95 protein-coding genes and 1 pseudogene (2 of these 96 running past the window's edge) are annotated in these 115,343 nt (G+C 64.1%); 44 read left to right on the forward strand and 52 right to left on the reverse strand.

Annotation, left to right across the window (positions count from 1 at the left end; all coding sequences use genetic code 11):
- From NIBR502772_RS21665 to NIBR502772_RS21675, 3 genes are all read right to left on the reverse strand, one after another.
- Positions 1 to 81, reverse strand: the beginning of a protein-coding gene (locus tag NIBR502772_RS21665) for an ABC transporter ATP-binding protein (protein ID WP_141141762.1). It extends 1,017 nt beyond the left edge of the window; only the first 81 of its 1,098 coding nucleotides appear in the window; its start codon is at positions 79 to 81; its stop codon lies beyond the left edge, outside the window.
- Positions 82 to 166: 85 nt separating this feature from the next.
- Positions 167 to 1,243 carry an extracellular solute-binding protein gene (locus tag NIBR502772_RS21670; RefSeq protein ID WP_141141763.1) on the reverse strand — a complete coding sequence of 359 codons (1,077 nt, stop codon included), beginning with the start codon at positions 1,241 to 1,243 and terminating at the stop codon, positions 167 to 169.
- A gap of 59 nt (positions 1,244 to 1,302) precedes the next feature.
- Positions 1,303 to 2,457 carry an ROK family transcriptional regulator gene (locus NIBR502772_RS21675; protein WP_141141764.1) on the reverse strand — a complete coding sequence of 385 codons (1,155 nt, stop codon included), beginning with the start codon at positions 2,455 to 2,457 and terminating at the stop codon, positions 1,303 to 1,305.
- 155 nt (positions 2,458 to 2,612) lie between these two features.
- On the opposite strand from NIBR502772_RS21675, the gene NIBR502772_RS21680 reads away from it, so the two are divergent.
- Positions 2,613 to 4,049 carry an MFS transporter gene (locus tag NIBR502772_RS21680; protein WP_141141765.1) on the forward strand — a complete coding sequence of 479 codons (1,437 nt, stop codon included), beginning with the start codon at positions 2,613 to 2,615 and terminating at the stop codon, positions 4,047 to 4,049.
- A 51-nt stretch (positions 4,050 to 4,100) separates the two neighbouring features.
- On the opposite strand, the gene NIBR502772_RS21685 is transcribed toward NIBR502772_RS21680, so the two are convergent.
- Complete coding sequence (locus tag NIBR502772_RS21685) at positions 4,101 to 4,739, reverse strand: GPP34 family phosphoprotein (RefSeq protein ID WP_141141766.1); 639 nt, start codon at positions 4,737 to 4,739, stop codon at positions 4,101 to 4,103.
- A gap of 238 nt (positions 4,740 to 4,977) precedes the next feature.
- Between NIBR502772_RS21685 and NIBR502772_RS21690 the strand changes: the two are divergent.
- Positions 4,978 to 5,840, forward strand: a pseudogene (locus NIBR502772_RS21690) (glycogen debranching N-terminal domain-containing protein); the annotation flags it as partial.
- Positions 5,841 to 6,028: 188 nt separating this feature from the next.
- Here NIBR502772_RS21690 and NIBR502772_RS21695 read toward each other — a convergent pair.
- The 8 genes from NIBR502772_RS21695 to NIBR502772_RS21730 all read right to left on the reverse strand — a co-directional run bounded on the left by NIBR502772_RS21695 (position 6,029) and on the right by NIBR502772_RS21730 (position 15,630).
- Positions 6,029 to 6,826 carry a GPP34 family phosphoprotein gene (locus NIBR502772_RS21695; protein WP_141141767.1) on the reverse strand — a complete coding sequence of 266 codons (798 nt, stop codon included), beginning with the start codon at positions 6,824 to 6,826 and terminating at the stop codon, positions 6,029 to 6,031.
- Positions 6,827 to 6,902: 76 nt separating this feature from the next.
- Positions 6,903 to 7,589 carry a hypothetical protein gene (locus tag NIBR502772_RS21700; RefSeq protein WP_141141768.1) on the reverse strand — a complete coding sequence of 229 codons (687 nt, stop codon included), beginning with the start codon at positions 7,587 to 7,589 and terminating at the stop codon, positions 6,903 to 6,905.
- Positions 7,586 to 9,751: a heparinase II/III family protein gene (locus NIBR502772_RS21705; RefSeq protein WP_168223597.1), complete on the reverse strand. Its 2,166-nt coding sequence runs from the start codon at positions 9,749 to 9,751 to the stop codon at positions 7,586 to 7,588. Before NIBR502772_RS21705 ends, NIBR502772_RS21700 begins: the two co-directional genes overlap by 4 nt.
- 37 nt (positions 9,752 to 9,788) lie before the next feature.
- On the reverse strand, positions 9,789 to 11,681 hold the full coding sequence (locus NIBR502772_RS21710; RefSeq protein WP_141141770.1) for a heparinase II/III family protein: 1,893 nt from the start codon (positions 11,679 to 11,681) through the stop codon (positions 9,789 to 9,791).
- Positions 11,678 to 12,445: an SDR family NAD(P)-dependent oxidoreductase gene (locus tag NIBR502772_RS21715; RefSeq protein ID WP_246848629.1), complete on the reverse strand. Its 768-nt coding sequence runs from the start codon at positions 12,443 to 12,445 to the stop codon at positions 11,678 to 11,680. The genes NIBR502772_RS21710 and NIBR502772_RS21715 overlap by 4 nt, the downstream gene beginning before the upstream one ends.
- 17 nt (positions 12,446 to 12,462) lie before the next feature.
- Positions 12,463 to 13,410, reverse strand: a complete 948-nt coding sequence (locus NIBR502772_RS21720) for a carbohydrate ABC transporter permease (protein WP_141141772.1) — start codon at positions 13,408 to 13,410, stop codon at positions 12,463 to 12,465.
- Complete coding sequence (locus tag NIBR502772_RS21725) at positions 13,397 to 14,338, reverse strand: carbohydrate ABC transporter permease (protein WP_210412341.1); 942 nt, start codon at positions 14,336 to 14,338, stop codon at positions 13,397 to 13,399. Before NIBR502772_RS21725 ends, NIBR502772_RS21720 begins: the two co-directional genes overlap by 14 nt.
- Positions 14,335 to 15,630, reverse strand: coding sequence for an ABC transporter substrate-binding protein (locus tag NIBR502772_RS21730; protein WP_141141773.1), 1,296 nt, complete (start codon positions 15,628 to 15,630; stop codon positions 14,335 to 14,337). Before NIBR502772_RS21730 ends, NIBR502772_RS21725 begins: the two co-directional genes overlap by 4 nt.
- A gap of 206 nt (positions 15,631 to 15,836) precedes the next feature.
- On the opposite strand from NIBR502772_RS21730, the gene NIBR502772_RS21735 reads away from it, so the two are divergent.
- The 3 genes from NIBR502772_RS21735 to NIBR502772_RS21745 are packed head-to-tail and all read left to right on the forward strand — an operon-like array spanning position 15,837 to position 18,794.
- Positions 15,837 to 16,619 (forward strand): IclR family transcriptional regulator, encoded by a 783-nt coding sequence (locus tag NIBR502772_RS21735; RefSeq protein WP_141141774.1) that lies wholly within the window; start codon positions 15,837 to 15,839, stop codon positions 16,617 to 16,619.
- Between the two features lies 1 nt (position 16,620).
- Positions 16,621 to 17,595, forward strand: a complete 975-nt coding sequence (locus NIBR502772_RS21740) for an acetylxylan esterase (RefSeq protein ID WP_141141775.1) — start codon at positions 16,621 to 16,623, stop codon at positions 17,593 to 17,595.
- Positions 17,596 to 17,603: 8 nt separating this feature from the next.
- Positions 17,604 to 18,794, forward strand: a complete 1,191-nt coding sequence (locus NIBR502772_RS21745) for an MFS transporter (protein WP_141141776.1) — start codon at positions 17,604 to 17,606, stop codon at positions 18,792 to 18,794.
- A gap of 318 nt (positions 18,795 to 19,112) precedes the next feature.
- On the opposite strand, the gene NIBR502772_RS21750 is transcribed toward NIBR502772_RS21745, so the two are convergent.
- The 3 genes from NIBR502772_RS21750 to NIBR502772_RS21760 are packed head-to-tail and all read right to left on the reverse strand — an operon-like array spanning position 19,113 to position 20,658.
- Positions 19,113 to 19,640 carry a YbhB/YbcL family Raf kinase inhibitor-like protein gene (locus NIBR502772_RS21750; RefSeq protein ID WP_141142217.1) on the reverse strand — a complete coding sequence of 176 codons (528 nt, stop codon included), beginning with the start codon at positions 19,638 to 19,640 and terminating at the stop codon, positions 19,113 to 19,115.
- Between the two features lie 10 nt (positions 19,641 to 19,650).
- Positions 19,651 to 19,851 carry a hypothetical protein gene (locus tag NIBR502772_RS21755; RefSeq protein ID WP_246848630.1) on the reverse strand — a complete coding sequence of 67 codons (201 nt, stop codon included), beginning with the start codon at positions 19,849 to 19,851 and terminating at the stop codon, positions 19,651 to 19,653.
- Positions 19,852 to 19,866: 15 nt separating this feature from the next.
- Positions 19,867 to 20,658: an alpha/beta fold hydrolase gene (locus NIBR502772_RS21760; protein ID WP_141141777.1), complete on the reverse strand. Its 792-nt coding sequence runs from the start codon at positions 20,656 to 20,658 to the stop codon at positions 19,867 to 19,869.
- Between the two features lie 822 nt (positions 20,659 to 21,480).
- Between NIBR502772_RS21760 and NIBR502772_RS21765 the strand changes: the two genes are divergently transcribed.
- The gene (locus NIBR502772_RS21765) at positions 21,481 to 21,750 is read left to right on the forward strand and encodes a hypothetical protein (RefSeq protein ID WP_141141778.1); all 270 of its coding nucleotides are present in this window, start codon (positions 21,481 to 21,483) and stop codon (positions 21,748 to 21,750) included.
- 120 nt (positions 21,751 to 21,870) lie between these two features.
- Here NIBR502772_RS21765 and NIBR502772_RS21770 read toward each other — a convergent pair whose 3' ends face one another.
- Positions 21,871 to 22,632, reverse strand: coding sequence for a FadR/GntR family transcriptional regulator (locus NIBR502772_RS21770; protein ID WP_141141779.1), 762 nt, complete (start codon positions 22,630 to 22,632; stop codon positions 21,871 to 21,873).
- A gap of 195 nt (positions 22,633 to 22,827) precedes the next feature.
- On the opposite strand from NIBR502772_RS21770, the gene eat reads away from it, so the two are divergent.
- From eat to NIBR502772_RS21800, 6 genes are all read left to right on the forward strand, one after another.
- Entirely contained in the window at positions 22,828 to 24,276 is a 1,449-nt protein-coding gene (gene eat, locus NIBR502772_RS21775; RefSeq protein ID WP_141141780.1) for an ethanolamine permease, read from the forward strand.
- Between the two features lie 61 nt (positions 24,277 to 24,337).
- On the forward strand, positions 24,338 to 25,720 hold the full coding sequence (locus NIBR502772_RS21780) for a glutamine synthetase family protein (RefSeq protein WP_141141781.1): 1,383 nt from the start codon (positions 24,338 to 24,340) through the stop codon (positions 25,718 to 25,720).
- A complete protein-coding gene (locus tag NIBR502772_RS21785) occupies positions 25,701 to 26,462 on the forward strand; it encodes a gamma-glutamyl-gamma-aminobutyrate hydrolase family protein (protein WP_246848631.1) in 762 nt (253 codons plus the stop codon). Before NIBR502772_RS21780 ends, NIBR502772_RS21785 begins: the two co-directional genes overlap by 20 nt.
- Entirely contained in the window at positions 26,443 to 27,810 is a 1,368-nt protein-coding gene (locus NIBR502772_RS21790) for an aldehyde dehydrogenase (RefSeq protein ID WP_141141782.1), read from the forward strand. Before NIBR502772_RS21785 ends, NIBR502772_RS21790 begins: the two co-directional genes overlap by 20 nt.
- 25 nt (positions 27,811 to 27,835) lie before the next feature.
- Positions 27,836 to 28,615, forward strand: a complete 780-nt coding sequence (locus tag NIBR502772_RS21795) for a 3-oxoacyl-ACP reductase (protein WP_141141783.1) — start codon at positions 27,836 to 27,838, stop codon at positions 28,613 to 28,615.
- 740 nt (positions 28,616 to 29,355) lie between these two features.
- Complete coding sequence (locus NIBR502772_RS21800; RefSeq protein ID WP_141141784.1) at positions 29,356 to 30,576, forward strand: DNRLRE domain-containing protein; 1,221 nt, start codon at positions 29,356 to 29,358, stop codon at positions 30,574 to 30,576.
- A gap of 132 nt (positions 30,577 to 30,708) precedes the next feature.
- On the opposite strand, the gene NIBR502772_RS21805 is transcribed toward NIBR502772_RS21800, so the two are convergent.
- From NIBR502772_RS21805 to NIBR502772_RS21830, 6 genes are all read right to left on the reverse strand, one after another.
- Entirely contained in the window at positions 30,709 to 30,954 is a 246-nt protein-coding gene (locus NIBR502772_RS21805) for a hypothetical protein (protein WP_141141785.1), read from the reverse strand.
- Between the two features lie 14 nt (positions 30,955 to 30,968).
- Positions 30,969 to 31,772: a putative hydro-lyase gene (locus NIBR502772_RS21810; protein ID WP_210412342.1), complete on the reverse strand. Its 804-nt coding sequence runs from the start codon at positions 31,770 to 31,772 to the stop codon at positions 30,969 to 30,971.
- Positions 31,769 to 33,133, reverse strand: a complete 1,365-nt coding sequence (locus tag NIBR502772_RS21815) for an MFS transporter (protein WP_141141786.1) — start codon at positions 33,131 to 33,133, stop codon at positions 31,769 to 31,771. Before NIBR502772_RS21815 ends, NIBR502772_RS21810 begins: the two co-directional genes overlap by 4 nt.
- A gap of 367 nt (positions 33,134 to 33,500) precedes the next feature.
- Positions 33,501 to 34,544, reverse strand: coding sequence for a metallophosphoesterase (locus NIBR502772_RS21820; RefSeq protein ID WP_141141787.1), 1,044 nt, complete (start codon positions 34,542 to 34,544; stop codon positions 33,501 to 33,503).
- A 34-nt stretch (positions 34,545 to 34,578) separates the two neighbouring features.
- Positions 34,579 to 35,436 (reverse strand): phosphatidylinositol-specific phospholipase C/glycerophosphodiester phosphodiesterase family protein, encoded by an 858-nt coding sequence (locus NIBR502772_RS21825; protein WP_141141788.1) that lies wholly within the window; start codon positions 35,434 to 35,436, stop codon positions 34,579 to 34,581.
- Between the two features lie 171 nt (positions 35,437 to 35,607).
- Positions 35,608 to 36,783: a response regulator gene (locus tag NIBR502772_RS21830; protein WP_371706737.1), complete on the reverse strand. Its 1,176-nt coding sequence runs from the start codon at positions 36,781 to 36,783 to the stop codon at positions 35,608 to 35,610.
- 201 nt (positions 36,784 to 36,984) lie between these two features.
- On the opposite strand from NIBR502772_RS21830, the gene NIBR502772_RS21835 reads away from it, so the two are divergent.
- The 3 genes from NIBR502772_RS21835 to NIBR502772_RS21845 all read left to right on the forward strand — a co-directional run bounded on the left by NIBR502772_RS21835 (position 36,985) and on the right by NIBR502772_RS21845 (position 39,905).
- Positions 36,985 to 37,308 (forward strand): hypothetical protein, encoded by a 324-nt coding sequence (locus tag NIBR502772_RS21835; protein ID WP_141141789.1) that lies wholly within the window; start codon positions 36,985 to 36,987, stop codon positions 37,306 to 37,308.
- Positions 37,309 to 37,398: 90 nt separating this feature from the next.
- A complete protein-coding gene (locus NIBR502772_RS21840) occupies positions 37,399 to 38,763 on the forward strand; it encodes a glutamine synthetase family protein (protein ID WP_141141790.1) in 1,365 nt (454 codons plus the stop codon).
- The gene (locus NIBR502772_RS21845; RefSeq protein ID WP_141141791.1) at positions 38,763 to 39,905 is read left to right on the forward strand and encodes an amidohydrolase family protein; all 1,143 of its coding nucleotides are present in this window, start codon (positions 38,763 to 38,765) and stop codon (positions 39,903 to 39,905) included. The genes NIBR502772_RS21840 and NIBR502772_RS21845 overlap by 1 nt, the downstream gene beginning before the upstream one ends.
- 124 nt (positions 39,906 to 40,029) lie before the next feature.
- Here the strand turns inward: NIBR502772_RS21845 and NIBR502772_RS21850 are convergent, their stop codons facing one another.
- Entirely contained in the window at positions 40,030 to 40,470 is a 441-nt protein-coding gene (locus NIBR502772_RS21850) for a hypothetical protein (protein ID WP_141141792.1), read from the reverse strand.
- Between the two features lie 124 nt (positions 40,471 to 40,594).
- On the opposite strand from NIBR502772_RS21850, the gene NIBR502772_RS21855 reads away from it, so the two are divergent.
- Positions 40,595 to 41,518, forward strand: a complete 924-nt coding sequence (locus tag NIBR502772_RS21855) for a LysR family transcriptional regulator (protein WP_141141793.1) — start codon at positions 40,595 to 40,597, stop codon at positions 41,516 to 41,518.
- A gap of 82 nt (positions 41,519 to 41,600) precedes the next feature.
- Here NIBR502772_RS21855 and NIBR502772_RS21860 read toward each other — a convergent pair whose 3' ends face one another.
- The 5 genes from NIBR502772_RS21860 to NIBR502772_RS21880 form a co-directional block, all read right to left on the reverse strand.
- Entirely contained in the window at positions 41,601 to 43,139 is a 1,539-nt protein-coding gene (locus tag NIBR502772_RS21860; protein ID WP_141141794.1) for an alpha-N-arabinofuranosidase, read from the reverse strand.
- 60 nt (positions 43,140 to 43,199) lie between these two features.
- Positions 43,200 to 44,096 carry a carbohydrate ABC transporter permease gene (locus NIBR502772_RS21865; protein ID WP_141141795.1) on the reverse strand — a complete coding sequence of 299 codons (897 nt, stop codon included), beginning with the start codon at positions 44,094 to 44,096 and terminating at the stop codon, positions 43,200 to 43,202.
- Between the two features lie 2 nt (positions 44,097 to 44,098).
- On the reverse strand, positions 44,099 to 45,055 hold the full coding sequence (locus tag NIBR502772_RS21870) for a carbohydrate ABC transporter permease (protein WP_141141796.1): 957 nt from the start codon (positions 45,053 to 45,055) through the stop codon (positions 44,099 to 44,101).
- A gap of 27 nt (positions 45,056 to 45,082) precedes the next feature.
- Entirely contained in the window at positions 45,083 to 46,414 is a 1,332-nt protein-coding gene (locus tag NIBR502772_RS21875; protein WP_141141797.1) for an extracellular solute-binding protein, read from the reverse strand.
- Positions 46,415 to 46,596: 182 nt separating this feature from the next.
- Positions 46,597 to 47,598, reverse strand: coding sequence for a LacI family DNA-binding transcriptional regulator (locus NIBR502772_RS21880; protein WP_141141798.1), 1,002 nt, complete (start codon positions 47,596 to 47,598; stop codon positions 46,597 to 46,599).
- Positions 47,599 to 47,776: 178 nt separating this feature from the next.
- Here NIBR502772_RS21880 and NIBR502772_RS21885 point away from each other — a divergent pair, with 178 nt between their 5' ends.
- Together NIBR502772_RS21885 and NIBR502772_RS21890 are read left to right on the forward strand one after the other, a co-directional pair.
- The gene (locus NIBR502772_RS21885; RefSeq protein ID WP_141141799.1) at positions 47,777 to 49,033 is read left to right on the forward strand and encodes a D-arabinono-1,4-lactone oxidase; all 1,257 of its coding nucleotides are present in this window, start codon (positions 47,777 to 47,779) and stop codon (positions 49,031 to 49,033) included.
- Between the two features lie 233 nt (positions 49,034 to 49,266).
- Positions 49,267 to 50,073, forward strand: coding sequence for an aminoglycoside phosphotransferase (locus NIBR502772_RS21890; protein ID WP_141141800.1), 807 nt, complete (start codon positions 49,267 to 49,269; stop codon positions 50,071 to 50,073).
- Positions 50,074 to 50,363: 290 nt separating this feature from the next.
- Here the strand turns inward: NIBR502772_RS21890 and NIBR502772_RS21895 are convergent, their stop codons facing one another.
- Positions 50,364 to 52,088, reverse strand: a complete 1,725-nt coding sequence (locus NIBR502772_RS21895) for a BTAD domain-containing putative transcriptional regulator (protein ID WP_210412343.1) — start codon at positions 52,086 to 52,088, stop codon at positions 50,364 to 50,366.
- A gap of 109 nt (positions 52,089 to 52,197) precedes the next feature.
- Here NIBR502772_RS21895 and NIBR502772_RS21900 point away from each other — a divergent pair, with 109 nt between their 5' ends.
- On the forward strand, positions 52,198 to 52,854 hold the full coding sequence (locus NIBR502772_RS21900; protein WP_141142222.1) for a peroxiredoxin: 657 nt from the start codon (positions 52,198 to 52,200) through the stop codon (positions 52,852 to 52,854).
- Between the two features lie 142 nt (positions 52,855 to 52,996).
- On the opposite strand, the gene NIBR502772_RS21905 is transcribed toward NIBR502772_RS21900, so the two are convergent.
- Together NIBR502772_RS21905 and NIBR502772_RS21910 are read right to left on the reverse strand one after the other, a co-directional pair.
- The gene (locus tag NIBR502772_RS21905; protein ID WP_104061636.1) at positions 52,997 to 53,296 is read right to left on the reverse strand and encodes an antibiotic biosynthesis monooxygenase family protein; all 300 of its coding nucleotides are present in this window, start codon (positions 53,294 to 53,296) and stop codon (positions 52,997 to 52,999) included.
- A gap of 155 nt (positions 53,297 to 53,451) precedes the next feature.
- Positions 53,452 to 54,945: a PucR family transcriptional regulator gene (locus NIBR502772_RS21910; protein ID WP_141141801.1), complete on the reverse strand. Its 1,494-nt coding sequence runs from the start codon at positions 54,943 to 54,945 to the stop codon at positions 53,452 to 53,454.
- Positions 54,946 to 55,178: 233 nt separating this feature from the next.
- Here NIBR502772_RS21910 and speB point away from each other — a divergent pair, with 233 nt between their 5' ends.
- The 4 genes from speB to NIBR502772_RS21930 are packed head-to-tail and all read left to right on the forward strand — an operon-like array spanning position 55,179 to position 60,493.
- A complete protein-coding gene (gene speB, locus NIBR502772_RS21915) occupies positions 55,179 to 56,183 on the forward strand; it encodes an agmatinase (RefSeq protein WP_141141802.1) in 1,005 nt (334 codons plus the stop codon).
- Entirely contained in the window at positions 56,180 to 57,637 is a 1,458-nt protein-coding gene (locus NIBR502772_RS21920) for a cytosine permease (protein WP_141141803.1), read from the forward strand. The genes speB and NIBR502772_RS21920 overlap by 4 nt, the downstream gene beginning before the upstream one ends.
- Positions 57,638 to 57,651: 14 nt before the next feature.
- The gene (locus tag NIBR502772_RS21925) at positions 57,652 to 59,169 is read left to right on the forward strand and encodes an aminobutyraldehyde dehydrogenase (protein ID WP_210412345.1); all 1,518 of its coding nucleotides are present in this window, start codon (positions 57,652 to 57,654) and stop codon (positions 59,167 to 59,169) included.
- A gap of 28 nt (positions 59,170 to 59,197) precedes the next feature.
- The gene (locus NIBR502772_RS21930; protein WP_141141804.1) at positions 59,198 to 60,493 is read left to right on the forward strand and encodes a D-arabinono-1,4-lactone oxidase; all 1,296 of its coding nucleotides are present in this window, start codon (positions 59,198 to 59,200) and stop codon (positions 60,491 to 60,493) included.
- 129 nt (positions 60,494 to 60,622) lie between these two features.
- Here the strand turns inward: NIBR502772_RS21930 and NIBR502772_RS21935 are convergent, their stop codons facing one another.
- Both NIBR502772_RS21935 and NIBR502772_RS21940 read right to left on the reverse strand, forming a co-directional pair.
- A complete protein-coding gene (locus NIBR502772_RS21935; RefSeq protein WP_141141805.1) occupies positions 60,623 to 62,626 on the reverse strand; it encodes a VWA domain-containing protein in 2,004 nt (667 codons plus the stop codon).
- Between the two features lie 30 nt (positions 62,627 to 62,656).
- The gene (locus NIBR502772_RS21940) at positions 62,657 to 64,045 is read right to left on the reverse strand and encodes a sigma 54-interacting transcriptional regulator (RefSeq protein WP_141141806.1); all 1,389 of its coding nucleotides are present in this window, start codon (positions 64,043 to 64,045) and stop codon (positions 62,657 to 62,659) included.
- 91 nt (positions 64,046 to 64,136) lie between these two features.
- Here NIBR502772_RS21940 and NIBR502772_RS21945 point away from each other — a divergent pair, with 91 nt between their 5' ends.
- Both NIBR502772_RS21945 and NIBR502772_RS21950 read left to right on the forward strand, forming a co-directional pair.
- A complete protein-coding gene (locus NIBR502772_RS21945) occupies positions 64,137 to 64,808 on the forward strand; it encodes an MSMEG_4193 family putative phosphomutase (RefSeq protein ID WP_141141807.1) in 672 nt (223 codons plus the stop codon).
- A complete protein-coding gene (locus NIBR502772_RS21950; protein ID WP_246848632.1) occupies positions 64,809 to 65,552 on the forward strand; it encodes an SCO1664 family protein in 744 nt (247 codons plus the stop codon).
- A 54-nt stretch (positions 65,553 to 65,606) separates the two neighbouring features.
- Here NIBR502772_RS21950 and NIBR502772_RS21955 read toward each other — a convergent pair whose 3' ends face one another.
- The gene (locus tag NIBR502772_RS21955; RefSeq protein ID WP_141141808.1) at positions 65,607 to 65,912 is read right to left on the reverse strand and encodes a hypothetical protein; all 306 of its coding nucleotides are present in this window, start codon (positions 65,910 to 65,912) and stop codon (positions 65,607 to 65,609) included.
- A 125-nt stretch (positions 65,913 to 66,037) separates the two neighbouring features.
- Positions 66,038 to 66,976 carry a LysR family transcriptional regulator gene (locus NIBR502772_RS21960; RefSeq protein WP_141141809.1) on the reverse strand — a complete coding sequence of 313 codons (939 nt, stop codon included), beginning with the start codon at positions 66,974 to 66,976 and terminating at the stop codon, positions 66,038 to 66,040.
- Between the two features lie 241 nt (positions 66,977 to 67,217).
- Here NIBR502772_RS21960 and NIBR502772_RS21965 point away from each other — a divergent pair, with 241 nt between their 5' ends.
- Together NIBR502772_RS21965 and NIBR502772_RS21970 are read left to right on the forward strand one after the other, a co-directional pair.
- Positions 67,218 to 68,333, forward strand: a complete 1,116-nt coding sequence (locus NIBR502772_RS21965; RefSeq protein ID WP_141141810.1) for a PrpF domain-containing protein — start codon at positions 67,218 to 67,220, stop codon at positions 68,331 to 68,333.
- A 12-nt stretch (positions 68,334 to 68,345) separates the two neighbouring features.
- Positions 68,346 to 69,788 (forward strand): SLC13 family permease, encoded by a 1,443-nt coding sequence (locus NIBR502772_RS21970; protein ID WP_141141811.1) that lies wholly within the window; start codon positions 68,346 to 68,348, stop codon positions 69,786 to 69,788.
- 184 nt (positions 69,789 to 69,972) lie between these two features.
- Here NIBR502772_RS21970 and NIBR502772_RS21975 read toward each other — a convergent pair whose 3' ends face one another.
- On the reverse strand, positions 69,973 to 71,406 hold the full coding sequence (locus tag NIBR502772_RS21975) for an HNH endonuclease signature motif containing protein (protein ID WP_141141812.1): 1,434 nt from the start codon (positions 71,404 to 71,406) through the stop codon (positions 69,973 to 69,975).
- Positions 71,407 to 71,557: 151 nt separating this feature from the next.
- Here NIBR502772_RS21975 and NIBR502772_RS21980 point away from each other — a divergent pair, with 151 nt between their 5' ends.
- Together NIBR502772_RS21980 and NIBR502772_RS21985 are read left to right on the forward strand one after the other, a co-directional pair.
- Complete coding sequence (locus NIBR502772_RS21980; protein ID WP_141141813.1) at positions 71,558 to 72,109, forward strand: hypothetical protein; 552 nt, start codon at positions 71,558 to 71,560, stop codon at positions 72,107 to 72,109.
- Positions 72,106 to 74,943: an ATP-binding cassette domain-containing protein gene (locus NIBR502772_RS21985; protein ID WP_141141814.1), complete on the forward strand. Its 2,838-nt coding sequence runs from the start codon at positions 72,106 to 72,108 to the stop codon at positions 74,941 to 74,943. The genes NIBR502772_RS21980 and NIBR502772_RS21985 overlap by 4 nt, the downstream gene beginning before the upstream one ends.
- Before the next feature lie 384 nt (positions 74,944 to 75,327).
- Here NIBR502772_RS21985 and NIBR502772_RS21990 read toward each other — a convergent pair whose 3' ends face one another.
- Both NIBR502772_RS21990 and metH read right to left on the reverse strand, forming a co-directional pair.
- On the reverse strand, positions 75,328 to 75,480 hold the full coding sequence (locus NIBR502772_RS21990) for an LPXTG cell wall anchor domain-containing protein (protein ID WP_141141815.1): 153 nt from the start codon (positions 75,478 to 75,480) through the stop codon (positions 75,328 to 75,330).
- A gap of 22 nt (positions 75,481 to 75,502) precedes the next feature.
- Positions 75,503 to 79,153 (reverse strand): methionine synthase, encoded by a 3,651-nt coding sequence (gene metH / locus NIBR502772_RS21995; protein WP_141141816.1) that lies wholly within the window; start codon positions 79,151 to 79,153, stop codon positions 75,503 to 75,505.
- 813 nt (positions 79,154 to 79,966) lie between these two features.
- Here metH and NIBR502772_RS22000 point away from each other — a divergent pair.
- Genes NIBR502772_RS22000 through NIBR502772_RS22010 form a run of 3 tightly spaced genes read left to right on the forward strand, consistent with a single transcriptional unit; the run spans position 79,967 to position 83,038 of the window.
- The gene (locus NIBR502772_RS22000) at positions 79,967 to 80,683 is read left to right on the forward strand and encodes a DUF5343 domain-containing protein (protein ID WP_141141817.1); all 717 of its coding nucleotides are present in this window, start codon (positions 79,967 to 79,969) and stop codon (positions 80,681 to 80,683) included.
- The gene (locus NIBR502772_RS22005; RefSeq protein WP_141141818.1) at positions 80,673 to 81,536 is read left to right on the forward strand and encodes a hypothetical protein; all 864 of its coding nucleotides are present in this window, start codon (positions 80,673 to 80,675) and stop codon (positions 81,534 to 81,536) included. Before NIBR502772_RS22000 ends, NIBR502772_RS22005 begins: the two co-directional genes overlap by 11 nt.
- Before the next feature lie 35 nt (positions 81,537 to 81,571).
- Positions 81,572 to 83,038, forward strand: a complete 1,467-nt coding sequence (locus tag NIBR502772_RS22010; protein WP_141141819.1) for a PIN-like domain-containing protein — start codon at positions 81,572 to 81,574, stop codon at positions 83,036 to 83,038.
- 357 nt (positions 83,039 to 83,395) lie between these two features.
- Here NIBR502772_RS22010 and NIBR502772_RS22015 read toward each other — a convergent pair whose 3' ends face one another.
- The 3 genes from NIBR502772_RS22015 to NIBR502772_RS22025 form a co-directional block, all read right to left on the reverse strand.
- The gene (locus NIBR502772_RS22015; RefSeq protein ID WP_305775666.1) at positions 83,396 to 85,453 is read right to left on the reverse strand and encodes an ABC transporter ATP-binding protein; all 2,058 of its coding nucleotides are present in this window, start codon (positions 85,451 to 85,453) and stop codon (positions 83,396 to 83,398) included.
- Complete coding sequence (locus NIBR502772_RS22020; protein WP_141141820.1) at positions 85,450 to 87,198, reverse strand: ABC transporter ATP-binding protein; 1,749 nt, start codon at positions 87,196 to 87,198, stop codon at positions 85,450 to 85,452. Before NIBR502772_RS22020 ends, NIBR502772_RS22015 begins: the two co-directional genes overlap by 4 nt.
- A gap of 257 nt (positions 87,199 to 87,455) precedes the next feature.
- A complete protein-coding gene (locus NIBR502772_RS22025; protein ID WP_210412346.1) occupies positions 87,456 to 88,757 on the reverse strand; it encodes an MFS transporter in 1,302 nt (433 codons plus the stop codon).
- Positions 88,758 to 89,114: 357 nt separating this feature from the next.
- Here NIBR502772_RS22025 and NIBR502772_RS22030 point away from each other — a divergent pair, with 357 nt between their 5' ends.
- Entirely contained in the window at positions 89,115 to 90,092 is a 978-nt protein-coding gene (locus NIBR502772_RS22030) for a dipeptidase (RefSeq protein WP_141142226.1), read from the forward strand.
- Positions 90,092 to 90,613, forward strand: coding sequence for a DUF5943 domain-containing protein (locus NIBR502772_RS22035; protein ID WP_246848836.1), 522 nt, complete (start codon positions 90,092 to 90,094; stop codon positions 90,611 to 90,613). The genes NIBR502772_RS22030 and NIBR502772_RS22035 overlap by 1 nt, the downstream gene beginning before the upstream one ends.
- On the opposite strand, the gene NIBR502772_RS22040 is transcribed toward NIBR502772_RS22035, so the two are convergent.
- Positions 90,590 to 91,273, reverse strand: coding sequence for a GntR family transcriptional regulator (locus tag NIBR502772_RS22040; RefSeq protein ID WP_210412349.1), 684 nt, complete (start codon positions 91,271 to 91,273; stop codon positions 90,590 to 90,592). The two genes, NIBR502772_RS22035 and NIBR502772_RS22040, sit on opposite strands and share 24 nt — an antisense overlap.
- Before the next feature lie 493 nt (positions 91,274 to 91,766).
- On the opposite strand from NIBR502772_RS22040, the gene NIBR502772_RS22045 reads away from it, so the two are divergent.
- The 6 genes from NIBR502772_RS22045 (at position 91,767) to NIBR502772_RS22070 (ending at position 99,331) form a co-directional block, all read left to right on the forward strand.
- A complete protein-coding gene (locus NIBR502772_RS22045) occupies positions 91,767 to 93,320 on the forward strand; it encodes a glycoside hydrolase family 32 protein (RefSeq protein WP_141141823.1) in 1,554 nt (517 codons plus the stop codon).
- Positions 93,321 to 93,561: 241 nt separating this feature from the next.
- Positions 93,562 to 94,998 carry a GH32 C-terminal domain-containing protein gene (locus tag NIBR502772_RS22050; RefSeq protein ID WP_141141824.1) on the forward strand — a complete coding sequence of 479 codons (1,437 nt, stop codon included), beginning with the start codon at positions 93,562 to 93,564 and terminating at the stop codon, positions 94,996 to 94,998.
- 47 nt (positions 94,999 to 95,045) lie between these two features.
- Entirely contained in the window at positions 95,046 to 96,380 is a 1,335-nt protein-coding gene (locus NIBR502772_RS22055; protein WP_141141825.1) for an ABC transporter substrate-binding protein, read from the forward strand.
- Between the two features lie 49 nt (positions 96,381 to 96,429).
- A complete protein-coding gene (locus NIBR502772_RS22060) occupies positions 96,430 to 97,311 on the forward strand; it encodes a carbohydrate ABC transporter permease (RefSeq protein WP_056341101.1) in 882 nt (293 codons plus the stop codon).
- Positions 97,308 to 98,213, forward strand: a complete 906-nt coding sequence (locus NIBR502772_RS22065; protein WP_141141826.1) for a carbohydrate ABC transporter permease — start codon at positions 97,308 to 97,310, stop codon at positions 98,211 to 98,213. Before NIBR502772_RS22060 ends, NIBR502772_RS22065 begins: the two co-directional genes overlap by 4 nt.
- A 38-nt stretch (positions 98,214 to 98,251) precedes the next feature.
- On the forward strand, positions 98,252 to 99,331 hold the full coding sequence (locus NIBR502772_RS22070; protein WP_141141827.1) for a LacI family DNA-binding transcriptional regulator: 1,080 nt from the start codon (positions 98,252 to 98,254) through the stop codon (positions 99,329 to 99,331).
- 156 nt (positions 99,332 to 99,487) lie between these two features.
- Here the strand turns inward: NIBR502772_RS22070 and NIBR502772_RS22075 are convergent, their stop codons facing one another.
- The 3 genes from NIBR502772_RS22075 to NIBR502772_RS22085 form a co-directional block, all read right to left on the reverse strand.
- Entirely contained in the window at positions 99,488 to 100,075 is a 588-nt protein-coding gene (locus NIBR502772_RS22075; RefSeq protein ID WP_210412475.1) for an adenylate kinase, read from the reverse strand.
- 170 nt (positions 100,076 to 100,245) lie between these two features.
- Positions 100,246 to 101,769, reverse strand: coding sequence for an aldehyde dehydrogenase family protein (locus NIBR502772_RS22080; protein ID WP_104061588.1), 1,524 nt, complete (start codon positions 101,767 to 101,769; stop codon positions 100,246 to 100,248).
- A gap of 94 nt (positions 101,770 to 101,863) precedes the next feature.
- Positions 101,864 to 102,316: a nucleoside deaminase gene (locus NIBR502772_RS22085; RefSeq protein WP_141141829.1), complete on the reverse strand. Its 453-nt coding sequence runs from the start codon at positions 102,314 to 102,316 to the stop codon at positions 101,864 to 101,866.
- A 162-nt stretch (positions 102,317 to 102,478) separates the two neighbouring features.
- On the opposite strand from NIBR502772_RS22085, the gene NIBR502772_RS22090 reads away from it, so the two are divergent.
- Positions 102,479 to 103,051, forward strand: a complete 573-nt coding sequence (locus tag NIBR502772_RS22090; protein WP_141142228.1) for an SRPBCC family protein — start codon at positions 102,479 to 102,481, stop codon at positions 103,049 to 103,051.
- Between the two features lie 177 nt (positions 103,052 to 103,228).
- Here NIBR502772_RS22090 and NIBR502772_RS22095 read toward each other — a convergent pair whose 3' ends face one another.
- Complete coding sequence (locus NIBR502772_RS22095; RefSeq protein WP_141141830.1) at positions 103,229 to 103,612, reverse strand: MarR family winged helix-turn-helix transcriptional regulator; 384 nt, start codon at positions 103,610 to 103,612, stop codon at positions 103,229 to 103,231.
- An 84-nt stretch (positions 103,613 to 103,696) separates the two neighbouring features.
- On the opposite strand from NIBR502772_RS22095, the gene NIBR502772_RS22100 reads away from it, so the two are divergent.
- A complete protein-coding gene (locus tag NIBR502772_RS22100) occupies positions 103,697 to 105,208 on the forward strand; it encodes an MFS transporter (RefSeq protein ID WP_141141831.1) in 1,512 nt (503 codons plus the stop codon).
- A gap of 106 nt (positions 105,209 to 105,314) precedes the next feature.
- Here NIBR502772_RS22100 and NIBR502772_RS22105 read toward each other — a convergent pair whose 3' ends face one another.
- Together NIBR502772_RS22105 and NIBR502772_RS22110 are read right to left on the reverse strand one after the other, a co-directional pair.
- Positions 105,315 to 105,719 (reverse strand): class F sortase, encoded by a 405-nt coding sequence (locus NIBR502772_RS22105; protein WP_141141832.1) that lies wholly within the window; start codon positions 105,717 to 105,719, stop codon positions 105,315 to 105,317.
- Between the two features lie 340 nt (positions 105,720 to 106,059).
- On the reverse strand, positions 106,060 to 107,148 hold the full coding sequence (locus NIBR502772_RS22110; protein ID WP_141141833.1) for an ice-binding family protein: 1,089 nt from the start codon (positions 107,146 to 107,148) through the stop codon (positions 106,060 to 106,062).
- Positions 107,149 to 108,046: 898 nt separating this feature from the next.
- On the opposite strand from NIBR502772_RS22110, the gene NIBR502772_RS22115 reads away from it, so the two are divergent.
- Positions 108,047 to 108,403, forward strand: coding sequence for a hypothetical protein (locus tag NIBR502772_RS22115; RefSeq protein WP_141141834.1), 357 nt, complete (start codon positions 108,047 to 108,049; stop codon positions 108,401 to 108,403).
- A 69-nt stretch (positions 108,404 to 108,472) separates the two neighbouring features.
- Here NIBR502772_RS22115 and NIBR502772_RS22120 read toward each other — a convergent pair whose 3' ends face one another.
- The 4 genes from NIBR502772_RS22120 to NIBR502772_RS22135 form a co-directional block, all read right to left on the reverse strand.
- Positions 108,473 to 110,227, reverse strand: coding sequence for a thiamine pyrophosphate-dependent enzyme (locus NIBR502772_RS22120; RefSeq protein ID WP_141141835.1), 1,755 nt, complete (start codon positions 110,225 to 110,227; stop codon positions 108,473 to 108,475).
- Positions 110,228 to 110,282: 55 nt separating this feature from the next.
- Complete coding sequence (locus tag NIBR502772_RS22125) at positions 110,283 to 111,803, reverse strand: amino acid permease (RefSeq protein ID WP_141141836.1); 1,521 nt, start codon at positions 111,801 to 111,803, stop codon at positions 110,283 to 110,285.
- A 71-nt stretch (positions 111,804 to 111,874) separates the two neighbouring features.
- Positions 111,875 to 112,807 (reverse strand): glutaminase, encoded by a 933-nt coding sequence (locus tag NIBR502772_RS22130; RefSeq protein ID WP_141141837.1) that lies wholly within the window; start codon positions 112,805 to 112,807, stop codon positions 111,875 to 111,877.
- Positions 112,804 to 114,402, reverse strand: coding sequence for a CdaR family transcriptional regulator (locus NIBR502772_RS22135; protein WP_141141838.1), 1,599 nt, complete (start codon positions 114,400 to 114,402; stop codon positions 112,804 to 112,806). The genes NIBR502772_RS22130 and NIBR502772_RS22135 overlap by 4 nt, the downstream gene beginning before the upstream one ends.
- Before the next feature lie 345 nt (positions 114,403 to 114,747).
- On the opposite strand from NIBR502772_RS22135, the gene NIBR502772_RS22140 reads away from it, so the two are divergent.
- Positions 114,748 to 115,343, forward strand: the 5' portion of a protein-coding gene (locus tag NIBR502772_RS22140; RefSeq protein ID WP_141141839.1) for an aldo/keto reductase. It continues 403 nt past the right edge of the window; 596 of the gene's 999 nt are visible here — the first part of the coding sequence; its start codon is at positions 114,748 to 114,750; the stop codon falls past the right edge of the window.

A 115,343-nucleotide genomic window follows, 5' to 3' on the forward strand; every position in this document is an offset into this window, starting at 1 on the left:
GATGGTGACCGTGAGGTTCGATACCGCCGGTTTGGCCCCCGGGTACTGCTTGCTGATGGCGTTGAGGAAGACGCGTGTCATGGCTGCTCCACAGGGGTGGTAGTTGTGTGCTGGCGGGGCGGCGTGTCCGGCGGGGCAGCCGGTGGCCGCCCCGCCGTGCGCGGTACTATTTGTTGCCTTGGCCCTTGATGTTCGCGGCCCAGTAAGCGCTCCATTCGGGCTCGCTCTTGTTGACGCGTTCCCAGTTGACCTTCATTTCCTTCAGGTCCAGGTCGGCCAGCCAGGCCGGTTCCTTGGGCAGTGAGATCGTCGGGATCTGGAAGTACGTCTCGGACAGCTTGGTCTGTTCATCCTTGCTCATAAGGAAGGACAGGAAGGCGTCCGCTCCGGCCGGAGACGGTCCGTCCTTGATCTTTGCCACACCGTCAATGAGCATCGGCGCACCGGATGCAGGCACCACTGGAGTGAAGGGGGCCTTCTGGTTCTTGATCTGCAGCATGACATCCTGCAGGTTCCAGGCAGTCACGGCAGCTTCCTGGCGTGTGATCCTCAGGTAGAGGTCCGTCGGGTTGGCGGCGTAGACCTTGGTGTTGGCATCGAGTTTCTTGAGCCACTCGTAGCCTGCGTCGGGGCTGCCCGCGGCGTCGAACTGGCGGTCAATCATCGCCGCAGAAATGCTGCGCATGGTGCCGGATGCCAGGACGTCGCGGATGGCGATCTTGTCCTTCATCGCGGGGCTGATGAGGTCGTCCCAGTCTTTGGGAGCCTGGTCGGCGGTGAGCATGTCCTTGTTGTAGAAGATGACCTCGGCCAGCTTCATCTCACCTACCCAGACACCGTCAGCGTCGCGCTGTCCGGCGGGGACGGCGTCGATAACGTCCTTCGGCGCAGGAGACAGGACCTGCTCGGCAGCGGCCTGCTGCATCTGCTGCTGAGTGCCGCCCCACCAGATGTCGCCCTGCGGGTTGGACTTTTCGGCCTTGACGCGTTCCAGGGCCTCCTGGGCGCCCAATGTCAGCAGTTGGACTTTGCCCGCGTATTTCGGGTTGGCCTTTTCGAAATCTGCTATCACCTCGGTAGCGAGGGCTTTGTCCCGTGCCGTGTAAATGGTCAGGGTCCCGGTGTCCTCGGCACCGGCCGACGTTCCGGAGGGCTTGGGAGAGTCGAGTCCGCAGGCAGACATTCCAAGCATGAGTGCGAGGCCGCCAGCTAGCAGCGCGGATCGCAATGGACGTAACGTCATTGGTTTCTCCTAGTACTTTGGTGTGGCTGATGGTTGGACAGAAAAACTTGGTGGTTCGTTCATCCGGCGACCTCGGTGAAGAGGGTCGCGGGGCTCTTCACCACCTTCGCGATGGCGCCATGCAGGATTGCCGCCTGTCCGAGCTCGGCGAAGACCACTTCGGTCAGGGACGGCGCTGACCTCTGGACCGTGCCGCGGAGCTTTTCCCGCGCATCGCGGGTCAGGAGGACCGCGTCGCCGGAGAAGATCACGCGTGCGGGGTTGACGACGCAAACGCAGATGATGGCGGCGAAAGCCCAGGCCTGAATAACGTCATCCAGCAGCCGGACAGCCGCCGGCGAATCGGCGCTGCAGAGGGATTCCACCACCGTTTCCTCAGCGAGCGACAGACCGAGCAGCGCGCCGGACTCGCGGATGCCGGCGGCGGTCCAGCGCCGTTCGTAGTCTCCGCGTTCCCCGCGCGGGCTGGCCGCCAAACCCTGCGGAAGGAAGCCGATTTCGCCTGCGGAACGGCTTGATCCTTCCAGGACCTCTCCGCCGGCGATGATCGTCGCGCCGATGCCCTCGGCAACATGGATCAGGACCAGGTCCTCCACGCCGTTGCCCGCGCCGTCCACCCGCTCCCCCAGGGCGATCAGGTTGACGTCATTTTCCACCGTGGTGCGGAGCCCTGTTGCGGCTTCGAGTTCGTCCACGAGGCGAAGGTGGGCAACGGGGCCGAACGCGGGCGCCAGGGCCACGGAACCGTCGGAGGCGACGACGCCGGGCAGTGCCACCACCACGTGAACGGGCGGTATCACCGCCCGACGGTGGAGTGACATCACAGTACTCGCCGTGCTGCCCACCGGGTCCGCGGGATCGAAATCCTGTTCAGCGGCATCCAGGCGGTTGCCGTCCAGGTCCACCAGGGCGCACCAGATCCGGGTGCCACGGAGACCGACGACGGCGATGGTCACCGAGGAGCGGTTGAGCTCGATCAGCGTCCGCCGCCGGCCGCCGGTCGATTCCTGTTGCCCCACAACCCGCAGGTAGCCGGCGTCGCTGAGGTCCTGCACGATGCCCGTGACCGTGGAGGGGCTGTAACCGGTCCGGTGCGCCAGGTCTGTCCGGGCCAGGGGACCCGCCTCCAGCAGGGTGCTGAAGATGGCGCTGACCCGGATTCTGCGCAGCGCATCCCTCCCCGTCGGGGCGTCGCGCTGTGATCCAGGTAACATACTTACTTTATACGGCGAATAAAGTAAGAGCGCAAGGGGTGGGCGGCGGACGACGGCGGGACGTCCCGCCGTCGTCCGTTTGCGTAGGTGCCCGCGCCGAAAGTACACCGCGGTGACCGTGTCCACGAGCGTCGGTTGTCAGTAAACTGGGACGCATGACCGAGCACGAACCGGCCCCGGCCGGCGTCGCAGCGGCTGCAGGCCCGGCCGATGCCGACGCCATCGATACGTCCTTACGCACTCCGGCGCAGCGGTCCCGCACGTTCGCGGGGATCCTGGTGAACACCGCCCTCGCCAACATCACCACGAGCTACCTGTGGTTCGCCCTGACGTTCTGGGTGTACCTGGAGACGCGGAACGTGATCGCCACCGGGGTGATCGGCGGCGCGTACATGCTATTGATCGCCCTTTCCAGCATCAGCTTCGGCACCTACGTGGACCGCTACCGGAAGCTGGCAGTGATGCGCTTCGCCGCCGGTTTCACGCTGGTGATGTTCGTGCTGTCCGGGGTGATGTTCCTACTAACACCGGCCGCCAGCATGCTGGACCTGACACTGCCGTGGTTCTGGGTCTTCGCCATGATCATCCTGATCGGTGCGGTGGTGGAAAACATGCGGAACATTGCCCTCTCCACCACGGTCACCATCCTTATCGAGCCTGACCGGCGGGCCAACGCCAACGGGATGGTGGGCATGGTGCAAGGGCTGGCATTCATCGTCACCTCCGTGCTCTCGGGGCTGTCGGTGGGATTGCTTGGCATGGGGTGGACGATCGTCGTCGCTTTGGTGCTGACGGCCCTGGCCTTCGCGCACTTACTCACGCTGCGCATGCCCGAGGAAGTGCGGGTGGCCGCCACGGACGCCCACGGCACGTTCGACCTGCGCGGATCCCTCGCCGCAGTGCTGGCGATTGCCGGGCTGTTCGCGCTGATCCTGTTCTCCACGTTCAACAACTTCATCGGCGGCGTCTACATGGCGCTGATGGATCCGTACGGCCTGGAGATGTTCCCGGTGGAACTGTGGGGAACCGTCTTCGCAGTCGGCGCCACCGGGTTCATCCTGGGTGGCGCGGTGATCGGCAAGTTCGGGCTCGGGGCCAACCCGTTGCGCACCATGCTCATCGCGGTGGTCGTCATGGGCGTCCTCGGTGCGGTGTTCACGGTGCGGGAGTGGGCGTGGCTCTACATCGCCGGCATCTGGCTGTACATGGTCCTGATCCCCTTCGTGGAGGCCGCCGAACAGACGGTCATCCAGCGGGTGGTGCCGTTGCCGCGGCAGGGCCGGGTGTTCGGATTCGCCATGGCATTCGAGTCCGCGGCAGCGCCGATCACCGCGTTCCTCATCGCGCCGATCGCCCAGGTCTGGATCATCCCGTACGCTCGGTCCACGGAGGGCGCTGCCCAGCTGGCTCCGCTGCTCGGCGAGGGCGTCTCCCGCGGCATCGCCCTGGTGTTCCTGGTGGCCGGCATCATCATGATCGCCGCCGCGTTGCTGGCCTTCCTGACCCCGGTCTACCGCCGGGTCTCGGCGACGTATGCGCAGGCAGCTGCCGAGGCGCCGGAGACGGCGGAATCGCCCCCTCCGGATAAGTAGGAACTTACAGAAACCGGACGACGGCGGGACCTCCCGCCGTCGTCCGGTTCCCTACGTTGCGGCTTCCGCCTCCGCCAGCCTGATCATGCGGAGCTCGCCGGCCACCGCGCGGGACGGCCAATAGTCATTCGCCAGTTCCCTCGCATGGCCCTGATCCGCTGCCGGGAAGATTTTCCCGAGCAGCTCCGCCGAGTAGAGCAGCGCGGTCAGTGCGGTGGTACGCGGATCGGAGGCTCCACCCCTGAGCGCGGCCTCGACCCCTTTCAGCAGCGCTGCCTCAGGAGCGTGGTTCTTCTCCGGGTACCGCGTGGTCCTGAACAGGCCAAGGTGCCGTTCGCCCACGTGGTCCACGATGCCCAGCGCCGCCATCCCCTCATAGACACGGTGCAGCTCAGCGCGGCTCTCCAGCATCGAGACCCACCGTTTGGGAGTGTGCGGTCGCGACGTATCCCGGATGAGTTCCAGCTGGTGCTGGAAATCCGTTTGCGGGGTGGCGCCGGTAGCCCTGACATGCTTCCCCTGCAGCTCGATGGCGCCGAGCAGGTCCAGCTCGGCCAGTATCGCCCCGGCCAAAGCGACCTTGAGCACAACATGTGGAACGGCGGGCTGGCCGTCCTTGTCGTTGGTCGCCAGCAGGAGCAACGCCTGGGGAATGTTCAGCTCTTCCGCCCTGGGTATTTCAGCGTCCATAGGATCATGGTGGACCCGACCGGGCGCCCACCACAACGGTGATTCTCCGGCACTAACGCTCAACGCGGGGTCACTTACTGCCCAATTACGGGCACATATCGGGCCAAAAGTGACCCCGCGTTGGCCGTAGCGCAGGGGAGCCAGCAAGCGTAGCGTCGTTTGGAGAAACGGCGGGTGCCGGCAGCCGTGGGACCGACAGGCAAACGGCACCCTCGCTAGGTTCTTGGAGGTGGCCACGGTGGCTGGATGGAATGCTGACACGGCGGCCGGCCCGCTGGGGGCCGGGTCGGTCACGTTGGTCGAGGGATCGTCCTTCTGCATTTCTTTGCCGAACGGGGACATCAATGCCGACCATCCGCATGGTCTTTTCGTGCAGGATGCCCGCATCCTCTCGGGCTGGAGTCTGACCGTTGATGGCCAGCCGCTTGAACCTTTGGCGGCGGAGACGAAGGAGCCGTACCGGGCGCTGTTTGTCGGGCGGGTTCCCCGCTCTGACGGTCGAGGCCGACTTCGCGGACCTCTTCGAGGTGAAAGAGGCACGGATCCAGCGGCGCTGGGACGAAACGCGCCAGGCCGACGGCGGCACGCTCACCATCCGCGCCGTCTGGCAGGACGTCCGGAAGGGCGTCGCCATCCAGGCACGCGTAGCAGACATAACGCCGGAAGCCCTCACCTACAAGGTGACCATCCCGCCGCACGGCCACTGGAGCACCGTCCTGACCGTGGCGCCCAGCACCGAGGGAGACAGCCCCGCGGCGGCATTCGTCCATCCCGACGCGAACGGATTGTCGCCCCGGGACCTGCGCCGGCAGGAATGGGTGGCCAAGATTCCGGTGCTCCAGATGGGAAACCGGTCCATCGAACGGACCCTGCGGCGCAGCTACGACGATCTAGGTGCCCTTCGGATCGAGGACCCCGATCATCCGGAACGTGTCGTGGTGGCCGCCGGCGCACCCTGGTTCATGACACTGTTCGGCCGCGACTCGCTGTGGGCTTCAGTCATGGCGATGCCGGTTGACCCGTCCCTGGCCCTTGGCACGCTGCAGACCCTGGCAGGAACCGGGCAAGATCCTCCACGAAGTCCGGCTGGAGACGTCGAGCTGTTCTGCGGGTTCAGCCGGGAGCAGCTCGCCGGATCACCATCGACATTGCCGATTCCGTCCCTTCCGTCCAGGGACTGCCGGAAGGGATGGCGTTCCACCGCGGGCACCGTCCGTGGATGAGTGAACTCGTAGCGCAGGCCGATTCGCGCCGAACGGAAGCGCGGCGCGACCGCGCCTAGCGATTTATCACAGGTTCGCGGCTTCTTGCTCCGCCAGTCTGATCATCCGAAGTTCGTCCTCTACCGCGCGGGACGGCCAATAGTCCTTCGACAGCTCAGTTGCCCGGGTCAGATCTGCCGCCGGGAAGAGCTTGCCCAGCATTCCGGCCGCCTGAAGCAGGGCGATCAGCACTATGGTCCTGGCATCGGGCGCCTTCGAATCAGGCTTGGCATCAGTCGCCCCGGCAGCTGGCTTCGTGGCCTCGGACGCCCCCGCATCGGACGCGGCATCACTGGTCCCCGCATCAGAGCCGGCGTCGGTCGCCGTGGTATCGGTCGCCGTCGTATCCGGCGGCTCAAGATCGGACGGCGGGCCGCTGAGTGCGGCCTGGATCTTTTCCAGGAGCGCCGCCTCCGGAGCGTGGTCCTTCTCCGGGTACCGCGCGGCCCGGAACCGGCCCAGGTGCTTTTCGCCGACATGTTCCACGATGCCCAGTGACGCCATGCCCTCGTAGACACGCTGCACTACGGCGCGGCCCTCCAGCATGCCCACCCAACCCTTGGGGCTGTGGGGCCGGGATTTGCCGCGGATGACTTCGAGCTCGCGCTGGAAGTCTGTTTGCGGGGCGTCGCCGGTGGCCCTGACGCGCTTCCCCTGCAGCTCGATCGCACCGATCAGGTCCAGCTCGGCCAGTATTGCCCCTGCCACAGTGGTCCTGAGTGCGAACACCGGCACTTCGGGTTTGCCGTTCATGTCGTTCGTTGCCAGCAGAAGGAAGGCCTGGGGAAGGTTCAGCTCCGCGGCCTTCGGTGTTTCAGCGTCCATACGAACATGGTGGCCCTATTGGGCGCCCACCACAATGAGGATTTACAAGCGGACAACGGCGCCCTCTGCCCACGTCCTATTTGGGGACGGGAACGGACGACGGCGGGACGTCCCGCCGTCGTACGCTTGCGTTGGGTGCCGCTGGCCGTCGCGCGGTGAGCACCGCGTTGATGAACCAGACAGGCAGCGTGAGTCCGCAGGCAACCGTCAGGGGCGGCAACACCATGACAGGCACACACGCCACACCGACCGCTACCGCCAGCAGCGACCGGCCCGGACGGCGCAGTGCGGCGCTCACGGCCGACTTCACCATGACGCCGGCCGTGAGAACGTCGTTGTCCGGTTCGCTGGCCAGCACGATGTAGTTCACGGTGAACGCCAGCACGGCCAGGAGTATGGGCAGCTGGGCCCCGAGCAGGACGACACTCATGGGCGTCGGGTGGCCGGCAAGCCACAGCATATTCGCCGTGACCACTCCAAAAGCCAGGGGAATGCCGGCGGCGGCCGGCAGGTCCCTGCGCCAGGACGTTCGCACGGAGCGGACCACACCGAGGAAGGCCTCGTCGTCAGTGTGGCCGATGGACCGCAGCACCCGGGTGGCCCCGACAAGCCCGGAAAGCCACGTCACGACGGGGAGCAAAAAGAGAATGGCCGCGATGTTGGCCAGGAACAGGCTGGAGGGATAGCGCAGGAGTCCCAGGGACGCTGCTGCCAGGCCCTCCGGCCTCGATCCGCCAGGCCCGGACCCGTTAAGTGTCGTCATTCCCCCGCCATTCCTATCTCGCCGTCGGCACTCCACCGGAGGCTCAGCACCCTGCCGGCGTCGCCGGATCCCTGACTGAAAGCGGACAGATCCACCTTACGGCCGTGAATCTCCAGATGGCTGGCACCATATGCCAGGAGTCCGCCTCCGGATTCGTCTTCGAAAGCCACCGCTGATTCCGCGGCCAACGTCAGGGGCCCGGCACATCTGGAAGCCCCGTCGTCGGCCGGCGGAAAGAACCACGTGCTGCGGCGGCCCGCGCCGGGACGGCCGGCAAGCCGCGGCTGTCCCGCACTGTCCCCGGCGAGGCTGAAAACACCGTTCCCGGCGTCCGGCCGGATGGCTGCCCTGTCGCCGTGCGGGTCGGTGCGCGGCTGAAGGATCCGCGTAAACCGGGCCTGCTTAACTGGGCCAGCGTCGGATCTGAGGCGCTGCATGGTCCTGGTGATGCTCAGCGACGGCGTGCTTGATGTGGGGTTAGCGCTCACCTCGACACATTCCGTCCCCGTCGTCGTCCCCTCGTCGAAAATATCGATAGTCAGGGACCCGAAGCCTTTGCGCACGGTCCACCATTGCGGCGTTTCCTGTGTGGCCGGTACATCGGAGTGCAACAGCCAACTCCACTCACGTGGTGCGCTGGCCTCCAGCCGGTCATCAATGAAGAGTTCCCCGCCCGGACCAACCAGCAGCGTGCGCAGCATTGTCTGAACCCCGAGTTCCGGCGGATAGCAGGGGGCCGTATCGACGATGAGCAGTCCCAGCGCTCCGGTGCCCGGTGCGCCTGCGGCGCAGGCATGCAGCACGGGGGCCGCGACTTCGGGCAGGTTCTTCCACACGCTGTAGCTGCCTTCACCGCGCATCCCGCGCCCGTCAACGAGAACGACGTTGTGGTGTCCGGACAGCTTCCGGCTGCTGTAGCCCTCATCGATGGCAAGGTATTCGCCGCCGCCAATCACCACAAACGCACCCATGTCGGGGTGCGAGTGTCCGTCGCTCGCCGCCTGCCACTTGCCGGATGCTGCCAGCACGTGGCCTTCCCGCCAGGAACCGTGCCCGCTTCCGGGCGAGGCTTTGACCGAGACCATGTTTGCATCATCGCGCCACGATGTCCGGGTGGCCAGCAGTCCCAAGTCAGCAAAGCTGCGCCCCGTTGGCAAGGCCGCGGGCGATACCGGTTCAATCGTCTCGTCGAACCAGAGGAACTCGAGGTAGGCCTCCGGCATCACCCCGGGACGTACGCCGCTTTCATAGGCTTCGCGCCAGAAATACTGATCGGCAACCCGGTTGGCCAGCCACTGGGCCTCGCCGATTCCATATTCGCTGGCGAGCTTGTAGTACAGCGCCACACTGTGACCGCTGCGCCGGTCGTGGCAGTCGCCGTGATCGATAATCGTTTCAAAGCCCGGGGCGGCCTGGTGCAGCCGGTACCAGAACGTCTGGCGCAGAAAATCGAAGTCCTTGAACGCGTTGTGGCCGTCCGGGTCGTGGGCTGTCCGCATGAGGTCAGCATGTGCGGCCAGCCACGGGACGCCGTATCTCCAGTAGACGACCCCTTCGCCGTCGGCGCCATCGGCCGGCAGCCGGCGCCGCAGTTCGCGTGCGTTGGCGGCCGCCGACGCGGTCCAGTCCCCCGACCCCGGGTGGCCGTGCAGTGCATAACCAACGGCGGCCAGGCCCGAATAGCAGATCCAGTTGTGGTTTTGCCAGTACGCGTCGGCCCACCAGGCGCCGCGGTTTTCCTCGATGTATTGATGGAGGCGCTCCGCCTGCAGCGCCAGCTTGGCCTGCAGCATGCTGTGCTCCTCAGCCGGGAGCAGATGGCCCACCCAGTTCTCCACCAACGCCAGTCCGAAGCAGAGCCACCCGGCGTCGAGGTCGGTATCGGGCATGTGTTCCTTGCCCCAGTGCGGCAGGGCGCAGGTGGCCCGCAGCCAGCGGCGGAGTTCCGTCAGGTACCAGGGCTGGCCGGTGAGCAGATGGGCGAGCGCCAGATTGGGGGCGCCCGCCCCCAGCCAGGTGATGCTGGCCGAGGGATGCTGTTCCGGCAGCACCTGCCGGGCGGACCATTCACATTGCTCATGGAGCCGTCGGAACTGCGAGCGGTGTGAAGTTGTGACGGCGCTGCGGAGCGCCTCAAGCCTGTCGCCGATCAGGAGGCTCATCAGTGGGCCGCGTAGGTGTAGGTGCGGCCGGAAACGGTCACGATGATTCGGCCGTCCTGAACGTCCAGTCCGGCTGCCGGATCGGCGGCTGAGTACAGGGACGCGAACCGCGTGAGGGGTTTCCGGCCAGCCCGGCGTCCAGCGTCCAGTCTGCGCCTGAACGCCAGAGATGAGGGCGGTCCGCCGGTGCCCGCACGGGCACCGAGCGGAGGCCGAAGGGCCCTTGCGGAGTATGCGGGAGCAGGTGGGTCCCGAAGAGGAGTTCTGAGCCCTCGCCCCAGGTGCTCCGCCACTGCAGAGGGTCCCCGGGCACGGGCCGCACCGCGAAATCCACGTCCGGCCTGAATCCCAGGCTGATCTCGCCGGAGGGCGTGTCGGCACCGTGGTCCGCTTCCACATCGAAGATGTCGATGATGTGGTCCGGCGCCATGATCACCCGCCGGCGCAGGAGCACGCCCGGGTACGCTCCCCGGGTTTCCGCCGCGAGGAAGGCTGTCCCGCCGTCCATACGGGTGTCGAGCAGTTTTCCGGAACACTCAGCCTGTTCCCCGTTGCCGATCCGCACGGTGGGATGGGACCGGACACCTGCGTACGGGTAGCGCAGGAATGAACCGTACGGCGGCGCCCCGGGATCCGGCTGCCACCAGACACCCCGGCCATAGAAGTAGAGTGCCAGTTTGTCGAAGTGCCCGTGCGATCCGCCGTGCGGTCCGAAATCGAGAATGGCGCTGAACCCCGTTCCGCCCTGGCGCACGATTCCGAAGCCGGCGTCGGGAAAGACGGAAAGGCCGACGGCGTCCTCGGGTTGTGCAGGTTCCGCCGGGCCCGCTGCGGCACCGGTCTGCGTGCCGGGTCCGGACTCACTGCGGCCGGCCACGCCGTCGCCGGCTCCCCCAATCCAGCCGCGGATCATGGCCACCGTCTCCCGCGCCTCCGAGCCCAGGCGGGCCGCAGCTGCATCGCGGATGGCGGCGGTCTGCGCTACGAGGTCCGGAAACAGCTGACTGGCGAGCTCCATCGTTTCCAGGTACTCAAGATCCTGCGCCCGGCGGGCCACTGGGCTGTCATGGATGGCCGGCACCGTGCCATCGGCGGTGCTGATGGCGGTGAGTGCGCCGATCATGGCCCGCAGCGTCTGCTGTGTCTCCTCCGGGATTTCGACTGCGGACCATCCCCGCAGTGACAGGAGGGAGGCCCTCAGAACGAACATGTGATAGTACGGTGCGCCTTCCCATTCCCATCCGTCCGGGAGGATTGCGGCCTGAAGGTGCCGGGCCAGGCCGACGGGGCCGGTCATCAAATCCCCGCGCGTATCAAGGTCCCCGTCCAGGGCGGCCAGGGCGCCGCTGGCCAGGCGTTCCGCGGCGGTCAGCCAGGCGGTGTAGTTGCTCTTCAGCTTTCCGGCGTCGATGAGTTCGGCACGCCCGGCCCGGACTGTTTCGAGGATGGCAGCCAGGAGGCTGCGGGCATCGTCTTCGGCGGGGCCCCAGTCAAAATCCGGAAGCTGTTCGCACAATGCCCAGATGCCGTCAGCCACGGCCACACCCCAGATGGCCTCGGTCAGTGCCTGGTGGAACAAGCGGCCGCGGACCATCCAGGGTTCGGCGTCTTCATTGGGTTTGTTCCCGACCGTGTCCAGCAGCGCACGGTATTGGGCGAGGGCCTCGAAGACATGTGCCGCGTCGCCGCGGTGACCGGCGAGCCGGATGCGGCGGGCAGCCTGCTGATGGCACATGACGGTCCAGGCGCCGGAATACGGTTCACCGGAGACCTCGCATCCCGCCGGGCAGCGGAAGGTCTGGGTTTCGCTGGTCGACTCACCCGGGAGCAGCTCGGCACCATGCACCGGGCAGGCAAAGTTGTGCCACCAACCGCCAGGCCGGTTGGGGATGGCCGGCCGTTCGTACGTGGTCTGCGGTGTGGCCGTCATTTGATCTTTTCTCCGCCGGTGACATCCCAGGTTTCCCCGGTGATGAACGAAGCCTTGGGGGAACTGAGGAACGTGACAACATTGGCGACGTCCTCGGCGGTACCGGAGCGGCCCAGTGGAATCCCGGAGGAAATCTTCCTCTGCGCCTCCGCACCCGTGAACGTGTCATGGAAAGCGGTGTTGGCGATAAAGCCCGGTGCCACGGCATTGACCCGCACGCCCGCAGGCGCCAACTCCTTGGCCAGGGCACGGGCCAGGCCGTCAACGCCGGCCTTCGCCGCGGCGTAGGCGATGGCACCGGGACCGCCGCCGTTGTGCGCGGCCACGGAGGACATCAGGACGACGGAACCACCGCTTTCCGCCAACAGGGGCGCTGCGGCCTGGACGGTAAAAAAGGCGCTGCTCAGGTTGACGTCAATCACTTTGTGCCAGAATTCGGCGTCGATATCCGCCAGGGCGCGGCGGTCCACCAGGTGGCCGGCATTGGCAACCACGGTGTCCAGGCCGCCCAGCTCGTCCCTTGCGGCGCGCAGTAGATCGTCCACATCCTGTTGGATTGTCAGGTCGGCACGCACCGCGACGGCGTTCCGCCCCAGGGCCTGGATCTCGGCAACGGTATCCTGCGCGTCATCCTTGCTCGTGTTGTAGTGCACAACGACGTCGGCGCCGGACTTTGCGAGGGACAGCGCGCAGGCGCGGCCAATACCGTGGCCGGCCCCAGTGACGAGGGCACGCGTGGGAAGGGCGGGGGAAGTCAAAGACAAGGTGTTCTCCTGTTTCATTATTTGATGCCTGCGTGGGTGAATCCGTCGACGAAATAGCGCTGGCCCAGCAGGAAGAGCGCCACCATCGGGAGCGTGGCCAGGGCAGTCCCGGCCATCAGCAGCGACCATTGGGTGGTGTTTTCGTTCTGGAAGACCGACAGACCTACCTGGATGACGCGCAAGTTGTCCGAGGATGTGACCAGCAGCGGCCACAGGAAGTTGTTCCAGGAGGACTCAAACGTCAGCAGCGCCACGGTGGCAATGGCCGGTTTGATCTGCGGGGTGATGATCCTGGCATAGATGCCGAATTCGCTGACGCCATCCAGGCGGGCTGCTTCGGCCAGCTCAACGGGAACGGAGGCGTAGAACTGGCGGAACAGGAACACTGCAAAAGGTGTCACCGCGCCCGGAATTATCAACGCCCACCAGGAATCCAGCCAGCCAATGCCGCCCTGCCCGAACGCGTCGTTGCCCCCGAAGAACGGCATGAACCGCACGATCAGGAACTCCGGGACGATCTTCGTGTAAGTCGGGATCATCAGGGCGGCGATGAACGCTCCCATAATCAGGGTTGATCCACGGAATTTGAGTCTGGCCAGCGCGTATCCGGCCATCGAGGCCATCACCAGGTTGAGCACTGTGTGGCTGATGGCGATGATGAAGCTGTTGCGCGCATACGTGGCGAAGGGGGCGGCCTTCAGCGCATCGGAGTAGTTGCTCCACTGGAGTTCTCCGGGAATCAGCGGCGGATTGGCCATGCCCAGCTCACTCGGCGGCCGCAGCGAGGTAATGATCATCCACAGGAACGGGACCAGCATGACGAACGCAATGGCGATCAGCGCCAGGCACAGCAGACCGCGCCGGAACCGGGCCTTTCGTTTGTGGTCCACCAGGGTGGCTGCCCCCGGCGCTGCGGTAGGCCCGGTGTGTTGCGGCGCTCGCTTTGGAGCCTTAACTATCGTCATTGGATCCTCCCATCAGGCGGCGGTTGATCAGCGTCAGGACGATCAGGAAGACGAACAGCACCAGAGACTGCGCACAGGCCAGGCCCATCCTGAACTGCTGGAACGCTGACTTGTAGATCTCGTAGGTAATCAGGGTGGTGGAGTTGGCGGGGCCGCCCTGGGTCAGGATGTACACCTGGTCGAAAGCCTGGAACGCGCCGATGATCGAGGTCACCAGGACGAAGAAGGTGGCGGGTTTGAGCATCGGCACGGTGATCTGCATGAACTTCTGCACCGCGGTGGCGCCGTCAATGGAGGCGGCTTCGAACACATCCTTCGGCAAGCCCTGCAGGGCGGCCAAGTAGATCAGCATCTTCAGCCCGATCCCCTGCCAGACACCCACGGCAATGATCGACGGCAGCGACCACGCGGTATCCGTCAGCCACGACACCTGGCCAATGCCGAAGAATCCGAGCAGCTGGTTGGCCAGGCCGCCGCGCGGGTTGTAGATCCAGAGCCACACCAGGGCGATGGCCACGGTGGCGGTGACCTGCGGAATGAAGATCGCCGTGCGGTACAGCATTTGCCCGCGGATGCCCTGGTTCAGCATCACGGCCAGGACCAGTGCGATGGCCATGGAGACCGGCACGGTGAAGAAGGCGTAGACGGCCGTGTTCCTCAGGCTGGTCATAAACACCGGATCGGTGAACAGATCTTCGAAATTGGCCAGGCCAATGAAGCGGGGAGCTGAGATGACGTCGTACTGGGTGAAACTGAGCACGATCGAGGCGAGCATCGGAAGGCCGATCCAGATGCCGGCGTGGAGGCTGGCCGGCAAGGCCATCCATACCCCTGCGCGCCGCTGGGATCGCAGCAGGCTGGAGACCTTTTTCCGTGGCGGGACGGACTGGGCTGCGGTATCCGGCGAGGCGGTGGCGACCGATGTCACTGGAGCCGGCCGATCGCGTCGTTGGCCGTATCTGCCAGCCGGTCCAGGGCTTCCTGGGCCGTTGCTTTCCCGGTGAGTGCTTCCTCAACGGCTGCCTTGATGGTGTCCCGGATCTCCATCCACGCCGGCGTGCCGCCTTCGCTGACCGACTTGTCCAAGTTGTCGACGGCGAACCGGACGAAGTCGTTGTTCTTGACGTAGTCGCTGGAGGCCAGCGCACTGATCGCGGGAACGGAACCACGGTATTCACAGGTATGGAGGATGACCTCAGGGCTGGCCAGGTACCGCACAAAGGTCTGGGCGGCGTCGGGGTTCTTGGACCGCGCGGAGACCGAGGCCAGCGTCCCGCCTTGGAACATCGCCTCCGTGGTGTTCTTCAGAAGGAAAGTTCCGATCTTTCCTTCCTTGATGAGCTCCGGACTCTGCTGCTGGATGGTCATGAAGTGTGCGTTGTTGACCAGGGCCATCGCGGCGTTGCCTGTCTGCAGCTGCAGCGGCTTGCCCGCTTCGGAACGGAAGTCGAAGGCGGTGGATCCGTCCTTGATCAGCCCGGCCAGGAATTCAAGTGCCTCGACGCCTTCGCGCTGATTGAACAGGACCTTCCTGCCCGTTTCGTCAAAGAGCTTGCCGCCGTTGGCGAAAAGGGCGTACTCCCAGCCCTGGCGGAGGTCGATCGAGAAGGCGTCAATGCCTGCCCGTGATATCCGGCCGCCGCTGGAGCGGGTGAGCTCCTTGGCGATTCCGCGGAGCTCTTCCCAGTTCTGCGGCGGTGCAGTGATCCCGGCTTCCTCGAAAATGTCTTTCCGGTAGGCCACGAATCGTGTGTCGAGCACGGCGGGCAGGGCGTAAAGCTTGCCCTCGTGCCTGGAAGGATCGAGCACCCGCGGGTGGAAGCCTTGGCCGTCGGCGAATTCCGCCGGCAGCTCGGCCAGCACGCCCTTGGCGGCGAAGGGCGGAATCCATCCCACGCCGAGCATCAGGACGTCGGCCACGGTTCCGCCGGCCAGTCCGGTGGTCAGCTTTTCGTTCAGGGCCGAGTAATTCACGTAGTCGACCTTGAAGCTCACATCCGGGTGGGTTTTCTGGAAGGCGGGGATGAGTTTCTGCTCCAGCAGTGCCTTGCCGGCGGCGCCTTCGAAGATCGGGGTAAGCAGCGAAACCTGGCCGGACAGTTTGCCGGTGGCCACAGTGGCCGGCCCTGATCCCGCTGTTGGCCCGGAACAGGCGGCGGCCGACAGGGCTACCGAGCTGATTCCCACGGCTGAAAGAAATGAGCGGCGTGTCAGCGTCATTACTGAACCTTTCTTATCAAGCGTCATGTCGAGAGGGGTTCGATCTGAATCGGTGAACTTTTGGCGTCACGGACAGTTTGTCAGGATGCCGAGTCATTCAGTATGCTGAATGGCAATCACATATAGAACTCTACATTCACGGATAGCACTGTCAACCCGTATGATGAATGAAATATCGAAACTTGGGCCGAGGAGCTGAACCAGGAATGGCCATCGATGAAGTGACAAAGGCGTCTCCAGGAGCCGCCGTGAAGTCAGCGGACCGGACGTTGTCGGTTCTGGAATATCTCGCGCAGAACAGCCATGCCGGCCTGCCGGAAATGGCCAATGCCCTGAACATCCCGAAGTCGAGCCTGCATGGCCTGCTGCGCACCATGACCGCACGCGGCTGGGTTGCCACCGAGGTCACCGGCACTAGGTACTCGCTGGGGGTCCGCGCACTGCAGGTCGGCACGGCGTACGTCGAATCCGACAAAGTTGTCTCGCGCGCCCAGAACATCCTGGACTGGCTTTCCGACGAGCTGCACGAGACGGTCCACCTGGGCCGCCTGGACGGCAGCGACGTCGTGTATCTGGACAAGCGGGAATCGCAGCACCAGCTTCGTATGCACTCGGCCCTCGGCAAGAGGCTCCCGGCACATGCCGTTTCCCTGGGAAAAGCCGTCCTGGCGGAATACAGCCCCGGGGACGTCCGCGCACGTCTGGGGGAGAATCTCGTGGCACTCACCCAGCACACCATCACGGACATGGACCGGCTCCTTGAAGACCTGGCCCTGACGCATGAGCGCGGCTATTCGTTTGAACGGGAGGAGAACACCATCGGGACCGCCTGTTTCGCCATCGCGCTTCCGGGACCGGGCCCGATCGTTGACGCGGTCAGTGTTGCCCTCCCCCTGGTCCGGCTTGATAAGGAGCTGGAGGAAAAAGTGATTTCCTCGCTGCAGACCGCCCGTCAAAGTTATTCACCACCAAGCACATGGGGTCGCTAAAATGGCATTTTTTGATTGGCCGCAGGATCGCCTCGTTTCCTATCTTCCCGAACGCGAAGAGCAGCCGGACTTCGATGATTTCTGGCAGGCCACCCTTGACGAAGCAGCCAGCCACCCCCTGAATGCAACGTTCACGCCATGGTCCGGCGGCCTGGATACCGTTGACGTCTTCGATGTTGAGTTTTCGGGATTCCACGGCCAGCGCGTCAAGGCGTGGCTGTTGCTGCCCAGGCACCGCAGCGGCAGGCTTCCCGGCCTGGTGCAGTACATCGGATACGGCGGCGGCCGTGGCATTCCCTACGAACGGCTGGCCTACAGCGCTGCCGGCTACGCCCATCTGGTGATGGACAACAGGGGCCAGGGCGGCGGCGGGAAGACCACCGCGGACACGCACGACCGAGAAGTTTCCGGGACCGCCCCCGCATCACCGGGTTACCTGACCAGGGGCATCGACGACCCGGCCAACCACTATTACCGCAGGCTCATCACGGACGCTGTCCGGGCCGTGGACGCCCTCGCGGCACACCCTGACGTCGACCCCAAGCGGATCGGCGTGGTGGGCGGCAGCCAGGGCGGAGGCCTGGCCCTGGCCGTCGGCGGCCTGCGCCAGGACCTTCGTGCGGTGGTGGCCGATGTGCCGTTTCTCTGCCACTACCGCCGGGCGAGCCAGGTCACCGACGCCGGACCCTATTGGGAAGTTGCCCGGTATCTGGCCGGCAACCGCTTCGAAGTCGAAAACGTCATCCGGACCCTGTCGTACTTCGACGGCGTGAACTTCGCGTCCCGCGCCACGGCACCAGGCTGGCTGTCGGTGGGCCTGATGGACAAAATCTGTCCGCCGTCCACGGTCTACGCCGCCTTCAACCACTACGCGGCGGACAAAGACCTGGCCGTGTTCCCGTACAACGGCCACGAAGGCGGCGGAGACTACGGCCTTCCGCGAAAGCTCGCCGCCCTCGAGTCGTCGCTGCGGTAAGGCGTTTGGTGCCCCCTCCAGCGGACGGCGTACCGGCGGGCACATCCAAGGCGTTGTGGGTGCTTTATGCGGACACCTTCATCATGGCTGTCGGGTTCTACATGCTCATCCCGCTGCTGGCCTTCCACCTCCTCGAAGACCTCTCGCTCACCATCGCGTTCGTCGGAGTTCTCACGGCAGTGCGGTCCGCGTCCCAGAACGGGCTTATGCCGCTGTCCGGCTGGATCGCCGACCGCATTGACTACAAGAAGGCCATCGCGGTGGGGGTGCTCGTACGCGCCGCTGGGTTCGCCTTGCTCGGGACCGTCGATTCGGTGCCGCTGTTGGTTGCCGCTTCCATCCTTTCCGGACTTGGCGGGGCACTGTTCCACCCGGCCAGCTACGCCGCGTACACCGCCCTCGCAGAAGGCAGGGACTCGGTGCGCGTTTATTCGACGCGCGAAATGATCTCCAACCTGGGGTTCGTCATCGGACCGATGATCGGCGGCCTTCTGGCCGGATTCGACTTCAAATGGGTCAGCCTGGGCGCCGCGCTGCTCTTTCTTGTCGCCTTCATTTTCACTGTCGCTGGGCTCCCCGCGGGACTTTCAGCACGGAATCCTTCCGCGTCAGGCATCCGTGACGTGCTGTCAAACCGCGGGTTTCTTCGGTACTGTGCACTCGCCAGCGCCCTGTGGCTGCTCGCCTCGCAGCTCTACCTCGTCGTTCCCATCCGGGCCGGAGATGTTCTCCCGGGACCCGTGGGCGTGGGACTCGTCTACACCGCCGCCGCTGTTCTTATGGTCGTCACGATGCTTCCCCTGACCGCTTTCGTAGCCCGCCGTTTATCCGCACGCGCCATTCTGGGCGCCGGCGCTCTGTCTCTTGGTGCCGGCATAGCCGTCATGGGGCTGTGGGGCACAACGGCGGGGCTGCTCGCCGGAGTCGGTCTCTTCACCGTCGGCCAAATGCTCTCGCAGCCCGTGATGAATGCAGTGGTCGCAGACTTTGCCCGCGGCGGATCCATCGCCTCGCACTTCGGCGTTTTTGGCCTGGCTCAAGCCGCGGGCAGCGTCGTCGGCAATCTGGTTGGCGGCCTCCTTTACACAATCGCCGGCGAGGCTTCCGCTGTCGCGCTCGTGCCCTGGTTCGTGTTTTTCGGCTGGGGAGGTCTCGTCGCTGTTGCGTTCTGGACCCGGGGTCCGCGTCCGGAGCAGTGAACGGACGACGGCGGGACGTCCCGCCGTCGTCCGCTTGCATTGGGTGCCGCTCCCCTACAGCGCCGACCTGGGAATCACCAAGTACGACCGGAATCCGCAGCCCTACGAGGCGCGCGTGAATGTCCCCAGCCCGGTTCCGTCATAGAAGTCCAGGGCGACGCTTGGCGAGGAGCCGCTGCCTGCTCCTGCAAACAGTGCACCGGCCACGCCGTCAAAGTGGGTAAGCGTGGCGTAGAGGAAGAGCTCTTCGGCTCGGCGCAGCCGGAGGCTACCAGCCGCATCCGGCGCGAACTCGCAGGTCCGGCGATTTCGGCGGTCTCAGCGTTCGAAGATGGCCGTGATTATCCCGCGCCCCAGGGAGTGTGCGGACAGCTTCGATTCCAGCTTGGCGGGGCTGAATCCGGCGTCCAGCCCGAGGTGTTCCACATCCAGGGCGTAGACCGTGAAAACATACCGGTGCGGGCCGTGTCCGGGTGGCGGTGCGGCGCCCACGTAGCCGTGGAAACCGGCGTCGTTCTTCAACTGGATCGCGCCGGACGGAAGCTGGCGCACGCCTTCGGCACCGGCTCCGGCGGGCAGCGACGTGACGCCTGCGGGGATGTCCAGCATGGCCCAGTGCCAGAATCCGCCGCGGCCCGGGGCGTCTGGATCGAACGTTGTCACGGCGTAACTCATGGTGCCAGCCGGCGCGCCGCCCCAGCTCAGTTGAGGCGATTCGTCCTTGCCGCCGGCACGCATCTTGCCGCTGCGCTGTGCGGGCGGCAGGGTCTGGCCATCCTGGATGGACTCGCTGCTGAGGTGCAGGGAAGGGGAACCGTGGCGGGTATGGGAATCGTGGGGAGACATCTGTTGCCTTTCAGTTGCTGGCGGAGTCGGCATTCCTGAACTCTTCGCCGGCGTGGGCCGCGGCCGGATCAACCGCACGACGGCGCCGCGTCGTAGCTGCGGTGTCCGGAGTGGTCGCGTTCGGGCTCGGCGAGCAGGCCGGTCTGGTGATAGTGCCGGGGACTGGCACCGTCACCCCGGCATAGGAGGCCAGTTGGCTGATTGTGAGCATGGGCTCCAGACCGCCTCAACCGGCGACGCCGCGGACCGCCTCGGCGATCGCGCGGAAGTCCTTGCGAAGGATCGCGCCGTGATTGCTCGCGACTTTGGCGTGAATCGTGATGTGCGGGTTGCGTTCGGCCACCGCGGGCACGCTGGCGCGGATCTTCTCCTGCTCATCCCCCTTGCTGCCGAACGACGTTCCGGATGCGAGGACATACCGGGTCGGGACGGTGATCCTGTCCATCACCGGACCGAGTTCCCGTTCACGCGCGAGCCTGCCGACTTCGATGTTGCATTGGGCCATCTCCAGGGCGGTCATTCGCGGCGTGAGTCCCGTCAGGCGGAGTGGCACCATCAGCCATTGCAGGCGACGGAAGACCCCTTGGATCCCTTGCACCATCTCATCGGTGAACCAGTCGTGCGGCTGTGCCCCATCGACCAGGACAGCGCCGATCGTCCGGTCCGGATTGCGGCTCGCCCAGTGCGCGGCGACGAAGGCGCCGTACGACCACCCGACCACCAGCGCTCGGTCGACACCTCGAGCCTCGAGCACGGCATCGACATCGCCGACGGCGGCCGCGAACGAATAATCCGCCGAACGTCCGGACTTGCGCCCACGGGCCCGCTCGTCGTAAGTGATGTGCCGCCAGTCTGGCCCGAGTTCGGCGATGACCCGCCGCCAGTAGCCCTGGGTCGCGAACTGGCCGTTGAGGTAGATCACCGGCGTCCCGGAGCCACCTGAATCGGTGACGGCCAGAGCAGTGTCGTCGACCAGTACCATGCCGGTCCATTTCGGGGTCGCGTTCGTGCTGATCATGGCGTCTCCGTTCCGTTCTGCAATGTGTGATCCAGCGTGCAGAGTTGACGCCGCGTCAGGGTCAAGCCTCCAGATGGGGGCTTTCTCATGCTCATCGCTGGTGTCGGCGTAGCGCTTGGCCTGTGGCAGGCTGTGCAAATGATCCACACCCCGGGCTTGTGGTCCCTGACGCATCTGGCACGGTCAACGTGCCGGGCTCACGAATGTGTGTAGATTCTGCATCCACTCCGCTACCTCCCTTGGTGTGCAGAGGAGTAGTAAGCAACAACGACATTAGTGCAGAGGAGTATTGAAAAACTAGTGCTCAACACCCGCCTGCACAACCGCGAAAACAGGCGGCCCGCAGTGCAGGCGAGTATGGAAAATGACACAGGTGCTGTCCCAGTGGGCGACTGAGGCAGCTGGGCAGGGTCACCTCGTTCCGCGCATCGCCGATTTGGAGGCCATCTCCGCGGCCAGGACCGTCGAAGCCCCGGGGGTGAGCAGGGAGGCCGTCCAGCCATGGTTGCCGACAATCCAGTGGCTGTTGAAACAAGCGGCTTTTGGCGTCGTGGACCCACACATCCAGCTCCCCGACGAATTGTCGCGTCCCGTGGGTCCAGCCCGTGCTCTCCAAGTCGTTCCACCCGACGAAAATTCAGCCGACGCGCCAGCGCCGCCGGCGATGGAAGTAAGCCTCGTGGCGGTCGTTTCCCCGGACACTGAACACGGAAGCAGCCACGGCGCCGAAGCCGTCACAGTCATCGCGGAGATCAAACCCACGCCCACCATTGCCAAGGGACCGAAGTGGGAGTCCGAGCCCATGAGCAGGTTAAAAGTGCCGTGCAGCGATTCACCAGACCACTCCACGATCTCCTCACCTGTGACGCCAATGAGGGCGACACCCGCCTTTTGATTACGGACATGCTCTGCGAGGGTTTGGGCTATGACAAATTCCGCGACCTGACAACCGAATACATGGTCAAGCAGGATTTCGCGGACTACGGCGTAAGAATTGACAAGCAGCTGATTGCCTTCATCGAGGTCGCGGAATACCGGGATCACCACAACGGTCCAGACGCTGGCGACAGTGATCCGGACAGGGATCGTTGACCCTAAGCTTCGAAACAAGTAGAGCGGACGACGGCGGGACCTCCCGCCATCGTCCGCTCAAGGCCCAGGCGGACGTCCTCCGCGATACTTTTAGGAGTTTCAGCGGGAAGCCGTGTCAACTCAACGCTGTGGTGCAGTCGATTGCGGGGAAACCTCAGGCTGGGAATGTCCGAGGAATCCATGTAGCAGCGACGCTGTTCCCTGCAGATGATCTTGCGCCGCCTTGAAGGCTGCCTCATCGTCGCCCCGGAGTATGGCGTCCACGATTTCCTGGTGCTGCCGGTTGGAATGTTCCAGGTTGGGTTGGATAAGAGGTATCCGGTCCAGCAGGTCACTTACCTTTGAGCGGACATCCGCCACCGCGAGTGCAAGGCTTGGCGATCCTGCCACTTCTGCGATCGCCACATGGAATCTTGCGTCCTTCGGCCGGTACAGATTCGCAGGTGCACTGGCCACCTCGGCCAAAGTCCTTAACAGGTGACCGCGCTGGGCAGGTGATAACGTCGCCCTGGCCGCCAAGGATGCGGCCGCCGGCTCGAGTACGCCGCGAAAGGTCAGGACGTCGTCTACCTCGGCCGGATCGAGTTCCGGGTAGGACCCCGAACCCGCAGGGGGCCGGCTGCACACGTACGTTCCTCCATAGCGGCCGCGCTGAACTTCAACGTATCCGGCCTTCTGCAGCTCGGCCAGGGCATCCCTCAGGGTGGCGCGCGATACGCCCAGCATCTCGGCAAGTTCCCGCTCAGCTGGCAGCTTGGTCCCTACACCGAACAGACCGAGTTTGATGTTCTGGAGCAAGCGTTCGATGGTCTCCTCGAAGGCGTTGCCGTGCCGGACCGGGCGGAGAATCGGTGCGGGGCTTCCGAGCAGTTCCTCTTCCATACGCTCATCCTAATCGGTCCAAAAAAAGGCCTATGGAAGGGGCCCATTGAAGCGGGAAAAACCGCCGCACCGGCCGGAAGCACGGTTGAACCGAGGAAAAGTTGGCCGAGATCAAAGAACCCCTTGACCGCGCTCGTGATCTGCCACACACTGTAACGAGCTTATGGTCTTATTTCATACCAATAACCTTGGACGATGGGAACTACAGTGGCATCCTCTGATTCAGCCCAGCTTACCGACGACAAGCGATATCTCCAGCACCGCCAACTGAAACGCGGGGCCGCGGGGTGGATCCTGCTTGCCGGACTCGGAGTTGCATATGTCATCTCCGGCGACTTCGCAGGGTGGAACCTCGGCCTCGCCCAAGGCGGCTGGGGCGGTCTCCTCATCGCATTTGTTCTCATGGGCGTCATGTACACCTGCATGGCTTTCGGACTCGCCGAGCTATCCTCGGCGCTTCCTGCCACAGGCGCCGGATATGGCTTCGCCCGTCGCGCACTGGGTCCCTTGGGCGGATTCGCCACCGGAATGGCCGTGCTCATTGAATACGCCGTTGCGCCGGCTGCGATTGCCATCTTCATTGGCGGCTATGTTGAAGCGCTGGGACTCTTTGGCCTGACCAACTCCTGGCCGGTGTATCTGGTGACCTACGCTGTTTTTGTGGGCATCCATCTCCGCGGAGTGGGAGAGGCTCTCAAGATGATCTTCGGCATCACCGCAGTCGCCGTCGTTGCCCTGGCCGCCGTCGTCGTGGGCCTGATCCCACATTTCAACGCCCAGAACCTCTTTGACATAGTCCCTGACGGCTCGCCCACCTCGAGCGCTTTTCTCCCTATGGGAATCAGCGGCGCCGTCGGTGCACTCGTGTATGGCATCTGGTTTTTCCTTGCAGTCGAAGGGGTTCCCCTGGCCGCCGAGGAGACGGCCAATCCGAAGAAGGACATGCCGCGGGGCATCATGGTCGCTGTTGTGATCCTGGTCGTCTTCGGGGCCCTGATGCTCGTACTCGTTCCGGGCGCCGCAGGGTCAGCCGCAATGAGTGAATCCGATAACCCCCTCCCCGAGGCTCTGCGCCTGGCGTACGGTGGCAACACTTTCCTGGCAGACTTCGTCAACTATGCTGGCCTCGCCGGGCTCGTAGCCAGCTTCTTCTCCATCATTTATGCCTATTCCCGCCAGCTCTTTGCGCTGTCCCGGGCAGGGTATCTTCCCAAATGGCTGTCCCTGACAGGCAAACGGCGGACCCCTTATTGGGCACTGATCGTCCCTGGCTCGATCGGCTTCTTACTGGCGGCAATAACCGGTGACGGCGCACTCCTGATCAACATCGCCGTCTTTGGTGCGACAGTCTCCTACGTCCTCCTGAACCTCTCGCACATTGTGCTGAGGAGGAAGGAACCGGACCTGCCCCGCGGATACCGGACACCCGGAGGGGTCGCCACCACCTCAATCGCGCTGGTCCTTGCTGCCGTCGCGGTCGTCGCAACATTTGTGGTCGACATATTCGCCGCATCCATAACAGCTGCAATCTTCGGCGCAGCGCTCCTCTACTACTGGTTCTACAGCCGGCACCGCATCGTTGCAGGTGCTCCCGAAGAGGAATTCGCGCAGTTGGCTGCAGCCGAGGCCGAACTCAAGAGCTGACACGCGTCCCGTCACGGTCCAAAATTTCTCTCATAAATACGATCAAAGTTACGGAAATCAAATGACGAATCAAACAACCAGTACGTCCGCGCAAGGCCAACTCGGCGTCGATGAGCTGAGGGACCTGGTCGCTTCCGGTGACATCGACACCGTAGTCGTTGCCATCACCGATTCCATGGGACGCCTGCAAGGTAAACGCTGCGGGGCAAGGTCTTTCCTCGAAGACGTGCTGGGGCACGGGGCAGAAGGCTGCAACTACCTACTCAGCGTGGATGTGGAGATGAACACCATTGACGGGTATTCCATGTCCTCGTGGGCGAACGGCTATGGAGACATGGTGATGCGGCCCGACGTCGCCACCCTGCGCCGGGTGCCGTGGCTGGAAGGCACTGCCATGATCCAGTGCGATATCTTCTGGCTGGACGGCCGCCCCGTCTCCCAGTCCCCACGCCAGATCCTGCGCGCGCAGATCGAACGCCTGGAGGCCTTGGGATACCGCGCCCATATCGGCACCGAGCTCGAATTCATCATGTTTGACGACAGCTACGAAGAAGCATGGGACAAGAAATACGAGGGACTCACCCCCTCGACCCGCTACAACGTGGACTACTCCCTCCTAGCCACAGCAAGACTGGAACCGGTCATCCGAAGCATTCGAACGGGCATGGAAAAGGCAGGCCTGGTCGTTGAATCTTCCAAGGGCGAGTGCAACCTGGGCCAGCAGGAAATCACGTTCCGATACGCAGAAGCGCTTACTGCATGCGACAACCACGTTTTCTACAAAAACGGGGCCAAGGAAATCGCCGCACAACAAGGCAAGAGCATTACGTTCATGGCGAAGTACAACGAACGTGAAGGCAGTTCCTGCCATATCCACTTCAGCTTGACCGACCTGGACGGCAATCCGGTCCTGGCCGGGGATGGCGAGCATGGCTTCAGCCCTGTCATGGAGCATTTCATCGCAGGCCAACTCGCCGGACTGAAGGAGCTGGCCTACTTCGTCGCCCCGAACATCAATTCCTATAAACGCTTCGTCGAAGGCAGCTTCGCTCCCACAGCCATCGCCTGGGGGCTGGACAACCGCAGTTGTGCACTGCGGATCGTCGGCCGCGGTCCCAGCCTTCGGGTGGAAAACCGCGTTGGAGGCGGGGACGTCAACCCGTATCTCGCAGCCGCCGCGCTTATCGCCGCCGCCATCCACGGTATCGAGAATGAGCTCCCCCTCGAACCGATCATGACCGGCAACGCCTACCAGTCGGACGCAGATCGCATACCCACCAACCTGCGGGACTCCCGTGCCCTGCTGACCAACAGCGAGATTGCGCGCAAATCCTTCGGCGATGACGTTGTGGACCACTACGTCTTCGCAGCAGATGTCGAGCTGAAAGCTTTTGACAGCACCGTAACGGACTGGGAGCGCAAGCGTGTCTTTGAACGGCTCTGATAGCTACCGCCCACGGATCGGGCTGACAACCTACTTTCAGCAGGCTTCCTGGGGCGTTTGGACAGCGGATGCGGCAGTTCTGCCGGGAACCTATGTCCAAGCGGTCGTTGCTGCCGGCGGCACTCCTATCCTGTTGCCGCCCGTCGGCACTGACCCATCGGTTGTGGAGGTCCTGGACGGACTGATCATCTCCGGAGGCAGCGATGTGGGCCCGGAACAGTACGGGGCTCAGCCCCACCGGCTCACCCGCGCTCAACCGGCGAGGGACGTGCACGATATCGCCCTGACCAAGGCAGCCTTGGACGCCGAAGTCCCCCTTTTCGCCATCTGCCGGGGAGCCCAGATCCTCAATGTCGCCATGGGCGGGTCGCTGATCCAGCACATCCCCGATGTGAACCCGGAGGCGGACTACCAACCGGCGCCGGGTGTATACGGCAACGTGGAGTTCACGACGGCGCCGGGCAGCATCAGCCGGCATCTGCTGGGAGCATCGGCCAGCGCACCTTGTTACCACCACCAGGCCATGGACCGGGTCGCTGACGGCCTTTCCGTCACGGCGGCGGCGGCCGATGGCACCGTGGAAGCCCTCGAAACGGCAACGGGCGGATGGGCACTAGGGGTCCAATTCCACCCGGAACAGAATCCCAATGATCTCCGGCTTTTCAATGGGTTCATTGAGGCTGCAACCAACTACCGCAAGAATCGAACGGAGAGCCCCGGCAATGTCCACGAGCACGTTTGACGTACTGAATCCGGCAACGGAAGAGGTAATCGAGACCATAACCCTTGCAACACTTGAGGACACTGACCGGGCAATCGAAAAAGCCGTCCAGGCATTCGAGACCTGGCGCCATGTTGCCCCTGCAGACCGGGCCCTCCTGCTGCGCAGGTTTGCTGCGGCAGTAGACGCCGACCTGGAAAATCTCGCCCAGCTGGAGGTCCGCAACGCCGGGCACACCATCGGTAACGCCCGGTGGGAAGCAGGGAATGTCCGCGATGTCCTGACGTACTACTCCGCAGCCCCCGAAAGGCACCTTGGCCAGCAGATTCCAGTAGCTGGAGGGGTCAACGTCACCTTCAACGAACCCCTCGGGGTCGTTGGGGTAATCGTCCCGTGGAACTTCCCCATGCCCATTGCCGCTTGGGGCTTCGCCCCCGCCCTTGCCGCTGGCAACACTGTCGTTCTGAAACCGGCGGAACTGACTCCGATGACTGCCATCCGGCTCGGACAGCTGGCAAGGCAGGCAGGCCTGCCCGAAGGTGTCCTGCAGATCATCCCGGGCAAGGGCTCAGTCGTCGGGGAACGATTCGTGACCCATCCTGCTGTGCGGAAGGTTGTCTTCACCGGTTCAACCGGGGTCGGTAAGCGGATCATGGCCGGCTGCGCTGAGCAGGTCAAGCCCGTGACCCTGGAGCTGGGCGGCAAGAGCGCCAACATCATCTTCGCGGATTCGGACCTCGAAGCCGCTGCTGCAGCAGCACCCGGAGGCGCTTTTGACAACGCCGGGCAGGACTGCTGCTCCCGCTCCAGAATCCTGGTCCAGGACAGCGTCTACGAGAAATTCCTCGAGCTCCTGGAACCAGTTGTGAAGGCCCTGAAGGTCGGCGACCCCAGCGACGAGGCTTCGTTCATGGGGCCGCTGATTTCCGCAGCCCAACACCGCACAGTCTCCGGCTTCGTCCCGGACGGGTCATCTGTGGCTTTCCAGGGATCCGTGCCGGACGGCAAGGGGTTTTGGTTCCCCCCCACCGTTCTTACGCCCTCCCGCGAGGACAGGGTGATGCATGAGGAGATCTTCGGCCCCGTCGTGGCAGTCGTTCCCTTCAAGGACGAAGCCGACGCACTCCGACTGGCGAATGACTCGATCTACGGTCTGTCCGGATCCATCTGGACACGGGACATCGGTCAGGCGCTGAGGATGGCGCGAGGACTCGAGTCGGGAAACCTCTCAGTCAACTCCCACTCCTCGGTGCGCTACTCCACACCCTTCGGCGGATTCAAGCAGTCAGGACTCGGACGGGAACTCGGCCCGGACGCCCTGAACGCGTTCACCGAAACAAAAAACGTCTTCATCTCCACCAACCCATAACGTCCTCACCACAAAGGAAGAAAAAATGATTGAAGTAATTTCCAACCGCCTCAAGGGACGCAGCGCTGTCATCACCGGCGGCGCCAGCGGGATCGGGCTCGCCACAGCTCGCCGCTTCGCCGCAGAAGGGGCTCATGTCGTCATCGCGGATCTGGACCCAACCGCTGGGCAGCGGGCTGCCGACGAGGTCGGCGGCCTCTATGTGAAGGTGGATGTCACCAGCGAAGAGGAAGTGAAGAACCTCTACGCCGTGACCCACGAAACTTATGGAAGCGTTGACATCTCCTTTAACAATGCGGGAATCTCGCCGGCAGACGATGCCTCAATCATCGATACAGGAATCGATGCGTGGCGCAGGGTCCAGGAAGTAAACCTGACCTCCGTTTTCTACTGCTGCAAATACGCCCTCCCTTACATGCAGGCGCAGGGGAAGGGCTCAATCATCAATACTGCGTCGTTCGTTGCGGTCATGGGTGCCGCCACTTCCCAGATCTCCTACAGCGCATCCAAGGGCGGGGTGCTGGCCATGAGCCGGGAACTCGGCGTCGAATTCGCCCGGCAGGGAATCCGGATCAACGCACTCTGCCCGGGACCCGTCAACACGCCCCTGCTGAAGGAACTCTTCGCCAAGGATCCCGAGAAGGCAGCCCGCCGCCTCGTTCACGTTCCCTTGGGCAGGTTCGCGGAACCGGAAGAACTGGCAGCAGCAGTCGCCTTCCTCGCCAGCGACGATTCATCCTTCATCACCGCCTCAACCTTCCTGGTTGACGGCGGCATTTCAGGCGCTTACGTAACACCCGAGTAACGGCCAGGTCTTCCGCGTGGACCCTATCCCCAAGGCACGTGCGCGGCAGATCGGGGGCGTCGCAGGGTTATTTAGCGGACGACGGCGGGAGGCACCCGCCGTCGTCCGCTTCCGTTGGGTGCCACTCCCCTACAGCGCCGACCAGCCGCCGTCGGACGCGAGGATGGCGCGTTCACTAATTAGGTATAGGGGTTTTCGCACATTCCTTGAACATAGGTATAGGGGATTTATTGCTCATTCTTTCGCTTCTGGTCTACGCTTTGATATCTGGCATTTGCATTTAGGCATTTACATTTAGCCGTCGTTGTTTCTGGGTCGACGCTTGCTTAACCCAATCGGATACTTTAAATCCCCAATAGAAACAGCGATGAATATGAAAGCTACGTCCGCTGACTTAGTAAATCCCTCGCCCCCGCCACAAGCATCGCTACGAGTCTGCTCGGTAATTCCAGCCGTGCTTGGGCCGCCGGCAATTACGGCTACCAGAGCATCAGTCATTCAGGCGTTGCCAATCCGCCGAGGTCGGACAAGTCGCAGAGCAAGCTGTCGTGGAACGACGGGTCCTGGTGGGCCAACATGTGGAAGTCCGGCAGCGGGTGGCACATCTACCGGCTGGGCCGCAGCCCGGAGACATGGATGGACCGGCACGAACTTCCCGATTGTTCCTCATGGCGGCGATGTAACAATCGCATGGGACAACGGGTCCAACAAGATTTTTAGGCTTAGTAGGGGGCGGGCTGATGTTCTGGCGTAAATGCGTGGCGATTGCATTATCCATTCTGGTTGGGTTCGCAATCATTACTCCGACAACGGCAAGCGCCGCAACGACGATCTCGCCGACCATAGACACATACGTACAGGCGGACAAGGCGACTACCAACTTTGGGGCTAGCGTCCGTTTGTCCACAGAGGGCCGTGCGAACATCTGGCGGAACACACTCCTACGGTTCAATGTTCCAGTTCCCGCTGGCGAACATGTTGTTTCGGCTAAACTGCGGGCATATTCGGAGGCATCCACAACTTCCACTGAGTTCGTGGATGTTTTCACTACGTCTGGCGGCTGGACCGAGAGGGGAGTTACCTGGAATAACGCACCAGTACGCGGGACGTGGCTGGGGAAGGCTGGCGGGTTCGCTACCGGCTCGTGGGTTGAATGGGATGTTACTAAGGGCGTTAGCGCAAAGGGTGGCGAGCAGAACTTCAAGCTGGAAAGCAACGCGCAGAAGTGGATCGGATTCAAGTCGAAGGAATCTTCGTCCGCCCTGCGTCCACGGCTGGTGGTGACGACCGCGCCTGACGCGGTAACACCTACCGAGGCGGCCGTAGTCCATGGTTGGGGTACGCGTGTAACTGGCGACGAGTTCAATTACACAGGTGCGCCGGATGCCACCAAGTGGATTGTTTACAACAGCGCCGGGCACGCGGGCCAGGGTATGCGGAGTCCACAGCAGGTTACCGTGGACGGCTCCAAAATGGTCATGACTGGAACTCCGGACGGCACGACCGCTGGAATGGGCGCGAAGTTCGCAAACCAGAAGTATGGGCGGTGGGAAGTCCGTGCGGCCGGGTCCGGTGATAATGAGTACCATATGGTGTCCATCCTGTGGCCGGATAGTGAGAATTGGCCCTGTGACGGCGAAGTTGACTACTCGGAGACGACTGGTGACTGGAACCTCATCACGTTCTTCCACCACTATGGATGTTCGAACTCGCAGACGTCGGCGTCCAGGGCCCTGGACGTTACGCAGTTCCACAACTACGCGGTTGACTGGTCTCCGAATGGGATCGTCGGCTACGTCGATGGGGTGAAGTGGTTTGAGGACAACGACCCGGCGCACCAGCCTCCTGGTTCGATGCACCAGACGCTACAACTGGACTGGTTCCCAGACAGCACTGCTAATGGCGCTGGCGAGATGCGAGTGGATTGGGTTCGCGTGTATACGGCGGCTGGAACGGCCTAGACCTACACGCTGACCCGACTGCCGGGCGAGACCCGGTTACGCAGACCCCGTGCGCCTGCCGTAGCACCCCGATTAAACTCAGGCGGACGACGGCGGGAGGCACCCGCCGTCGTCCGCTTGAGTTTGCGGCAATTACTGTCTGTGGTGTTCGGCAGTGGCCACGCGGGCCTCGCGCGACTCCGTCTTGTTTGCCGGGAGGCCTGCGTATGTCCAGATGCAGGGCCGGCCGGAATCGCTCGGAATGAGCTGGCCCTCGTAGAGCTGAATGCTCGCTCCCGTGGGGCTCCGCCAGACGCCGGTCAGCTCGCAGTGTGTTCCGGTGGCCTGCTGGCGTGGCACCGACAGGTTGATGACGCGGCGGGCCCGTTTCTCGGCCACGGGGAGTCTCCGCTTCACGATGGCTCTCCCGCCGGTTCCCGGTAGGTGCTTTCGGGAACATCAGTGATGAACATGTGCCCCGGAGCGTGGCTGATGGCGAAGGCGGGCCTGGATGCCATCACTGCGCTCTGCGGTGTCACGCCGCAGGCCCAGAAAACCGGCACCTCCCCTGGCCGGATCTCCACCGCATCCCCGAAATCGGGGCGGTTGATGTCGGCAATACCCAGATCCTCCGGTGACCCGACATGGACCGGGCCGCCGTGGACCTTCGGCACTTCCGACGTGACCCTGATGGCGGTTTCAACCAGCTCGGGCAGCATCGGACGCATGGAGACCACCATGGGGCCGTGGATCCGACCGGCCGGAATGCACTCGACGCTCGTGCGGTACATGGGCACGTTGCGGCCGGTTTCGGTGTGCCGCAGCGGGATCCCTTCGCTGGCCAGCGCGGCCTCGAAGGTGAAGCTGCAGCCGATGAGGACGCCCACCATGTCGTCACGCCAAACAGACGCGACGTCGGTGACCTCCTCGGCCAGTTCGCCGTCCACCCACACGCGGTAGGCGGGGATATCGGTGCGGATATCGGAGCCGGGCGCCAGGGCGCTTTCATACTGTCCCGCGGGAATGACGTCGATGACGGGGCAGGCCTTGGGGTTCAGCCGGCAGAATTCGATGAATTCATCGGCGTAGTCGGCCGTCACCGCTATCAGGTTCGCCTGGGTGTAGCCGTCGCTCCAGCCGGAGGTGGGGGTGACCAGGCCGTTACGGAACTTCAGGCGTGCGTCGGCGGGGGCCAGGAGGGCGTGTGGCTGGCTCACTTGGACTCCACAAGTTCAGCCGGCGCCTGCCCGGCCTGCAGGTATTCCTCATCCTCGGCAACGTTGGAGTCGCGGCCCAGGGCCAGGCCCACCAGGGTCAGCAGGCAGGCGACGCTGAGGTAGATGGCCACCGGGACCCAGCTGTCATACGTGCTCAGCAGGAGGGTGAACATAAACGGGGCGATCGCGCCGCCGATGATTCCGGCGAACGTGTAGGCCAGTGAACTGCCGGTGGAGCGGAGCCGCGGCGAGAACTGCTCGACGACGAACGCTGCCTGGGGTCCGTACATAAACGAGTGGCAGAGCAGGCCCAGCACGATGCCCACGATCAGCATGACCGGGGACCGTCCCTCAAGGACGATGAAGAACAGGTAGGCCCAGACGGCGGCGCCAACTGCGGCGATTCCGTAGACCAGGCGGCGGTTGATGCGGTCGGAGATGGCGCCGGCGAGCGGCATGGTGAAGATCTGGAGGGCTGACCCGATCAGGACGGCGACGAGCACCTGGCCGCGGTCGAAGCCGAGCTCCTGGATGCCGTAGGTGAGCGTGAAGACGGTGCACATGGCGTACAGAACGTCCGGGCCGATGCGGCTGAGCATGGCGGCGATGAGGGGCCGGCGCTGGGTGGCCAGCACCTCGCGGATGGGGGCCTTGGGCTTGTCGCCCCGGGCCTCCATGGCCTTGAAGATGGGGGTGTCTTCGAGCTTGAGCCGGATCCAGAGGCCGAAGGCCACCAGCAGTGCGGAGATCAGGAACGCGATGCGCCAGCCGAAGCTCAGGAAGTCTTCTTCGGAGAGGGTCAGCGTGAGGACAGCGAGTGCGCCGTTGGCCATGAGGTTGCCGGCGGGCGGGCCGATCTGTGCGGCAGAGGCCCAGAATCCGCGCTTGTTCGGGTCGCCGAATTCGCTGGAGAGCAGCACCGCGCCGCCCCATTCGCCGCCGACGCCAACGCCCTGGGCGAAGCGGAGGAACACGAGGATGGCGGGGGCGATGACGCCGATGTTGTCATACGTGGGCAACAGGCCGATGAGGAAGGTGGCCACTCCGATCAGCATCAGCGTAATGACCAGGATCTTCTTGCGGCCGATCTCGTCCCCGAGCCGGCCGAAGATGATGCCGCCAACGGGACGGGAAATGTAGCCCACGGCGTAGGTGGAGAAGGCCAGCAGGGTGCCCGTGACCGGGTCCGCGGCCGGGAAGAAGATGAGCGGGAAAACGATCGCAGCCGCGGCGGAGTAGACGGCGAAGTCGTAGAACTCCAGCGCGGTTCCGGTCAGGCTGGCCGCGAATGCCTTGTACATGTCCTTGCGCGCCACCGGGGGCTTTGCGTCAACGGGGGCCATTGCTTGGGGAGTGGCCATGTTAATCCTCCATGAAGAGAGTTGATGTCATCCGAGTGCGGGATGGATGGTGCTGGTGCCTGTTTCTGTCCCCGCCTGCGGCGTTGCAGGGTGGGACATTTGGGCGTTTAGGCGGCTTGCCGTCAGGGTGGCTGCGGAAGTCGGAAAATGCGGCGATCGTTGGATTGTTGAACAATCCTCTTGTTGAACAAGTTACGCGACGCAGATCACACCGTCAAGGGGTTCATGGGATTCAGACGCCGCCGGCAGTTCCGGAGTTGAGGGCGCGGGGCATCGCAGGAGGGGCCGGGCATTGGGCTACTTCGAGGGCACGGGAAAGCGGACGACGGCAGGAGGCTCCCCGCCGTCGTCCGCTTCCGTTTGGTGCCTACTGGCTGAAGGGGACCTTCTCCCAGCTCAGGACATCATCGCTGTCGCTGCTGTTGCCGGCGACGGTGAACCGAACGTAGTTGGTAGCGTTGGCCGATCCGTCCACGGTGATGCGCTGCAGGTCATCCGCGGCGGGCTGGCCGTAGACCTCCAGCCATGGTGAGCCGTCCGCCAGCGGCTGGTTCTCGGCAAAGACGTGGCTGTCGCCGTTTATGAGATAGACCGGGCGGTCAAAGCGGTTGGTCTCTTCAATGATGGCCGCAACGATCTCCCGGAACCCGGAGACCGTTTCCGGGTTGGCAGTGGCCGCGGCGAGCAGCGACGGATCAAACATGTCGGCCTGCGTCATCAGCACTACGGCGCGGTCGTTGCGGCGCTCGGCGTCGGTGAACGTGTCACGTATCTGGCCCAGGACGGCATCCGTCCGGTGCTCAACTTCGGCCAGCTGCTCGGGCGTGGGCGTGGTTTCGCCCAGGCCGCTCCAGGGAAGCAGCGAGTTGTTGCTGCCCTGGACGTTCACCACGGAGAAGGCCACGCGGTTCTGGGTGAAGCGGACATTTTCCGGAAGCCCAAGCTCCAACTGCGTCTTGACCGGCATGGTGGCGCCCAGGGTCTTGCCGGGCTCGTCGAAGAAGACCTCCCGCAGCTTGTCCAGCCGTTCCAGCGGGTTGTAGGCGCCGTTGTTGGTGCGGTGGCAGTCCACCCACTCGTTGTCGCCCGGGGTGAAGACCAGCGGGTGCTCGAAGGTGTCGAACTGGGAGCGGATGTTGGCGAAGTACTCGTCTGAGCACACCGAGGAGCCGTTCTTGATGTCGCCCACATGGGTGACGAACTTCAGTGCACTGTCGGCGTTGATGTCCTGGATGCGGGACGGGAACTTGGCGATTTCGGCGTCGCCGTAGGGGATGTCGCCGATGACGCCAAAGGTGAAAGCCTGGCTGTCAGAGGTGTTATTGGCTGCGATGGCGGGCTGGGACGCAAGGAGGCCGAGCGCCAGGACGGCCGCCGCCGCCGTCGTCGTTTTCACGGTCTTTGAAGGCATGGTGGTGTTCCTGTGTCTGCTGGGTGGGGCGGCTTTAGAGCGTGCGGGCGGCGAGGAACTGTTCCAATGCCTCAAGGTCGTCGGTGTTGATGTGGTCCACGCCGGCGTCGAAGAGTTCGTTCCAGACAGCTTCGCGTGCGGAGCCGGGCTGGTCAGGGGTGGCCCAGAAGCGGACCCGGTAGCCCTTGGCGTGGGCGTCAGTCACGTATGCCTGGAGCTTGGTGCGTTCGGCCTCGGGCATGGGGCCCACACCCTGCCAGGTGAAGAGTTTGGTCCAGTTGTCGCTGATCAGCGGCATCAGCCCGGCAGGCATACCGGAGGTGAGGTTAGCGGAGCGTCCGTCATAGAAGCCGAACCGCTTTTCCTGCGCCTGCATGGTGGCCAAGGGGCGGTTTCCGCTGATGACGGCGGTGACGGGCCCGGTGTTGGTGGTGCCGTTGCTGTAGCGGCTCATGATGTCCCGGTGCTCGGCCAGTTCCTGCTCGATGGCGGCGTAGGTGGCCTCGCCTTCACTCTTGATGTCGATCAGGAGCTGCAGGCTGCCGTCCCAGTGGGGGTAAACGCTGTGGCCCTGGTTCCGGACCAGCTCGTCCAGGGGATCGAGGTAGAGGCTCTCGAGAGTTACTCCGGGCTTGGCATCCTCAACGTCGTGGGCCACCAGAAGTTCGCCGTCCACCAGCCACACGTCGGCCTCAACGCTGGTGAACCCATGCTCCAGCGCATCGAACAGGGGACGATCGTGCTCATAGTCGTTGTGGGCATGGGCTGCGGCCAGCGGCTGTCCGAGGACCACGGACGACGGCGCGTTGGCGGGATTCGCAGCCGGCGGGGCGGCGATTCCGGTCAGGGAAGCTAGGACGGCGAGGGCGGCAAGGGTGCTTTTCACGAACACGGAGTACTCCTACGCATACAGGGGATTCTCCGCCCGGCCGGTTGGGGGGCCGGGCAAAAGAGGGCGTGAAAAGACTGCCGGTCGCGGAAAAACGGCGAAGGACCTCCCGGTTGCCGGACGGTGAACTGGAAGGGACCAATGCCCGTGCCGTGCCAGCACGGCCAGCCTGCGTTACGGCGCCCCCAGGTAAACGCTGACGGTGGTCCCGCCGCTGGGGCTGGGAGAGATTTCCAGCCGTCCCCTGTGCGCGGCAGCGATCCTGGCACACGTGGCCAGGCCCAGCCCCGTGCCGGCAGGGTCGCCTTCCCGGTGCAGGCGGACGAGCGGTTCAACCACCCGGCGCCGGTCCCCCGCGCCGATCCCCTTGCCGTTGTCCTCCACCCGCACCAGGACGCCGGCTCCGGAGTCCTGCCCGGTGACGCTGATGACCGGGGGAACGTCCTGGCGGCGGTAGGCCACCGCGTTCTGGATCAGGTTCTGCAGCGCTACCCGCATCTGGCTTTCGTCAGCGTCGAAAACAAAGTCCTCGCATTGCACCACGGCACCGGCTTCCCGCAGGCCCAGGCTGAGGTCATCGGCGACCTCCTTCACCAGGGCAGCCAGCGACAGCCGGGACCTGGACAGCGAACCGCCGATGGACGCGAACGCAAGCAGTTCCTCCACCATGGACAGCATCCTCCGCGCACTGCTGCCCACGATTTCCAGATACTCTGCAGCCTCCTCCGTCTGGCCCCTTGCGGCGTCCGTGGCACCCAGCTCGACGTAACCCAGGATGGAGGTCAGCGGATTGCGGAGGTCATGGCTGACCCGGCCGGTGAATTCAGCAAGCCGTTCATTGCTGCCCTTGGCTTCATCGAGGGCGTCGGCCAGGGCACCGTGGAGTGCCGTGACCCGCCGGGCAGCCAGCAGGCGGGTGTGCAGGACGAAGGGGTCCAACGGCTTGGTCACGTAGTCGTCCGCCCCGGCCCGCATGCCTTCCAGCACGTCCTCTTGGGCGCCGTGCGAGGTCAGCAGTACAACGTACGTATAGGAGCTTGTCTCGGCGGCCCGGATCGCCCGGCACAGGTCAAACCCGTCGAGCCCGGGCATCATCAGGTCGCTAACCACCACCTGGGGACGCCGCTCCAGGTAAAGCTGCCACGCCGTGTCACCGTCCGCGGCCACAATGCATTTATGCCCGAATTTCTCGACGGCGGCCTTCGCCACGAGCAGGGACCCTTCGTCGTCGTCGACAACCAGCACCGTCATGGCGGCCCCGGAGTTGCCCAGCAGTCCGGAAATCTTCGCGACGTCCACGTCCGGGCGGCCCAGCCCGCCCGGCGCACTCCACTTCGAATCAACAGTCATGAGGCCCCCAGGCCATTTATCGTCACGAAGCCAGCCCACAATAGGTCCGCTGGACCTAATCGTCCCACGGACCACGCTGGCAGGGATCGAACCACCAGCCGCCGTCGGACGCGAGGATGGCGCTCCAATTCCAGGGCGCCCGCACGGACCAGCAGGCATAAGCTAGATGCAGAACGTCTCTTCCAACGCCGGGAGGTCATCGTGGACACTGAAACCGCCGATGTTATCGATCATGATGTCACCACCATCATCTGCGTGTGCGGCAACACCGTCAGCAAGGACGGGTTGATTCAGGCGAACTCAGAAGGCGTCCCGGTCTTCATCGGAGAGACCAGCCCGGTCCCAGCGGAGCTGGCGGAATGGCCGGCGGATGGGGAGCTCTACACGCTGTGTCCGTCATGCGGCCGCGTGTACCGTGACTCGGTCATCGAGGAGACGGGGACCGCACCCGTTGCTTTCCGGGTCGACGTCAGCGCCGGCCCAATGGCCGAGGCCATCCGGGTCCACTGGAACCTCAGCACGTAGGCCAGGCCGCGTCCTCAGAGGCCAGAACCTGGCAGAGCGGCAGACCTTCCGAACCTTTCATTGGACGGGGAGGGGCCGCATGATAGGCGCATGACTGAAATCGCATCAGCCGACGAATCCGCTGTTGCCAAGGCTCAGCGCGAGCTCGAAGCGGCCGGCGTCCGCACCGTGATCGGCACGGTGGTGAATGCTTCGGGCATCACGCTGGCCAAGAGCGTTCCGTTAGCCCGGCTCAAGGCCTTCCACCAATCCGGGATGGGCGCTGCCCCCGTCTGGCATGTTTTCACCATCGACGGCGGGATAGCGTTCACGGACAGCATCACCCCCGTTGGCGATATGCGCCTCAAGATCGATATTGGGGGACTCCGTGTCCTGCAGGCTGGCCGGGCATGGGCACCGGGCAGCCTTTTTGAACAGGACGGGGCCGCGTCTCCGGCCTGTGCCCGCGGCCTTCTGGCCGGCGTCCACGGCAGCCTCGACGAGGCCGGATACCAGGCACTCGTGGGCCACGAACTGGAATTCTTCCTCGTCGCCCCGGACGGTTCAGCACTGGAAACCACACCCTGGGTTCCGTACGGGGCAACCGGCCTCCTGGACCGGTCGGAATTCCTCGATGATCTGCTGTCGGTGCTGAACCATGCCGGCATTCCGATGGAACAGATCCACGCCGAGTACGGCAGGAACCAGTTCGAGTTTTCGCTTCCCCCTGCTTCGCCGGTTCAGGCAGCGGACACCGTGGTCGTTGCCAAGATCATCGTTGGCATCGTCGCCCGGGCCCACGGCATGCAGGCCTCGTTCTCCCCGCTGCCCTTTCCCGGCACCGTTGGAAACGGAGCCCACCAGCACTTTTCGTTCCACAAGAACGGCCTGCCGCTGTTCTCCGGCGGCAGCGGACCGCACGGCATCTGCCCCGAGGGAGGCGCGGCCATTGGCGGAATCATCGCAGGACTGCCCGATATCCAGGGTTTCCTCACGGGATCAATCTTGTCCGGAAGCCGGTTGGCACCCGGCACGTGGTCGGGCGCCTACTTATGCTGGGGCCTGGAAAACCGGGAGGCCTCAGTGCGTTTTCTGAACGAGGGCAACAGCAATCCGCACGGAGCCAACGTCGAGGTGAAAATCGTCGACCCGTCGGCAAACGTGTATCTGGCCTCCGCAGCCATCCTCGCGCTCGCCCTTGACGGCATCCGTACCGGACGCAGGCTTCCGGCAGAGATCCCGGGTGACCCCGGACGGCTTTCGGAAGACGAGCGGCACCGGGCCAACGTCCGGCTGCTCCCAAACTTCCCCACCGCCATCATCGACACGCTGGACACGTCACGCCTTGCACGCGGGCTTCTCGGAGACGCGATCGTCGACGCCACGGTGGCCGTCCGGCGCTACGAACAGCGAATCGCGGCGGACCTCTCGCCGGAGGAGCTTGCTGAACGCTTTCGGCTTGCCTGGTCGATCTGATGGCGGGCGGTTCTTTCCCGGACTTCGTCGAACAAGTCAGGCTGATTGATCACCACGTGCATGGCGCGTTCCACGCTGACGGTGATGAGGCACGCTTTCAGAACTCGCTCAACGAGGGAAACACCGAACCACTGGCCAAGCCCGAGGACACCTATGACACCCAAATCGGGCTCGCCATCCGGCGCTGGTGCAGCGGCATTCTGGATTTGCCGCGGCACGCTTCACCAGCGGACTACTGGAGCCGGCGCTCCGAGCTTGGAGAACTCGAGGTGTGCCGCCGCATGACCCGCGCTGCCGGCGTGAGCGACTGGCTGATCGATACAGGACTGGATGCCGCTGGCTACCTCGGCACGGCGGGCATGGCCGACGTCTCCGCTGGGCGGACCCATGAGATCGTTCGGCTGGAACGGCTCGCCGAGTCTGTGATCCGGGAGATCGCCAATCCGGCAGATTACGTCGACGAGTTCGGCAAGCGGCTTCACGAGCTCACCCGCAGCGCCGTGGGCGTCAAAACAGTTCTCGCCTACCGCGCAGGATTCGACCAGGATCTCAGCCGGCCGGCTCCGGCTGCGGTTGTTGAAGCGGCCCGCCGCTGGCAGGAGAACGCGCACGCCGGCAGCAACGCGAAGCTCACCGATGTGACGCTCATTGCCCACGGGATCCACACGGCGGTGTCGATGAAGCTTCCGCTGCAATTCCATGTGGGATTCGGTGACCGCGACCTGGACCTCCACAAAACCAATCCCCTGTACCTCCTGGATTTTCTGCGGTCCCCCGAAGTCCGGGACACACCCATCATGCTGCTCCACTGCTATCCGTTCGAGCGCGAGGCCGGCTATTTGGCCCACGCCTTTGAGAACGTCTACCTCGATGTGGGCCTTGCCGTGAACTTCACCGGGTCACGGAGCCGGGATCTGGTGGCCCGCTCATTTGAACTGGCTCCCTTCACGAAAATCCTGTACTCCTCCGACGCGTTGGGCCCGGCCGAACTTCACTACCTCGGCGCGAGACTGTGGCGCAACGCAATCACCAAGGTAGTGGGCGGATGGATCGACGACGACGACTGTTCCGAGGCAGACGCCCGCAAGATCGTGCAACTCGTCGCACACGACAACGCCCGCCGCGTGTACGCACTCCCCTGAGCGCCGGCACGAGATCCGAGCAAGCAGAACGGACATCATGCTGAACCTGGCGCAGCGGACGACGGCGGGACCTCCCGCCGTCGTCCGCTTGAGTCAGTGCCGCACAGCTTGTGACTCTCTGCCGTCAGCACTTCACCGTGGCGCTGCTGTGGATCGCTGAATCCGCTGCCCGCCCGTCGCGCAGGCTGGCCTGGCACTCTGCCGCGCGTGCGGCGACGTCGCCATGAACGGCAAAAGTAATTGCCTCGACAACAGCGATTTGGCCGGTTGTGTCAGGGACACCGGGAAATTGCACCTGCGGCGCCTCAACTGCGGCCACCGGCGACTCTTGCGTGGACCGCATGCGAAGAATCGCGATGGCGGAAATAAGGCACCAGGCAACGTTCGTGACCACTGAGGGCCACGCTTCGTGGACCGCACCATTAATGATGAAGGCACATGCACCGATGAGGTTGGCCACCTGGAAGTGCTTGCCGGCCTTCACCCAACCCATGGAGACAGACAGGTATGCCGACAGGATCAGAACTGCCCCTGACCAGCCTGCAATTTCCCACATCAGTTCCATGATGTCCTTTCAGAGGTGATGCCCGTCGTCTCCCGCAGGCCCGTCGTTTTAACAGCAATTATGAGTAAGACCCACCTTTAGAGCAATTGCATTCCACTGAAGACATGGTTTAGAACTACTTAACATGGACATCGATCCGCGCAGGCTGCGCGTGCTTCTTGCTGTTGCCCGCACGGGCGGGGTGCTGGCTGCGGCTGACGAACTGGGAATCAGCCCCTCGGCCGTCTCACAGCAGCTCACCAAATTGGAAGACGAAACCGGGCATGCCTTGGTGGTTCGCACGCCCAAAGGCTCAGTTTTGACACCCGCCGGCCTGGCAGTGGCGGAAGCCGGCGAGGAGATTGAACGTGCTCTCAGCGTTGCCCGCGCCCGGATCGAAGGCGGGGCCACGGTGGCTGGCGTCGTGCGCGTGGGCGGATTCACCAGCTTTGTCAGGACGGTGGTGATCCCGCGCCTGCCCGAGTGGCGCACGCAGTACCCGCAATTGCAGATCCGGATCGTCGAGGATGACTTTCCGGACCTGATGCGGCTGCTCCGCCAGCGCCAGCTCGACGCCGTCGTGGTGGAGCTCGATTCGACCACGGCCGAGCAGCGTTCGCTCTCCGCCGGAATGACTGAGGAGCCCTTGCTGGACGAGCCGTGGAAGCTGGTGGTCCCTTCCGGTGCCCTGCTCACCACCGAGAACATCGACCTGGCCCGGCTGCCCCTGCCGTGGCTCGGCGTCGACCCAACAGCCGCCAACGCTGCGGTGCTCGGCCGGCTCCGTCAGTCAACGGGCGCCCAGATGGAGAGTGCGCACCAGTACCAGGAAACACTGACCGCACTCGCACTCGTCGCCGCCGGCGAAGGAATTGCGATCGTGCCCACCCTGGCACTAAGCGGCATCGCCCACGACGGAGTGGACGTCCTGGACGTCCCCGGACTCGGAACCCGTCGCATCGTTCTGCGACGGTTCGATCGGCGGCGGTCACCCAGCACGCCGGTGGACACCGTCGCACGCCTGCTGCGGGAATCGGCTGCGGCGTTCGACACACGGTCAACACCCTGAACCACCGCGGGGCGGAAACTCAGAGAGCGGACGACGGCGGGAGGTCCCGCCGTCGTCCGCTCCTAGTTTGGTCCGGCAAAAGTCAGTTCTTGACGACCTCCAGCTCGATCACAGCCCAGGACAGCGCCGGTAGCGTCAACCGGAGTTCGGAGCCGGTCGCCTTCGCGCCTTCCAGCGGCTTGAGCCCCACCTGGTCCTGACGGCTTTGGGTGTTGGTAGTGAAACGGTCCCCGCCCTCCGGAATTTCCAGGACCTCGGCACGGACCACCCGGCGGGCGTCGAACCCGCGCAGGGCCACCTCGACGTCGGCAGCTTCCTCCAGGCCGCGGTTCGCGAAGAACAGTGCCACGCGCCCCGTTTCCTCGTTCCACGTTGCGCTGACGTCCACCAGGTCCGTGCCGCCGAAGCGGGCATTCTCGTACTTGTCCGAGTCCACGGACAGCCGCAGGATCTGGCCCTTGGCCAGCTCCGCCATGCGGGCGAACGGGTGGAAGATGGTCTGCTTCCACGCCGGCCCGTTCTCCTCCGAGAGGATCGGTGCAATGACGTTGACCAGCTGCGCCTGGTTGGCGATCTTGACGCGGTCGCCGTGGCGGAGCAGCGAGTTCAGCAGGGTTCCCACCACCACGGCGTCCGTGACGTTGTACTTGTCCTCGATGACCCGGGGGTGCTCGCGCCAGCCCGCCTTGGCGACGTTGTGCGGCTGGTCCTCGGTGTCCAGGCCGCGCTGGTACCAGACGTTCCACTCGTCGAAGGACAGGTTGATGTGCTTTTTGTGTTTGCCCTTGGCACGCACGGCGTCGGCTGTGGCGATCACGGACTCGATGAAGTAGTCGGTGTCCACTGCGCTGGCGAGGAAGCTGCCGACGTCGCCCTCGTTTTCCTGGTAGTAGGCGTGGAGGGAGACGTAGTCCACCTCGTCATAGGTGTGCGTCAGGACCGTCTGCTCCCAGTCGCCGAACGTCGGCATGTTGGAGCTGGAACTTCCGCAGGCCACCAGTTCGATGTCCGGGTCCACGAAGCGCATGGCCTTGGCGGCTTCCTGGGCGAGGCGGCCGTATTCCTCGGCGGTTTTATGGCCGATCTGCCACGGCCCGTCCATCTCGTTGCCCAGGCACCAGAGCTTGATGTCGAACGGATCCTTGTGGCCGTTCTTGGCGCGGAGGTCGGACCAGTAGGTGCCGCCGGGGTGGTTGGCGTATTCCACGATCTCGCGGGCCGCGTCCACTCCCCTGGTGCCCAGGTTGATGGCTTCCATGATTTCCGTGCCGGCCTGGCGGGACCAGTCCACGAATTCGTGCAGGCCGAACGCGTTGGTCTCCACGGTGTGCCAGGCGCCGTCCAGCCGGCGGGGACGGTTTTCCCGCGGGCCGATGCCGTCTTCCCAGTTGTAGCCGGAGACGAAGTTGCCGCCGGGGTACCGGATGACGGTGGCGCCGAGCTCCTTGACGAGCTTGAGCACGTCCTGGCGGAAGCCGTTCTCGTCAGCCTCCGGGTGGCCCGGCTCGTAGATGCCGGTGTAGACGCAGCGGCCCATGTGCTCCACGAAGGAGCCGAACAGGCGGCGGGGGACTTCGCCGATGGTGAAGTCGCGGTCGAGGGTGATCCGTGCGCGGGACATGTGCGGTATCTCCTTGGTTGTGGTTCAGGTCTTTTGGTGAGTGGTCAGCAAGGTGCCGGATCAGGTTCCGGCGAGTCCCGTCGTCGCGACGCCCTTGATGATCTGGCGCTGGAAGAACAGGAAGACGAGGATCAGGGGCAGTGCGGCGAGGAGCGCGGAGGCCATGTTCTGCGCGTACTGGATGCCGTACGCGCTCTTGATGGTCTGCAGCCCCACCGGGAGGGTGAGGAGCGCGCCGTCGTTCGTGGCGATGAACGGCCACAGGAAGTTGTTCCAGGCGCCGATGAACACAAAGATCGCGACGGCGGCCAGGATGGGCCGGGACAGCGGCAGGATGATCTGGGTGAAGATCCGCAGCCGGCTGGCCCCGTCCATCACCGCGGCTTCTTCAAGTTCGCGGGGAATCTGGTCGAAGAACTTCTTGAGCACAAACACCATGGCCGGGTGGATGACCTGCGGCAGGATGATGGCCCATGAGGTGTCGATCAGGTGCAGCGCCAGCATTTGGTAGAAGAGCGGGATGATGAGGACCGGCGGCGGGATGATGATCGAGGCAATGATCACCGTCATGAGCACCTTCTTGCCCTTGAAGTCGATCCGGGACAGGGCGTAGGCCACCAGCGCCGAGATCACCAGCGTGATGGCCGTGATGGCCGCCGAGGTGTAGAACGAGTTCCAGGTCCAGAGCGGGATGTTGCCGTCCTGGAACACCTTGACGAACGCTTCAGCGGTAAAGCCCGACGGCGGCATCCAGCTGACCTTCGGAGCTGCGGCATCCGTCTCGGTCTTGAAAGCCGTGGCCGTGGCCCAGGCGAACGGAACCAGCCACAGCACGGCGATGAACGCCGCAACAACGAGCGCGGCGATCTTGCCCGCGGTCATCTTCTTGCGCGGGCGGCGGAGCCCTTCGCTGGTGCTGGTGCGTGGGGTGGGACGGGTGAGGGTAGGGGTTGCCATGGTTATGCCCTCCTGCGGCGGGTGACGGCGAACTGCATGACCGAAATGAGCACGATCAGTCCGAAGAATATGTAGGAGATGGCTGCGGAGTACCCCAGCCGGTAGCCGGTGAAGCCGGTTTCAAAGATGTACTGCACCACCGGGCGGGTTGATCCTCCGGGCCCGCCGGCGGTCATCTGGTACACCTGATCGAAGATCTTCATGGACGCGAGGATCTGGAGGAGCACGATCATCACCGTGGTGGGGGTCAGTTGCGGCAGGGTGATCGAGAAGAACTGCCGCCAGGCTCCGGCGCCGTCCAGGGACGCTGCCTCGTAGTGCTGTGCGGGGATGGTCTGCATCGCGGCCATGTACAGCAGGAAATTGAACCCCACGGTCCACCACAGCGTGGCGATGACGATCGCCCACATGGCCACGTTGGGATCGTTGAGCCAGGCGACTTTGGGGATGCCCAGCTTGGACAGCGAGTCATTGATCAGGCCCAGCTGCGGGTTGTACATCCAGGTGAAGAACAGCGAGACCACGGTGGAGGCCAGCAGGTACGGGGCAAAATAGGAAAGCCGCCACAGCCACTGGGCAGGCAGCCCCACGTTCAGCAGGGCCGCCATCACCAGGGCCACGAGGACCAGCGGGACGGTGCTGATGACGGTGAAGTAGAGCGTGTTTCCCAGGGAGCGCCACATGTCGGCGTCGGCCAGTGCCTCGGCGTAGTTCGCGAAGCCGATCAGGCTGTCATTGGCTCCGGTCAGGGACTTGCCGGTGAGGCTCATATAGATGCCGTAGAGAATGGGCCACACCAGGAAGACCAGGAAGAAGACCAGGAACGGGGTGGCGAATCCCCAGCCGCTCAGGTTGCTCCTGGTCCGGCTCTGTGAGGGGCGGCGCGGTGGTTGGGGTGGGGTTGCTGTGGCGATGTCCGGCTGGCCGGTGCTGCGCCGGGACGCTAGTGAAGAACTCATGAAGGACTCCTTTGTCGCTCGGTGCGGTTAGACCGGGTTGGGCCGGGAAAGAAGGGTGTTGGTGCGGCGCTCAAAGGCGTCCCAGCCTGCGGCCGCCTTGTCGCGGCCCAGGAGAACGTTCTGGACGTTCTCCGCAAAGTAGGTCTGCCAGTCCGAGCCCGAGCCGCTGAACCAGGCTTCGGGATCGTAGGCGATGATGTCCGCTGCGTTGGCGTAGTGGATCTGCGGCGTGAGGTCGCGGTAGGCATGCGACTGGACCACGGGCTGGTAGGCCGGAATGTGGCCGGCTTCCGCCCAGGAGATTGATCCCTTGAGGACATCGCTTACGAACTTGTAGACGTCCCGCCGTTTCGCTTCATCCACATTCAGCTGCCGCGGCAGGACGAACGAGTGCGAGTCTGCGTAGGCTGCCGGCGTTCCGTAGAGCGTGGGAAGGGTGGCGGCGTCCACCGGAAGTCCGGCTTTCTTGAGCGTGGGCAGTTCCCACACCCCGCTGAACAGCATTCCCGAGCCGCCGCGGGCGAACTCCGCGATGCCCGTGCTGATGTCGCCGGCCTTGGCGGCGATGGTGTCATCAAAGAGCGAGGCCATGAATTCCAGGGACTCAATCGCGGCGTCGCGGTCCACTTTCATCGGCTGGCCCGGGATGAGTTCAATGTCCGCGCCATGCTGCTTGTAGAGCGTGTAGAACAAGCGCCACATCTGGGAGCCGCTGCCGAGGTAACCGAAGGACAAACCATGGGCCTGGGTGACCTTCTGCATCTCCCTGGCCATGGCCATGAACTCCTGCGGAGACGTTACCTCCTGCAGTTGTCCGTTGCTGCCCAGGACGCCGGCCTTGCCGGCGATGTCCGTGTTGTAGAACATAACGAACGGGTGCGAATCCAGGGCGATGGAGAATAACTTGCCGTTCTGCTGGCTCTTCTCCCAGATGCGCGGGGCAAAGTTGTCCCCAGTCACGCCGTGCTCGGCCAGCAGGTCCAGGTCCCAGGGGTCGATGAGCCCGCCGGGGGCGTATCCGGGCACCCGACTGGCATGCATGATGGCCACTTCCGGTGGCCGCCCGCCAGCCGATGCCATGGCCAGCTTGGTGTAGTACGGCGGGCCCCAGGCCAGGACCGTGGGTTGGACCTTGACGCCGGGGTTGGCCTGGTTGGCTCTGTTGATCATGGCCTGCATCTTGATGCCGTCACCGCCGGACAGCAGGTGCCAGAACCCGATGTCCCGCGGGCCAGAGGCTTGGGCGTTTCCGCCGCAGCCCGTCAGGCCGCCTGCTACCAGGACGCTGCCTAAAGCTGCCGTCCCTGTCAATAACTGCCGTCGGGACACTTGCTTCCCGAAAAATTCAAACTGCTTCACCCGTCACTCCTTTGGATGGGTCCGCGGAAAGGTCACTTCTTGTAGCTCAAAACTCCGGTTCCGGCGCGTCCCCGTCCCCGGCCGATGCCTTCAGGGGTGACGCACGCCTCACATTACATCGATGTAATAGACAGGGCAAGAGAAAATTGTTAGCGCCAACAATCTGGTGGGCGGCTCTCGTTTCAGGTGCGAGTGCTGTCCCGCTCCACGATGGAGTAGTCCACGGAAACCACGCGCTGCTCGTGGCCCCTGTCCGCCATCCGCTCCGTGAGCAGGCGCAGGGCTTCGCTGGCGATGGCACGCTTGTCGAAGGAGACCGTGGTCAGCGACGGAACCGCGTAGCGGCCGTCGGCGATGTCGTCAAAGCCCGCCACCGCAATGTCCTCCGGGATGCGCAGGCCCCTCTTCCACAGCACACTCAGGGCGCCGATGGCCATGGAATCCGTGAAGCAGAACAGCGCCTGAGGCAGCGGATGGGATTCCAGGTAGGCAGTGAGCGCATCGGCAGCAGTCTGTGGCGTCCACTTCTCGCAGGGAATCAGCAGTGACTCGTCCCGTTCGATGCCAAGGATCTCCAACGCCTCTTCATAACCCTGGGTTCGCTGGATCGCCGCAGCCGATCCCCTGCCTTGGGTGGTTCCCAGCACGGCGATCCGTCGGCGCCCGGGCTGCGCCAGGGCGAGCGTCATGTCACGGGCGGCAGCGAAGCTGTCCACAAAGACACGGTCGGCGAGCTTCTGCGGAACCTCGCCGAGAAGGACCACGGGCGGCAGGGCGACGCCCACCTGGACGGCGCTCTCATCCAGCACCACAGGGTTGAGGATCAGCCCGTCGATCAGGTTGGAGCGGGCGCGCACCATGAGTTCATGCTCGCGCTGGGGATCGGAGCCGGTTTCCTCGATCTGCACGATCCAGCCCTGCTCGTGCGCCACTTCCACAATATGGTGGGCAATTTCTGCGGAGTACGGCGTGCCAAGATCGGGCAGGGCCAGCGCAATGACGCCGGACCTCCCGTTGCGCAGTCCGCGGGCGGAGAGGTTGGGCACGTAGTCCAGCTCGAGAATGGCCTGCTCCACCTTGGTCCTGGTGGCTCCGCTGACCGGAATGATGCCGTTCATGACGTTCGAGACAGTCTTGGGTGAAACGCCGGCACGACGCGCGACGTCCTTGACTGTTGCGCGCACTGCTCCCCTTTCAAAGCCTGTTGGGCCAAAGCCGGCGGCTAATGAATGCCGCTGCGGATGACCTGCTGATGATGTTACCGCCCGCCTCGGCGGGACGTGGCCGAAGCGTCTTGACAGGGCAATTGTTAGCGCTCACAGTTGGGGGAACGAAACGTACCTTCACCCGAGAGCCGAGCACATGAAGAACTGGGCAGGAAACCTCAACTACTCATCAGCGGACGTCGTACGCCCGGAATCGGTGGCTGAGCTCGCCCAGGTGGTGGCGCGTTCCAGCCGGGTGAAGGCCTTGGGATCGCGGCACTCCTTCAACCGCATTGGGGATACCGACGGCGTGCACGTGCTGCTGGATGCCCTGCCGCAGCACATCGAACTGGACGCGGACCGGCAGAGCGTCCGCGTCAGCGGCGGGGTGAGCTACGGTGCCCTGTGCCGTACGCTGCAGCAGTCCGGCCTGGCCATCCACAATCTGGCGTCGCTCCCCCACATTTCCGTGGCAGGGGCAGTCCAGACGGGCACCCATGGATCCGGTGTGAACAACCCCTCCCTGGCCGGAGCGGTGGAGGGCATTGATCTGGTCCGGCCCTCCGGCGAGCAGGTCTCGCTGTCCCGCGCGGACGGCGAGGAGTTCCTTGGCAGCGTGGTGGGCCTCGGCGCCCTGGGCATCGTCACCGGCCTCCAGCTTGCCGTCCGGCCGAGCTTCAGCATGCGCCAGCGTGTGTTGGAAAACCTGCCATGGGAACGGGCGCTGGCGGACTTCACGCAGCTGGTGTCCAGCGCCAACAGCGTCAGTCTTTTCACCGATTACACGGGCGATAGCATCAGCCAGGTCTGGCTCAAGGCGCTGGACTCGGAGCCTCCCCTCGGTGAACTGTTCGGTGCCACGGCAGCCACCGGCCCGAGGCACCCGCTGCCGGGGATGTCGGCCGAGAACTGCACAGCCCAGATGGATGAGCCTGGGCCATGGCTGGACCGGCTGCCGCACTTCCGCCACGAGTTCACGCCCAGCAATGGTGAGGAGCTGCAAAGCGAATTCATCCTGCCGCTGGAGCAGGCACCAGCGGCGATCCAGGCAGTGCGGAGCCTGGCGGACAAACTTGCGCCCCTGCTGTTTGTCTCCGAAATCCGGACCGGCGCCGCGGACGAGTTCTGGCTCAGCCCCTTCTACCGGCAACAGAGCGTTGCGCTGCACTTCACCTGGAAGCCGCTGCAGCCGCAGGTGGAAGCCGTTCTTCCGCAGCTCGAAGACCTGCTGCGGCCGTACGGGGCCAGGCCACACTGGGGCAAGCTTTTCACGCCCGACGGTCACGACTGGGAATCCCTCTACCCCCGCCTAGCGGACTTCCGTTCGCTGGCATCGGCGCACGATCCGGACGGAAAATTCCGCAACGGGCTGCTGGACAGCATTCTCGGCGTCCCAGCGGTGAGCTCACGGTAGGAGCTTTTAGCCGTAAATCGTCGCCTCATCGTTGGTCGCCCCCAGTCGCTCACTGATTTCGTCGTGGAGGCTGGATCCGTTGAAGGAGGAGAGGTTCTGCAGGAACTCCTGCGCGGTGACAAGTTTTCCCGGATGGCGGCCCAGGTGAGAGCAACAGGTCCTGGGCCCCCTCCCCAATGGGCACCGGGCCCACTACCAGCAAAGGGATAGGGAGGGCCTCGTATAGTGATCAGGTGCATCCTCCGATCGAGACCCAAACTGAATTCCGCGCCTCCGGGCCCCTGTTCAAGCTGGAGGGCGGCCGAGGAACGGCCTGGAGAGTCGGCGACGTGACGCTGAAGCCTCTTGATGTGCTTCCCGAAGAGTTGCTCTGGTTGGACGAAGTTGCGCGCGAACACAGCGTCGGCGGTGAGCTGCGCCTGAGCCTTCCGATCCGAAGCCGGTCAGGCAAGCTGATTGTCGACGGCTGGACGGCATTCCCCTACCTCACCGGCGAACACCAGCCGGGAAGATGGACGGAATTGGCAAAAATCGCCCGTGAGTTCAGTGCGATTTTCGCTGAGGTACGGCGCCCTGACTTTGTCGATAAGCGGACTCACGCCTGGGCCAAAGCTGACCGTTTTGCCTGGCGAGAATATGATGGTTCGCCGATCACGGCTCCCTACATCGCTGACCTCGTGAGCGCACGGCGGCCGGTGTTCGATCCCCCTTGCATCGTTCACGGCGATCTCACCGGAAACGTCTTGTTCGACCCCGTTCTTCCACCCGCCGTCATCGATTTGACCGTCGACTGGCGTCCCCTGAACTATTCAATTGCCGTGATCGCCATTGACGCCGTCTGCTTCGAGGGTGCGCCGCTGTCACTTCTCGAAACGATCAGCGCGGCGCGGGACTTTCCGCAGTACCTGATCCGCGCCTTGCTGTTCCGGCTCGCGGTCGACGGCCTGAATGGCCGGTCGGCGTCTGATTACGGCGCCTACCAGAGCGCCGTTGGCCGTGTGCTTGAACTCGCCGGGGGTAGGAGTCCGGCTGATCGATGACCCTAGACAGCCGGGCTGTCGGTCCATCCGGTGAGCCCACGAAGGTCAGCAGCAATGTCCTGGACGCTGCGGTTGTCCGTGGGGCATCGATGGACCCATTGTGGCGTGAGGAGCTCCAGTTCCCTGGCTGCTGCATTGCTCCGGTCAAGATGTTCCTGAAGGTCGCCGTCATCGGCGTTGACCGAAACACACTCACCCAGTCTGCTCCGAACCCACCCGGTGCCACAGGAATGCACGCAACGGAACCGCAAACTTTTCCACCCCCACAGCGGAGCGAAGCCCCTCAGGAACTAGCCAGCCAAAGGCTTTCCGGCGGTCATTGGTGATCTTTGTGCTGCTCGGGCTAGGCAGCGTTGCTCGTCTTGGCGCCTGCCGAGCTCGGCAAAACTAGCTGCCGCCTCCCGAAACAGGGCGATGGCTTGATCATCGTGACCCTCTGCGCGGCGCAGGACGGCTCGTGCTTCCCAGAGGGCGGCGTGCCATGGTCCGCCAGGCCACATGCCTGCGAGCTGCTCGGCGTTGGCGAGCCGGCGGCGGGCGGCGTCCAGCTTCCCTGCCAGTGCGTAATGCGTCGCTGCGGCGACTTGATAACCCATCGAGCACGGCGGACAGACGCTCCTCCCAGCCAGAGCGGCGTCGGCTCGCTCAATGATGCGGACCGCTTGCGCCGGAGAGCTGGCTGCCTCAGCGAGCACCCCGTATAGGCGAACAACGAGGTGCGGCTCAAGCCACGTGGAAGCGGCGGCAGCCAGTGCGCGGCTGGCTGCCCGAGCGGCCTCCTCGGGCCGATCCTGCGCGAGGTCAACCTCAGCCAGTCGTTGCAGTGTCACGATCTCGCCGGCCGGTGCCCCGGCCCGCCGGTGCAGCTCGAGTGCGGACTGGAGCAGACTGCGCGCGTCGCCGAGCTCACCGGAGAACAGTGCCGCCTCCCCCAGCAACAGGTCAGCGATGGCCTGGCCACGTACCGAGCCTGCTAGTTCGGCGATCGTGCGCAGACGTGCTACTCGCCGCGCAAGGTTCCGGTGCCCGTCCGGCCCGCTCAGGCAGAACTCGGCGAGGCACAACTGTGCGTCAAGAATGTAGCCGGAGCGCGCGGAGTCGTGTTGTGTGAACTCCACGAACTCGGCCTCGAACACCTCGGGCCAACGGTCCTGCATGTTCGCCGCGATCGCCAGCACTGCGCTGGCCTCGCCGATCTCTCGGCCCAAGTCTGCTTCCATGGCCAGCTCGCGTGCACGCCGGGCGTATGACATGGCTTCGATGAGGTCGCCACTGTTGAGGGCGATGAGTGCTCGCGCCAACGTGGCCCGCGTGCGATTCTCCGCGCGTCGGCTGTCCTCGGCGATAGCCTCCTCGTAGACCGCGACCGTCGCCGCCCCTGGGCCGACGCCCAAGTCGGCACGCAACCGCCGACGGAGTCGCTCGAACTGGCGGATCGCGCCCTGGCGATCGCCGGCGTCGAGCGCGCGAACCATGATCGCGCGGTGGGCTTCCTCGTCCGTTGGCTCGGCCTTGACCACGTCGTCCCACCGAGCCGCCGCCTTGAGCAAACGCAGGTACAGCGTTCGCAGCCGGTCGCGGGGGTCCTCGGCCCACACGGCGAATCGATCATCAGGAAGCAGGTCGCCTCGATACAGGGCGAGCGCCTCGGCCACCCCTGCCGATGAGGCGAGCGCGGCGCGCCCGTCCGCTTCGAACCGCTCCGCGTCAATGGAAACGTCGGCGCCTGGCAGCAGCACCAGCAGGTCGCCGTGCGCCTTAACGGCGTCTGGCGAGCCGAGGGCGGCGCGCGCGAAATACATTGCCTTGCGCAGGTTCGAAGAGGCAGCCTGCGCGCTGAGATCGGGCCAGAGCAGATCGGCGACGGCGTCCCTGTGCAGCCGGTGCCCTTCCGCGAGGGCCAGGATCTTAACGAGCCCCGCCGCCTTGGTCCGCTTCCACGCGTCGGCCGGAACCGGCCGGCCGTCAATTACGACACCGAACGCGCCCAGCATAAGGACGGCGCACTTCTCCACGCCCTCAGCGTAGCCGGGGGAACGGTCGGGGAACAGGGCCGCCCTACCGTCAGAAGTGACGGCGAGCCAATTGGCTCCGTCATCACATCACAACGACCAGGAGGACATGATGGGACTGCAACTCGGTGAGATCGCACCCGATTTCTCCGCCAAGACGACCGCCGGCGACATCCGCTTCCATGACTGGCTCGGAGGCTCATGGGGAGTGCTGTTCTCGCACCCGAAGGACTTCACGCCGGTCTGCACCACCGAACTCGGCTACATGGCCAAGATCAAGCCCGAGTTCGACCGACGTGGAGTCAAGATCATCGGCTTGTCCGTGGACTCGACAGCTGATCACGAGCGGTGGGCCGCCGATATCGAAGAGACGCAGGGGGTCCGCCCCAATTACCCCGTGATCGGCGACGACGACTACACCGTGGCGAAGCTTTACGGCATGCTCCCGGCCGCCACGTCCGGGGACGCCAAGAGCCGCACGCCCGCGGACAACCAGACCGTCCGCAACGTGTTCGTCATTGGGCCGGACAAGAAAATCAAGCTGATCCTCGTCTACCCCATGACGACCGGACGCAACTTCGACGAAGTGCTTCGCGTTGTCGACTCGCTTCAGCTCACTGCGAAGCACCGGGTGGCGACGCCGGTCAACTGGAGGCAAGGCGAGGACGTCATCATCGCCGGCTCCGTCCCGAACAGCGAGGCCCTCGAGATCTTTGGCGATTGGAAGGAGCCCAAGCCGTACATTCGGATCGTCCCGCAGCCTGTGTGATCGCGCATAAGAGCGGACAATGTCATGGCCGTGTCCGCCCGCTGCCGGCCGCATTGGCCGGCGCGGGCGGTCCGGCTGACCCCGCCGGCTGACCCGTGGGCGGCCGGCTTCGGTCGGCGATCAGGCAATAAAGGCCGATGGATCACACGGTCGCTACCCGATCGAAATCAGCACCGCTCATGTGCTCGCACAGCGCAGCGCAGGCATCGAAGTGGGTCATGAACTCCGGGTTCTGCTTCCATGCGTCCCGGGACGCCTCGTCGGTCCACTCCGCGAACGAAACATAATGACCGGGAACACGTCGGTCACGAATGAGGTTTGCCACGAGGATCGACGGGTAGTTCGCCCGGGACCACTGAAGGAACTCCGTCCACCGGTCTATGAACTCCTGGTCGCTGCCCTGCTTCACCTGCCAGGTTCCTGAGGCATAGTGGTCTGCCATTGCTCTCACCTCCTTTCCGATTTCTCGCTTAACGGTAAGTCGCGACCGTTCCCCGCGCGTTCCTCGGTTCGCGTTGGCAGCACTTCCTAGGAGCAAGGCAGTGAGCGGACGACGGCGGGACCTCGGTGAGGGTGCTGCACGGCAGGCTTAGCGGCCTACTTATGCATGGCCTCATGGATTTGAAGCGCAAACCAAAGCTGAGCCAACGTGGATGTTTCGGTCATGTCCAGGCCCGTCAATTCGCCGATTTTTCGGATTCTGTAGATGACGGTTTGCCGGTGCGCGAACAGCGCCGCCGCTGTCTTCTGCCATGACCTTTGGGTGTCCAGGTAGGTCCTCAACGTCACGATGAGGTCGCCTTCCTGGCTCTGCTCGTACGCGAAGATCGGACCCAGCAGCCGCTCTACCAACGCGGTCCCTTCCTCGAAACTCGTGAGCCCCAGCCACGAGGCACCCTCGGCGTACCGGGCCAGCTTCATGGCATTGCCCTTGGCCGAGCCGAGCGCCCACAGCGACTCCTGCAACGCACGCTGGATACCGGGCGCAGACGTCGGCGAGCTGATCCCGATCCGGACCTCGGGACCCGCGCAGTGGATCAGGATATCGGCGGTCACCGCCGCGGACACCGCCACGTGAAGTGTGTCGAAGCGCTGCAGGCAAGCGGCCGGAAAGCCGTGGCGCCACAGCTCGACGTGGACACCCGCCAGCCGCTCGCCGTCGTCGGCCGATATCGAAACCACCACGAAAGCCTGTGCCGGAACATCAAAAGCCGTGAGCCGACTCTCCAGTTCCGCCGTTCCCAGGCGACCGTCGACCGCTTGCAGCAGGAATTCGCTCGCCAGGCGGTGCCGGCTTTCCAGGGACAGGACATTTCGTGAAAGTTCCAGCCCCAGCACTGTTGCCGCATGCAGAAGCACGACGGCGTCCGGGTGCGGATCGCTGTTGGGCAGCACCACCAGAAGCGCATTGGCGTGCGTGGGGATGTCCATCATCAACACGTGCCTGTCCCCAAGCCGATGCCACTGGAACTTCTTCCCGGCGAGGGATATTCGCCCGGTCAGCAGGGCCAATTCCGCCTGCAGGAAATCTGGCAGAGGCCGGCCGTCCGGATGCCACGGATGAAGGCAGCGCCGGTCCACGACGAACAGATCTGCATCGAGCTCAGCCGCGAGCCCCAGAAGAAGGCCCTGCAGGTGGTCCTCGGACGTTCCAGCAGTGCGGAGCAGGTCGTAAATCCGGGCGGTCTGGCGCAGGCGCCGCGATTCCTCCAACAGGGAGGATTCAGCCACCGTTCGCGCGATGGCGATGAAAGGCAGCGGATAGGGCACGTTGATCAGCGGCAGCGGCAGCCTCTCACAAGCCGCCAGGAACTCTGGCAACAGCTCCGGCGCGTGCATCTTCTCTCCGATGGCCAGCGCACTGGCGCCCGCATCCACCAAGGCCTCGGCGAGCGCAACCTGCCCGGCAGCATCGGCTGGGATGGAAAGGCCGTTGGTCATCATCAGCTCGCCACCAGTGACCCATTCCCACAGCCTGGGCAAGTCAGACGTGTGCGCCCACGTGATCCGGTTGCCGCTGCCTGCGGATCCGGCCAGCAGTGTGAGTCCCAGCTGGGGTTCCGCCACGAGCTCGGCCACGGTAATCGCCATGGAATTGCGCTCCCTGCTCCTTGGTCTTCCGGACCACCAAGAGATTCTTAGACATATGTACAAGAGCCTCTGCCATTTGTAGTCAATCTACCGCTATACGCCGTGATGCACGTCACCAAGAATTGGATTACGGACTTCCCGCTCAACAACCCCGCTCAACGGCGAGCGACCCACACCACCGAAACGAGGCCGGCGTCACCGCCCGGCAGCACCGCAAATCGAAGGATCCCCGCATGACAACGCACAAGCCCATCGGCCCCGTCGACGCAACAAAAGTCCCCCGGTACGCAGGCCTCGGCACGTTCGCCAGGCTTCCCCAAATCGACCGCGTTCCGGACTACGACATTGCGATCGTCGGGGTCCCGTTCGACGGCGGGACCTCCTTCCGGCCCGGCGCCCGTTTCGGTCCCGCCGCAGTCCGAGAGGCCTCCCGGCTCCTGCGCCCCGGCTACCACCCCGAGCTCGACGTCGAGCCGGTCTACGAAGCCCAGGTTGTGGACGCCGGCGACATCGCCTGCACGCCTTACGACATCACACAGGCTGTCCGCGAAATCGAGGAGCAGGCACTGCCCCTGATCAGTACGGACAAGAGGCTCATCTCGATCGGTGGCGACCACACCATCGCCCTCCCCATGCTGAGGGCTTTGAACACGGTCCACGGACCCGTGGCTTTGCTGCACTTCGACGCCCATTTGGACACGTGGGACACCTACTTCGACCAGCCGGTCACCCACGGAACCATCTTCCGGCGGGCATTCGAGGAAGGCCTCCTGGTGGAAGACAAGTCCATGCACGTCGGCATCCGCGGGCCGGTCTATGACCGCAAAGACTTCCTCCGCGACCACGAATTCGGTTTCCAGATCATCCGCTGCTCGGACGTGGACGTCATCGGCGTTCCGGCAGCCATCGCGCAGGTCAAGGAGCGGCTCGGCGACACGCCGGTCTACGTCTCCATCGACATCGACGTCCTGGACCCGGCCTACGCGCCGGGCACCGGCACCCCCGAAATGGGCGGGCTCCACTCCCGCGAACTCCTGGCACTGCTCCGCGGACTGAACGGCATCAACATTGTGGGCGCCGACGTCGTCGAGGTCGCTCCGGCGTACGACCACGCAGACATCACCGCAGTCGCCGCAGCCACCCTCGTCTTCGACCTGCTCGCCCTGATGGTGAACCGCAGCAAGGCCGAATCAAACACCGTCCGTGAACTGCAAGCAGCATCCTGGAACGCATCATGAGCACCCGAACTACTCCCGTTGCCGCAGCCGAAGTACCCCGGCTCGAGGACAAGACCATCCAGCCAATCCCCGCAAACGAACGCCACGGGAAGGCCCGCGACCTGTTCACCATCTGGTTCGGTTCCAACATCATGATCATGACCATCGTGACCGGCGGACTCGCCACCACGGTGTTCGGCCTCGGCTTTGTCCCCGCCCTCGTGGGCATCATCATTGGAAACGTTGTTGGCGGCATCTTCATGGCGCTGCATTCTGCCCAGGGCCCGCAATTGGGTGTGGCGCAAATGATCCAGACCCGCGGCCAGTTCGGTTCGTTCGGGGCACTGCTGATCGTGGTGATCGTGGTGATCATGTACGTCGGATTCTTCGCGGCCAACCTCGTCTTTGGCGGCGAAGCGATGGCCGCAGTCAGCCCCGGCATCAGCGTTGACGCCGGTATCATCGTCATCGGCATCGTGAGCGTCATTGCCACGATTTTCGGCTACCGGCTCATTCACGCTTATGCACGCATCCTGAGCGTTGCGGCTGGCCTGGCATTGCTGCTGGCCTTCGTCTGGATCCTGCTGGTGGGCAGCCTTCCGGCCAATTTCCTGGAGCAGGGCAACTTCAACTGGGTCGGCTTCATGGGCACCATCTCCGTATCCGCCCTGTGGCAGCTCGCCTACGCTCCCTACGTTTCGGACTACTCCCGCTACATGCCCCAAGGCACAGGCTCGGCCCCGGCGTTTTGGGCTTCATACTCAGGCTGCGTCCTGGGGACGCTGTTCCCGATGATCCTGGGCGCACTGGTGGGAACACTGGCGGTGAGTATGAGCGCCGAAGCCGGCAACGTCGAGATCGTCGGCAGTTTGGGCGCGTTGCTGCAGCCCTGGACCCTCATGATCATCGGAATCTTCTGCCTCGGCGTCGCGGCGTCGAACGCTATGAACCTCTACTGTGGCGTCCTGTGCAGCCTTACCATCGGGCAGACGTTCAAGCCCAACTGGTTGCCCCATGCAAAGACCCGAAGCATTGCGGCGATCATCCTCTTTACGCTGGCCCTGCTGATCGCCCTGTTCGCCCGCGACAATTTCATCCTCTTCTACACAAACTTCCTCTCCTTCCTGATGTACGTGCTGGTTCCGTGGACGGCCATCAACCTGGTGGACTACTACCTTCTCCGGCACGGCGACTACAGGGTTGAAGACTTCTTCAAGCGCGACGGCGGAATGTACGGACGGTTCAACTGGGTGGCGATCGGTTCCTACGTTGCCGGCGCCCTGATCCAGGTTCCGTTCTCGGCAACAGCGATCTACACCGGCCCTCTCGCGGCAGCCATGGGCGGGGTGGACATCTCCTGGATCGTCGGCCTTGTGGTTGTTGCCCCGCTCTACTACGTTGCGGCACGCGTGTTCCGAAAGAAGCCGGACGCCGCCCCCTTTCAGGCCCCTCTTCTCGCAACCGACCTCATCTGAAAGCGAAAAACATCATGACATTCACAGACACAAACCAGTTCACCGTCCGACGCTCTACCTCTGGCAACAGCTCCCTTGAGCGCACGCCCGCCAGCGTGCTGCCGCCCGCCGGACACTTTATTAACGGGACGTTTGTTCCGGGTTCCTCCACCGAGCTCATCGACGTGGTGGACCCCACCACTGAACAGGTCATCGCGTCCGTCCAGGCCGGCACTGCAGCTGACGTCGACGTCGCCGTCGCAGCCGCCGTCGCGGCTCAGAAGTCCTGGGGCGCCACCACGCCGAAGGAGCGGTCCGAGGTCCTGTCCCTGATCGCCAACATCATCGAAGCCAACCGCGAAGCGTTCGAAACCATCGAGTCCGCCAACACCGGCAAGCCGCGAACTGTCGCTGAGGATGATGTCTCCAGCACCATCGACACGTTCCGTTTCATGGCCGGCGCCTCGCGCACCCTGACGTCCATGGCCGGCGGGGACTACGCCACCGGCCACACCTCGGTGATCCTCCGCGAGCCCGTGGGCGTCGTCGGGGTCATCACGCCCTGGAACTACCCGCTCCTGATGGCCGCATGGAAGATCGCCCCCATCCTGGCCGCCGGAAACAGCATTGTCCTCAAGCCGTCCGAGCAGACCCCGCTGTCCACGCTGAAGCTGGCAGAACTCGTGGCCGGACACATCCCGGACGGGATCCTCAATGTCGTCACAGGACAGGGCCGAACCGTGGGACAACGGCTGTCCGAACACCCTGACATCGCCCTCGTCGCCTTGACGGGCAGCGTTGTCAGCGGACAGGCCGTGGCGGAAACCGCGGCCAAATCGGTCAAGCGCGTCCACCTGGAACTCGGCGGCAAGGCCCCCGTTGTGGTCTTCCCCGACGCCGATCTCCGCGCGGCCGCCGCCGGCGTCCGCAACGCGGGCTACTGGAACGCCGGCCAGGACTGCGGTGCCGCCTGCCGTGTCCTCGTCCATGAATCCGTAGCGGAGGAGTTCACCGAACATCTGGTCCGCGAAGTCAGCACCCTGGTGGTCGGGGATCCAGAGGCAGGAGACGACGTGGAAATCGGTCCCATGATTTCGCGCCCGCACTTCGAACGGGTCAAGGAATCGCTGGCCGAGGCCAAGTCCGCCGGACTGACCATCGCCATCGGCGGTTCGGCCTTGGAGGGCCCCGGCTACTTCATCGAGCCTACGGTGATCAGCAACGTACCCGCCGGAGCACGCATCGCCACGCACGAGATCTTTGGTCCCGTAGTCACGGTCGAGACTTTCAGTTCCACCGAGGAGGCCGTCACCCGGGCGAACGAGAGCCCCTACGGGCTGTCCGCCTCGGTATGGACCAAAGATTCAAGCCTCTCGCTGAGGATCCCCAAGCAGCTCGATTTCGGCACGGTCTGGGTCAATTCACACTTGGTCCTGGCCTGCGAGGTACCGTGGGGCGGGTTCAAGGGATCCGGCTACGGCCGCGACCTCTCGCTCTACGCGCTGGATGATTACTCCCGCACCAAGCACGTCATGATCAACCACGGCGCGTGAGCGTTCAGACAAGCAACGGAGCTTAGCAATGACCACCACCAACGTTCCCAAGGCCGCGTCCCCGGCCCGGGCGGCAACCCCATCCGCGCCCTTCGGGACGGACGTCACCTGGACCAACTGGGGCGGGAACCAGAGCGCTACGCCCGCCTTCACCGTCAGGCCGCGGACCGAGCAGGAAGCGCTCGACGCCGTCCGTTTCGCCATCCGGGAAGGCCTGCCTGTGCGGGCGGTCGGCTCAGGACACTCGTCCTCGCCGTTGGTTCAGACAGGCGGCGTTCTAATGGACATGTCCGGCCTCTCGGCGATCACCGGTACCGACAAGATCCGGCGTCGCGCCAGGGCCCTTGCCGGGACCACCATCAATGCCTTCGGCGATGCGTTGTGGGAGCAGGGCCTGGCACTCAGCAACCAGGGCGATATTGACAAGCAGCAGATCGCCGGGGCGCTGGCGACCAGCACGCATGGCTCCGGAAAGGAACTGGGCAGCTTCTCCTCCAAGCTGCGATGGGTGAAGCTGATCAACGGCGACGGCGAGATTGTCGAAATCGGCGAGGGGCAGCTCCGCGAACTCCGGGCTGCCCAGGTCGCACTCGGCACGCTCGGGATCTTCCTGGAAGTCGAGTTGGCCGTCGAGGACAGCTACTACCTGCAGGAACAGATCACGTATCCCACGTGGGCCGAGACTGCAGCTACGTGGCAGACCGACATCGACTCAAACAGGCACTACTCATTCCTGTGGTGCCCGGGCGACGATTCCTGCGAGCTCCTGGACCTTCCGGGTTCGCCGGGCCAGAGCATGGCGGACCGCAGCTACACCAAGCGGTACAACGTGGCGCAGATCCAGGACGAGAGCGAGATTTCAGGCATCGAAGGCGCCCGGCTGGACCGTTCGTACCGCATCTATCCGGGTGGCTTCACCACGCAGTTCCACGAACTGGAGTACTTCGTCCGCAGCGAGGATGGCCTGGCCGCCGTGGAAGTCATCCAGGAGCTGATCCGCACTAAGCATCCAGGGCAGAAGTACCCTGTGGAGGTCCGCTGGGTGAAAGCCGATGAAGGCTACATGTCCCAGTTCCAGGGGCGCGACAGCACTGTTATTACTCTGACCACCGAGCCCGGGACAGACTACTGGCAGTTCTTCCGGGATGCCGATACGGCACTGCAGGAATTCGAGCCGCGTGCGCACTGGGGCAAGATCCACTTCATGACCCGGAGCCGGTTGGAACGCCTCTACCCGGAGCTGGACACTTTCATCCAAGTGCGCCGCGAGTTCGATCCTCGTGGAATGTTCCTCAACGACCACACCCGCGCCCTCGTCGGCTAAATCAGCAATCCCGGAGTATGCCCTGGAGCCTTGCTCCGGGGCATACGTCGTGGTTGCTCCCGCGCCTCCGTCCGTTCAGGCCTGGTCGGTGGGCATGATCCAGAGCTCTCCGTTTGAGTCAGCGCCGTTCTATTTGACCCAGTCCGAGTCGCCGTAGGGGCGTCCGCGGAAGTGGGCGCGGAGGTACTCCCCCACCACGGCGGCGCCCAGGTCCCCGGTCTCGGGCGCCACCACCCGGCCACCGACCCGGTGGGCCATACGCTGGACGAACCGCTCGAGGCCGGGATCGTCGCCGAGCCGGAAGAACGTGACCTGTGTGCCGGTACGCCCCAGGCGGTCGAGCTCGGCCACGGTAAGCCGGATGGTCTCCGGGTGCGGCGGGTAGTCGAACCAGGTCTCACCATCGCCCAGCAGGTGCGCGGTTGGTTCGCCGTCGGTCACGACCAGCAGGACGGGCTGCATCGAGGGGTGTTTGCGGAAGAACCGGCCGGCCAGCAGCAGGCCGTGGTGCAGGTTGGTTCCCTTGTTCTGGAAGGGCGGCAAGGCGGTGAGCTCGCCAATGTCCGTGGTCTGCGCGTAGCGGCCGAACGTGATCAGCTGCAGCCGGTCGCCGCGGAAGCGCGTGGAAATGAGGTGGTGCAGGGCGAGCGCGGTGCGTTTCATGGGCACCCAGCGCCCTTGGGCGGCCATCGAGAAGGACACGTCCACCAGCAGGACCACGGCGGCCTGGGTGCGCGCCTCAGTTTCCGCCACCTCGATGTCGTCCGCGGCGAGGCGCAGTCCGCTGCCGGGGTCGCCGCCGTCGGCAATGGTCCGGCGGATCGCGTTGGTGATGGTTCGCGTGACGTCCCACGGCTCGGCGTCGCCGAACTCCCAGGGGCGGCTGGAGCCGGTCTGTTCCCCGGCTGCCCCTGCCACGCGGGTGTCCCGGCGCCCCTGCCGGCTGGAGAGTTGCTTCGCGGTATCCCGCAGCAGCGCCCTCCCGAGCCGCCGCATGGACTGCGGCGACAACCGGAGATCCCCGTCCGCCCCGCGGTGGAGGTACCCGCCGTCGTGCATTGCCTTCTCGATTTCCGCGAGGGTGCGTGCCGTAACGGCGGCATCCTGGCCGAGCTGGCGGGCCAGCGCGTCGAGGTCCAGGTCGTCCAGGCGGGACCCGTTGTAGGACTGTGAGAGCTGTTCGGACAGCTCGTCCAGCTCGGCGAGGTCTTGCAACACGCCGGTTCCGTCGCCCAGGCCAAGCCCTTCCTTGCCCTCAAAGCGTTCGGATCCGGTCCAGTCCTCGCCGGGCCGCAGGGCGCGCAGGTTGTCGTCGAGTTGGCCGAGCTGGGCCATGAGTTGTGGCGAGCCGAAGGCCTGGGCGGAGAGGTTCATCAGCTCCTCCCGCTGCTCCCGGGACATGGATTGCAGCATCCGCTGGGCGGCTGCCGCGCGCTGGGCGAGGGCGTCGATCAGCTCCTCGACGGACTGTGGATTCTCGGGAAAGTACTGGCCGTGCTTGGCCATGAAGTTCTGGAAGTCCGCGTCGGTGTCCTCGCCGCGCCGGTGTTTGTCGAGGAGCCCGTTGAGGTCCTGCAGCATCTCGTTGACGGCCGCACGGTCCTCATCGGTGGCGTTCTCGAGCGCCTGCTTCATACCGGCGAACCGCTGGTCAAGGACCTCGCGGCCCAGCAGATCCTTGATCCGCTCGTAAGCCTCCCGCGCCGTGCTCGACTGCCAGTCATAGGAAGCCAGTTCGTTGACTGCCGCCGCCGTGGACCGGGGCAGGTTCTGCAGCTGCATCTCCCGGAAGGCACGGTCGGTGTTGTCCATCATGGCGTCGCGGGCCAGCTGTTTGCGCTCCTCCAGCACCGCGGTGTCCAGAAGCTTCTGGACTTCGCTGAGCGTGCCGTCCAGTTTGTGCCGGCCCAGAAGGTCCTTGCGCCGCCGCTGTACCCGGGCGGCGAGGTCGTCGAGGCCTTCCCGGCTGCGACCGCCGCGGCGCAGGAACTCCTGCAGGGCGCGCCGCGGCGAGTAGCCGGCCATGACGTCTTCGGCGACGGCGTCAAGCGCCTCCGCCAGATCCACCGGCGGGGCGAGCGGATCCGGCCCGCCCCTGTACCGGCTGTATCTGGACCGGTTGTGAACGCTCATGGGCCCTCCTTCCCTCAGCTGTGGAACTGCTTAGCCGTAAACCGTTTCCTCGTCGTCGGATTCCTTGGCGATCCGACGAGCTAGGTAGAGGCCTTCCAAAGCGAGTTCGACGGCGGCGGCCCGCTGCCCGTCGTTCGTGGCACCCAGGCGCTCACTGATTTGGTCGTAGAGGCCGGAGCCGTTGAGGGACGGGAGGTTCTCCAGGAACTCCCGCGCGGTGACCAGTTCCCCCGTGGTCACCGTGGTGTGGCCGTCGAGCGCAGCCACGAGCTGGCCCATATCGATGCCGTGGAAGTGTGCCCGCACGGCCTCCGCGGTTGCCATGCGCAGGAGGTGGTCTAGGATTTCCTGTTCGCGCCCCTCCTCACCGGACTCGAACTCAATCTTGCCGCCAAGGACTTCCACCGCCGCGTCCAGGTCGATGATCCGGGCCACGGCCTCGTCCTCGCCGCGCACGCTGGCACGGCGAAGGGCTGCCGCGGCAACGGTTTCGGCGCCCGCGATGGCGAACCGCGCGGACACCCCGGAGGTCTGGTTGATCGCCGGAGACTGCCGCAGCGCCCGGGTGTAGCGGGCCAGGATCTCGAGGATGACGGGCGGGACGCCGGCCACCAGGTGCCCCTCCTGCTTGATGACGGCCACCTCGTCGTCGAGCTCCAGGGGGTAGTGGGTGCGGATCTCGGCACCGAAGCGGTCCCGCAGCGGCGTGATGATCCGGCCGCGGTTCGTGTAATCCTCCGGGTTGGCGGACGCGACCACCAGGACGTCCAGCGGCAGCCGCAGCACGTAGCCGCGGATCTGGATGTCGCGTTCCTCCATCACGTTGAGCATCGAGACCTGGATGCGCTCGGCGAGGTCGGGCAGCTCGTTGATGGCGATGATTCCGCGGTTGGAGCGCGGTACCAGGCCGTAGTGGATGGTTTCCGGGTCACCGAGGCGGCGACCCTCGGCCACCCGCATCGGGTCGATGTCGCCGATCAGGTCGGCGACGGAGGTGTCCGGCGTCGCGAGCTTCTCGACGTACCGTTCCGAGCGGTGGCGCCACGCCACCCGCAGCCGGTCCCCCTCGGTGAGGGCGCGGGCACGGGAGTGTTCCGTGATGGGTTCGTACGGGTGTTCGTTGAGTTCCGAACCCTCGATTACGGGCGACCACTCGTCCAGCAGCCCGGCCAGGGTGCGCAGGAGCCTGGTCTTGCCCTGCCCGCGTTCGCCGAGCAGGACCACGTCGTGCCCGGCGAGCAGGGCCCGCTCGAGCTGGGGCAGGACGGTCCGGCTGAAGCCAAACATCCCGGGCCACGGATCGCGGCCGGCGGCGAGCGCGGCGAGCAGGTTGTCACGGATTTCGCGGCGCAGGTCCTTGTGCACGTGGCCGGAGGCACGCAGTTCACCAACAGTGAAGATATCGGGGCGATCACTCACCCCTCTACGGTAGACCTCCACCGGGCCGGGAATCGAGGGATTTGTCGAGATTCCCTGCTCACTCGGCGCCGGCGTCTTACGCTTGATCCTGATGACTGCAGCAACGCCGCCGGAACCGCCGGCACCGCCTCCGGGTGCGCCCGGCACCCTGCTTCTTTTGGTGCGCCATGGGGTCACGCCGACGACGGGCAGGGTGTTGCCGGGGCGGGCACCGGGGCTTCATCTGTCCGACGCCGGCCGCGCCCAGGCTGAGAAGGTCGCGGAGCGTCTCGGGGACCTTCAGGTGGACGCCGTCTATTCCTCGCCGCTGGAGCGCGCCGTTGAGACGGCAGAACCGACGGCGGCCCGCGCAGGACGGAACGTGACGCACGACGACGGCCTGCTCGAATGCGATTTCGGCGACTGGACCGGGGCTGCTCTGGCGGACGTGGCCGCCCTGCCGGAATGGCAGACGGTCCAGCACAGCCCCTCGACCTTCCGTTTCCCGAACGGCGAGAGTTTCACGGAAATGCAGGCGCGGATTGTCGGATCGCTGGAGGCGCTGCGCACGGCCCACGCCGGCGGCGTGGTGGCGTGTTTCTCCCACGCCGATCCCATCAAGGCCGCCGTCGCCCATGCCCTGGGCACGCCCCTTGACCTCTTCCAGCGCATCGTCATCAGCCCGGGTTCGGTGTCGGCCATCTCTTTTGTGGACGGGCAGGCGCCCGCCGTGCTCATGGTGAATTCGACGTCGGAACCGCTCAGCGGGCTGCGGGGGCCGTGAATGGGTGCTGCCAGCGGGACAGACGGTGAAACGGGGCAGGCTGTGTCCGGCCGGGAGCTGACGCTGCTTTGCGAGGGCAGCATCGAACTGGTGGGACGCATTCCGCGCAGCAGCAACGAGACGTTCCTCGTCGAGGTCACCGGCACGGATGGCACCTCGTATGCGGTCTACAAGCCGGAGGCCGGGGAACGGCCGCTGCCCGATTTCGAGCCCGGGCTCTACCGGCGGGAACGGGCAGCCTACCTGCTCAGCGAGTCGCTGGGGTGGGGCCTCGTGCCGCCGACGGTGATCCGCGAGGAGGCCCCGCTGGGGGTCGGGTCGCTGCAGTGGTTCATCCAGTGCGACTTCCAAGAGCATTACTTCACCCTGTTCGCCGACGCCCCCGAGACCCATCGAGAGCTGGCGCGCATCGCCCTGTTCGACTACGTCAGCAACAACACCGACCGCAAGAGCGGACACGTGCTGCGCGGCGACGACGGGCGGGTGTGGGGCATCGACCACGGCCTGTGTTTCTCCGCCAGCTTCAAACTGCGCACCGTGATCTGGGACTTCGCCGGTGAACCCATCCCCGATGGCCTGCTCGAGGACATAGCTCCGCTCGCAGAAGCGGCGCCTCCCGACGTGGCCCAACTCCTCGACGTCGACGAGGTAGCCGCCCTGCAGCGCCGCGTCCAGCGCCTGCTGCGCGAAGGCGTGCTGCCGGTTGACCGCACCGGCATGCGCTACCCGTGGCCGCTGGTTTGACCAACGTCTCGGGCCGCAACGAAGTGGCTCGGCGGAACCCCGGATACTCAGCGGTCAGCCCGCTCCCTCACCCTCGCGGGCCGTCTCCTCCAGGATCCTCGCAGTGGGCGCTGCCGTCATCAGCTGCCCTATCACCTCAGGCTTGTCCCATACCTCGCTGCGGAGCCGTTCCAGAAAGACGGTCGCGGCATCCTTCGTGTCGAAGTCAAGGAGCACGGCCACGCTGTTCTGGTCGTCCGTATCCCGGAGCAGCCGGACAGACCTGGCGCCCGAGGCGGCGCGGCCTGCCGGATCGGAGTCAAATACTTTCTTGAAAGCCTCGTAGTCCCGGACTGGATAGCTGATCTGCAAGGTGAACATCGTTGTTCCTTTCCCTGGGCTGTGACAGCTCAAAGATAGGCCTTCCAAAGTCATCCCGGTAGGGCCGGAGCGAAGGCCTTGAATCGGCGATGCCGCGAGCACCCCCGCCAACCGATTTCCCCTGTTTAGAGGTAGTCGCCGGCCCGTTCGCGGGCAATTTCGAGCAGCGTGGAGTGGAAAGCCACCTCTGCGGGTGCGTAGACCTTGTCCTGGCGCTGGGCGAGCAGGACGCGGCGCAAGGGGGCAGCGTCCCCGAGGCTGAGCACGCGGACATCCGGGTGCTGAAGCGCGACGGCGGTTTTGGGCACCATGGCCACGCCCATCCCCACACTGACCATCGCCTGGGCCTCCTGGTAGTCGTTGGCGAGGAATCCGATGGTGGGTTCGAACCCGGCGCTGTGGGCTGAACGCTGCAGCACCTCGACCACCGGATGTGCTTCCGCACGGACAATCCATGACTCGTCGCGCAGGTCCTCCATGCTCACCTGTTCCCGGTCGGCGAGCGGGTGGTTGCCCGCCACCAGGATCACTGTGCTCTCGCGGAAGACCTCCGTAACCCGGATGGAGTCGTCATGGAATCTGTTCCATGGGTAATCCCACAACAGGCACAGGCCGGTGACCCCCGATTGCAGGTCGGCCACTAGTTCATCGAAGCGGGCGCTGCGCAGCGAGAGGCTGATGGCCGGGTACCGCTTCTTGAAGGCGCGGATGACGATCGGCAGGAAGGACCCTGCCAGCGTGGGAAAGGTGCCCACGGTCAAGGCTCCCCGCTTGAGGCCTGCGATCTGGTCCAGGTCCGACTGGGCGGCCCGCATCTGTCGGAGGATCTGGCGCGCGTGGCCCGCCAGCACCTGCCCGGCCTCGGTGGGCACAACGCCACGGGAGCGGCGGTTGAGCAGGGGCTGCCCCACCTCCTGTTCCAGCTTGCGCAGCTGCTGGGAAACGGCGGAGGGCGAATACATCATCAGGTCCGCCGCGGCGGTGATTGAACCCTGCTCCACCACCTCCAGCAACAGCGTGAGGCGCCGAATATCGAAAAGGTGCTCCTTCTCGTCGTTAAGCATTGCTTTACCCTTCGGCAGATTTAGTTCATTTAGTGCACGCAGGCCTGCAGCGCACGGTTCCTGGCCTGCTTCTTGCAACCGCAAGTGCGGATAACCCGGCGCAGCAGACGCACAGCAACAATGATTGAAGCAATCCTACATCCCCCATCAATTATTGAACATTGTCTTAATTTGTGATCCGGATCAATCTCTTACCAGGGCCCCTTGAAGTAATCGAGGCACAAGGAGATGTGAAGGAACAATGAAGATCGAAGCAGAGTGGATGCGCGGAGGCACCAGCAAGTGCTGGGTGTTTGAAGCCGAGCATCTGGGCGGCGGCGCCAGCCTGGACTCGCTGTTGCCCCGAGTGTTCGGCAGCCCCGACTCCCGGCAGATCGACGGCGTCGGCGGCGCAACCTCCACCACGAGCAAAGCGGTAATCCTGCACCGGCCTGACGATGACGATATCGACGTCGACTTCACCTTCGCGCAGGTGGGCATCGAAGAAGCCTCAGTGGATTGGGGCAGCAACTGCGGGAACTGCTCAGCTGTGGTTGGCCTGTACGCGATTGAAAAGGGATGGGTTGTTCCCAGCGGGGACGTCACAAGGATTGTCACCCGCAACACCAACACCGGGCAGATCATTGTCCAGCGGGTAGCAACCCCCGCCGGCGCCCTGCCCATCGTCCCGGACGCCCAGATGCCTGGCGTCCCGTTTCCCGGCTACCGAGTGGGCCTCGGCTTCCACGATCCTGCCGGGAAGACCACCGGAACGCTGCTGCCCACCGGCTCGGTGACGGACACCATCACCGCCGGCGGAACCCGCTGGACAGTGTCCATGGTGGACGCCGGCGCACCCGTGGTGATCGTTCGGGCCGAGGAGCTTGGCCTGGACGCCGACCGCTACGACAGTTGGCAGGCCGGCGTCGAACTGCAGCTGGATACCTTGGACCAGATCCGGCGGCAGGCGGCGGTGCGGATGGGACTGGCACCCACCACCGCCCAGGCGGCGCGGGCCATCCCCAAGCTGGCCATCGCCGCCGCCCCGTCGCCCGCAGAAGACGGCAGCGACATCAACGTCATGATGCTTTCGATGGGGCGGCCCCACCCGGCACTGGCCATCACCGGCAGCATCGCCCTGACCCTGGCAGCCCGCACCCCGGGCACCGTCCTGCATGCCATGACCGGCAGCGGGCTGGGGGCCACGCTGAAACTGCGAACCCCCGCCGGAGTCATCGAAACCTGGACCGAGGATCACGACGGCGCCCTGCTCGTCGGCGTCGACCGCACGGCCCGCAGCATCGCAACCACCATCATCCACCTCCCCGAGGCCCTCGGAACTGCTGCCGAAGCGTCCCTCGCGGGAGCCACTCAATGAGGAGTACCCGCCATGACTAAGACTGTGCAACGCCCCACCGACGCTGTTGAGGAGACCCGGGACCAAAAGTCTCCGCGTCCCGCCCGCCGCCGCCGTATCCTGCTGATGGCGGTGGTAGGCATCACCTTCCTTGGTTTGCTTGCCCTCGTTCTGGCGGGAGGCGTCTTCAACCAGGCGCCCACCGCGGAATCGGAGCCGAGCATGACCGCAGTACAGATCATCCCGCTCATCATCCTCGTGGTGATGTTCGTCGTCGCCACCAAGTGGCCGCTGAACATCGGTGTGATGGGGCTGGTAGCCTCCTTCGGCGTCGGCTATTTCATGCTTGGCATGTCTGACAAGGAGATCCTTGCGGACTTCCCGGCCAACATCGTCATCACCATCATCGGCGTCACCTACTTCTTCAGCATGGCGCAGCGGAACGGCACCATCGATATCATCGTCCAGAACTGTGTGCGGCTCGTCAGGGGCAAGACCCTCCTGCTGCCGTGGGTCTTCTTCCTTATGGCTGCAGCCCTCACAGCATTGGGCACCTTCTCCCCCGCCGCAGTGGCCCTGCTGGCGCCGGCGGCCCTTGGCCTGGCCTACGAGTCCCGCATCCACCCGGTGGTGATGGGCGCTTTCCTCATCAACGGCGCCCACGCCGGCGGCTTTTCCCCCCTCTCCGTGGCCGGCGTGCTGGTGCATGACATCGCCGTGAAGAACGGTTTCCCCATCTCCCAGGGCGCACTGTTCACCGCCAGCTTCGCCATCAACCTGATCCTCTCGGTCCTGACTGTGGTGCTGTTCGCCCTGCTGGGCAAGCTGCGCGACGGCGAGGGCCAGCACGCCGACCTTGAAACGACCACCACGGGCCGTCCTCACGGCCAGCAGATCCTGACGCTGGTACTGATTGCCGCCATGCTGGTGTGCGCGCTCGGATTCCACATGCCGATCGGCTTCGTGGCCCTCTCCGCCGGCCTGCTCCTGGCGCTGGTCAACATCAAGGAACACCGCACTTTCATTGGCGGCGTTTCCTGGTCCACTGTCCTGCTGGTGGCCGGCATGATCACCTATGTTTCCCTCCTCCAGCACGTAGGCGTCATCGACACCCTCGCCGAGCAGGCACTGGCCCTGGGCGCACCGCTGCTGGTGGCGCTGGTCCTCTGCTACGTGATCGGCGTCGGCTCCGCGTTCGCATCGTCGACGGCGTTGCTCACCGCGTTCATTCCGCTGGCGGGTCCGCTGCTGGCCACCAGCTCGCTGAGCGCCTCCGGCACCGTGGCCGCACTGGCCATCGCCGCCACCGTTGTGGACGTCTCGCCCTTCTCCACCGACGGCGCCCTGGTAGTGGCCAACGCCCGCGAGGACGACCGGCAGCGCGTCTACAAGCAGCTGATGACGTACGCAGGTGGCGTGGTGCTGGTGGCTCCGGCATTGGCTTGGGTGTTGCTGGTACCCACCGGCATCATGTAACTTCGGGCGCCGCTCCTGCACTCCATCGCAACAGGAAGCCCGAAAGACGGGCGCAAGAGCGTGCATCCGTACGCGTCAAAGGCAGGCTCCGGCAACGGGTCCTGCCTTTGGCGTCCCGGGGTAGGACTCCCCGCATCCAGGCAGGAGAGTTGACGGGGCACACCAGAACAACAAGCCATCATCTTCAGGCGGCGAGATACATCATGGTGGCATGTTCGAGTGGGCTGGAAGCGTGGGGTGTGGAGCCAGGTGGCCAGTGCGTAGGTTCACGGTCCTGTTGCTCGGGTGGGTAGTGCCGGCCGGTGGGTGAAATCCAGCCAGGTGGTTCATTCTGTGTTGCCTGCGCAGGCGTCCAGGCGGATGTGTGTTTGAGGCGGTGGTGTTTCGGGCAGACCTGTCCGAGGTTGCTGATCCCGGTGGTCCCGCCGTCCTGCCATGCCCTCAGGTGGTCGTTCTCGTTATCCAGAGATTGGTTGCTGCAGCCCGGGAAAGTGCAGGCACCGTCCCGCATCCTGAGCCACCGCTTCAGCGATTCGGGGAGCCGGTAACTGGTGCGGCCGATCTCCAGTGACGCTCCATCCCGCGGGTCAACCAGGACCCGGTAGAACGAGCTGGCACCATCGGCAACGAGCCTACGCGCGATCGACGCCGGGACCGGCCCGAACCCATCCACCTCCGCGGGTTCCTCAGTGAGCCCGAGGAGGGAAAACACGGGGACGGTCACCAGGACGTCAGCCTTGGGGGAGGGCACCTCACCTGGCTGCTGGCTGGCGCTGCCCAGCAGCAGCCCCGCAGCGATGTCAGCCCGGATCTGGGTGAGTGTGCGCGACTCGTCAGCGCCCTGCAGCCCCCGGCCCAGGGCAGAGGCCCTGTTCCATATGGCGCAGGCCGTGTCACCGGGAAGGTAGAGCGAGATCCAGCCCATGCCGTCCCGGTCCGGGGTATATTCCATTCGACGGTCCGCCACGCTCTTTGCATGGCGCTTCTCCAGGGATTCCGGGTGGTGGCGTTCGCGCCAGGCCCGGACTTTCCGCCGGAACCGGGAGGGCACCAATTCGCCGGGCGTGGCACAGCGGGCGCCGTCCGGCGCCCCCGGGTCGAAGAAGTGTGATTCCAGGGCCGAAACGGCCGCCGGGGGTAGGCCATCGGTTTCGTCGACCATAATCCGGGCGTGCTGCCAGGCGATGGTCCCGGCCTGAAGCGCGTCCAATGCGGCCGGCAGGGACGTAGTCAGCGCATGGGCCTCGCCAAGAAGGGCCGATGCGGCGCGTTCGCCGATGGTGAGTACGCACGCCACTTCTGCCACCAAGGACATCTCCTGCGCCGACGCCTCATATGCACTTGCGGGCGGGGCCTCCAGCGCCGCTGCGGCCTCCGCGTAGGCGGCCAGCAGCCGGATCTTCGCCGCCGCCGTCGCCGACTCGACCCGCGCCAGTACGCCCAGCCCTTCCAGGCATGCCTCCGAGAACTCCCGCAACGGATCAACATCAGCTTGGATTGGTAGAGACGAAGGGCAGGAAATAACGCCGGCAAGCTGACCGACCAACCCGGCCACCGACACGACGGCAGCCGTCACTGCGGCCCTGCCTCCCGCATCGATAACCGCAACGGTTTCCATAAGCACAGCATGGCAGGGGGGTCTGACATTCATGTCGCGGCCCATCCGGTCAAGATGCGCAGGCAAATCTCCTGGCCATGTCCAAGGAGTCCTCACGTCACACAACGTGACGGCTTCCGAATCCCGATTGGCCACGCCCTACCCTTGAAGCGTGACTTTGACTAAGATCCGCACCGCCGCCGCGAGCTCCCTCGCCGCCGCCGGTCTCCTGCTTGCCCTCGCCGCCTGTTCCGCGCCGGCCACCACCCAGCCCACCTCTGCACCGGCCTCCTCGGCGAGCGCCTCACCCAGCGCCTCCGGGCCCTGCGCCGGGGTGAAGGTCATCGTCGATTCCGGCGCCCTGAAGCAGGCTGCCGCTGATACTTCCGTGTGCGTGCCCGTGTCGGCAGCCACGCCCGCTGCCAAGGTGCTCGACGAGGCCAAGGTGAAGACCGTGGGCACCACGCAGTACCCCACCGAACTGGTGTGCCGTGTGAACGGCGTCCCGGCCGCGGATCTTGAGATCACCCACAAGGGCGGCACGTACAAGGAAGAGTGCGCGGGAATGCCCGCAGCCTTCGCCTACTGGTCTCTCTGGGTTAAGCCGGCCACCGGCGACTGGGCCTACGCGCAGGAAGGCCTCGCCACCCTGCAGGTCAACCCGGGAGAGAGCCTCGAGCTGCTCTACACCGTCGACGGCGAACCGGCCGCCCCCAAGGCATGACCTTTCGACCCGCGCCGTTACGCGCAGCGGCGGCCCTCGCCGTTGTGTTCATCGCGGCGCGGGTCATCTACCGCATCCTTTTCAACGGGGCGGGCCTTGGCGAACCGCTGCTGCTCGACCTGCCGGCGGTCCGGCTGCCTGCCCCGTACGCGCATGTGGTCTTCCTTGGTCCCGTCACCGGACCAGGTTTGTGGGCCGCGGTCGTGTCAGCCGTGCCGATTGCGGGGATGTTCCTCGCCTTCGGACTGCTCAACGCCTGGGTGGACGTGGCCCGCGGCTTTGTGCACCTGGCCCGCCGCGGCCCCATGCAGGGCCTCGCCCGGACCCTTGTAGTAGCTTGGGCGGCGCTCCCGGCACTGGCCGACGCCGTGACCTCGGTCCGCCTCGCGTTCCGGTTGCGGGGCGAACGCTTCGGGCCCCGCGCCCTCGTGCCCGTGCTCGAGCGCACCCTTGAGCACGCGAGCCGGGTGGCCGCGGCCCTGGAGCTGCGCGGCTTCGGGAGCCGGGCCGCACACCAACCAGGGAACGACTGCGGCCCGCTTCTGGTCCGGGACGCACAGTTCCGCATCGGTGACGCGGAGATACGCGTCGCCGGATTCACGCCGTCGAGCGGGTCCATCACGGTCATGACCGGGCCCACCGGCTCAGGCAAGTCCACCGTCCTGCGGGGCATCGCCGGCCTCCTCTCCCACGTTGACGGCGGAGAAATTTCCGGCACCGTGCGCGTCGCCGGGACGGACCGCGCCGCCACGGCGCCGCGCGATACCGCCCGGTTCATCGGCGTCGTCCTGCAGAATCCCCGCGCCGCCTTCGCCAGCACCCGGGTCCGGGACGAAATTTCCCTCGCCCTTGAGCTGCGCGGCATGGCTTCCGGGACCACCAAGGCAAGGGTGCTGGAGGTCGCGGAGCGCATCGGGGTGTCGGCGCTGCTGGACCGGAACATCAGCACTCTCTCGGCGGGTGAGGCAACACTCGTGGCCATCGCGGCCGCGGTGGTGGAGCACCCGGCCCTGCTCTTGGTCGACGAGCCCCTGGCCGATCTCGACACCGCTGCCCGCGGGCACGTCATCGCCGTCCTCAACGATCTCGCCCACCATGACGGTGTCTGTGTCATCGTGGCGGAGCACCGGGCTGCGCAGTTCGTCCCGGTTGCCGATGCGTGGTGGACCATCGACGGCGGCGCCCTGGTACCGGGTGCGGCACCCTCCCCTTCTGCGCCGCGCGAGGTCCGTCCAACGGCGGAGCCAGCTGAGCACGTGCCCGTCCTGACTGCGACAAACCTCGCCGTGCACCGAAAAGGCAAGCCGCTCGTGCGCGAGGCGTCCCTGACCCTGCACCGGGGTGAAGTGGTGGCCCTGGTGGGGCCGAACGGTGCCGGGAAGTCGTCCCTCCTGGTGGCGCTCGCCCTGGGTGAAGGAACGGTCGACGGCGGCACGGTCGACGGCGGCCGCGTCGCCCTCGTTCCGGACGCCTCGGACGACCTCTTCACCAGGGATACGGTCGCGGGCGAGCTCCGCGCGGCCGAGAAGCGGCAGGCGCGCGCCGGGCGCCACGCAGACCGGCGCCGCCCAGCCATTTCCCACATATCTGCAGCATCACACCTGGCCCGTCTGCGGAGAGACGTCCGGGTTCCGATCGGGCACGAGCACCCCCGCGACCTCTCAGCCGGTGAACGCCGGATCCTGGCCATCACGCTGCAGACCATGGACAACCCCCAGGTACTCCTGATCGACGAACCCACCCGCGGACTGGATCCTGCGGCGCGTACAGCAGTCGCGGCGGCGCTGCGGGCGGCAGCGGACTCCGGCGCGGCTGTCCTCATCGCCACGCACGACCACGACTTTGCCCACGGCCTCGGTGCCCGGATCCTCCCGATGAGTGACGGCGTCGCGCCTTCCTCCGCACCAGAAGCCGCCCCGGAACCGCCCCTTCCGCTTCCCCGGCAGGAAAATGCCGGACCCCGGCCACGCGTCACCGAACAACCGGACTCGCACGCCCCGACAAGGCATCACCGCATCCGGATGCCACGCGCCGCAGAACTCGCAGTTCTCGCAGCGGCAAACGTCCTTGCCCTCGCAGCGTTCTGCTGGCCGCTGCTCGCCGCCGCTTTTCCGGAAGATGCCGCCGCGGCGCTCCCCTACGCAGCGCTGGCCATCGCGCCGCTCGCCGTCATCGCCATCGTGGTCTCCCTGGACGGCTCGGTCAGCTCCGCACATACCGTGGCGCTGCTCGGCGTCCTGGCCGCGGTCGGTTCCGCGGTGCGGGTGGCGAGCACCGGCGTCGGGGGCGTGGAGGCTGTCTTTATCCTGCTGATCCTCGCCGGCAGGGCGTTCGGCGCGCGTTTCGGCATGCTGCTCGGCGCCGCCACGATTGCGCTCTCAAGCGCGCTGTGGGGCGGGATCGGGCCGTGGACACCGTTCCAGATCTTCGCCTGCGCGTGGGTGGGCGCCGGGGCCGGCCTGCTCCCACGACGGGTGCGAGGCAAAGCCGAACTGTGGATGCTGGGCGGCTACGGCGCCCTGGCGTCCTACCTGTTCGGCCTGCTGACCAACCTGTGGTTCTGGCCCTTCGCCGTGGGCGCCGGCACCGGCATCTCCTACCTGCCCGGCGCGCCGCTGGGCACCAACCTCAGCAGCTTCCTGCTCTACTCGCTGGTGACGTCGACGGCGGGCTGGGACACCCTGCGCGCCATCACCACCATCATCGGAATTGCTGTGGTGGGAAGGGCCATTCTCGCCGCCCTCCGGCGGGTGAAGCCGGTCTCTAGCATGGGCGGGCAAGCCGCGCAGGCTCACTCCACCCAGGCCAGGGACCGGCTTCAACTCACACCTTGAAGCGCTGCGCACAGGAAAAAGCCCGTCACGAACAATGGAACAAGAACCGGTGCCAACGGTCCTGGCCCGTTGACCTGGGCAGAGCCGCCGTCTCTGGCAGAGTTGGAGCGGTGCTTCTTCCTCGACGACACGACAACCCTGGTCAACAAACGGCGCGGGGACTACAACCGTACGGGGACCCCGGGACCAGGCACCCGGAAAGCGGACGACGGCGGGAACCTCCCGCCGTCGTCCGCTTCCTTTATCTAAGGGTGCGGGCCACCTGAACCACCGGTATTGCTCCCCGGCCGAGGCCGGCCGGAGCCATGCGCCCAACACGGCCAGCGCACTAATCCAGGTTGTTGCCTGCCGTTTCAGGCCCGCACAGCGTTGCCGTGCAGGGCGTCAGGCGTTGGCTTTCCGCTTGAACCAGCCCCACACGCCCGTGGCCACGAACAGGACCAGGCCGATGAATGCCAGCCACAGCAGGCCCTTCACCACGAAGCCGAGGATCGAAAGGACAAGCCAGATAATAAGCAGTGTGACGATAATTCCCATAGGGGAAGCTTAGGCCTTCAACTCACACCTTGAAGTACTTCGCCTCCGGGTGGTGGAACACGAACGCGTCGGTGGACTGTTCGGGGTGCAGCATCAGCTCATCGCTCAGGACAACGCCCATCCGCTCGGGTTTCAGCAGCTCCGTCACCTTGCGGCGGTCCTCCATGTCAGGGCACGCGGGGTACCCGAGCGAGAACCGCGCACCGCGGTAGTCGAGCTTGAAGTACCCTGCCTTGTCCTTCGGCTCCTCGGCGGCAAAACCAAGCTCGGTGCGGATACGGGCATGCCAGAATTCGGCCAGCGCCTCGGTGAGCTGCATGACCAGGCCGTTGAGTTCGTAGTAGTCGCGGTAGTGGTTTCCGGCGAACAGCTCGGACGTCACTTCCTCGATCTTCGAGCCGGCGGTAACCAGTTGCACCGGCAGAACGTCGATCTTTCCCGATTCGCGCGAGCGCACGAAGTCAGCGAGGCACAGGTGACGGTCCCGGCGCTGGCGCGGGAAATCGAACCGCAGCCGGTCGGTGCCGATCGGACCGCCTGATCCACCGTCGGGGGCGAGCAGTCCCGCGGTGCCGAGGACGCCGTCGCGATCCTCCCCGTGGTGCAGCACCACCACCTGTTCCCCTTCGGAGACAACAGGGAAATAGCCGTAGGCGACGGACGCATCCAGCATTCCCTCACCGAGGATGCGGTCCAGCCAGTAGCGCAGGCGCGGCCGGCCCTCAGCTTCCACGAGTTCCTCGTAGGAGGCGCCGTCATCACCCCGGCCAGGCTTGAGCCCCCACTGCCCCATGAACGTGGCGCGCTCATCGAGGAAGGCGGAGTAGTCGTGGAGTGACACGCCGCGCACAATCCGTGTGCCCCAGAACGGCGGCGCGGGCACGTGGTTGTCGGCGGCGACGTCGGACCGGCCGGGCATCGCCTCCGGCTCGGTCACCGTGAACTTCGGGCCTCCCTTATGGATCCGCTTCTTCAACGGCGGAAGACCGACGGCGGCGGGGTCAGCACCGCGGGCCACCTGCACCAGCGGTTCCATGAGGGCCAGGCCCTCGAAGGCGTCCTTGGCGTACCTGACGGTTCCTTCAAACTGCTCCGCCAGGTCCTGCTCCACATAGGCGCGGGTCAGGGCTGCGCCGCCGAGGATGATGGGCCACTTCTTCGCGAGGCCACGCGATTGGAGTTCGGCGAGGTTTTCCTTCATCACCACCGTGGACTTCACCAGCAGTCCGGACATGCCGATCACGTCGGCGTTGTGTTCCTCGGCTGCGGCCATGATCTCGGCGATGCCCTGCTTAATGCCGATGTTGAAAACTTTGTAGCCGTTGTTGGTGAGGATGATGTCCACCAGGTTCTTGCCGATGTCGTGCACATCGCCGCGCACGGTGGCGATCACCATGGTGCCCTTGCCCGAGGAGTCGGACTTCTCCATGTGCGGCTCGAGCAGGGCCACGGCGTTCTTCATGACCTCGGCGGACTGCAGCACGAACGGCAGCTGCATCTCGCCGGCGCCGAAGCGCTCACCCACCACTTTCATGCCTTCGAGCAGCTGGTCGTTGATGATCGCCAGCGGTGACATGCCTTCGCTGCGGGCAAGGTCCAGGTCCGCTTCCAGGCCCTTGCCTTCGCCATCGATGATGCGGCGCTGCAGGCGTTCGCCGGTGGGCAGGGCGGCGAGTTCCGCGGCACGCTGGTCCTTGAGCGCTGCAGTGTCGACGCCGGCGAACAGGTCCAGCATGATGGCCAGCGGGTCATACGTGACATTGCCGTCGGCGTCGTATTCGCGGCGGTCATAGACGAGGTCCAGGGCCACCTTCCGCTGTTCCTCCGGGAGTGAAGCGAGGGGCACGATCTTGGCGGCGTCGATGATGCCGCTGGTCAGGCCCGCCTGCACGGCCTCGTGCAGGAACACCGAGTTCAGGGCCATGCGCGCTGCCGGGTTCAGGCCGAAGGACACGTTCGAGACGCCGAGGGTGGTTTGGATGCCCGGGTACTTCGCGGTGATCTGGCGGATGGCCTCGATGGTTTCGATGCCGTCCCGGCGGGTTTCTTCCTGGCCGGTGGCGATGGGGAAGGTCAGGGCGTCGACGATGATGTCCTCGACGCGCATCCCCCATTCGCCCACCAGGGCTTCGACGAGGCGCGTGGCGATGGCCACTTTGCCCTCGGTGGTGCGTGCCTGGCCCTGTTCGTCGATGGTCAGGGCGATCACGGCGGTGCCGTGTTCCTTCACGAGCGGCATGATTCGCGCGAAGCGGCTGTCCGGGCCGTCGCCGTCCTCGTAGTTGACGGAGTTCACCACCGGGCGGCCGCCGATGTGTTCGAGCCCGGCCTGTAGGACGGCCGGTTCGGTGGAGTCCATGACCAGAGGGAGCGTGGAGGCCGACGCGAAACGCGAGACGATCTCCTTCATGTCGGCCACGCCGTCGCGCCCCACATAGTCGATGCAAACGTCGAGCAGGTGCGCGCCGACACGGACCTGCTCGCGGGCGATGTCGACGCAGTCGTCCCAGCGCTCCTCCAGCATCGCCTGGCGGAAGGCCTTCGAACCGTTCGCGTTGGTGCGCTCGCCAATGGCGAGGTACGCGGACTCCTGGTCGAAATTCACGTGGTGGTAGAGGGAAGCGATGCCGGCTTCGCGCTCGGTGGGAAGGCGGCTGCCGTCGGCGCCCCTCCCGCCGCTGGTGACCGCGGCGCTGGTGCGGAAGGGGGCAAGACGTTCGACGACGGCGGCCATGTGCTCCGGCGTCGTACCGCAACAGCCGCCCACGAGGCCCAGGCCGAATTCCCGCACGAACTGCTCGTGCGCGGTGGCGAGTTCGGTGGGCGTCAGCGGATAGTGCGCGCCATTGGGACCAAGGATCGGCAGGCCGGCGTTGGGCATGCAGGCGATGGCCACGGAGGACTGCTTGGCGAGGTGGCGCAGGTGCTCGCTCATCTCGTCCGGCCCGGTGGCGCAGTTCAGGCCGATGGCGTCGACGCCGAGCGGCTCGAGGGCGGTGAGCGCGGCGCCGATTTCGGAGCCCATCAGCATGGTGCCGGTGGTCTCGACGGTCACCGTAACGAAGATGGGGAGCCGGATGCCGCGGGTGACGATGGCCTGCTTGCAGCCGTTGACGGCGGCTTTGGTCTGCAGGAGGTCCTGGCTGGTTTCGATAAGGAAGGCGTCGGCTCCCCCGTCGATGAGGCCCTCGGCCTGCAGGGCGAAGGTCTGCTTGAGGTAGTCGTAGCTGGTGTGGCCGAGGCTGGGGAGCTTGGTGCCCGGCCCCATGGAGCCCAGGACCCACCGCATCCGTCCGTCTGTTTTTTCTGCCGCTTCTGCTCGCTCGCGGGCGATCTCGGCGCCCTTCCGGGCGAGCTCTTCAATCCGGTCGTCGATGCCGTAGTCCGAGAGGTTGGACCAGTTGGCGCCGAAGGTGTTGGTTTCCACGGCGTCAATGCCGGTGGCGAAGTAGGCGTCGTGGATGTCCGCGAGGACGTCCGGCCGCGTGGCGTTGAGGATCTCGTTGCAGCCTTCCAGCCCCAGGAAATCGTCTTCAAGCGACAGTTCCCGCCCCTGCAGCATGGTGCCCATGGCCCCATCGGCAATGACGACCCGGTGGTTCACCGCATCCAGCAGCTCCTGGGCGCGGACGGGGCGGGGGACGGACTCAATATCAAGCGCAAAACGAGGCATCTAAACAGACTACGGGCGGGGCCGAAACATTGCGCCGTGTTTCCGTGTACTACGACGAGGGGGGCGCATGGCACAGTCGGCCCTGCGCAGGAGCCGCAGCCTCAGGAATCGTAAACATGTCCTTTGTGCAACCGCGTGTGAGGCCGTCCAGTCACGCCGCCGCCAGTCCCGAGGTGCTGTTGAGCGTTTACCGGTGGCCGTGTCGCGAACCAAAGTACGCGAACCGCTCAAAAAATTTGCGACGTGCACTCGTGCTGTAGGCACTTGAGTGCGAACCAGGATCCGATCGAGCTCGAGGGGATACTGAATCGTCAGAAGGTGCATTCAGGGAAGACCAAGGCGTCCAATTGTACAAGATCAAAGGCACGGGCCGGTTTTGAGCGTGAAGCCGAGGACAACCTGCGGAAGCGCACGGAAAGCACATAAGTCCTCAAGGTAGCAGAACGTGGGACGAGCTAGGGATTCACGCGAAACGTCTTAATCATCAAGGGACTTGTCCTGAAGGTGACCATTCTGCCGACGCCTGAGGGAAAGGGGGCCAGTCCCATGTTAAATCTTTACTGGGTTCTGATATTGTTCATCGACGGGTTGGAGGTTACAGGCGGCAAGCCCGAGAAGCCCGAACGGCACAGCCCTGACCGCAAGTAGCATCGCGTGTCGCTTCCAAGTATCCCCCGAATCCCCTATAGGGTATCCGTTGTCACCTATATTCAGGTGGCCGTCGGGGGACACTTTTAACTACGGATAGCAGTATCGCGTGAACAACTGCGGCACCCCGCTGTACTTGAGCGTTGCACGAGTTGAGGGGTTCCAATGACTGCAGAGTCTGTCGAGCAGAAGACTGCTTATCCATATATGTCGCCGTCAGTGTGGACGTCACTGCGAAGAGTCTTCTTCAAACAAGTACCAAGCAAGGTTTCCCTGACCTACCTGTCGTCCATCCTCTCCATAACCGAGAAAACTGCGAAGAATATCCTTCCGCAGATGCGGAACGTGGGCCTCATTGACCAGGACGGCGTACCCACGGACCTTGCTCAGGACTTCCGATTTGAAGAGACTTACCCCAAAGTGTGTGACACGATTCTTGAGTCGCTGTATCCCTTGGAAGTCCGGGAAATCTTCCCGTCCCCAGATGCCGACCCTGCGGCCGTTGCCAATTGGTTCATGCGTCACTCAAAGTCCGGGCAGGCCAGCGCGAATGTCGTTGCAAAGTTCTATTTGCACCTTGTCGCCAAGGAGCCCCTCCCTGAAGACGTGAAGCCTCGGACACCCCGCGCAGCTAAGCAGAAAAGCAAGCCAGCCGCACCGGCAAAGAGCGAGCCAGAAAAAGTTACCGAAAAAGCTGACATACCGGCAGAGTCATTTGCGCCTGTCCAGCCCCAACCTAACGGCCATCCCCACCCTGTCGCACAGCAGCATTCGGGACCAAGCCTTCATGTGGACCTCCAAGTCCATATCGACTCCTCTGCTTCAGCAGACCAGATCGACGCAATCTTTGCGAGCATGGCTAAGCATCTCTATGGACGGTAGGGAAAGTTTCAAGGCGTTACTCGCAGCCACGCAGCAGATAGCCGACGCGATTCCAAAGATAACGGCACCGTCAACGCCTGGGGTGAAGCAGGAAGTGATCAAGAGTGATAGCCCTTCAAAAGAACCAAAGCCAATTGATGAACCGTTGAAGGTTCTCGTTAGCTGGGCTCACCGTGGAGAATACTGGTCCTCTCAGCAGGAAAAGGACTGGGAGCAGTTGGTAATGGAGTTCACAACTGCTCTCAGAAGCATGGGGATTGACGCAGATATAGACCTGTTCCATACCCATGAAGATGGAGCCGACTGGACTCGGTTCGGCCAGAATGCAGTTCGAGACGCCGACTATGTTCTTGTCGCGATCACGAAAGGGTGGGCGCAACGCTGGTCTGGTACCAACTCCCCCCATGTCGGAGCAGGAGCCGCTGTAGAGGCGGATACCCTCAAGGGTCTGTTCATCAAGAATCAGACCGAGCTGCAGAAGAAACTGAAACTGGTAGTCCTTGGCGACCAGAGTCCTCGCTGCATACCTGAAGACATGGCACGATTCACCTACTTCAAGATCGACGTGGACAACCTCGACAGCTTCGAGGACCTGCTACGAACACTGACCAGTCAGCCCTATTACGAGAAACCTGACCTTGGAGAGGTTCCCATACTCCCTCCGGCCATCCGCCAGAGCTTTAAGAAGAAGGCCGCCAGAACAGCCACGCATGACGATCTTGCGGACTACGACGCTGTGCGGGAAGAGATAGCGACTCTCGAAATGAGTCAGCATCGAAGGAAAATCCCCAGTGTTGAAGTTCAACAGCGATTGGAAGTCCTGCGAGCAGTTCTGAACGCAATGAGTAACTGAATACATCTCCCACTTGTGCTCTTCTAGGAATTCACATGACAACCTCATCGGCAGACACTCCGGCTGAACATCAGTCCTACGGTGGCATTTTTGACGGGTTTGAAGGCTACAGGACTGCCATCCGTAATGACCATATCCAAGTCCTGCGGCAAGGGCTCGTGGTGCTTGATACGAACGTGCTCCTTGACCTTTACCGCTACGGGAAGCAGGGACGAGATGACTTGATTGCCGCACTGCGCGCAATCGGTGATCGGCTATGGGTACCCAACCACGCAATGGTTGAGTTCTGGCGGAACCGCGAAGGAATTCTCAAAGATCCCGGCGGAACAGCTGTGCTTATTAGGACTCTCGGTTCCAACACGGACGCTATTTTCAAGGCCGTCGACCTTTGGGGTAAGCAGAGATCGCATCCGAAGGCTACTGTCGAGGGGCTGACACAAGAACTGACGGAGTGTCTAGCGAGGCTCAGGGACAAAGTAACGCAACTCTCGGAAGAGGAGACGGAAACCTGGGCGCGCGACACGTCCAAGGATGAAGTCCTGCTCCAGTTGGAACAGATCCTTCAGGGCAAGGTGGGCAGACCCCTAGATGAGGGTGCTCATAAAGCAGCCCTGATTGAAGCAAAACGTCGCGGGGACAACCAAATACCTCCCGGGTATTTGGACGCTAAAAAGCCCGAACCGGATTCCGCAGGCGATTACCTCGTATGGGAGCAACTTCTAGTTGAAGCGGCCCAACGACAACTTGATGTCCTCTTCATCACTCGTGATGCCAAAGACGATTGGGTGCGAAAAGAGGGCGGAGAAATCCGTGGACCTAGAATTGAACTGATACACGAACTGCTCGCCAGAACAGGGAGGGACTTTTACCTTCGCACGCCGGCGCAGTTGCTGGATCTAGCCAAGGAATCACTGAACGTCTCCATCCACACAGACTCAGTCGAAAATGCCAACCGCCTGAGCAGAGAGCTCACAGATCGCGAGCGTCTCGTCGCCCAAGGGTGGGTACACTCCGCTGTCGATAAGATCCTGCATTGGGAAGGCTTCGATGTCTTCCTGTCTAAGCTTAATGCTTTAGACCCTGTTGCTGGAACAGCACTCAAGTTGGCGTCGCTGGCCGAGGGCTGGATAGACGTACGTCTCATGGAAGAAATGGGCATTGCCACCAGCGGCGAAAAGCTGCAGGCCATAGGTTCCACCATCCAAGATGTTTTAGCTCATGAAGTTGGAAACGGAAATCTGCCTGAGCGAGCCCTCACGCTGCTCGAACCTCACTACTACGATATGGACCAGGAAGTCCTGGCCTACCGAATACGACCCGAGTTTCTAGAACCCATCCGCCTTTCCGCCATGTTTGCTGAGCGACGAGAGGGAACCTCAGCAGTTCACGACTCCAGCTTGCACTGGTGGGCCGTCAAGACTGACCCAAATAAGCCGTCGTTCGTCTGGAAATCCGCATTGGACAAGTGGTTTTCAGAAAATGATCCGCGAAACGACAACTAGACTCGGCAAGTAATGCGTGCCGATGGGGTTAGTTCAGGCCCATTCTTTACCTCGAGGGTCATCGACTCGACCATCTTGCCAAATAACAACTTTACATACTTGTACGTTTGTGATCGCGGCAGCGTCGGTACCTCACGGGGCCACCGCGTCCAGTAGTCACGTCGAGCTGACATAATGTGCGCTTCTAGTTTTCCAAGCGTAAAAGGGCCGCAGCGGACAGCAGCCTTAGAAGTAAACCACTATGGCGTTCCCTTTTTTGCGGCTTCGAGCAAGTCGCGAGAGTAAGGGCTATGTCAATTCACAATGGCGAGCAAAAGCTGTCTAAATGGAGAAGTCCGAAGCTCTGACGCCATGCTCTTAGACCTCCGCCACCGGAGCCGCGAACTGCGCCTCATACAACCGCGCATAAGCCCCACCCGCTGCCAGCAGCGAAGCGTGCGTCCCCTGCTCCACGATCTGTCCGGCCTCCATCACCAGGATGAGGTCGGCGTCACGGATCGTGGACAGGCGGTGTGCGATCACGAAGCTCGTCCGGTCGGACCGCAAAGCACGCATCGCCTTCTGCACCAGCACCTCCGTCCGTGTGTCCACGGAAGAAGTCGCCTCGTCCAGAATCAGCACCGAGGGCCGGGCCAGGAACGCGCGCGCAATCGTCAGCAGCTGCTTCTCGCCGGCGGACACGTTGGAGCCCTCGTCCTCCAGCACGGTGTCGTAGCCCTCCGGCAGCGAGTGCACGAACCGGTCCACGTACGTCGCCCGCGCCGCCTCAAGAATTTCGGATTCGGTAGCCGTCGGCCGGCCGTACGCGATGTTGTCCCGGATAGTCCCGCCGAAAAGCCACGTATCCTGCAGCACCATGCCCAGCCGCGAGCGCAGCTCGCGCCGCGGGACTGAGGTGACGTCCACGCCGTCGAGCGTTATCCGCCCCGCATCCAGCTCATAGAACCGCATCATCAGGTTCACCAGCGTGGTCTTGCCCGCCCCCGTCGGCCCGACAATCGCCACCGTCTGCCCCGGCTCCGCCACCAAAGAAAGCGACGAGATCAGCGGCTTGTCCGGCGAGTAGGAGAAGGAGACGTCCTCAAACACCAGCCGGCCACGCCCAAAAACGGGACCAGCAGAAGCAGCAGGCTCGGCAGACTCCTCGTCCTCATCCAGCAACGAGAACACCCGCTCGGCGGACGCCACCCCGGACTGCAGCAGGTTGGCCATGGACCCCAGCTGCGCCAGCGGCATGGTGAACTGCCGCGAGTACTGGATGAACGCCTGCACGTCGCCCAGCTGCATGGCCCCGGACGCCACCTGCAGGCCGCCCACCACCGCGATCCCCACGTACACCAGGTTCCCGATGAACGTCATGGCCGGCATGATCAGCCCGGAAATGAACTGCGCGCCGAAGCTCGCCTCGTACAGCTCCACGTTCTTCTGCCGGAACCGTTCCTCCACCTCGCGCTGCCGGCCGAACACCTTCACCAGCGCATGCCCGGTGTACGTCTCCTCGATCTGCCCGTTCAGCTCCCCCGTGTGCTTCCACTGCGCCACAAACAGCTTCTGCGAGCGCTTGGCGATCAGCGCCGTGATCCCCAGCGTCAGCGGAACGGTCACCAGCGCGATCAGCGCCAGCGTGGGCGAGAGGATGAACATCATCACCAGCACACCCACCACGGTCAGCACCGACGTGACCGCCTGGCTGATGGACTGCTGCAGGCTCTGGGAGATGTTGTCCACGTCGTTGGTCACCCGGCTCAGCAGCTCACCGCGCTGGATCGAATCGAAATACCGCAGCGGCAGCCGGTGGATCTTCGCCTCAATCTCCTCGCGCAGCCCGAACACCGTCCGCTGCACCACCCCGTTCAGCACATACGCCTGCACCCACATAAACGCCGACGCCAGCACGTACAGCACCAGCGTCCACAGCAGCACGTTGGACAGCGCCGCGAAGTCGATCCCCTGCCCCGGCGTCAGCGCCATGGGCGTCAGCATGTCCGCCTTCTGGTTCTCCCCCGCGGCCCGAAGCTGCGCGATCAGCTCCGCCTTGCTCACCCCGGGCGGCAACTGTTTGGAGACCACCCCGGCGAAAATCAGGTTGGTGCCCTCCCCCAGCAGCCGCGGCCCGATCACCGAAAGGGTCACGCTGGCCACCCCCATGACCAGCACCAGCAGCAGCCACGCCCGCTCCGGCCGCAGCGTGCCCACCAGCCGCCTGGCCGACGGCCAGAAGTTCATCGCCTTCTCCGCCGGGATGTTCATCCCGCCGAACGGTCCGCCGCCCCTTCCGGGTCCTACCGGCGGACGGGGAATGCGTACGACGTCGGCAGTCGCGGTTTTCGAGGCCGCTGCGGTTCCGCCGGGGGCGGCAGGGTTGGATCCGGCACCGCGGGGAGCGCCCGACGTCGGCCGGTTCCGGGTGCTCATACCGTCTCCTCCGCTGCCAGCTGGGAGGAGACGATCTCCCGGTACGTCTCGGACGTCTCCAGGAGCTCGCGGTTCGTTCCGCGCCCCACGATCCTGCCGTCGTCGAGCACTAAGATCTGGTCCGCGTCCACGATGCTGGAGACGCGCTGGGCGATGATCACCAGCGTGGCGCCGGCGGTGTTGCGCTTGAGGGCCTGGCGGAGCCGGGCGTCGGTGCCGGTGTCCAGCGAGGAGAACGAGTCGTCAAATATGTACAGCTCGGGCCGTTTCACCAGGGCCCGTGCGATGGCCAGCCGCTGCCGCTGCCCGCCGGAGACGTTGGTGCCGCCCTGGGAGATGGGCGCGTCGAGCCCGCCCTCCATCTCCTCCACGAAGTCGCGGGCCTGGGCGATCTCCAGGGCGGACCAGAGCTCGTCCTCGGTGGCGTCAGGTTTGCCGTACTGCAGGTTGCTGCGGACGGTGCCGGAGAACAGGTAGGGCCGCTGCGGCACCAGGCCGATGTGCCCCCAGAGCAGGTCCGGGTGCAGCTCGCGGACGTCCACGCCGTCCATCCGGACCGAGCCGGTGGTGGCGTCGAACAGACGCGGCATGAGGTTCACCAGGGTGGTCTTGCCCGCGCCGGTGCTGCCGATGATCGCCGTCGTCTGCCCTGCCCTGGCGGTGAAGCTGAGCCCGGAGAGGACGGGCTGGTCGGCACCCGGGTAGGCGAATCCGACGTCGCGCATTTCCAGCTGCCCGCGCCGGTGCCCATCCGGCGAAACCGCGCTGCTTACAGGCTTCAGCGGCGGCCGCACGCTCGATTCCGTGTTCAGCACGTCGCCGATCCGGTCCGCGGAGACCGCGGCGCGCGGGATCATCACGGCCATAAACGTGGCCATCATGACGGACATCAGGATCTGCATCAGGTAGCTCAGGAACGCGATGAGGGTGCCCACCTGCATGGAGCCGTCCTCGATCCGGAACGAGCCGAACCAGATCACGGCCACGCTGGAGACGTTCAGCACCAGCATCACCACGGGGAAGGCGAGGGCCATGAGCCGGCCGGCACGCAGCGCGGTGTCCGTGACGTCCTCGTTGGCCTGGCCAAAGCGCCCCGTCTCGATGTCCTCGCGGACGAACGCGCGCACCACCCGGATGCCGGTGAGCTGCTCGCGGAGCACCCGGTTCACGGTGTCGATCCGCTTCTGCATCTTCCGGAACAGCGGCACCATCCGGGTGATGATCAGCCCGACGCCGATCATGAGCACGGGCACGGCGACGGCGATCAGCCAGGACAGCTGCACGTCCTGCCGGACGGCCATGATCACGCCGCCGATGGCGAGCATGGGTGCGGCCACCATCATGGTGGCCGCCATCAGCACCAGCTGCTGGACCTGCTGGACGTCGTTGGTGGAGCGGGTGATCAGGCTGGGCGCGCCGAACTTCGTGACTTCCTGCTCGGAGAACTCCCCCACCCGGGTGAAGATCGCACCGCGGAGGTCCCGGCCCACGCCCATGGCCGCCTTCGCCCCGAAGTACACGGCAATCACGGCGCAGACGATCTGCAGCAGCGTGATCGCCAGCATCAGGCCGCCCAGGCTGAGGATAACGCCGGTGTCCCCCTTGGCCACGCCCTCATCGATGATGTCCGCGTTCAGCGTGGGCAGGTACAGCGACGCGATGGACTGCGCCAGCTGGAAAATCACGACGGCGATCAGCAGCTGCCGGTGCGGCCGCAGGTATTCAACAAGCAGTTTCCAGAGCAATGCGGCTCCAAAGGTTCTGTCCCGCTGGTGTTCGAGCTGGAGGTGGTGCGAAGGTCAGTTTACGTCCGGTGGCTGGGATTCATCCGGGGAGCCGGAGGAGAAAATGGGCCGGTTCTCCGAGAGCGTATTCGCCATGCGTGCGAGAGTCTCGATTCATTGCTACGGTTCCGGAAAACAAGGAATGGCCAACGCGAATCCGCGTCGGCCATTCCCGTGTTGAGAGGTTCGGTGGCAGTGTTGCGCTCCCTGGTTTGCCGTTACCAGTCCAAGGACTTCTTCGACGTCTCGGGAAGTTTTGAACAAGCGATGAACGCCATGATGCAGACGGCGGCGAGATAGATGCCTGGGGACAGGTTGTTTCCGGTACTGGCAATCAACCATGTTGCAATGAATGGGGCCGTCCCGCCAAAGATTGTGTAGGCAAGGTTATACGTTGCCGCCGAGGCCGTGTAGCGCACTTTTGTGGGAAACAGCTCGGACATGAGGACCGCGGTAACGATGCCGGTCATGACCGCACCGATACCGAGCAGGAACTGCCCAAGCACTGAAAGCCCGAGGTTGCCTGATCCGGCCAGCATGAATGCCGGGAAGACTGTAACGATTAGGACGATGCAGGCCGAACGCGTGGTGTTTCGCCGGCCTATCCGATCGGATAGACGGCCCATGAAGGGGCAGAGCAGGCCCGCGAAAACCAGGCAGAGGCAGCTTGATAGTAGAGCTTCCGGTCGGCTGAGTTTGCCCACGACCTGCATGAACGTCGACATGTAGGTCGTGAACGTATAGAAGGAGAGCGCTGTGGCAGCGATGAATCCGGCCAGCGTCAGGATCGTCCGCCAGTGAGTCCGTATGGTTTCGCGCAGGGGTGCGGCCTCTACTTCCTCTTCTTCTTCTATGTTCTGGAACAGGGGCGTTTCGCCGAGCTTGGACCGTAGGTAGAAACCGAAGAGGCCCAGGGGCACGGCGAGGAGGAACGGAATCCTCCAGCCCCATCCATTCATGCTGTCAGGGCCGACGACCTGCGCCAGTACGTATGTGAAGCCGGCGGCGAAGGCGAACGAGAAGAATGTGCTGACCGGAACGAAGCTGGCGTACGTGGCCTTCTTCTCCCTTGGAGCGTGCTCGATGACGTAAGCACAGGCGCCGGCATATTCACCGCCCGCTGAAAATCCCTGGACGCAACGGGCCACCACCAGCAAGACTGGCGCCCAGATTCCCCATGTTGCGTAGTCCGGCAGGAGTCCGATGAAGGCGGTGGATCCGGAGATCAACAGGATGGTCAGGACAAGTGTTCTCTTTCGTCCGATCTTGTCGCCGAGTCTGCCGAAGAAGATCCCGCCGATTGGGCGTAGGGCGAACGCCACGGCGAACAGGGCGAATGTCTCCAGGAGGGCCGTAGTCGGATTGCTTCCGGGAAAGAACTTGGCAGCCAGGATCGTCGCTAGATATCCATAAACGGCAAAGTCGTACCACTCAATGAAGTTGCCGACGGCGGCTGCAGAAATCACCTTCTTCAGCAGCTTTGGATTGACGGAACCTGTCTGGTCAATGGTGGTGTTCACGGTCAATTTCATCGTCTCCTGTTGGGGGTCTGGCCCTACTGTTCGGTCCGCTCGTCCGCAGGCATTGGTGCCGGGGGAAGGAGGTCGTCGAATGGAAGATGCAAGCTGGCAGCAGCAGCTAGTCGCGCTGAATAATACAGATCGTATTACGACATGGCCTGCATGTCTACGGTTGAACACCAACCTGGTGGCCAAATCTAGGCCTTCCTCGGACTCGACGGGTGTGGGCGCCGCGAGCTCATCCACTGAACATCTTCCCCTTTCGAAATACGAGTCGTATTATGAAAGCCGCACTGCCAATCGGCACCGCAACCAGAAGTTGTGTGGAAGGAAGCTGGAATGAATTCTGCGGACATTATTGATCCGGGCGCTCTACATGAAGAGAGCATCGTCATCGATGGACTCATCATCGCGAAGTGGGAAAGGGAGCTGTTCCTGGATATGCGCAAGGGCGGCTTGACTGCTGCCAACTGCACGGTGTCCGTCTGGGAGGGATTCCAGGAAACCGTAAACAACATCCTGGACGTGAATCAGCTCATTGTAGAGAACAGCGAACTCGTGATGCCTGTCCGCACGACGGCCGACATCCAGGCGGCGAAGGATGCCGGAAAGACGGGAATCATACTCGGCTTCCAGAATGCGCACGCCTTTGAAGATCAGCTGGGATACGTCAGTATCTTCAAACAATTGGGCGTGGGTGTCGTGCAACTCTGCTACAACACCCAAAATCTCGTAGGCACAGGCTGCTACGAACGAGACGGGGGGCTCTCTGGCTTTGGGCGTGAAGTCGTCGCGGAGATGAACCGCGTCGGTATCCTCTGCGATCTATCGCATGTGGGGTCGAAGACATCGGAAGAAGTCATTCTCGAGTCCAGCAAGCCCGTCTGCTATTCGCACTGTCTTCCGTATGGGCTCAAGGCTCACCCCCGAAACAAGTCGGATGAAGAGCTTCGCTTTATTGCCGACCATGGCGGCTTCGTGGGTGTCACAATGTTCGCGCCATTCCTGGCTAAGGGAACTGATTCCACCATCGATGACTACGCGGAAGCCATCGAGTACGTCATGAACATAGTGGGAGAAGACTCAGTAGGAATCGGGACTGACTTCACCCAGGGCCAGGACCTCAATTTCTTTGAGTGGCTGACCCACGACAAGGGATATGCCCGCCGACTGACGAGTTTTGGGGAGATCATCAACCCGCTTGGAATCCGTACTGTAGGCGAGTTTCCAAACCTGACGGAAACGCTGCTGAAGCGCGGACACTCCGAGCGCGTCGTCCGCAAGATCATGGGTGAGAACTGGATGGGCGTTCTTCGGGAGGTCTGGGGGTCATGATGTACTCACCCGAGGTGCCCATTAACGTCGACCCCGAGAGCGGTCGGTGGACCACAGATTCCCTCCCCATGCTCTATGTTCCCCTACACTTCTTCGTGAACAACCACAAAGCAATCGAAAAAGAACTTGGGGTCGAGCGGTACTCCACCTTGCTATACGACGCCGGGTACAAATCGGCCTGGACATGGTGCGAACACGAAGCCGAGCTGCACAATCTTGCAGGTGCGGATGTATTCGAGCACTACCTGAAGCGACTTTCTCAGCGCGGCTGGGGGCTCTTTGACGTGCTCGACTTTGACCTTGCTCAAGGCACGGCGTCCGTCAGTGTAAAGAATACGGCCTTCCATCAGCCCGAATCCGAGAATGCCACCGGGGACTACATGTTCACCGGCTGGTTCTCCGGCGCAATGGACCAGATCCTGCACGCCCAGGGCAGCAACGTTCGAACAACAAGCCATCAGGCTCATTGGCAAGGCCAGTACGGCGCCGAGTATGGACTATTCCGTGTTGCTCCGCGATAACTGCATTGAGGGAAGAATATCCCCGCCGAGGTCAATGGATCCGGCTGTGTCATCCGTCAGGAAGCTGAAAATTCTGTTCCGGAAGAGCAATACGTGGCGGCCGGCAATGCTCTCCGCGGCATCGGGGTCGTGTCTTTCATAGGCATCAATCAGCTCCGAGTGGTCCTTTCGGACCTCAATAAAGTGCTGCTCCAGCGTCTTCCACGACGTGGCACCGCCAAAGGCCAAATAGCCCAACCGTTGTCCGTGATCATGAATCGAACAGGCGAGGTTGGCTAAGTAGCCGTTGCCCGCCAGCGTGGCCTCCAGCCGATGCAACTCCGCATTGCTGGAGGCCACTTCTTCGGGGCGCTCGTGCTCGATCGCACGGATGACTTTGTTTTCCGCTTTCCGCAGCTTGGCAATGCCGGCTGCATTGCATCTCACTGCAACGAGTCGGCCGATCGCCCTGGCTGAGACCATGTGTGCTTCAAAAAGACTGGATAAATCTTGGATATCGAGGGGCTTCACAAAGAACCCCCTCCTATCAGGATCCGACACTACAAGCCCCTCGGAGACCAGCCGGAAAAGCGCCTCGCGCGCAGGAGTACGGCTAATACCGAGCATTTCGCTTAGCCCAAGATCATCGATAACGGATCCCGGAGCGAGTTGAAGAGTCATTACCTTCTTCTTGATCTCGCTATAAGCCCGCTCCATTACCGTTCTGGGACGACTGGCCATCTCTCCTGCTTCCTGTATTACAGCGGTATACGCACGGCACTATGCTACAGAGCGGAACCGGGGCAGAGGTGACAACACTTGAGAATGTCGCTGTCGGGGCCACCGACACTCGCATAACCCTTCGCGGAAAGCGTGCGGCCGACTGCTAGGCGAACGTGATTGACACTGGAGCATTGGAGGTGCCGTCCTGCCGGACGGCTAGCCCCGAACTTGGCGCGCCCCGTGCAGGCCGCAAGGAAGCAAAACTGGGCGCAAAGGCGATCGCCCGCGAAATTCAAAAGGTTGAGGCCGCGTAGAAGATATTCAAAAAAGATCCGCTAAAACGCTTGATCACGACGGCGCCAACACCTATCTTTAGCTTGATCAAACGCTTAAGCAGGACCGGGCATCAGAGTTGATGCCTGCAGCTACCACCCTTTGCGAGGAAGCAAACATGACCCATGATTTTTCTCGGCGCCACGTCCTGCAAGGCACAGGAGCAGGAGCACTCGCCCTGTTCATGTGCAGCGGCATGCCCATCACGGCCGCCCAGGCCCAGGGATCACTGCGTGCCGTCTACCACCTGACCCCGCCGTCCGGCTGGCTGTGCGACCCGCAGCGCCCGGTGTATGCCAACGGCGCCCACCACCTGTACTACCTGCACTCCGGGCAGAACAACGGCCCCGGCGGCTGGGACCACGCCACAACCACCGACGGGGTGACCTTCACCCATCACGGCGTCGCGCTGCCGCTGCAGCCAGACTTTCCCGTGTGGTCGGGCTCGGCAGTCGTCGACACGTCAGACACTGCGGGCTTCGGCGCGGGGGCCATCGTGGCGCTCGCGACGCAGCCCACCGACAACATCCGCAAGTACCAGGAGCAGTACCTGTACTGGTCAACCGACGGCGGCTACACCTTTACGGCACTCCCCAATCCGGTGATCGTCAATACCGACGGCCGGACCGCGACGACACCGGCGGAGATCGAGAACGCGGAATGGTTCCGCGATCCCAAGATCCACTGGGATGCGGCGCGCGGCGAGTGGGTATGCGTAATCGGCCGAGCTCGATACGCAGCGTTCTACACCTCACCGAATTTGCGCGACTGGCAGCTGAAACGCAACTTCGACTACCCGAATCACGCGCTTGGCGGCATCGAGTGCCCCGACCTTTTCCAAATGACCGCCAATGACGGAACACGGCACTGGGTGCTCGGCGCCAGCATGGACGCCTACAGCATCGGCCTGCCGATGACCTTCGCCTACTGGACAGGCGCCTGGAATGGCGAAGAATTTATCACCAACAACCTCGACCCGCAGTGGCTCGATTGGGGCTGGGACTGGTACGCCGCCGTGACCTGGCCGGCGGTCGATGCGCCGGACGAGCGACGGTACGCGGTCGCCTGGATGAACAACTGGAAGTACGCCGCGCGCGATGTTCCCACCGATGCCTCCGACGGGTACAACGGCCAGAACTCGATCGTGCGCGAGCTGCGCCTGGAGCGTCAGCCAGAAGGCTGGTACAGCCTGCTCAGCACCCCGGTCGGGGAGCTCTCAAATTACGTCAGCTCGACAACCGTGCTGCCCGACCGCACCGTGAACGGGAGCGCAGTGCTGCCGTGGAGCGGCAGCGCCTACGAGCTCGAACTCGACATCTCGTGGGATGCTGCCGCGAACGTCGGCGTATCGGTGGGGCGCTCCGCCAACGGCACGCGCCACACGAACATCGGCAAGTACGTTGACGAGGTCTATGTCGACCGCGCCCCTTCGGACCAGGGCGGCTTCTCGCTCGTGCCGTACACCCGTGCGGCGGCGCCCATCGACGCCGCCGCACGAGCAGTGCACCTGCGCATTTTCGTCGACAAACAGAGCGTCGAAGTCTTCGTCAATGCCGGGCAAACGGTGCTCTCGCAGCAGGTGCACTTCGCAGACGGCGACACCGGAATCTCGCTGTACGCCGACGGCGGCCCTGCGACCTTCTCCGGAATCACCATCCGCGAATTCAGCTAGGACCTGAACCAGGCTGCCGGCCCTCAGGAGCTTCCTGTCGGCCGGCAGTACGCTGTCGTCCGAAGCTTCCGAAACCGGAGGTCCGGGGGAAGTATGAGGCTGCTTCCGCGCCGTCCGCATCCTCCGGATTAAGACCAGCGAAAGAATAAACCTAAACTTTGCTAAAACGCTTGATCAGGTTTCCGATTGGGGCTAGATTACAAGTGATCAAACGTTTTAGCAGAAATGGACATCAGTGCCGATGAAACGCTCAGTCTTCTTCCAGCCCTCCGATGGATGGGTTGGCGATCTTATCCCCTTCGAGAAGGACGGGGAGTTCTGGCTCTTCTACCTTCACGAGGTCCGCTCAGACCCGAAGCCGGGAACGTCGTGGAACCTTGTCACCACCAAAGGCCTCACGCAGTTTGAGGACCAGGGTGTTTCGCTCCACCACGGAAGCGACACCGATCTGGACTTCAACGCTTACACGGGCAGCGTCGTCGTCGATGAAAGCGGCAACCACCGCCTGTTCTACACGGGACAGAACCCACGGAACCTCGGACCGGACGGCGTTCCACTGCAACTGGTCATGCAGGCCACCAGCACCGATGGCATGCAGACCTGGGTGAAGCACCCCGAGCTCACTTTCGGCGCCCCGGACGGCTATGAGTCCGGGGACTGGCGGGATCCGTTCGTCTTCCGGGATGAGGCGGCAGGCCAGTGGCGGATGCTGCTGGCGGCACGGCACTCCGCAGGACCTGAACGCCGCCGCGGCGTCATTGCGCAGTGTGTGTCCGATGACCTGGTGAACTGGCGGCACACCGAACCGTTCTGGGATCCGCGCCGCTACATCACGCATGAGTGCCCGGATGTCTTCGCGTGGGGTGACTGGTGGTACATGGTCTACTCGGAGTTCTCCGAATCGTTCACCACCCGGTACCGCATGGCCAAGAGCCCCGACGGCCCGTGGACGGTACCGGACCTGGACAGCATCGACGGGCGCGCCTACTACGCCTCAAAGACCGCGGAGCGGGACGGGCGCCGCTTCTTTTTCGGCTGGATCGCCAGCAAGGACGGCAACCGCGACGACGGACCCTGGCAGTGGGCAGGCACGATGTCCGTCCTGGAAGCCCGCCAAAATGCGGACGGAACGCTCGGGTTCGCCTTCGCCGATGAACTGGTGGACAGCTTCTGGGAGGACGTGCCGGTGTCCCTGGCACACGAACTGCCCACCCGGCTCAACGTCCCGGACGGATACACCGCCGTCGTCTCGGAGGAAGACCTGCCCGGCCAGTTTTACGCGAAGGCAGTGCTGGACATTGCCCCCGGGACAACGGAATGCGGTCTGCTGCTGCGCTCAGGGCCGGACGGTGACCAGTCCTACGTGCTGCGCCTGGAACCGAAGCGCGGCAGGCTGGTCTTCGACCGGTGGCCAAGGACCAGCACCGGAGACGCGCAATGGCACGTCTCCGGCGACATTCCGTTCCACATCGAGCTGGAACGCCCGTGCGACCTTTCCCCCGGCGAACACACCCTGGAAGTCATCGTCGACGGCGACATCTGCGTTGCCGTCCTGGACCGGCAGGTGGCCCTCAGCACCAGGATCTACGACTTGCCCGCGGGGCGGATCGGCGTTTTCGCCGGCGAAGGATCCGTCACCGTCACTGAACTTCAAATACGTCAGCGCACCGACAACTAAATAACCACCACCCTCATCCTCCGTTCCAATCAAAGGAGATTGCCCTCATGAAAAAACTCTTCCGTGCTGCCGCTGTCGCAGCCGTCACCGCCCTGGCTTTGACAGCCTGCGGCGGCGGAGGGTCCAGTGACCCTTCCAACGTCAGCCCCACCGGGGAAATCAAGGCCCGTGAAATCTCGTGGCTGCTTTCGCGGCCAGCCGACGGGGCCGTCATCAACATCATGAAGAAGCTGGCGGACGAGTACGCCAAAGACCACCCGGGCTTCGAACTGAAGCTCATCACCACTCCCGACCGGCCCTCCTACATCCAAAAGCTCGAGACGCTGGCCGCGGCCAACAAGCTCCCCGAGCTCTTCGACACCGACGCCACGCCCTTCGCCCAGCAGCTGGTCAAACAAGGCAAAATGGTGGACGCCGAAAAGCTGCTGAAGTCCCTGGACGTCTACGACGACTACCGGCCCAGCGCGCTGGATTACCAACGGTTCGACGACGGGTCCCTGAACATGATCCCGTTCCAGTTCGAGCTGGAGTTCGTCTGGTACAACAAGGCCCTGCTGCAGAAGGCCGGGGTCGCCGTCCCGAAGTCCCTCGATGACATCCCCGCCATGTGCACCGCCCTGCGCGATGCCGGCATCACCCCCATCGCCATCGACGGCCAGGACCAGTGGCCGCTCGAGCGGTACGTCGCCTACCAGCCGTTCCGTGAAGCCGGGCCGGACTTCATCCAGAAGCTCAAGAAGGGCGAAGCGAAGTTCTCTGACCCCGCAGGCCAGAAGACCGTCGAATGGCTGGCGGCGCTCGGCAAGGCCAAGTGCTTCCAGGATGGCTTCTCATCCCAGGGCTACTCCGACGCCCAGAACCAGTTCACCTCCGGCCAGGCAGCGATGTACAACATCGGCACCTGGGAACTGCCCAGCCTGGCCACGGACAAGCTGAACCCTGCAGTGCGCGAGGACATCGATTTCTTCACCCTGCCCACCACTGCAGGATCCGTCACGGCGGCAAACGAGTTCGTGTCGCCGTCGGGCATTGGAATGGCCGTCAACTCCAAGACCTACGACCCGCTGGTCAGCGACTTCCTGAAGTTCGCGCTGAAGAAGTACCCGGCCGAGTACGCGGCCACCGGTGCGCTCTCGCCGACCACCAATGTGGAGACCGCCCTGCCGGCCAACGCCACGCCCTTGTACAAGAAGGCCCTGGAGAAGGCCAACGACCTCGGGGGCAAGCAGGCCATGCCGTGGGACACTCAGCTTGACCCGACAACCAACGGCCGGCTGCAGCAGGAGCTAGTGCTCCTCGTCCAGGGCAACATCACGCCCGAACAGTTCACCAGCACGATGGACAGCACCATCGCGCAGAACGCCCCGAAGTTCTTCAAGTAATCACAGCGGTGGGGGCTGCGGCTGCGGCCCCCACCCGAAAGGCCTAGCCATGCTCCCCAACAGGTCACGACTTTCCGTCCTGGTGTTCCTGCTCCCACCCTTGCTCCTGTACTGCGTCGCCGTGCTGTTCCCCATCGTGCAGTCGCTGTTCCTCAGCTTCTTCTCCTGGAACGGCATCAGCGACATGGAGTTCGTAGGGCTCGCCAACTACGTGCGGATGCTCACCGCAGACGACATCTTCTGGCGCTCCTTCTTCAACGCCCTCGGATATCTGGCCATCTGCCTGGTGCTGCAGCTCGGCGGTGCCCTGCTCGTGGCCAGCCTCCTCACCTCGATGCGACGCGGCCGCGAGCTCATCAAGACCCTCTACCTGCTGCCGGCGGTGATCTCCACCGTGGCCATCGCGTTCCTCTTCGTGCGCATCTACTCGATCGAACCGGTTGGCCTGCTCAACCAGCTCCTGCACTGGATCGGCCTCGGCGCCCTTGAACGGCCGTGGCTCTCGGACATCAACACCGTCCTCACCGCAGTATCGGCTCCGGAAGGGTGGCGGTTCACCGGCCTGTACATGCTCATCATCTACGCGGCGCTGCTGTCCGTCCCGCAGGAACTTGAGGAGGCGGCCCGCCTCGACGGCGCCTCGCGGTGGCAACTGTTCACCAAGATCCGCTTCCCGCACATCATGCCCGTCTGGATCACCACCACGATCATGGCAACCACCTACGGCCTGCGCGGCTTCGACATCCCCTACCTCATGACCAACGGCGGCCCCGGACAGTCCTCGGAGCTGCTGACCACCTACATGTACAAGACGGCCTTCTCGAGCACCGATTTCGGATACGCCAGCACCATCGCCGTATTCATCGTCGTCGAGTGCCTGGTGGCCGTCGGGCTCATCCTCTTCCTGCTCAAACGAAAGGCGGACGCATGACCGCGCCGGCAGCTCCGATCACCAGGCCTGTGGCAGTCCCATCAGACAGCCTGCCGCCGCTCCGCCGCCGCAAGCCGCCCAGCCTCCACAGCACCCTGTCAAGAGTGCTCATCGCCCTCATCGTCATCGTGCAGGTCTACCCCCTCGCCTGGCTTTTCATCACCAGCCTCCGCACCGAACACGACTTCGCGACCGGCGACCCCTTCGCACTGCCAAAGTCCCTGACGTGGGATAACTACGCCCGCGCCTTCGAGACGGGCAACCTCTGGTTGAACATCCTGAACAGTTTCATCGTCACCATGGGAGCCAATGTCCTGATTGTGCTGCTGGGAATGATGGCAGCCTATGCGTTGCAGGTCCTCGGGTTCCGGTTCAGCAAGTTCGTCCGCAGCCTTTTCCTGGTCGGCATCATCGTGCCCGTCCAGATCGCCCTCGTGCCGCTCTTCATCGACTACTCAACCATCAACCTGCTCGACACCTACCCGTCGATGATCATTCCCCTGGCCGGCTTCGCCCTTCCGATGTCGATCTACCTTTTCTCGTCGTTCTTTGAATACATCCCCCGGGAAACGTACGAGGCCGCGTCCCTTGACGGAGCAGGTCCCTACCGGATCTTCGGACTCATCACGCTGCCCCTTTCGGTAAATACGGTCGTGACGGTCGTCCTGGTCAACAGCATCTTCATCTGGAACGATTTCATCTTCGCCAACACCTTCGTCCTTTCCGAAGAACTGAAGACCATTCCACTGGGCCTGCAGAACTACATCGGCGCCATGGGAAAGACGGACTGGACGGCCACGTTTGCCGCCGTCTGCATCACCATCACGCCCCTGCTGCTGGTCTTCCTCGTGCTGAACAAAGCCATGATCCAGGGCTTGGAGAGCGGTGGGAGCAAGGGATGACAGCAGGAACAGCCGGATATACTCCTCAAGGAGGGCTCATGAATTCGCAGGAGAATAGTTCGGTCACACCGCTGGGTGCGGCTGCACCCCTCAAACGTCCCGGGCGCCCTCAACCCGTCACGCTCCGGCAGGTAGCCGAGGCCGCCGGCGTTTCGACTGCCACCGTCTCCCTTGTAGTGAACAAGAAAAAGACTGCCCGGATATCCGACGAAACCCGCCAGCGCGTGCGGGACGCCATCCGGGACCTGGGCTATCGGCCGAACGCCATGGCGCAAACCCTGGTCAGCGGGAGTTCGCGGTTCATCGGGCTCGTGGCCGATGCCATTGCCACCACCCCTTTTGCCGGCCAGATCATCCACGGCGCCCAGGATGAAGCCTGGAAGCACGGCTACGCCCTTCTCATCGCCAACACCGAAGGCAACCGCGAGCTCGAGACGGACGCGATTGCCATGATGCTTGAATACAAGGTGCGCGGAATCCTCTACTCCACCTGGTTCCACCGGCCCACGGACATCCCGGCCTCCCTGAAGGAGTCGGACTTCGTCCTCGTCAACTGCTTTTCCACGGAACCAGGCTCCCGGGCCGTGGTCCCGGATGAAGTACAGGGCGGCCGTTCAGCCACGGAGATCCTGCTGAAACACGGCCACCGCCGGATCGCCTTCATCAACGCCACCATCCCGGCCCCGGCTAAGGACGGACGACTCCAGGGCTACAGGGAAGCGCTGGAAGCGGAAGGCATCCCGTTCGACGCGGGCCTGGTCCTGGAAGCCTACCCAGACCAGGAAGGCGGGTACGGGGCGACCGAGGAACTCCTCAAGCGCGAAGCCACTGCCGTGTACTGCTACAACGACCGAATGGCGATGGGGCTATACGACGGGCTTCGCGAGCACGGGCTCTCCATCCCCGAGGACATAGCAGTGGTGGGATTCGATAACCAGGAAGTCATCGCCGCCCACGTCCGACCCCCGCTTTCCACCGTCGCTCTCCCCCACTACGAACTGGGCGCAGCCGGAGTGCGGATGCTCCTGGGCCTTGAAGAAGCACCGGCCGCTGACCCCACAAAAATCCACTGTCCCACCGTGGAACGGAACTCGGTGCGGGCTCTGGCCCCCGCATAGCCGCACCCAGGAATTGGCCTTGTCGTCCCCCATCGAGCGATGACGGCGACGAGCCGTGCGTTCGCCCGTACAGCCAGGTCGAGCCTGTCGGATTCCGGTGGTGGTTTCCGACAGGCTCGATCACCGCTACTCGTCAGCGGTGCAGGCGGTTGGGTACTACCGTCCGATTACGGCGGAGACCTTAAGAAGATCTCCCAGCGTGCTCATCACCCTGTCCGTGACCTCGCCGACCCCGCCAATCCCGTCAACCCTGGCGAGGATGCCGCGGCCGGCATACTTGGCCACCACGGCCTCGGTCTGCTCGTGGTACAGGTCCAGCCGGTGCCGGATGACGGCTTCCGTGTCGTCGCTCCGGCCGGTTTCCTTGGCACGGCCCAGCAGGCGCGTGACCAGCTCCTCGTCGTCAGCGGTCAGCTGCAGGACGACGTCGAGCTTCTGGTCACCGTTGGCCAGGATTGAGTCAAGATAGTCCACCTGTGCCGTGGTCCGGGGGTAGCCGTCCAGGAGGAAGCCGGCGTCCACGTCATCCTCGCTGAGGCGCGACCTGACCATTTCGTTGGTGACGCTGTCCGGAACGAAATCCCCGTTGTCCATGTACTTTTTCGCCTCCACGCCCAGCGGGGTCTCGCCCTTGACGTTGGCGCGGAAGATGTCGCCGGTGGAGATCGCCACAACGCCGAGGCGTTCGGAAATCTGTTCCGCCTGCGTTCCCTTGCCCGAACCGGGCGGGCCAATAATCAGCATTCTGGTCATTCAGATGTCCCTTCGTGGTGCCGCTTTTTTGTCGGTGGTGCCCTCAAGCAGGGTACGACGGCGGGAGGTCCCGCCGTCGTCCCGGGGCCTTTTGTGCTGCTACCGGTAGTTATGGTGCAGCGGGCGGTCAGGTGCGGGCGGGCCTGACAAGGGTGCTGCTTCTAGAAGAAGCCGAGCTTGTTCTCTGAGTGGCTTACCAGGAGGTTCTTGGTCTGCTGGTAGTGGTCCAGCATCATGGAGTGGTTTTCACGTCCGATGCCCGAGGACTTGTAGCCGCCGAACGCTGCCCCGGCAGGGTAGGCGTGGTAGTTGTTCACCCACACCCGGCCGGCCTGGATCTCGCGGCCGGCACGGTAGGCCACGTTGCCGTTGCGCGACCAGACGCCGGCGCCAAGGCCGTACAGGGTGTCGTTAGCAATGCTGACTGCGTCCTTGTAGTCGCCGAAGCGTGCAACGGAGACCACCGGGCCGAAGATCTCCTCCTGGAAGATCCGCATCCAGTTGTGCCCCTCAAAAATGGTCGGCTGGACATAGAAACCGCCGGCCAGGTCCCCGTCAAGCTCCGACTGCGCACCGCCGGCCAGGATTTTGGCGCCCTCTTCGAGTCCGATGTCGATGTAGGAGAGGATCTTCTCCATCTGGCCCACCGATGCCTGGGCACCGATCTGGGTGTTGGTATCCAGCGGGTTGCCCTGGATGATCTGTTCTGTCCTGGCCACGGCATCAGCCATGAAGGAATCGTAGATACCGTCCTGGACGAGGGCACGGGAGGGGCTGCTGCAGACTTCGCCCTGGTTGAAGGCGTAAAGGGTGAAGCCCTCCAGCGCCTTGTCGTAGAACGCGTCGTTGGATTCGGCAACATCGTTGAAGAAGATGTTCGGGCTCTTGCCGCCGAGTTCCAGGGTGACCGGGATCAGGTTCTGGCTGGCGTACTGGCTGATCAGGCGCCCCGTGGAGGTCTCGCCGGTGAACGCGATCTTGCGGATCCGCGGGCTGGAGGCCAGCGGCTTACCCACTTCCGCCCCGAAGCCGTTGACGATATTCAGCAGGCCCGCAGGCAGCAGGTCCGCAATGAGTTCCGCCAGGACCAGGATGGAGGCCGGGGTGTTGGAAGCGGGCTTGAGCACCACCGCGTTGCCGGCCGCCAGGGCAGGAGCCATCTTCCAGACGGCCATCAGGATGGGGAAATTCCACGGGATAATCTGGCCCACGACGCCGAGGGGTTCGTGGAAGTGGTATGCCGTGGTGTCGTCGTCGAGCTGGGACAGCCGGCCTTCCTGGGCGCGGATGGCGGAGGCAAAGTAGCGGAAGTGGTCCGCAGCGAGCGGAATGTCCGCATTCAACGTTTCGCGGATGGGCTTGCCGTTGTCCCACGATTCGGCGACGGCGAGCATCTCAAGGTTCGCGTCGATCCGGTCGGCGATCTTGTTCAGCACGGCGGCGCGCTCTGTGGCCGAAGCCTTGCCCCACGCCGGTGCGGCTTTGTGCGCGGCATCGAGTGCGAGCTCAACGTCCGCGGCGGCGCCACGTGCCACCTCGGTGAATTGCTTTCCGTTCACCGGGGAAACGTTCTCGATGTATTGGCCGGTCGTTGGAGCCACCCATTCTCCGCCGATCCAGTTCTCATAGCGGTCCTTGAACTGGACCTTGGATCCTGATTGGCCGGGCTGTACATAAACAGTCATGGTCACTCCTCTGGAAAACAGACGTCTTCGTCCTGGCCCCCATGCTAGAACTTCAAAGGTTGCAACCAGGCTGCGAAGGTGTGCAGCGAGGTCCTTACTCGGCGATGTCCTCGGCCCATAGTTCAGGGTGTTCGTCCTGGAAGGTGCGCATCATCTCGACGCATCGGGCATCATTCAACACCACCACTTCGACGCCGCGTGAGCGGAGAAGTTCGAATTCGCCGGGGAACGTCTCGGCCTCGCCCACCACCACGCGCGGAATCTTGAATTGGATGATGGTCCCCGTACACATCGCACACGGCGCCAGGGTTGTGTAGAGGGTTGTGTCCCGGTAGCTCTTCTGGCGTCCGGCAGCCCGCAGAGCAGACATCTCGCCGTGGGCGATGGGATCGCCATGCTGGACACGCTTGTTGTGGCCGCTGGCAATGACCACCCCGCCTCGGGCCAAGGCAGCACCGATCGGGATGCCGCCCTCTTGGAGGCTCTTTTGTGCGGCCTCGTAGGCAGCCTCGAAGACCGGGTCTGTGGTTCGTTCAGTTTCAGACATGGGTGCAGTCTAAATCGCGCGCGTCGAGGAATTGTTGCTGACCGCTGACATAGGCGGTCAGCGGGCAAACGTCCCGCTAAAGCATGCGGAACCTGATCGTTGACCACGTGGAGCGACGTGAGTACTCTGGGTCAACTATCCATCCTTGCCGTGGAGGCAGCCATGGGCGGCAATTCCAAAAGCAGCATCGACTACGAATTCCTGACCGTCTGGCGCGTCGCCGGGACCCTGCACGAGGTTATGGACATTCTGGGCGATGCCGGAACACTGGCCCGCTGGTGGCCCTCGGTGTATTTGGCTGTTGTGCCACTCGATCCAGGCAACCCGGATGGCAGTGGAAAGGCGTTCTCCCTACATACCAAGGGTTGGCTGCCGTACACCCTGAAGTGGCGGCTCACCGTCACCGAGCCCATCACGGAGCATGGATTCGCAATCTCCGCGCACGGTGACCTCAACGGCACCGGACGCTGGACCTTCGAACAGGACGGGCCAGAAACGGTTGTCACCTATGACTGGCGGGTCAGTGCGGCAAAACCGCTACTGCGTCGGTTGAGCTGGCTGCTCAGGCCCGCCTTTTCCGCAAATCACCGTTGGGCAATGGCCCGCGGACAGGAAGCCCTCGCTCTGGAATTACGACGACGGCGGACTGGCGCGGATCTCTCCAATATCCCCCAGCCTGCGCCGCCCACGTTTGCAAGCCGGTACCGCCGGCCAGGGAGGACAACCCAGGCCTGACAAGAAAGAGCCGGCCGGGCCATGTCAAGCGGCCTTGACACCGGGTGGCCACGTTCGGCCCGGACTTCTTATGGGATTCGCAGCCGGCGGCGAGCTTCCCGACGATCGCTGACGCGCCCCATCAAATCCGCAACCTCGGACGAGGACGAGCCCAGCCAGGACGGCAAGGGCTGAGGGTTAGTCTTTGGCCAGGTTTTCCCTCAGCAGGGCGCGGTGTTCGACGGCGGCCTGCCGGTGGAGTGCGCGGCCGGCGTCGGTGAGTTCCAGGAACAGCGAGCGCCGGTCATCTTCGCAGGACTTGCGGGAAATCAGTCCGGCTTTGTCGAGCCGGTCCACCACCTTGGACATGGCGCTCTGGGTCATCGGCGTGCGCTCACCGAGTTGCTTCATGCGGCATGCCGCGTCGGTGCTTTCGGCCACGAGGTCCAGGATTTCAAACTCCGTCAGGCCGATGCTGAACTTCGACTCCAGCGCACGGTCCAGCGCCCCGGCGGTATGGAAGTACGTTGTCTGGATGCTGCGCCATTGCTCAACCAGCTGCTGGTCCTGCGGTTTTGCCATGCAGCGATTCTAGTTCATGACGAATTAAAAGTCCACGTCATAATATTCCTTGTCATTCAATGACGTGTCATATAAGTTGTAGCCATGACTTCAACTTCCACCCTTGAAAGATCAGCCGGAGGCCGGCTTACAGCCGTGCGCTGGACCGGTGCACAATGGATGCTCCTCCTGGTCCTGTGCACCGTCCTGGCACTCGACGCACTGGACGTATCAATGGTCGGTGTGGCCCTGCCCTCGATCGGCACAGAACTTAATCTCGGAACCGAATCCCTCCAGTGGATCGTCTCCGCCTACGTGCTCGGCTACGGAAGCCTGCTCCTGCTCGGCGGACGGATGGCGGACCTGCTCGGCCGGCGGCGCATCTTCCTGATTGCGCTCAGCGTCTTCGCCGCCGCATCCCTGCTCGGCGGACTGGTGGATGACCCGGCCCTGCTGATCGCCACCCGTTTCGTCAAGGGCCTGGCCGCTGCATTCACGGCTCCCGCTGCCTTCTCGATCATCACCACCAGCTTCGCGGAGGGGCGCGAACGCAACCGCGCCTTGTCCATCTTCACCACGTTCGGCGCCAGCGGATTCTCCCTCGGCCTGGTTGTGGGAGGCCTCATGACCTCCCTGAGCTGGCGCTGGACCTTCCTGGTCTCCGTTCCGGTGGCAGTCGCCGTCGTGATCCTTGGCCTGAGGTACATCCCCCGGGACGGAGCCGCAGGCCAGGCCCCAGACGGGGAACCCGAGAGCGGGCATGACGTCTGGGGCGCCATCACGCTCGCGGGAGGCATGCTGGGGCTGGTGTACACGCTGGTAGCGGCGCCGGGGAACGGCTGGGGATCTGTGGCAACTATCGCCGGATTCGTGGCCTCCACCGCGGTGCTGGCAGCGTTCGCCGTGATCGAAAACCGCGTCAAACACCCCCTGATCCGGTTCAGCATCCTCAGGGAAGGCTGGGTTGCCCGGGCCAACCTCAGTGCCGTGGGGCTGTTCGGTTCATACCTGAGTTTCCAGTTCATCCTGACGCTCTATCTGCAGTCCGCGCTGGGCTGGAGCCCCCTTGGCATGGCCCTGGCGCTGCTCCCGACCGGCCTGCTGGTTGCCTCGAGCGCACCCTTCGCGGACCGGCTGATCGAGAGATTCGGCGCCCCGCGGCTGATCCTGACCGGGCTGGCGGCGTTGACGCTCGGATACGTGCTGTTCCTTCGCGTGGGCACCTCGCCCAATTACGTGACCGACATTCTGCCGTCCGTCCTGCTGCTGGGCGTCGGTTTCGCCCTGGCCTTCCCGTCCATCAACGTCCAGGCCACTGCTGGCATCCGGGATTCCGAGCAAGGCCTGGCCGCAGGCCTGATCCAGACCAGCACCCAGGTCGGTGCCGCCCTGGTGCTGGCCGTCACCACGGCGATGGTGAGCGGTCACGGCAATGCGCCCGAGGCGGGTGCCGCCGTCGATGCCGCCGCGATGCTGGAACAGTACCGGCCGGGCCTGATCCTGAGCGCGGCGGTGGCCGTGGCTGCCCTCCTCGTTGCCGCGACGCCCAGGCTGTCGCTGGGCAAAAGGCGAGAGTCGGAAGTGGAGTCCGGCGAGCGCCTCTTGGACACACAATGAGCCTTGAGCAACCGAGAGCAGTTGAAACCGGCCTAAGCCGCGCCGGGACCACAGCCCTAAAGCTCCCCACGGCCCCCGGAATGCCGATAGCGGATCCGCCCTGTTGCTACGCGGCAGGCAGCGGGCTGGCTTGAATGATGATGTTTTTCCCCCATAGGTCTTCCGTAAGACACGTGATCAGGACGAGACGGCCCGGCGCCTTGTCCCAGATCGCGCTGTCCTTCAGGGTGTCCTTGTACTCCGTGGTGACCCGATCGATTTTGTAGTGGACCGGTCCTTCTGCCGTGGTGACGGTCAATACATCACCAGGTTGTGACAGGGAACTGATGTTGTTGAATGGGGACGCCCGCCCCTCCCAGCTGTGCCCAACGATGTAGGTGGTGTTAGTGGACCAGGCGCCAGGGACCCCGTACGGGGTAAGCCAGTAGGCGTCCGCGGTGTGTGGAGGAACGATGGAACCGAGGCTCGTCTCCTGCTCAGTCGGAGACAACGGCAGGACGGCTTGATCCATCTCCACCGCCCCATACGTGATGTGCAATGGCGGTGAGCCAGTAGAGGAAGCGTCGGCCTCCTCCAGTGCATTGTTAGGCGGGCTTGCGGCGAGGAAGGACTGCGGTGGGGCGGAAGTTTGCGGACTCGTTGTAACTGTCGGTGAAGACCCCCACCCCAAAAGCACTGCGGCCACCGATACCCCACCAACGAGCGAGCGGACCACCGCCGCCCTGCCCACGGTCCTCGCCTTCCGCTTTCCAGCACGAGCGCGCCCGGCCGACGACGAACGCCCCACCAGGTGCGCCGGGCCCGGCGTGCGGAGGTGCCGGCCGCTTGGAACAGATCCCCGCCGCAAGCCTCTACTCCTGACTGCTCCGACGCCTACCGGCTACCGGCCTGACGGCAAATACGATTGCTGTGGTTACTGCAAGAGCGGCAGCGATTGCGCCGAAAACCGCCAGGCCTCCGTTTGACGGACTTACCGCCGTGTCAATGTTGGTGCCCTTGTTCCTGCCCAGCCCGCCCGTGTCGGCCAGTGGCACTGCCGATGCAGAGGGGGTGGATTCCGTCTCGTTAGCCCGCGGCGTGGTGGTGTCAGTTGCCGTCGGTGAAGGGCTTGGGGTCGTCGTCGCAGACGTCGTCGCAGCGGCAGTCTCTGTCGCAGTTGCAGTCGTTGTCGCAGTTGCAGTCGTTGTGGCGCAGGAAGGACTGGTAAACACGTTCGTATCCAGTGAGACCTGCCCGTTACGGGCCAGTGCCCGCCCCTCTACTGTTGCGCCGGTCTCGACAGTTATCGACGTGAGGGCAAGAATGGTCCCTTTGAAACTTGAGGCGGTGCCCAAAGTAGCTGAGCTGCCAACCTGCCAGAACACGTTGCAGGCTTGGGCGCTGTTGGTCAGGATGATACTGCTGGCCGAAGCGGTGATTAGCGTCGAAGCTGCTTGGAAGACAAATACGGAGTTGGGATTGCCTTGGCCGTCAAGAGTGAGCTGCCCGCTGAGTCCCAACGAGGAAGTGGACCCGTAGACGCCTTCCGTCAGGGTCCTGCCCACCAGGTCGCCCGTAACGCTGGTAGTCAACGGTTGGCCTGCGGCGTTGTTGTAGGCAATGGTCACGTCTGACTGCGCTTGCTGGGCCACTGCATCTGCTGCGTGGGTGGCTCCGGCCGAATTGCCTGGCGGAAACCCGGTGATCGTAGTCCCTGGGCTGACGCCCAGGTCCCTCTGGAGTGTAGTGGGACCAGTGTTGGTCACTGTGGTGCCGGCAAGCACGGAGTAGGAGGTGGCGGTGCCTAAATTGACCGGGGTGGCCGCGAAGGCCGGCACCTGCTGCAACAGTAAGGCCGCGGCCAAGAAAACAACGCCGGTTGCGCCGCCTGCTGCTGTTCGACGGCGAAATACCCTCGAAGTGTGCTTTTGTGACCCAAGATGCGCAGAATTGTGTTTCATGGCAGTCCCTTCCCCAGTAGGGCCAACGCCCTAAGACACTGCCCCACAAATTTGTAAGGGAGCTTACTAACGGACTGTACGCCCGAAACTGCGGCGGACCTAAGGCGTGCGTTGGCTGAAAACCGGCCCTTAGGGCGGCCCAGCAATTGCCGGCGAAGGCTTGGGCTCTATCCACGCAGGTCAGTGTCGAATGGTGCCGTTCGGACCGATTTCCGACACCTCCATATTCGCCGAATAATTAATCGAATATTTGGATAAATGTCGGACGGATCAACAGCGAGACCACATCATCGAGGATGTCTTGGAGGGCTCGCTGCAGCGAGCCCTGCGGAGACCGCCGCCGAAGGCGCCTCTCCCACCGAAGTGACGGAAGAGTCCAAGGAATAAGAGCACGTCAGCTCCACCGAAGCACCGGCTACTCTTCGATCTCGCCGCCGAACGCACGCAGGTTCTGGCGGAAGGTGAAGCCGGGGACTGTGCCCGCGCCGCGAGGTATTCCGCCAGGCGCTCCTGGCTACGGAAACGTGGTGCCCATGAGCATTTTCGCGGCCTGGGAGCGTTCACTTTCCCCGACCGGGACCTCCTCGCCAGGGTGCAGCCGCTGCCCGCCGGCATCGAGGCCTCGGTCTGGGACCTCCGCTCCGAGCCCGAGGGCATCGCGCTGGACGCCATCGACGCTACCCGTACCAGCCCCTTCGCCTGCCGAAGGCATAAAGTACACGGCGGCCCCGGTAGCCGATGCCTGCCGCAATACTCCCCGAAATGTGTCCTCCCGGCCTTCCCGCTGCTCTCTGGGCGCTCCCCTGTGATTGGGGCTATTAGCCCGCCTCTATCACTGGCTGCACGTCAGTCCTACACTGGTTTGCACTCAGCGGTTGCGTGTATGAGGGAGAAGATCATGGCGGTCATCGAGCAGGTGCGTGAAGGAATGCACGTCGTAGCGTCGGATGGGAAGAAGATCGGCAAGGTCGAGGCCCTGAAAATGGGTGATCCGGAGGCAGTGACGTCGGACGGCCAAACCGACCCCGAGACAGGAGGCCTCGTCAACACCGTGATCGATGGATTTGCTGCGACCTCCAATTTGCCCCGCCACACCGCAGAAAGGCTGCTGCGGGTCGGCTACGTGAAGGTCGACAGATCCGGTTTGTTGACCGGCCACGCGTACTTCGCATCGGATGAGCTGGACCGCGTTGAGGGCGATACGTTGTGGCTCATAGAGATACGGCACGCGGATCAAGAGGAAATGACAAAATAGCGTCCGCCGCGGAAAACAGCGGACGACGGCGGGATGTCCCGCCGTCGACCGCTGCTCTCTCTGCTTGGCTCAGTAAGCCTTAACCCGCTGTTCCACGATGAGATGGATGAGGGCAAAGACGCCGTCTTCATCGATGGCCGCAAGGGCGGCGTCCAGTGCGGCGGGAACGTCGCAGTCCTCGGTGACAGTGATCCCGAAACCGCCGAAAGCCCGGGCCATCAGGCCGAAGTCCGGGTTCTTCAGCTGGGTCCCGGACACGCGTGAGGGGTAGTGCCGCTCCTGGTGGGTGCGGATGGTGCCGTATTCCTGGTTGTCCATGACGATCACCAGCGGCGTGGCACCGTACTGGGCCGCGGTGGCCAGCTCCTGGCCGTTCATGAGGAACTCCCCGTCCCCTGCGATGGTGACCACGCGGCGCCCGGGTTCGGCAAGTGATGCCGCGATGGCCGAAGGCACCGAGTAGCCCATGGAGCCGTTACGGGCGCTGATCATGGAGGCGTAGCGGCGTGTGGGGAAGTAGCGGTGGGCCCAGTTGGTGTGCTCGCCCGCGCCGAACGTCACCAGGGAGTCCTCCGGCAGCCTGGGCACCAGGTTAGCCATCAAAGTGTCCATCCGTGCCTGCCCCGCTGCCGGCGCCGCCGCGGGTAGTGCGGCGAACCGCTCCTGCTCGCCCCGCATCCGGTCCGTCCACGCTTTCCACTCTTCCTTCACCGGGAGGTCGATGCCCACCAGGTCACGGACAAAGGCCTCGGGCTTGGCCAGAATCTGCCGTGAAACGGGCCCCGACCGGCCACGGAGTGAGGGGTCGGCTGCGACCAGGAAGTTCTTCTTGTTCCAGTCCTGCCGGCACACGAATCCGTCCGTGATCACGTCGCCCGGCACGGTCCCCACAAACACCAGCAGGTCCGTTTCCTCGAGCAGGTCGTACGTGGGACGGGGGCGGCCGTAGCCAATGGGGCCCACATAAGACGGGGAATCAAACGAGACCGTTCCCTGCGTCCGCCACTCAGCTGCCGCCGGGATGCGGTGCCGTTCCAGCCATCCCGTCAGCTGGTCCGCCGCTTCCTGAGTCCAGTCGTTGCCGCCGGTGACAAAGAGCGGCTTGCTGGATTCTGCCAGCGCAGCCCCCAGGGCGGCGGCGTCTGTGCTGCTCATGCCGCCGGCCGCCACGGGGATGGCGGGGTGCAGCCCCGGGTCGATCTGCTGCCGGATGATGTCCTCCGGGAGGCCCACCACCACCGGACCCGGCCGTCCGCTCATCGCAGCAAACATCGCCTCGGCCACGATCTCGGACGCCCGTTCCGCATGGTCAAGGACCATCACGCGCTTCGCGCCGGTATCGAACCAGGCCTTGATGTCGAACTCCTGGAACGCCTCCCGGTCCCGGTGCGCGAACGGGATCAGGCCGACGAACAGCAGCATAGGGGTGGAGTCCTGCCACGCGGTGTGCAGCCCCACATGCGCGTTGGCTGCGCCGGGCCCGCGGGTCACCATCGCTATGCCCGGGCGCTGGTGCATCTTCCCGTCGGCCTCGGCCATGTAGGAGGCGCCGCCCTCGTGCCGGCAGACGATCGTTTCAATCTCCGAGCTGTGCAGTCCGTCCAGGACGTCCAGGAAGCTTTCGCCGGGAACCACATAGGTGCGCTCCACACCGTGGGCCACCAGCGAATCAACAATCACGTGCCCGGCCGACTTCAGGGCGGGGCGGCTGCCTGCGTGGGATGCGTCCGGATGCCAGGCCTGCCCGGAACCTTGATCGGGAATTACGACGGCGGCGGGGAGGGTGCGGGATGCGGTCAGGGTTGCTTCGGTTTCCGTTGTCATGGGCTTTCTTTGGCTGTTCGGACTGGTTTGGATGCGCTGAGAGGACGGTGCGGGCTTATCTGAAGGTCTCCGCCGGCAGGTTGGCGATGACGGGGGCTGTGCCGGTGAAGCCGTCGCGGGTTTCGGCGATTTCGCGGATCCGTTGGCGGCAGGCGTACCAGCCGAACACCATCAGTACGCAGGCGATGGCGGTGACGAGCATGGTGAGCGGCGAGTCGATGAAGACCATGATCAGGACGCTGGCGAGGAAGAGCAGGGAGAGGTAGCCGGTGTAGGGGGCGCCGAACATCCGGAACGACGGGCGCTTGAGCCAGCCTTTGTCGGCCCAGCGGTGGAGCTGGATCTGGCAGAGCACAATGGTTGCCCAGGTCATGACGATGCCCACGGATGCCACGTTCAGGACGATCTCGAAGGCCTGGGCGGGCACGAGGTAGTTCAGCGGGACGCCGAGGAGGGATACTCCGGCGGTGATGGCGATGCCGCCGTAGGGGACGCCGGCTTTGTTCATCCGGCCCGCGAACTTCGGGGCCGAACCGTTCACGGACATCGAGCGGAGTATGCGGCCGGTGGAATATAGGCCGGCGTTCAGGGAGGAGAGCGCGGCGGTGAGGACCACGAGGTTCATGATGACGTCCACGCCCTGGATGCCGATGGATCCGAAGAATGTCACGAACGGGCTGACGCCCTTTTCGTAGGAGGTGTAGGGCAGCAGGAGGGCGAGGAGGATGACGGAGCCGACGTAGAAGACCGCGATGCGGAAGACCACGGAGTTGATGGCCTTGGGCATGATCTTTTCGGGGTTTTCGGTTTCGCCGGCGGCGGTGCCGACGAGTTCGATGGAGGCGTAGGCGAACAGGACGCCCTGCATCAGGATGATCATGGGGAGCAGGCCGTTGGGGAAGATTCCGCCGTTGTCCGAGAGGAGGCTCAGGCCCACGGGCTGGCCGTCGACGGGGGTGCCGAAGATGACGAAGTAGGTGCCGACGACGAGGAAGACGACGAGGGCGGCGACCTTGATCAGGGCGAACCAGAATTCGAGTTCGCCGAAGACCTTGACGGAGACGAGGTTCAGGGCGAGGACCACGATGAGGGCGATCAGGGCCCAGGCCCACTGCGGGACCTCGGCCATCCAGGGGATGTAGTGGCCGAAGAAGTTCATGTACAGGGCGGCGGCGGTGATGTCCACGATGGTGGTGGTGGCCCAGTTGATCCAGTAGAACCAGCCGGAGACGAACGCGGCTTTCTCGCCGAAGAATTCGCGGGCGTAGGAGACGAACGAGCCTGATGAGGGGCGGTGCAGTACGAGTTCGCCCAGGGCCCGCAGGATGAGGAACGCGAAGAAGCCGCAGACGGCGTAGGCGATGACCAGGGACGGGCCGGCGGCGTTCAGCCTGCCGCCGGCGCCGAGGAACAGGCCGGTGCCGATTGCGCCGCCGATGGCGATCATCTGGATCTGCCGCGGTTTGAGGTTCTTGTGGTAGCCCTTGTCCTCCGCGTGCAACGCACTCTCAGAGGCGTGCGCGTGGCCGCCGTCGGCTTGGTTTACGACAACCGCGTCATTGGGGTTGATGGGCATGGTTGATCCTTTCGATCAGGGAAGGTCTAGCTGGGTCAGGGGAAGGCAAGCCGGGCTCTGTGCCCGCCAGGTCAGAAGACGGACCAGCCGGTGCGGTCGGAAAGGTCGGCGAGGGCGGCAGTGCCGGCCAGCGAGTTTCCTTTGGCATCCAGCCGCGGACTCCAGACGCAGATGGCACATTCGCCTGGCACGATGACGAGGATCCCGCCGCCCACACCGCTTTTTCCGGGGAGGCCCACGCGGTAGGCGAATTCGCCCGCGGCGTCGTACATGCCGCACGTCAGCATGATGGAGCCGATGCGTTTCGCATCACTGGGGGACACGACGGTTCCGCCCGCTCCCTGGCCGTCCCGGGCGAGGAAGAGTCCGGCTTTGGCGAGTTCCACGCAGGTCATCATGATGGAGCATTGGCGGACGTAGTTTTCCACCACGGATTCCGCGGTCCGGTTCAGGTTGCCGAAATCCTTCAGGAAGTGCGCCAGCGCCAGGTTGCGGCTGCTGCCGGCGAGCTCGCCGGCTGCGGCGGCCTCATCGATGAAGGGCCCGGTGCTGGCCGCCTGGGCGGTGAGGAACCGCAACACCTGGGTGGCGGCGTCGGACGTTTCTTCCATCAGGTGGTCCGTGACCACCAGGGCGCCGGAATTGATGAAGGGGTTCCGCGGGATGCCGTGCTCCAGTTCCAGCTGGACGAGGGAGTTGAACGAGGTGCCGGAGGGCTCGCGCAGCACGCGGGACCACAGTGTTCCTGAGCTGTCGCCCCGGAGCGCCATGGCCAGGGTGAACACCTTGGAGATGCTCTGGATGGAGAACGGAACGTCCGCATCGCCGGAACTGAACACCTCGCCGGAAGCGGTGGCAACGGCGATCCCGAACCTGTTGAAGGGGACGGCTGCAAGAAGGGGGATGTTGGCCGGGACGGACCCGGATACCCGGTGTGGCCTGTGGCTGCGGACGATGTCGTCCAGCATCGGGCCCAATGGCGGTGCCTTGAGTGCTGTGGTCATTTCCTGCCCAGTTGTTCTTTATGTGTGCCGGCCCATTCCTGGATATGGAGCAGTGCCACCAGCGAGTCCCGGGGGTCGCCGAAGTTCAGGCCGGTCGCCCGGGATGCCTTGCTGATCCGGTAGTAGACGGTGTTCTTGTGCAGCCCCATCCTGCTGGCGCACTCCGCGACGTCGAGTGATGCGTCGAAGTACGCGTGCAGGGTTTCCGCGAGTTCGGCGTCCTGCCGCAGCAGAGCGGAAAGGCCGCGGTGCCGGAAGGTGGAGGACGTGAAGTTCTGGACTGCCTCGCGGAAGAGGACCTCTGCCTCGAAGTCGTCCACGGTGGCCACGGCCGTATCCGGGGACGTGCCGACGCAACTCAGCAGGGCTTCGGTAATGCGGGTTATGGAGTGGATGGACAGCAGGTCCGGGACCACCGGACCGACGGCTGCGAACGGGCTGATGCCGAGGTGCTTGCCCGCATCCCGGACGATGGATTCGGCCAGGCTCCGCAGCCCGGGCTCGGCGGCGGTTGACTGCAGGCCAGGGACAATCACGGCGGTGTCGCCCTTGAACTGGCCCACGACGGCGGACGCCTTGTAGGCGGCCGCGTGGATGGACGCCAGATTGGCCAGTTCGCCGTGTTTCAGTGCTGCGTCGTCGGCCTGGGCATCGGCAGCGGACATTCCTATCAGGATCAACGCGGCCGGGCGCTCAACGGGGATGTTCTCACTGTGTGCACTGGCCGCGGCTTCTGCCGGTCCTGACAGAAGCCGCGCAATGCGGTCTTCGCGCATGTGGACGGACTGCTGGTTGCGGAAACGGATCAGCTCGGCGGAGGCCCGTGCAGCAGATCCGGTGAGCACGTGTTCAACGTCCGCGCCGAAGCCCGCCCCGGTTTCCTGGAGCCAGATGTAGCCCATGATCCGGTCCCCGGCGAAGAGTGTGACGGCTACGCGTTCCCGCAGCCCGTCCTGGGGCCGGGCCGGTACCCGCACGGGCAGCCGGGTCCTGTGCAGTTCACGGTAGGCGCCCAGGTCCTTCAGCAGCAGCTCGTACTTGCGCGGACCGCGCCGGGCGAGGATGGAGGCCTTGCGCAGCTCGTCGATGTCGTTCGAAACAGTGGAGTATGCCAGCACCTTGTTCGCGGCGTCTTCGATGACCACGTGGCTGGAGGTGAGCCTCGCGGTGGTCTGGGCGATGGCAAACAGATCCTCTTCCAGCAGCGTCAGCACTTCGCTCTGGTAGCTGCGCGGCTGGATGCGGTCCTTGGCGATGGACAGCAGCCGGTCCCAGTCGGCCCCCGGATCCACCAGCAGCAGGCCCGTGCCGGCATCGCGGAGCAGCTCTTCAGCTTCGGCGAGCTCTTCACGCCTTCCCTTGACGGCCACCACCGGCGGAGGATTCTTCAGGAGCCGCCGCAGAGCGGGCAAAGCCGAGCGTCCGCGGACGCCGATCAGCAGGACAAAGGCTGCGCCGCCGTCGGACGTTTCATCATCCGCGTCCACGATCAGGAACCGTTCGATCGCAGAGCCGGCCGGGGCAGGCCGGAGGATGAGGCTGGCGAAACCCAGAGGGAGATCCGAGAGGATATCGTCCACCGTAACCGCTGCCATGGGCTTCCTTCTGCGTCGATCTGGCCGGACAGCTCTGTCCGGTCACCTCATGCTATCCACGCAGGAGCCCCCAAAATATGTAACTGAACCCAAATGCAGTGGCAGCTTTTCGGTTACGTGACCAAGTCTGCGGGATGTATAGCCCTGTATGGCCGTCAAGAGCCGAAGCGGCTGGCAGCGCAGGGGTCCACAGCAGCTTTCCCTAGCGCCGGCCAGCCCTGAGGGGTGTACTGACAGACCCTGCCGCGCATCGCCAGTCGGGGTTAGCGTTTCTGGGACAGCGCGGTTCAGCCTTCTCCAGGAAATGCTTGCCGCACTCCCTTCTACGACACAGGAGCATGACATATGGACAAGCGCACCCTCGGCACCACCGGCCTTGAGGTCTCCGCCATCGGACTCGGCTGCATGAGCATGAGCGGCGGCTACAGCGACCGGCCCGATCGGCAGGAAATGATCGCGCTGATCCGCGCGGCGGTGGACCGCGGCGTCACCTTCTTTGACACCGCAGAGATCTACGGCCCGTACGCCAATGAGGAATTGGTGGGCGAGGCCCTCGCCCCGTACCGGGACGACGTGGTGATTGCCACCAAGTTCGGCTGGGATATCGATCCCACCGAACGCAAGGCCAGCGGGAAGGTCACCAGCCGTCCGGACGTCATCAAGCACGTGGTGGACGGCTCGCTCAAGCGGCTCGGTATTGACACCATTGACCTGTACTACCAGCACCGGGTTGACCCGGACGTCCCCATCGAGGACGTCGCCGGGGCCGTCAAGGAACTGATCGACGCCGGCAAAGTCAAGCACTTCGGCATGTCCGAGGCCGCGGCGGGGACCATCCGCCTTGCCCACGCGGTCCAGCCCGTGACTGCCATCCAGAGCGAATACTCGCTGTGGTGGCGGCGCCCCGAAGAGGAAGTCCTGGCGACATGTGAAGAACTCGG

It is taken from the genome of Pseudarthrobacter sp. NIBRBAC000502772 (assembly GCF_006517235.1).
In the GTDB taxonomy this organism is placed as follows: Bacteria; Actinomycetota; Actinomycetes; order Actinomycetales; family Micrococcaceae; genus Arthrobacter.

Bases quoted from the DNA above. Each gene is read 5' to 3' on its own strand.
- NIBR502772_RS21670 (WP_141141763.1), bottom strand. From the start codon at position 1,243: ATGACGTTACGTCCATTGCGATCCGCGCTGCTAGCTGGCGGCCTCGCA.
- NIBR502772_RS21675 (WP_141141764.1), bottom strand. From the start codon at position 2,457: ATGTTACCTGGATCACAGCGCGACGCCCCGACGGGGAGGGATGCGCTG.
- NIBR502772_RS21680 (WP_141141765.1), top strand. From the start codon at position 2,613: ATGACCGAGCACGAACCGGCCCCGGCCGGCGTCGCAGCGGCTGCAGGC.
- NIBR502772_RS21685 (WP_141141766.1), bottom strand. From the start codon at position 4,739: ATGGACGCTGAAATACCCAGGGCGGAAGAGCTGAACATTCCCCAGGCG.
- NIBR502772_RS21695 (WP_141141767.1), bottom strand. From the start codon at position 6,826: ATGGACGCTGAAACACCGAAGGCCGCGGAGCTGAACCTTCCCCAGGCC.
- NIBR502772_RS21700 (WP_141141768.1), bottom strand. From the start codon at position 7,589: ATGACGACACTTAACGGGTCCGGGCCTGGCGGATCGAGGCCGGAGGGC.
- NIBR502772_RS21705 (WP_168223597.1), bottom strand. From the start codon at position 9,751: ATGAGCCTCCTGATCGGCGACAGGCTTGAGGCGCTCCGCAGCGCCGTC.
- NIBR502772_RS21710 (WP_141141770.1), bottom strand. From the start codon at position 11,681: ATGACGGCCACACCGCAGACCACGTACGAACGGCCGGCCATCCCCAAC.
- NIBR502772_RS21720 (WP_141141772.1), bottom strand. From the start codon at position 13,410: ATGACGATAGTTAAGGCTCCAAAGCGAGCGCCGCAACACACCGGGCCT.
- NIBR502772_RS21730 (WP_141141773.1), bottom strand. From the start codon at position 15,630: ATGACGCTGACACGCCGCTCATTTCTTTCAGCCGTGGGAATCAGCTCG.
- NIBR502772_RS21735 (WP_141141774.1), top strand. From the start codon at position 15,837: ATGGCCATCGATGAAGTGACAAAGGCGTCTCCAGGAGCCGCCGTGAAG.
- NIBR502772_RS21740 (WP_141141775.1), top strand. From the start codon at position 16,621: ATGGCATTTTTTGATTGGCCGCAGGATCGCCTCGTTTCCTATCTTCCC.
- NIBR502772_RS21750 (WP_141142217.1), bottom strand. From the start codon at position 19,640: ATGTCTCCCCACGATTCCCATACCCGCCACGGTTCCCCTTCCCTGCAC.
- NIBR502772_RS21755 (WP_246848630.1), bottom strand. From the start codon at position 19,851: ATGCTCACAATCAGCCAACTGGCCTCCTATGCCGGGGTGACGGTGCCA.
- NIBR502772_RS21760 (WP_141141777.1), bottom strand. From the start codon at position 20,658: ATGATCAGCACGAACGCGACCCCGAAATGGACCGGCATGGTACTGGTC.
- NIBR502772_RS21770 (WP_141141779.1), bottom strand. From the start codon at position 22,632: ATGGAAGAGGAACTGCTCGGAAGCCCCGCACCGATTCTCCGCCCGGTC.
- eat (WP_141141780.1), top strand. From the start codon at position 22,828: ATGGGAACTACAGTGGCATCCTCTGATTCAGCCCAGCTTACCGACGAC.
- NIBR502772_RS21780 (WP_141141781.1), top strand. From the start codon at position 24,338: ATGACGAATCAAACAACCAGTACGTCCGCGCAAGGCCAACTCGGCGTC.
- NIBR502772_RS21790 (WP_141141782.1), top strand. From the start codon at position 26,443: ATGTCCACGAGCACGTTTGACGTACTGAATCCGGCAACGGAAGAGGTA.
- NIBR502772_RS21795 (WP_141141783.1), top strand. From the start codon at position 27,836: ATGATTGAAGTAATTTCCAACCGCCTCAAGGGACGCAGCGCTGTCATC.
- NIBR502772_RS21800 (WP_141141784.1), top strand. From the start codon at position 29,356: ATGTTCTGGCGTAAATGCGTGGCGATTGCATTATCCATTCTGGTTGGG.
- NIBR502772_RS21815 (WP_141141786.1), bottom strand. From the start codon at position 33,133: ATGGCCACTCCCCAAGCAATGGCCCCCGTTGACGCAAAGCCCCCGGTG.
- NIBR502772_RS21820 (WP_141141787.1), bottom strand. From the start codon at position 34,544: ATGCCTTCAAAGACCGTGAAAACGACGACGGCGGCGGCGGCCGTCCTG.
- NIBR502772_RS21830 (WP_371706737.1), bottom strand. From the start codon at position 36,783: ATGACTGTTGATTCGAAGTGGAGTGCGCCGGGCGGGCTGGGCCGCCCG.
- NIBR502772_RS21840 (WP_141141790.1), top strand. From the start codon at position 37,399: ATGACTGAAATCGCATCAGCCGACGAATCCGCTGTTGCCAAGGCTCAG.
- NIBR502772_RS21845 (WP_141141791.1), top strand. From the start codon at position 38,763: ATGGCGGGCGGTTCTTTCCCGGACTTCGTCGAACAAGTCAGGCTGATT.
- NIBR502772_RS21850 (WP_141141792.1), bottom strand. From the start codon at position 40,470: ATGGAACTGATGTGGGAAATTGCAGGCTGGTCAGGGGCAGTTCTGATC.
- NIBR502772_RS21855 (WP_141141793.1), top strand. From the start codon at position 40,595: ATGGACATCGATCCGCGCAGGCTGCGCGTGCTTCTTGCTGTTGCCCGC.
- NIBR502772_RS21860 (WP_141141794.1), bottom strand. From the start codon at position 43,139: ATGTCCCGCGCACGGATCACCCTCGACCGCGACTTCACCATCGGCGAA.
- NIBR502772_RS21865 (WP_141141795.1), bottom strand. From the start codon at position 44,096: ATGGCAACCCCTACCCTCACCCGTCCCACCCCACGCACCAGCACCAGC.
- NIBR502772_RS21870 (WP_141141796.1), bottom strand. From the start codon at position 45,055: ATGAGTTCTTCACTAGCGTCCCGGCGCAGCACCGGCCAGCCGGACATC.
- NIBR502772_RS21885 (WP_141141799.1), top strand. From the start codon at position 47,777: ATGAAGAACTGGGCAGGAAACCTCAACTACTCATCAGCGGACGTCGTA.
- NIBR502772_RS21900 (WP_141142222.1), top strand. From the start codon at position 52,198: ATGGGACTGCAACTCGGTGAGATCGCACCCGATTTCTCCGCCAAGACG.
- NIBR502772_RS21905 (WP_104061636.1), bottom strand. From the start codon at position 53,296: ATGGCAGACCACTATGCCTCAGGAACCTGGCAGGTGAAGCAGGGCAGC.
- NIBR502772_RS21910 (WP_141141801.1), bottom strand. From the start codon at position 54,945: ATGGCGATTACCGTGGCCGAGCTCGTGGCGGAACCCCAGCTGGGACTC.
- speB (WP_141141802.1), top strand. From the start codon at position 55,179: ATGACAACGCACAAGCCCATCGGCCCCGTCGACGCAACAAAAGTCCCC.
- NIBR502772_RS21920 (WP_141141803.1), top strand. From the start codon at position 56,180: ATGAGCACCCGAACTACTCCCGTTGCCGCAGCCGAAGTACCCCGGCTC.
- NIBR502772_RS21925 (WP_210412345.1), top strand. From the start codon at position 57,652: ATGACATTCACAGACACAAACCAGTTCACCGTCCGACGCTCTACCTCT.
- NIBR502772_RS21930 (WP_141141804.1), top strand. From the start codon at position 59,198: ATGACCACCACCAACGTTCCCAAGGCCGCGTCCCCGGCCCGGGCGGCA.
- NIBR502772_RS21935 (WP_141141805.1), bottom strand. From the start codon at position 62,626: ATGAGCGTTCACAACCGGTCCAGATACAGCCGGTACAGGGGCGGGCCG.
- NIBR502772_RS21945 (WP_141141807.1), top strand. From the start codon at position 64,137: ATGACTGCAGCAACGCCGCCGGAACCGCCGGCACCGCCTCCGGGTGCG.
- NIBR502772_RS21950 (WP_246848632.1), top strand. From the start codon at position 64,809: ATGGGTGCTGCCAGCGGGACAGACGGTGAAACGGGGCAGGCTGTGTCC.
- NIBR502772_RS21955 (WP_141141808.1), bottom strand. From the start codon at position 65,912: ATGTTCACCTTGCAGATCAGCTATCCAGTCCGGGACTACGAGGCTTTC.
- NIBR502772_RS21960 (WP_141141809.1), bottom strand. From the start codon at position 66,976: ATGCTTAACGACGAGAAGGAGCACCTTTTCGATATTCGGCGCCTCACG.
- NIBR502772_RS21965 (WP_141141810.1), top strand. From the start codon at position 67,218: ATGAAGATCGAAGCAGAGTGGATGCGCGGAGGCACCAGCAAGTGCTGG.
- NIBR502772_RS21970 (WP_141141811.1), top strand. From the start codon at position 68,346: ATGACTAAGACTGTGCAACGCCCCACCGACGCTGTTGAGGAGACCCGG.
- NIBR502772_RS21975 (WP_141141812.1), bottom strand. From the start codon at position 71,406: ATGGAAACCGTTGCGGTTATCGATGCGGGAGGCAGGGCCGCAGTGACG.
- NIBR502772_RS21985 (WP_141141814.1), top strand. From the start codon at position 72,106: ATGACCTTTCGACCCGCGCCGTTACGCGCAGCGGCGGCCCTCGCCGTT.
- NIBR502772_RS21990 (WP_141141815.1), bottom strand. From the start codon at position 75,480: ATGGGAATTATCGTCACACTGCTTATTATCTGGCTTGTCCTTTCGATC.
- metH (WP_141141816.1), bottom strand. From the start codon at position 79,153: ATGCCTCGTTTTGCGCTTGATATTGAGTCCGTCCCCCGCCCCGTCCGC.
- NIBR502772_RS22000 (WP_141141817.1), top strand. From the start codon at position 79,967: ATGACTGCAGAGTCTGTCGAGCAGAAGACTGCTTATCCATATATGTCG.
- NIBR502772_RS22005 (WP_141141818.1), top strand. From the start codon at position 80,673: ATGGACGGTAGGGAAAGTTTCAAGGCGTTACTCGCAGCCACGCAGCAG.
- NIBR502772_RS22010 (WP_141141819.1), top strand. From the start codon at position 81,572: ATGACAACCTCATCGGCAGACACTCCGGCTGAACATCAGTCCTACGGT.
- NIBR502772_RS22015 (WP_305775666.1), bottom strand. From the start codon at position 85,453: ATGAGCACCCGGAACCGGCCGACGTCGGGCGCTCCCCGCGGTGCCGGA.
- NIBR502772_RS22035 (WP_246848836.1), top strand. From the start codon at position 90,092: ATGTACTCACCCGAGGTGCCCATTAACGTCGACCCCGAGAGCGGTCGG.
- NIBR502772_RS22040 (WP_210412349.1), bottom strand. From the start codon at position 91,273: ATGACTCTTCAACTCGCTCCGGGATCCGTTATCGATGATCTTGGGCTA.
- NIBR502772_RS22045 (WP_141141823.1), top strand. From the start codon at position 91,767: ATGACCCATGATTTTTCTCGGCGCCACGTCCTGCAAGGCACAGGAGCA.
- NIBR502772_RS22050 (WP_141141824.1), top strand. From the start codon at position 93,562: ATGAAACGCTCAGTCTTCTTCCAGCCCTCCGATGGATGGGTTGGCGAT.
- NIBR502772_RS22055 (WP_141141825.1), top strand. From the start codon at position 95,046: ATGAAAAAACTCTTCCGTGCTGCCGCTGTCGCAGCCGTCACCGCCCTG.
- NIBR502772_RS22060 (WP_056341101.1), top strand. From the start codon at position 96,430: ATGCTCCCCAACAGGTCACGACTTTCCGTCCTGGTGTTCCTGCTCCCA.
- NIBR502772_RS22065 (WP_141141826.1), top strand. From the start codon at position 97,308: ATGACCGCGCCGGCAGCTCCGATCACCAGGCCTGTGGCAGTCCCATCA.
- NIBR502772_RS22070 (WP_141141827.1), top strand. From the start codon at position 98,252: ATGAATTCGCAGGAGAATAGTTCGGTCACACCGCTGGGTGCGGCTGCA.
- NIBR502772_RS22075 (WP_210412475.1), bottom strand. From the start codon at position 100,075: ATGCTGATTATTGGCCCGCCCGGTTCGGGCAAGGGAACGCAGGCGGAA.
- NIBR502772_RS22080 (WP_104061588.1), bottom strand. From the start codon at position 101,769: ATGACTGTTTATGTACAGCCCGGCCAATCAGGATCCAAGGTCCAGTTC.
- NIBR502772_RS22085 (WP_141141829.1), bottom strand. From the start codon at position 102,316: ATGTCTGAAACTGAACGAACCACAGACCCGGTCTTCGAGGCTGCCTAC.
- NIBR502772_RS22090 (WP_141142228.1), top strand. From the start codon at position 102,479: ATGGGCGGCAATTCCAAAAGCAGCATCGACTACGAATTCCTGACCGTC.
- NIBR502772_RS22095 (WP_141141830.1), bottom strand. From the start codon at position 103,612: ATGGCAAAACCGCAGGACCAGCAGCTGGTTGAGCAATGGCGCAGCATC.
- NIBR502772_RS22100 (WP_141141831.1), top strand. From the start codon at position 103,697: ATGACTTCAACTTCCACCCTTGAAAGATCAGCCGGAGGCCGGCTTACA.
- NIBR502772_RS22105 (WP_141141832.1), bottom strand. From the start codon at position 105,719: ATGGATCAAGCCGTCCTGCCGTTGTCTCCGACTGAGCAGGAGACGAGC.
- NIBR502772_RS22110 (WP_141141833.1), bottom strand. From the start codon at position 107,148: ATGAAACACAATTCTGCGCATCTTGGGTCACAAAAGCACACTTCGAGG.
- NIBR502772_RS22115 (WP_141141834.1), top strand. From the start codon at position 108,047: ATGGCGGTCATCGAGCAGGTGCGTGAAGGAATGCACGTCGTAGCGTCG.
- NIBR502772_RS22120 (WP_141141835.1), bottom strand. From the start codon at position 110,227: ATGACAACGGAAACCGAAGCAACCCTGACCGCATCCCGCACCCTCCCC.
- NIBR502772_RS22125 (WP_141141836.1), bottom strand. From the start codon at position 111,803: ATGCCCATCAACCCCAATGACGCGGTTGTCGTAAACCAAGCCGACGGC.
- NIBR502772_RS22130 (WP_141141837.1), bottom strand. From the start codon at position 112,807: ATGACCACAGCACTCAAGGCACCGCCATTGGGCCCGATGCTGGACGAC.
- NIBR502772_RS22135 (WP_141141838.1), bottom strand. From the start codon at position 114,402: ATGGCAGCGGTTACGGTGGACGATATCCTCTCGGATCTCCCTCTGGGT.